The 111,049-nt window shown below is 65.7% G+C and carries 110 protein-coding genes and 1 other RNA gene (1 of these 111 only partly in view); 67 read left to right on the top strand and 44 right to left on the bottom strand.

The features are described 5' to 3' along the window. The 7 genes from pcnB to pgi form a co-directional block, all read left to right on the top strand. A protein-coding gene (gene pcnB, locus H4O10_RS06695; protein WP_049396135.1) for a polynucleotide adenylyltransferase PcnB crosses the window boundary here: on the top strand, positions 1-249 show its final stretch. It extends 1,131 nt beyond the left edge of the window; only the last 249 of its 1,380 coding nucleotides appear in the window; its start codon lies beyond the left edge, outside the window; the stop codon is at positions 247-249. Positions 250-252: 3 nt separating this feature from the next. Next, positions 253-738, top strand: a complete 486-nt coding sequence (gene folK, locus H4O10_RS06690) for a 2-amino-4-hydroxy-6-hydroxymethyldihydropteridine diphosphokinase (protein WP_012479761.1) — start codon at positions 253-255, stop codon at positions 736-738. A 34-nt stretch (positions 739-772) separates the two neighbouring features. Further along, positions 773-1,588 (top strand): 3-methyl-2-oxobutanoate hydroxymethyltransferase, encoded by an 816-nt coding sequence (gene panB / locus H4O10_RS06685; RefSeq protein WP_033833063.1) that lies wholly within the window; start codon positions 773-775, stop codon positions 1,586-1,588. Continuing rightward, entirely contained in the window at positions 1,585-2,424 is an 840-nt protein-coding gene (panC, locus tag H4O10_RS06680) for a pantoate--beta-alanine ligase (protein WP_012479762.1), read from the top strand. The genes panB and panC overlap by 4 nt, the downstream gene beginning before the upstream one ends. Positions 2,425-2,490: 66 nt before the next feature. Continuing rightward, positions 2,491-2,988, top strand: a complete 498-nt coding sequence (locus H4O10_RS06675; RefSeq protein ID WP_049396133.1) for a hypothetical protein — start codon at positions 2,491-2,493, stop codon at positions 2,986-2,988. A gap of 87 nt (positions 2,989-3,075) precedes the next feature. Continuing rightward, a complete protein-coding gene (gene panD, locus H4O10_RS06670; RefSeq protein WP_005409061.1) occupies positions 3,076-3,456 on the top strand; it encodes an aspartate 1-decarboxylase in 381 nt (126 codons plus the stop codon). Continuing rightward, positions 3,453-4,967, top strand: a complete 1,515-nt coding sequence (gene pgi, locus H4O10_RS06665) for a glucose-6-phosphate isomerase (protein ID WP_049396132.1) — start codon at positions 3,453-3,455, stop codon at positions 4,965-4,967. Before panD ends, pgi begins: the two co-directional genes overlap by 4 nt. 138 nt (positions 4,968-5,105) lie before the next feature. Here the strand turns inward: pgi and H4O10_RS06660 are convergent, their stop codons facing one another. Both H4O10_RS06660 and H4O10_RS06655 read right to left on the bottom strand, forming a co-directional pair. Further along, complete coding sequence (locus H4O10_RS06660; RefSeq protein WP_005409063.1) at positions 5,106-5,669, bottom strand: response regulator transcription factor; 564 nt, start codon at positions 5,667-5,669, stop codon at positions 5,106-5,108. After that, entirely contained in the window at positions 5,666-6,892 is a 1,227-nt protein-coding gene (locus tag H4O10_RS06655; RefSeq protein WP_005412965.1) for an ATP-binding protein, read from the bottom strand. Before H4O10_RS06655 ends, H4O10_RS06660 begins: the two co-directional genes overlap by 4 nt. A 114-nt stretch (positions 6,893-7,006) precedes the next feature. Between H4O10_RS06655 and ispG the strand changes: the two genes are divergently transcribed. The 3 genes from ispG to H4O10_RS06640 all read left to right on the top strand — a co-directional run bounded on the left by ispG (position 7,007) and on the right by H4O10_RS06640 (position 9,850). Continuing rightward, positions 7,007-8,272 (top strand): flavodoxin-dependent (E)-4-hydroxy-3-methylbut-2-enyl-diphosphate synthase, encoded by a 1,266-nt coding sequence (gene ispG, locus H4O10_RS06650; RefSeq protein WP_005409065.1) that lies wholly within the window; start codon positions 7,007-7,009, stop codon positions 8,270-8,272. Further along, positions 8,253-9,002 carry a phosphatase PAP2 family protein gene (locus H4O10_RS06645; protein WP_005409066.1) on the top strand — a complete coding sequence of 250 codons (750 nt, stop codon included), beginning with the start codon at positions 8,253-8,255 and terminating at the stop codon, positions 9,000-9,002. Before ispG ends, H4O10_RS06645 begins: the two co-directional genes overlap by 20 nt. A 200-nt stretch (positions 9,003-9,202) precedes the next feature. After that, the gene (locus H4O10_RS06640; protein ID WP_099596224.1) at positions 9,203-9,850 is read left to right on the top strand and encodes a response regulator; all 648 of its coding nucleotides are present in this window, start codon (positions 9,203-9,205) and stop codon (positions 9,848-9,850) included. Positions 9,851-10,181: 331 nt separating this feature from the next. On the opposite strand, the gene eda is transcribed toward H4O10_RS06640, so the two are convergent. The 5 genes from eda to zwf form a co-directional block, all read right to left on the bottom strand. Beyond that, entirely contained in the window at positions 10,182-10,841 is a 660-nt protein-coding gene (gene eda, locus H4O10_RS06635; protein ID WP_005409068.1) for a bifunctional 4-hydroxy-2-oxoglutarate aldolase/2-dehydro-3-deoxy-phosphogluconate aldolase, read from the bottom strand. Positions 10,842-11,047: 206 nt separating this feature from the next. Next, positions 11,048-12,964 (bottom strand): phosphogluconate dehydratase, encoded by a 1,917-nt coding sequence (edd, locus tag H4O10_RS06630; protein WP_012479766.1) that lies wholly within the window; start codon positions 12,962-12,964, stop codon positions 11,048-11,050. A 58-nt stretch (positions 12,965-13,022) separates the two neighbouring features. Then, positions 13,023-13,745: a 6-phosphogluconolactonase gene (pgl, locus tag H4O10_RS06625; protein WP_012479767.1), complete on the bottom strand. Its 723-nt coding sequence runs from the start codon at positions 13,743-13,745 to the stop codon at positions 13,023-13,025. After that, a complete protein-coding gene (gene glk, locus H4O10_RS06620; protein ID WP_005412971.1) occupies positions 13,742-14,749 on the bottom strand; it encodes a glucokinase in 1,008 nt (335 codons plus the stop codon). Before glk ends, pgl begins: the two co-directional genes overlap by 4 nt. After that, positions 14,746-16,182, bottom strand: coding sequence for a glucose-6-phosphate dehydrogenase (gene zwf / locus H4O10_RS06615; protein ID WP_005409072.1), 1,437 nt, complete (start codon positions 16,180-16,182; stop codon positions 14,746-14,748). Before zwf ends, glk begins: the two co-directional genes overlap by 4 nt. Before the next feature lie 352 nt (positions 16,183-16,534). Between zwf and ugpC the strand changes: the two genes are divergently transcribed. Then, the gene (ugpC, locus tag H4O10_RS06610; RefSeq protein WP_012479769.1) at positions 16,535-17,617 is read left to right on the top strand and encodes a sn-glycerol-3-phosphate ABC transporter ATP-binding protein UgpC; all 1,083 of its coding nucleotides are present in this window, start codon (positions 16,535-16,537) and stop codon (positions 17,615-17,617) included. 124 nt (positions 17,618-17,741) lie between these two features. On the opposite strand, the gene H4O10_RS06605 is transcribed toward ugpC, so the two are convergent. Beyond that, positions 17,742-18,617, bottom strand: coding sequence for a folate-binding protein YgfZ (locus H4O10_RS06605; protein WP_005412973.1), 876 nt, complete (start codon positions 18,615-18,617; stop codon positions 17,742-17,744). Between the two features lie 39 nt (positions 18,618-18,656). Here H4O10_RS06605 and H4O10_RS06600 point away from each other — a divergent pair, with 39 nt between their 5' ends. The 10 genes from H4O10_RS06600 to H4O10_RS06555 all read left to right on the top strand — a co-directional run bounded on the left by H4O10_RS06600 (position 18,657) and on the right by H4O10_RS06555 (position 25,730). Continuing rightward, positions 18,657-18,827: a DUF1674 domain-containing protein gene (locus tag H4O10_RS06600; RefSeq protein ID WP_005409075.1), complete on the top strand. Its 171-nt coding sequence runs from the start codon at positions 18,657-18,659 to the stop codon at positions 18,825-18,827. A gap of 56 nt (positions 18,828-18,883) precedes the next feature. Next, entirely contained in the window at positions 18,884-19,276 is a 393-nt protein-coding gene (gene sdhC / locus H4O10_RS06595) for a succinate dehydrogenase, cytochrome b556 subunit (protein WP_005409076.1), read from the top strand. After that, positions 19,273-19,659 (top strand): succinate dehydrogenase, hydrophobic membrane anchor protein, encoded by a 387-nt coding sequence (sdhD, locus tag H4O10_RS06590; RefSeq protein WP_005409077.1) that lies wholly within the window; start codon positions 19,273-19,275, stop codon positions 19,657-19,659. The genes sdhC and sdhD overlap by 4 nt, the downstream gene beginning before the upstream one ends. 31 nt (positions 19,660-19,690) lie before the next feature. Then, the gene (gene sdhA, locus H4O10_RS06585) at positions 19,691-21,481 is read left to right on the top strand and encodes a succinate dehydrogenase flavoprotein subunit (protein ID WP_005409078.1); all 1,791 of its coding nucleotides are present in this window, start codon (positions 19,691-19,693) and stop codon (positions 21,479-21,481) included. Positions 21,482-21,547: 66 nt separating this feature from the next. Then, the gene (locus H4O10_RS06580; protein ID WP_005409079.1) at positions 21,548-22,333 is read left to right on the top strand and encodes a succinate dehydrogenase iron-sulfur subunit; all 786 of its coding nucleotides are present in this window, start codon (positions 21,548-21,550) and stop codon (positions 22,331-22,333) included. A gap of 97 nt (positions 22,334-22,430) precedes the next feature. Further along, entirely contained in the window at positions 22,431-22,679 is a 249-nt protein-coding gene (locus H4O10_RS06575; protein WP_049406791.1) for a succinate dehydrogenase assembly factor 2, read from the top strand. Next, positions 22,630-23,079: a hypothetical protein gene (locus tag H4O10_RS06570; RefSeq protein WP_049395493.1), complete on the top strand. Its 450-nt coding sequence runs from the start codon at positions 22,630-22,632 to the stop codon at positions 23,077-23,079. Before H4O10_RS06575 ends, H4O10_RS06570 begins: the two co-directional genes overlap by 50 nt. Positions 23,080-23,102: 23 nt before the next feature. Continuing rightward, positions 23,103-24,344 (top strand): lipoprotein-releasing ABC transporter permease subunit, encoded by a 1,242-nt coding sequence (locus H4O10_RS06565; RefSeq protein WP_049395491.1) that lies wholly within the window; start codon positions 23,103-23,105, stop codon positions 24,342-24,344. Beyond that, on the top strand, positions 24,337-25,050 hold the full coding sequence (gene lolD / locus H4O10_RS06560; RefSeq protein ID WP_005409083.1) for a lipoprotein-releasing ABC transporter ATP-binding protein LolD: 714 nt from the start codon (positions 24,337-24,339) through the stop codon (positions 25,048-25,050). Before H4O10_RS06565 ends, lolD begins: the two co-directional genes overlap by 8 nt. Before the next feature lie 221 nt (positions 25,051-25,271). Then, on the top strand, positions 25,272-25,730 hold the full coding sequence (locus H4O10_RS06555; protein ID WP_012479772.1) for a DUF6491 family protein: 459 nt from the start codon (positions 25,272-25,274) through the stop codon (positions 25,728-25,730). A 96-nt stretch (positions 25,731-25,826) separates the two neighbouring features. On the opposite strand, the gene H4O10_RS06550 is transcribed toward H4O10_RS06555, so the two are convergent. From H4O10_RS06550 to ftsY, 3 genes are all read right to left on the bottom strand, one after another. Continuing rightward, the gene (locus H4O10_RS06550) at positions 25,827-26,096 is read right to left on the bottom strand and encodes an oxidative damage protection protein (RefSeq protein ID WP_005409085.1); all 270 of its coding nucleotides are present in this window, start codon (positions 26,094-26,096) and stop codon (positions 25,827-25,829) included. A 5-nt stretch (positions 26,097-26,101) separates the two neighbouring features. After that, positions 26,102-27,226, bottom strand: a complete 1,125-nt coding sequence (mutY, locus tag H4O10_RS06545; protein WP_049395489.1) for an A/G-specific adenine glycosylase — start codon at positions 27,224-27,226, stop codon at positions 26,102-26,104. Positions 27,227-27,310: 84 nt separating this feature from the next. Then, positions 27,311-28,627 (bottom strand): signal recognition particle-docking protein FtsY, encoded by a 1,317-nt coding sequence (gene ftsY, locus H4O10_RS06540; RefSeq protein WP_012479774.1) that lies wholly within the window; start codon positions 28,625-28,627, stop codon positions 27,311-27,313. 129 nt (positions 28,628-28,756) lie between these two features. On the opposite strand from ftsY, the gene H4O10_RS06535 reads away from it, so the two are divergent. After that, positions 28,757-29,056 carry a hypothetical protein gene (locus H4O10_RS06535; RefSeq protein WP_012479775.1) on the top strand — a complete coding sequence of 100 codons (300 nt, stop codon included), beginning with the start codon at positions 28,757-28,759 and terminating at the stop codon, positions 29,054-29,056. 139 nt (positions 29,057-29,195) lie between these two features. On the opposite strand, the gene htpG is transcribed toward H4O10_RS06535, so the two are convergent. Continuing rightward, on the bottom strand, positions 29,196-31,088 hold the full coding sequence (htpG, locus tag H4O10_RS06530; protein WP_012479776.1) for a molecular chaperone HtpG: 1,893 nt from the start codon (positions 31,086-31,088) through the stop codon (positions 29,196-29,198). Between the two features lie 634 nt (positions 31,089-31,722). Here htpG and rsmD point away from each other — a divergent pair. The 6 genes from rsmD to H4O10_RS06500 all read left to right on the top strand — a co-directional run bounded on the left by rsmD (position 31,723) and on the right by H4O10_RS06500 (position 36,557). Then, entirely contained in the window at positions 31,723-32,319 is a 597-nt protein-coding gene (gene rsmD, locus H4O10_RS06525) for a 16S rRNA (guanine(966)-N(2))-methyltransferase RsmD (RefSeq protein WP_306766116.1), read from the top strand. Between the two features lie 26 nt (positions 32,320-32,345). Next, entirely contained in the window at positions 32,346-32,855 is a 510-nt protein-coding gene (coaD, locus tag H4O10_RS06520) for a pantetheine-phosphate adenylyltransferase (RefSeq protein WP_005409091.1), read from the top strand. Between the two features lie 60 nt (positions 32,856-32,915). Further along, positions 32,916-33,407: a hypothetical protein gene (locus tag H4O10_RS06515; RefSeq protein ID WP_005409092.1), complete on the top strand. Its 492-nt coding sequence runs from the start codon at positions 32,916-32,918 to the stop codon at positions 33,405-33,407. 132 nt (positions 33,408-33,539) lie between these two features. After that, a complete protein-coding gene (locus tag H4O10_RS06510; protein WP_004153175.1) occupies positions 33,540-33,821 on the top strand; it encodes a YfhL family 4Fe-4S dicluster ferredoxin in 282 nt (93 codons plus the stop codon). Continuing rightward, positions 33,818-35,548 (top strand): gamma-glutamyltransferase, encoded by a 1,731-nt coding sequence (gene ggt, locus H4O10_RS06505; RefSeq protein WP_049395944.1) that lies wholly within the window; start codon positions 33,818-33,820, stop codon positions 35,546-35,548. The genes H4O10_RS06510 and ggt overlap by 4 nt, the downstream gene beginning before the upstream one ends. Positions 35,549-35,669: 121 nt before the next feature. After that, positions 35,670-36,557 (top strand): MBL fold metallo-hydrolase, encoded by an 888-nt coding sequence (locus H4O10_RS06500; protein WP_005412984.1) that lies wholly within the window; start codon positions 35,670-35,672, stop codon positions 36,555-36,557. Between the two features lie 308 nt (positions 36,558-36,865). Here H4O10_RS06500 and H4O10_RS06495 read toward each other — a convergent pair whose 3' ends face one another. Continuing rightward, positions 36,866-37,159, bottom strand: a complete 294-nt coding sequence (locus tag H4O10_RS06495; RefSeq protein WP_005412985.1) for a PsiF family protein — start codon at positions 37,157-37,159, stop codon at positions 36,866-36,868. A 126-nt stretch (positions 37,160-37,285) separates the two neighbouring features. On the opposite strand from H4O10_RS06495, the gene H4O10_RS06490 reads away from it, so the two are divergent. Beyond that, positions 37,286-37,645: a metalloregulator ArsR/SmtB family transcription factor gene (locus tag H4O10_RS06490; protein WP_049407072.1), complete on the top strand. Its 360-nt coding sequence runs from the start codon at positions 37,286-37,288 to the stop codon at positions 37,643-37,645. Then, entirely contained in the window at positions 37,626-38,105 is a 480-nt protein-coding gene (locus tag H4O10_RS06485) for an SRPBCC family protein (protein ID WP_049395946.1), read from the top strand. The genes H4O10_RS06490 and H4O10_RS06485 overlap by 20 nt, the downstream gene beginning before the upstream one ends. Before the next feature lie 63 nt (positions 38,106-38,168). Here H4O10_RS06485 and upp read toward each other — a convergent pair whose 3' ends face one another. After that, positions 38,169-38,801, bottom strand: coding sequence for a uracil phosphoribosyltransferase (upp, locus tag H4O10_RS06480; protein ID WP_005409099.1), 633 nt, complete (start codon positions 38,799-38,801; stop codon positions 38,169-38,171). Between the two features lie 168 nt (positions 38,802-38,969). On the opposite strand from upp, the gene H4O10_RS06475 reads away from it, so the two are divergent. Genes H4O10_RS06475 through H4O10_RS06460 form a run of 4 tightly spaced genes read left to right on the top strand, consistent with a single transcriptional unit; the run spans position 38,970 to position 44,659 of the window. Then, positions 38,970-41,552 carry a TonB-dependent receptor gene (locus H4O10_RS06475; RefSeq protein WP_049395947.1) on the top strand — a complete coding sequence of 861 codons (2,583 nt, stop codon included), beginning with the start codon at positions 38,970-38,972 and terminating at the stop codon, positions 41,550-41,552. Beyond that, positions 41,549-42,667: a phytase gene (locus H4O10_RS06470; protein ID WP_229302633.1), complete on the top strand. Its 1,119-nt coding sequence runs from the start codon at positions 41,549-41,551 to the stop codon at positions 42,665-42,667. Before H4O10_RS06475 ends, H4O10_RS06470 begins: the two co-directional genes overlap by 4 nt. A gap of 14 nt (positions 42,668-42,681) precedes the next feature. After that, positions 42,682-44,031, top strand: coding sequence for an FN3 domain-containing metallophosphoesterase family protein (locus H4O10_RS06465; RefSeq protein ID WP_219633543.1), 1,350 nt, complete (start codon positions 42,682-42,684; stop codon positions 44,029-44,031). A 13-nt stretch (positions 44,032-44,044) separates the two neighbouring features. Continuing rightward, a complete protein-coding gene (locus tag H4O10_RS06460; protein WP_049395949.1) occupies positions 44,045-44,659 on the top strand; it encodes an inorganic diphosphatase in 615 nt (204 codons plus the stop codon). A gap of 19 nt (positions 44,660-44,678) precedes the next feature. Here the strand turns inward: H4O10_RS06460 and H4O10_RS06455 are convergent, their stop codons facing one another. After that, entirely contained in the window at positions 44,679-45,263 is a 585-nt protein-coding gene (locus H4O10_RS06455) for a hypothetical protein (protein ID WP_049395950.1), read from the bottom strand. A 109-nt stretch (positions 45,264-45,372) separates the two neighbouring features. Between H4O10_RS06455 and H4O10_RS06450 the strand changes: the two genes are divergently transcribed. Together H4O10_RS06450 and H4O10_RS06445 are read left to right on the top strand one after the other, a co-directional pair. Beyond that, positions 45,373-46,788: a deoxyribodipyrimidine photo-lyase gene (locus H4O10_RS06450; RefSeq protein WP_044569857.1), complete on the top strand. Its 1,416-nt coding sequence runs from the start codon at positions 45,373-45,375 to the stop codon at positions 46,786-46,788. 139 nt (positions 46,789-46,927) lie between these two features. Beyond that, positions 46,928-47,623 carry an OmpA family lipoprotein gene (locus H4O10_RS06445; protein ID WP_005409106.1) on the top strand — a complete coding sequence of 232 codons (696 nt, stop codon included), beginning with the start codon at positions 46,928-46,930 and terminating at the stop codon, positions 47,621-47,623. 179 nt (positions 47,624-47,802) lie between these two features. On the opposite strand, the gene H4O10_RS06440 is transcribed toward H4O10_RS06445, so the two are convergent. Further along, the gene (locus H4O10_RS06440; protein ID WP_005409107.1) at positions 47,803-48,834 is read right to left on the bottom strand and encodes a LysR family transcriptional regulator; all 1,032 of its coding nucleotides are present in this window, start codon (positions 48,832-48,834) and stop codon (positions 47,803-47,805) included. A 147-nt stretch (positions 48,835-48,981) separates the two neighbouring features. Between H4O10_RS06440 and H4O10_RS06435 the strand changes: the two genes are divergently transcribed. From H4O10_RS06435 to H4O10_RS06410, 6 genes are all read left to right on the top strand, one after another. After that, positions 48,982-49,209: a hypothetical protein gene (locus H4O10_RS06435; protein ID WP_005409108.1), complete on the top strand. Its 228-nt coding sequence runs from the start codon at positions 48,982-48,984 to the stop codon at positions 49,207-49,209. Then, positions 49,206-49,976 (top strand): SDR family NAD(P)-dependent oxidoreductase, encoded by a 771-nt coding sequence (locus H4O10_RS06430; protein WP_005409109.1) that lies wholly within the window; start codon positions 49,206-49,208, stop codon positions 49,974-49,976. Before H4O10_RS06435 ends, H4O10_RS06430 begins: the two co-directional genes overlap by 4 nt. Positions 49,977-50,067: 91 nt before the next feature. Beyond that, a complete protein-coding gene (locus H4O10_RS06425) occupies positions 50,068-51,291 on the top strand; it encodes an efflux RND transporter periplasmic adaptor subunit (protein WP_005409110.1) in 1,224 nt (407 codons plus the stop codon). 112 nt (positions 51,292-51,403) lie between these two features. Then, the gene (locus H4O10_RS06420) at positions 51,404-54,574 is read left to right on the top strand and encodes a multidrug efflux RND transporter permease subunit (protein WP_005409111.1); all 3,171 of its coding nucleotides are present in this window, start codon (positions 51,404-51,406) and stop codon (positions 54,572-54,574) included. A 64-nt stretch (positions 54,575-54,638) separates the two neighbouring features. Continuing rightward, complete coding sequence (locus H4O10_RS06415) at positions 54,639-55,376, top strand: SDR family oxidoreductase (protein ID WP_005409112.1); 738 nt, start codon at positions 54,639-54,641, stop codon at positions 55,374-55,376. After that, positions 55,370-56,791 carry an efflux transporter outer membrane subunit gene (locus tag H4O10_RS06410; protein WP_049395951.1) on the top strand — a complete coding sequence of 474 codons (1,422 nt, stop codon included), beginning with the start codon at positions 55,370-55,372 and terminating at the stop codon, positions 56,789-56,791. The genes H4O10_RS06415 and H4O10_RS06410 overlap by 7 nt, the downstream gene beginning before the upstream one ends. Before the next feature lie 41 nt (positions 56,792-56,832). Here the strand turns inward: H4O10_RS06410 and H4O10_RS06405 are convergent, their stop codons facing one another. After that, positions 56,833-57,210 (bottom strand): VOC family protein, encoded by a 378-nt coding sequence (locus H4O10_RS06405; protein ID WP_005409114.1) that lies wholly within the window; start codon positions 57,208-57,210, stop codon positions 56,833-56,835. Between the two features lie 139 nt (positions 57,211-57,349). Here H4O10_RS06405 and H4O10_RS06400 point away from each other — a divergent pair, with 139 nt between their 5' ends. After that, positions 57,350-57,613 (top strand): hypothetical protein, encoded by a 264-nt coding sequence (locus H4O10_RS06400; RefSeq protein ID WP_049395953.1) that lies wholly within the window; start codon positions 57,350-57,352, stop codon positions 57,611-57,613. A 50-nt stretch (positions 57,614-57,663) separates the two neighbouring features. On the opposite strand, the gene H4O10_RS06395 is transcribed toward H4O10_RS06400, so the two are convergent. From H4O10_RS06395 to H4O10_RS06365, 7 genes are all read right to left on the bottom strand, one after another. After that, complete coding sequence (locus H4O10_RS06395) at positions 57,664-58,620, bottom strand: toll/interleukin-1 receptor domain-containing protein (RefSeq protein ID WP_080334826.1); 957 nt, start codon at positions 58,618-58,620, stop codon at positions 57,664-57,666. 35 nt (positions 58,621-58,655) lie between these two features. Then, positions 58,656-59,507, bottom strand: coding sequence for an endonuclease/exonuclease/phosphatase family protein (locus H4O10_RS06390; RefSeq protein WP_049397842.1), 852 nt, complete (start codon positions 59,505-59,507; stop codon positions 58,656-58,658). A 138-nt stretch (positions 59,508-59,645) separates the two neighbouring features. Beyond that, the gene (locus H4O10_RS06385) at positions 59,646-59,873 is read right to left on the bottom strand and encodes a hypothetical protein (protein ID WP_223846394.1); all 228 of its coding nucleotides are present in this window, start codon (positions 59,871-59,873) and stop codon (positions 59,646-59,648) included. A 59-nt stretch (positions 59,874-59,932) separates the two neighbouring features. Then, positions 59,933-60,169 carry a hypothetical protein gene (locus H4O10_RS06380; protein ID WP_024956430.1) on the bottom strand — a complete coding sequence of 79 codons (237 nt, stop codon included), beginning with the start codon at positions 60,167-60,169 and terminating at the stop codon, positions 59,933-59,935. 87 nt (positions 60,170-60,256) lie between these two features. Beyond that, positions 60,257-60,961, bottom strand: a complete 705-nt coding sequence (locus H4O10_RS06375) for a PA1136 family autoinducer-binding transcriptional regulator (RefSeq protein ID WP_049397841.1) — start codon at positions 60,959-60,961, stop codon at positions 60,257-60,259. 5 nt (positions 60,962-60,966) lie between these two features. Next, positions 60,967-61,839 carry a glyoxalase III HchA gene (hchA, locus tag H4O10_RS06370; protein ID WP_024956432.1) on the bottom strand — a complete coding sequence of 291 codons (873 nt, stop codon included), beginning with the start codon at positions 61,837-61,839 and terminating at the stop codon, positions 60,967-60,969. Between the two features lie 84 nt (positions 61,840-61,923). Next, a complete protein-coding gene (locus H4O10_RS06365) occupies positions 61,924-63,945 on the bottom strand; it encodes an alpha/beta fold hydrolase (protein ID WP_049397840.1) in 2,022 nt (673 codons plus the stop codon). A gap of 153 nt (positions 63,946-64,098) precedes the next feature. On the opposite strand from H4O10_RS06365, the gene H4O10_RS06360 reads away from it, so the two are divergent. Beyond that, positions 64,099-64,560 carry an isoprenylcysteine carboxylmethyltransferase family protein gene (locus H4O10_RS06360; protein ID WP_005409122.1) on the top strand — a complete coding sequence of 154 codons (462 nt, stop codon included), beginning with the start codon at positions 64,099-64,101 and terminating at the stop codon, positions 64,558-64,560. A 13-nt stretch (positions 64,561-64,573) separates the two neighbouring features. Here the strand turns inward: H4O10_RS06360 and H4O10_RS06355 are convergent, their stop codons facing one another. Further along, on the bottom strand, positions 64,574-65,056 hold the full coding sequence (locus H4O10_RS06355) for a hypothetical protein (protein ID WP_044569880.1): 483 nt from the start codon (positions 65,054-65,056) through the stop codon (positions 64,574-64,576). Positions 65,057-65,356: 300 nt separating this feature from the next. Between H4O10_RS06355 and H4O10_RS06350 the strand changes: the two genes are divergently transcribed. Continuing rightward, positions 65,357-65,932, top strand: coding sequence for a hypothetical protein (locus tag H4O10_RS06350; protein WP_099596223.1), 576 nt, complete (start codon positions 65,357-65,359; stop codon positions 65,930-65,932). 198 nt (positions 65,933-66,130) lie between these two features. On the opposite strand, the gene H4O10_RS06345 is transcribed toward H4O10_RS06350, so the two are convergent. Both H4O10_RS06345 and H4O10_RS06340 read right to left on the bottom strand, forming a co-directional pair. Further along, positions 66,131-67,807 (bottom strand): type 4 pilus major pilin, encoded by a 1,677-nt coding sequence (locus H4O10_RS06345; RefSeq protein WP_259394411.1) that lies wholly within the window; start codon positions 67,805-67,807, stop codon positions 66,131-66,133. Positions 67,808-67,911: 104 nt separating this feature from the next. Then, positions 67,912-68,241 carry a conjugal transfer protein TraD gene (locus H4O10_RS06340; RefSeq protein WP_076738497.1) on the bottom strand — a complete coding sequence of 110 codons (330 nt, stop codon included), beginning with the start codon at positions 68,239-68,241 and terminating at the stop codon, positions 67,912-67,914. A gap of 294 nt (positions 68,242-68,535) precedes the next feature. Between H4O10_RS06340 and H4O10_RS06335 the strand changes: the two genes are divergently transcribed. Further along, positions 68,536-70,314, top strand: a complete 1,779-nt coding sequence (locus H4O10_RS06335; RefSeq protein ID WP_258015425.1) for a MobA/MobL family protein — start codon at positions 68,536-68,538, stop codon at positions 70,312-70,314. A gap of 850 nt (positions 70,315-71,164) precedes the next feature. Here the strand turns inward: H4O10_RS06335 and H4O10_RS06330 are convergent. Next, positions 71,165-71,575, bottom strand: coding sequence for a hypothetical protein (locus H4O10_RS06330; protein ID WP_024958273.1), 411 nt, complete (start codon positions 71,573-71,575; stop codon positions 71,165-71,167). Between the two features lie 62 nt (positions 71,576-71,637). Next, positions 71,638-71,976 carry a helix-turn-helix transcriptional regulator gene (locus tag H4O10_RS06325; RefSeq protein WP_049441679.1) on the bottom strand — a complete coding sequence of 113 codons (339 nt, stop codon included), beginning with the start codon at positions 71,974-71,976 and terminating at the stop codon, positions 71,638-71,640. A gap of 101 nt (positions 71,977-72,077) precedes the next feature. On the opposite strand from H4O10_RS06325, the gene H4O10_RS06320 reads away from it, so the two are divergent. The 3 genes from H4O10_RS06320 to H4O10_RS06310 are packed head-to-tail and all read left to right on the top strand — an operon-like array spanning position 72,078 to position 73,439. Further along, the gene (locus H4O10_RS06320; RefSeq protein WP_099595919.1) at positions 72,078-72,557 is read left to right on the top strand and encodes a hypothetical protein; all 480 of its coding nucleotides are present in this window, start codon (positions 72,078-72,080) and stop codon (positions 72,555-72,557) included. Positions 72,558-72,567: 10 nt separating this feature from the next. Continuing rightward, entirely contained in the window at positions 72,568-72,867 is a 300-nt protein-coding gene (locus tag H4O10_RS06315) for a hypothetical protein (RefSeq protein ID WP_024958276.1), read from the top strand. A gap of 35 nt (positions 72,868-72,902) precedes the next feature. Continuing rightward, a complete protein-coding gene (locus H4O10_RS06310; protein WP_004153229.1) occupies positions 72,903-73,439 on the top strand; it encodes a hypothetical protein in 537 nt (178 codons plus the stop codon). A gap of 305 nt (positions 73,440-73,744) precedes the next feature. On the opposite strand, the gene H4O10_RS06305 is transcribed toward H4O10_RS06310, so the two are convergent. The 3 genes from H4O10_RS06305 to ssrA all read right to left on the bottom strand — a co-directional run bounded on the left by H4O10_RS06305 (position 73,745) and on the right by ssrA (position 78,079). Beyond that, positions 73,745-75,541, bottom strand: coding sequence for a DEAD/DEAH box helicase family protein (locus tag H4O10_RS06305; RefSeq protein WP_004153231.1), 1,797 nt, complete (start codon positions 75,539-75,541; stop codon positions 73,745-73,747). A 473-nt stretch (positions 75,542-76,014) separates the two neighbouring features. Further along, positions 76,015-77,421 carry a site-specific integrase gene (locus H4O10_RS06300; RefSeq protein WP_241899049.1) on the bottom strand — a complete coding sequence of 469 codons (1,407 nt, stop codon included), beginning with the start codon at positions 77,419-77,421 and terminating at the stop codon, positions 76,015-76,017. 304 nt (positions 77,422-77,725) lie between these two features. Then, positions 77,726-78,079, bottom strand: a transfer-messenger RNA (tmRNA) gene (gene ssrA, locus H4O10_RS06295). Between the two features lie 219 nt (positions 78,080-78,298). On the opposite strand from ssrA, the gene H4O10_RS06290 reads away from it, so the two are divergent. Next, positions 78,299-78,871: a hypothetical protein gene (locus tag H4O10_RS06290; protein ID WP_005409230.1), complete on the top strand. Its 573-nt coding sequence runs from the start codon at positions 78,299-78,301 to the stop codon at positions 78,869-78,871. Positions 78,872-78,994: 123 nt separating this feature from the next. Here the strand turns inward: H4O10_RS06290 and smpB are convergent, their stop codons facing one another. Continuing rightward, complete coding sequence (smpB, locus tag H4O10_RS06285) at positions 78,995-79,498, bottom strand: SsrA-binding protein SmpB (protein WP_005409231.1); 504 nt, start codon at positions 79,496-79,498, stop codon at positions 78,995-78,997. A gap of 57 nt (positions 79,499-79,555) precedes the next feature. Here smpB and H4O10_RS06280 point away from each other — a divergent pair, with 57 nt between their 5' ends. Next, entirely contained in the window at positions 79,556-79,981 is a 426-nt protein-coding gene (locus tag H4O10_RS06280; RefSeq protein ID WP_005409232.1) for a type II toxin-antitoxin system RatA family toxin, read from the top strand. Positions 79,982-79,984: 3 nt separating this feature from the next. Beyond that, positions 79,985-80,242 (top strand): RnfH family protein, encoded by a 258-nt coding sequence (locus H4O10_RS06275; RefSeq protein WP_005409233.1) that lies wholly within the window; start codon positions 79,985-79,987, stop codon positions 80,240-80,242. 34 nt (positions 80,243-80,276) lie between these two features. Here H4O10_RS06275 and bamE read toward each other — a convergent pair whose 3' ends face one another. Further along, positions 80,277-80,669: an outer membrane protein assembly factor BamE gene (gene bamE / locus H4O10_RS06270; RefSeq protein WP_005409234.1), complete on the bottom strand. Its 393-nt coding sequence runs from the start codon at positions 80,667-80,669 to the stop codon at positions 80,277-80,279. Between the two features lie 103 nt (positions 80,670-80,772). On the opposite strand from bamE, the gene fur reads away from it, so the two are divergent. Then, on the top strand, positions 80,773-81,180 hold the full coding sequence (fur, locus tag H4O10_RS06265; RefSeq protein WP_005409235.1) for a ferric iron uptake transcriptional regulator: 408 nt from the start codon (positions 80,773-80,775) through the stop codon (positions 81,178-81,180). 75 nt (positions 81,181-81,255) lie between these two features. On the opposite strand, the gene H4O10_RS06260 is transcribed toward fur, so the two are convergent. Beyond that, on the bottom strand, positions 81,256-82,521 hold the full coding sequence (locus H4O10_RS06260) for an SGNH/GDSL hydrolase family protein (RefSeq protein ID WP_049397346.1): 1,266 nt from the start codon (positions 82,519-82,521) through the stop codon (positions 81,256-81,258). Positions 82,522-82,618: 97 nt separating this feature from the next. Here H4O10_RS06260 and H4O10_RS06255 point away from each other — a divergent pair, with 97 nt between their 5' ends. Beyond that, entirely contained in the window at positions 82,619-83,536 is a 918-nt protein-coding gene (locus H4O10_RS06255; RefSeq protein ID WP_005409237.1) for a LysR family transcriptional regulator, read from the top strand. 109 nt (positions 83,537-83,645) lie between these two features. Here the strand turns inward: H4O10_RS06255 and recN are convergent, their stop codons facing one another. Then, complete coding sequence (gene recN, locus H4O10_RS06250) at positions 83,646-85,307, bottom strand: DNA repair protein RecN (RefSeq protein WP_049395747.1); 1,662 nt, start codon at positions 85,305-85,307, stop codon at positions 83,646-83,648. Between the two features lie 115 nt (positions 85,308-85,422). Between recN and hrcA the strand changes: the two genes are divergently transcribed. The 4 genes from hrcA (at position 85,423) to dnaJ (ending at position 90,449) form a co-directional block, all read left to right on the top strand. Beyond that, positions 85,423-86,487 (top strand): heat-inducible transcriptional repressor HrcA, encoded by a 1,065-nt coding sequence (hrcA, locus tag H4O10_RS06245; protein ID WP_005409239.1) that lies wholly within the window; start codon positions 85,423-85,425, stop codon positions 86,485-86,487. Positions 86,488-86,550: 63 nt separating this feature from the next. After that, a complete protein-coding gene (gene grpE, locus H4O10_RS06240; RefSeq protein ID WP_005409240.1) occupies positions 86,551-87,066 on the top strand; it encodes a nucleotide exchange factor GrpE in 516 nt (171 codons plus the stop codon). A gap of 181 nt (positions 87,067-87,247) precedes the next feature. After that, positions 87,248-89,170: a molecular chaperone DnaK gene (gene dnaK / locus H4O10_RS06235; protein WP_005409241.1), complete on the top strand. Its 1,923-nt coding sequence runs from the start codon at positions 87,248-87,250 to the stop codon at positions 89,168-89,170. A gap of 154 nt (positions 89,171-89,324) precedes the next feature. Continuing rightward, positions 89,325-90,449, top strand: a complete 1,125-nt coding sequence (gene dnaJ / locus H4O10_RS06230; protein WP_005409242.1) for a molecular chaperone DnaJ — start codon at positions 89,325-89,327, stop codon at positions 90,447-90,449. 59 nt (positions 90,450-90,508) lie between these two features. On the opposite strand, the gene H4O10_RS06225 is transcribed toward dnaJ, so the two are convergent. Continuing rightward, positions 90,509-91,306, bottom strand: coding sequence for a helix-turn-helix transcriptional regulator (locus H4O10_RS06225; protein ID WP_043035461.1), 798 nt, complete (start codon positions 91,304-91,306; stop codon positions 90,509-90,511). A gap of 72 nt (positions 91,307-91,378) precedes the next feature. On the opposite strand from H4O10_RS06225, the gene H4O10_RS06220 reads away from it, so the two are divergent. From H4O10_RS06220 to H4O10_RS06210, 3 genes are all read left to right on the top strand, one after another. Further along, positions 91,379-92,578, top strand: a complete 1,200-nt coding sequence (locus tag H4O10_RS06220; protein WP_049395744.1) for an MFS transporter — start codon at positions 91,379-91,381, stop codon at positions 92,576-92,578. A 568-nt stretch (positions 92,579-93,146) separates the two neighbouring features. Next, complete coding sequence (gene pdxY / locus H4O10_RS06215) at positions 93,147-94,055, top strand: pyridoxal kinase (RefSeq protein WP_049395743.1); 909 nt, start codon at positions 93,147-93,149, stop codon at positions 94,053-94,055. Further along, entirely contained in the window at positions 94,052-95,176 is a 1,125-nt protein-coding gene (locus H4O10_RS06210) for a prephenate dehydrogenase (RefSeq protein ID WP_099595917.1), read from the top strand. Before pdxY ends, H4O10_RS06210 begins: the two co-directional genes overlap by 4 nt. Positions 95,177-95,444: 268 nt before the next feature. Here the strand turns inward: H4O10_RS06210 and H4O10_RS06205 are convergent, their stop codons facing one another. The 5 genes from H4O10_RS06205 to H4O10_RS06185 all read right to left on the bottom strand — a co-directional run bounded on the left by H4O10_RS06205 (position 95,445) and on the right by H4O10_RS06185 (position 99,640). Further along, on the bottom strand, positions 95,445-95,639 hold the full coding sequence (locus H4O10_RS06205) for a hypothetical protein (protein ID WP_005409247.1): 195 nt from the start codon (positions 95,637-95,639) through the stop codon (positions 95,445-95,447). A 70-nt stretch (positions 95,640-95,709) separates the two neighbouring features. Further along, entirely contained in the window at positions 95,710-97,482 is a 1,773-nt protein-coding gene (locus H4O10_RS06200; protein ID WP_012479922.1) for an ABC transporter transmembrane domain-containing protein, read from the bottom strand. Then, the gene (locus H4O10_RS06195; RefSeq protein ID WP_005409249.1) at positions 97,475-98,071 is read right to left on the bottom strand and encodes a YigZ family protein; all 597 of its coding nucleotides are present in this window, start codon (positions 98,069-98,071) and stop codon (positions 97,475-97,477) included. Before H4O10_RS06195 ends, H4O10_RS06200 begins: the two co-directional genes overlap by 8 nt. A 40-nt stretch (positions 98,072-98,111) precedes the next feature. Beyond that, positions 98,112-99,125, bottom strand: a complete 1,014-nt coding sequence (locus H4O10_RS06190; RefSeq protein WP_076739233.1) for a hypothetical protein — start codon at positions 99,123-99,125, stop codon at positions 98,112-98,114. After that, positions 99,122-99,640, bottom strand: coding sequence for an RNA polymerase sigma factor (locus H4O10_RS06185; RefSeq protein WP_229295586.1), 519 nt, complete (start codon positions 99,638-99,640; stop codon positions 99,122-99,124). Before H4O10_RS06185 ends, H4O10_RS06190 begins: the two co-directional genes overlap by 4 nt. A gap of 292 nt (positions 99,641-99,932) precedes the next feature. Here H4O10_RS06185 and H4O10_RS06180 point away from each other — a divergent pair, with 292 nt between their 5' ends. Beyond that, positions 99,933-102,731: an EAL domain-containing protein gene (locus H4O10_RS06180; protein WP_241899050.1), complete on the top strand. Its 2,799-nt coding sequence runs from the start codon at positions 99,933-99,935 to the stop codon at positions 102,729-102,731. Between the two features lie 19 nt (positions 102,732-102,750). Here the strand turns inward: H4O10_RS06180 and H4O10_RS06175 are convergent, their stop codons facing one another. Continuing rightward, positions 102,751-103,344, bottom strand: a complete 594-nt coding sequence (locus tag H4O10_RS06175) for a TIGR00730 family Rossman fold protein (protein WP_005409253.1) — start codon at positions 103,342-103,344, stop codon at positions 102,751-102,753. A 183-nt stretch (positions 103,345-103,527) separates the two neighbouring features. Next, the gene (locus tag H4O10_RS06170; RefSeq protein WP_076739231.1) at positions 103,528-105,024 is read right to left on the bottom strand and encodes an aminotransferase class III-fold pyridoxal phosphate-dependent enzyme; all 1,497 of its coding nucleotides are present in this window, start codon (positions 105,022-105,024) and stop codon (positions 103,528-103,530) included. 211 nt (positions 105,025-105,235) lie between these two features. Between H4O10_RS06170 and queA the strand changes: the two genes are divergently transcribed. The 5 genes from queA to secF all read left to right on the top strand — a co-directional run bounded on the left by queA (position 105,236) and on the right by secF (position 111,004). Further along, a complete protein-coding gene (gene queA / locus H4O10_RS06165; protein WP_182680962.1) occupies positions 105,236-106,303 on the top strand; it encodes a tRNA preQ1(34) S-adenosylmethionine ribosyltransferase-isomerase QueA in 1,068 nt (355 codons plus the stop codon). A gap of 177 nt (positions 106,304-106,480) precedes the next feature. Next, positions 106,481-107,611, top strand: a complete 1,131-nt coding sequence (tgt, locus tag H4O10_RS06160) for a tRNA guanosine(34) transglycosylase Tgt (RefSeq protein ID WP_005409256.1) — start codon at positions 106,481-106,483, stop codon at positions 107,609-107,611. A gap of 133 nt (positions 107,612-107,744) precedes the next feature. Continuing rightward, positions 107,745-108,089: a preprotein translocase subunit YajC gene (gene yajC / locus H4O10_RS06155; protein ID WP_005409257.1), complete on the top strand. Its 345-nt coding sequence runs from the start codon at positions 107,745-107,747 to the stop codon at positions 108,087-108,089. Between the two features lie 61 nt (positions 108,090-108,150). After that, positions 108,151-110,007: a protein translocase subunit SecD gene (secD, locus tag H4O10_RS06150; RefSeq protein WP_043035689.1), complete on the top strand. Its 1,857-nt coding sequence runs from the start codon at positions 108,151-108,153 to the stop codon at positions 110,005-110,007. A gap of 16 nt (positions 110,008-110,023) precedes the next feature. After that, positions 110,024-111,004, top strand: coding sequence for a protein translocase subunit SecF (gene secF / locus H4O10_RS06145; protein WP_012479930.1), 981 nt, complete (start codon positions 110,024-110,026; stop codon positions 111,002-111,004). Positions 111,005-111,049 lie beyond the last annotated feature (45 nt).

Genomic DNA, 111,049 nt, shown 5'->3' with positions numbered 1-111,049 from the left:
TTCCGCACGCTCACCCATGCGCGCTTCCGCGCCGCGTTCGACTTCCTCAGCCTGCGCCAGGTGGCCTCGGCCGAGCACGCTGCCGATGTTGAATTCTGGCGCGACGCACAGGCGCAGTCGGGCCGCGAGCTGGAATCGTCGCTGGACGCGATGCACAGCGAAGAGGGCGATGACGAGAACGGAGCACCGCGCAAGCGTCGCCGTCGTCGCCGCCGCCCGGGGGCCTCGGCCGGTGCAGCTGGCGAATAAGCAATGACGCCAGCGTGGATCGGCCTCGGCGCCAACCTCGGCGATGCGGCCACGACTGTCGGCGCGGCGATCACTGCGCTGGACGGCCTGCCCGGGACCCGCGTGCTGCAGGCCTCGCGCCTGTACGCAACGCCGGCCTGGGGCAATGAAGACCAGCCACCGTTCGTCAACGCGGTGGCCGCGGTCGAAACGTCACTGGCAGCCGATGAACTGCTGCAGGCGATGCTGGCGCTGGAGCAGGGCTTTGGCCGCGTGCGTGATGCGGCGGTGCACTGGGGGCCGCGCGCGCTGGACCTGGACCTGCTGCTGTATGGCGCGCAGGTGCTCGACCAGCCCGGCCTGCAGGTGCCACACCCCTACATGCACGAGCGTGCCTTCGTGCTGGTGCCGCTGGCCGAAATCGCGCCGGATCTGGCCATCCCCGGCCATGGCCGCGTGCGGGATGCAGTGATGCGGGTGGATGCCTGCGGGATCGCGCCGATAGGGTGATAATGCCCGGGTTATCTCCCCCGGTTATCAGCACATGAGCACCCACGCAGACAGCAAGCCCTGGACCGTTCCCGCCCTGGCCGAGGCCAAGCGCAATGGCCAGAAGCTGGTCATGTTGACCGCCTACGACGCTGGCTTTGCCCGCACCTTCGATGCCAATGGTGTCGACCTGATCCTGATCGGCGATTCGCTGGGCATGGTCGTGCAGGGCCATGATTCGACCCTGCCGGTGACCGTGGCCGACATGGTCTACCACACCCGCGCCGTGGCCCGTGTGCTGCAGCGCGCGCTGCTGGTGGCCGACCTGCCGTTCGGTGCCGATGCCACTCCGGAGCGCGCGCTGGATGCTTCGCTGCAGCTGCTGCAGGCCGGTGCCGAGATGGTCAAGATCGAAGGTGCCGGCTTCAAGGTCGACATCATCCGCTACCTGGTTGAGCGTGAGATTCCGGTCTGTGCGCATCTGGGCCTGACCCCACAGTCGGTGCTGCGCCTGGGCGGCTTCAAGATCCAGGGCCGCGGCGATGCCGCGCGCCAGCTGGTGGAAGATGCCAGGGCCGTGGCCGCTGCCGGCGCCAGCATCATGGTGCTTGAGTGCGTGCCGACCCCGGTTGCCGCCGAGGTGACCGCTGCGGTGGAGGTGCCGACCATCGGCATCGGTGCCGGCCCGCAGTGCGACGGCCAGGTGCTGGTGCTGCACGATTTCCTCGGCCTGGACAGTGGCCATCGCCGCCCCAAGTTCGTCAAGGATTTCCTTGCCGAAGGCGGTTCGGTGGCCGGTGCCACCCGCGCCTATGCCGACGCCGTGCGCGACGGCAGCTTCCCCGACGAACAGCACGCTTACGCCCAATGATCCAGACCTTCAACGAGCTCGGCGCACTGCGCGAGCAGATCGCCCAGTGGAAGCGTGAGGGCCTGCGCGTGGCGCTGGTGCCGACCATGGGCAACCTGCACGGTGGCCACCATTCGCTGGTGACCCTGGCCCGCCAGTACGCCGACAAGGTGGTGGCGAGCATCTTCGTCAACCCGACCCAGTTCGGGCCGAACGAGGATTTCAGTCGCTATCCGCGTACGCCCGAGGCCGATGTGGCCGGGCTTGAGCAGGTCGGCTGCGATGCGGTGTGGCTGCCCAGCGTCGAGGCCATGTACCCGCTGGGCGTGGACAAGACCACGCAGATGCACGCGCCCGGCGTGAGCGAGGTGCTGGAAGGTGCCAGCCGCCCGGGCCACTTCGATGGCGTCTGCACGGTGGTGGCGCGCCTGTTCCTGCAGGTGCAGCCGGACGTGGCCGTGTTCGGCCGCAAGGACTACCAGCAGCTGGCGGTGATCCGGCAGATGGTGGCTGAGCTGTCGTTCCCGATCCAGATCGTCGGCGCGGACATCGTGCGCGACGAGGATGGCCTGGCCAAGAGTTCGCGCAACCAGTACCTGAGCGCCGAACAGCGCCCGGTCGCGACCACCATCCACCGCACCCTGCTGGGCATGCGCGAAGGCTACGTGGCCGGGCAGGCGCGTGATCGCATCGAGGCCGACGCCACGGCGGCATTGCAGGCGGCCGGTTTCCAGGTCGACTATGCGGTGCTGCGCACCCCGGAGCTGGCCGAGCCGACGTTCGATGGCGGTGGCCGCGTAGCGCTGATCGCCGCGCGCCTGGGCTCCACCCGCCTGATCGACAACCTGGAGTTCTGAGCCGCATGCGGCCCGGGGGCGCCCACAATGGGCGCCTCGCACCTTCCCATGGACGGGAGAACGGCAATGAAGACGCCCTCCACTGACGCTGGTCGGCTTGCCCGGGCCTCTATCCTGGCCGTGTTGGCGGCAGGCATGCTGCCGGCCCAACTGTTTGGCGGCCTGTTGTTCGCATTTGAATTCAGGCGCACGCCGATGCCCGCGCTCACCGGCGGTGGACTGATGTTCGGGCTGGGCGTCTGCAGCGCCATCGCGGTGTTCCTGCCGATGGCGCTGCTCCCGCGATCTCGGCGGCTCCTGCGCCGGCCCCGCTTCGTGCTTGCAGGGGCTGCTCTGGGCGCGCTGGCCATGGCCAGCCATGAATGGCCGGGCGCGATCCATGGGCCGCTGCTGCAGCGCCTGCGCTATGTCGATACATTCGATGTGATCAGCTATGGGCTGACGGTGTTGGCTGCAGGGGGCCTGGGCCTGGCCTCCGGGCTGGCCTTCCATACGGTGTTCAGGCTGTCACTGCAGGGCGGTGCCGTCCATGCCACGGCGCCGCCGCCGGGCGAGGGCGCCTGAACGGCCTTCAGCGTCCTGCCGCAGGCCCCTGACGACGGCCAAGCGGGTGCTAGAATCCGCTCTTTCCTTTGCCGTTGCAGCGCCCCCATGCACCTGTCCCTGCTCAAGACCAAGATCCACCGCGCCACCGTCACCCATTCCGAGCTGAACTACGAAGGCTCGATCGCCATCGATGACAACCTGCTGGCTGCCACCGGCATCCGCGAGTTCGAGCAGGTGCACATCTGGGACGTGACCAACGGTGCGCGCTTCTCGACCTATGCCATCCGCGCCGAAGCCGGCAGCGGCGTTGTCTCGCTCAACGGTGGCGCCGCGCGCCACGTGCAGGTCGGTGACATCATCATCATTGCCGCGTTCGCCAGCATGACCGAGCAGGAAGCCGACAGCTTCAAGCCGAAGCTGGTGTACGTTGATGGCAAGAACCAGATCACCCACACCAACGACACGATCCCGACCCAGGCCGCATGACAACGAACAACGGATTCGACTCGCTGCATTCCCACGCCCAGCGCCTGAAGGGCGCAAGCATCTCCGGCCTGCTCGCCGCCGAACCCGGCCGCGTGCAGGACCTGGCGCTGCGGGTCGGTCCGTTGTACGTCAGCTTCGCCCGGCAGAAATACGATGCCGCGGCGTTGCAGGCATTGCTGGCGCTGGCTGCCGACCGTGATGTCGGTGGTGCCATCACCCGCCTGTTCCGTGGCGAGCAGGTCAACCTGACCGAAGGTCGCGCCGCGCTGCACACCGCACTGCGCGGCGACGTGGTCGATGCGCCGGTGGCGGCCGAGGCCTATGCCACCGCGCGCGAGATCCGCCAGCGCATGGGCGTGCTGGTGCGCGCGCTGGAAGACAGTGGCGTAACCGATGTAGTCAGTGTCGGCATCGGTGGTTCCGACCTTGGCCCGCGCCTGGTCGCCGACGCGCTGCGTCCGGTCAGCGGTGCGCGCCTGCGCGTGCATTTCGTATCGAACGTGGACGGCGCGGCCATGCAGCGTACGCTGGCCACGCTGGATCCGGCCAAGACCGCCGGCATCCTGATCTCCAAGACCTTCGGCACCCAGGAAACCCTGCTCAACGGCCAGATCCTGCACGACTGGCTGGGTGGCAGCGATCGCCTGTACGCGGTCAGCGCCAATCCGGAACGTGCCGCCAAGGCCTTTGCCATCGCCGCCGATCGTGTGCTGCCGATGTGGGATTGGGTCGGCGGCCGCTATTCGCTGTGGTCTGCGGTCGGTTTCCCGATCGCGCTGGCGATCGGCTTCGAGCGCTTTGAACAGCTGCTGGAAGGTGCTGCGCAGATGGATGCGCATGCGCTGGATGCACCGCTGGAGCGCAACCTGCCGGTGCTGCACGGCCTGACCGACATCTGGAACCGCAACCTGCTGGGCCATGCCACGCATGCGGTGATGACCTACGACCAGCGCCTGGCGCTGTTGCCGGCCTACCTGCAGCAGCTGGTGATGGAAAGCCTGGGCAAGCGTGTGCAGCGTGATGGCCAGCCGGTCACCACCGATACCGTGCCGGTGTGGTGGGGAGGCGCGGGCACCGATGTGCAGCACAGCTTCTTCCAGGCACTGCACCAGGGCACCAGCATCGTTCCGGCCGACTTCATCGGCTGCGTGCACAACGACGATCCCTACACGATCAATCATCAGGCCCTGCTGGCCAATCTGCTGGCGCAGACCGAAGCACTGGCCAATGGCCAGGGCAGCGACGACCCGCACCGTGATTACCCGGGCGGCCGCCCGAGCACGCTGATCCTGCTCGAGGCGCTGACCCCGCAGGCGCTGGGTGCGCTGATCGCCATGTACGAACACGCCGTGTACGTGCAGTCGGTGATCTGGAACATCAACGCCTTCGACCAGTTCGGTGTCGAACTGGGCAAGCAGCTGGCCAGCGGCCTGCTGCCGGCGCTGCAGGGCGAGGATGTGGCCGTTGCCGACCCGATGACCCGCGAGATCCTTGCGCAGCTGAAGCGCTGAGGCTCTGGTGGTGCCGGCCGCTGGCCGGCAACCTCATGAACGATTGAAGCATCACCTGGATGCCGGCCAGCGGCCGGCACTACCGGAGCGGACGGGTTGCCGGCCAGCGGCCGGCACTACCATGAAGGGCGTGGTGCCTCAGCGGCTCGGGTCGCGTTCCGGGCTGGGCCGCTTGGCCAGCTTGCGCTGCAGCGAGCGCCGGTGCATGCCGAGCAGGCGCGCGGCTGCCGACACGTTGCCGCCGGTCTCGTGCATCGCCTGCTGGATGTGTTCCCACTGCAGGCGGCTGATCGGTGTCATCGCGTCGGGCACTTCCATTTCGCCATCGTCGGCCGGGCCGTCATCCTCCTCGCCCAAAGCGCGAAGGATCATCGGTACCGTGGCTGGCTTGGGCAGGTAATCGTCCGCACCGAGCTTGATCGCTTCCACCGCGGTGGCGATGCTGGCGTAGCCGGTCACCAGCAGGATGCGCATGTCCGCGCGCAGCGCACGCAGCGGCTGGATCAGCGCCAGGCCGGAATCGCTGCCCAGCTTCAGGTCGATCAGGGCGAACGCGGGTGGGTGCTGGCGGGCCAGTGCCAGCGCACTGGCGGCATCCTGCGCGGTCTGCGTTTCAAGTCCCTTGCGGGCCAGGCTGCGCTGCAGGGTGCGCAGGTACAGTTCGTCGTCGTCGACCAGCAGGCCGAGGGTTGAGGCGCTCATGGGGTTTCCTCGCGTGGGGCCAGCGGCAGGCGGAAGCCGACGCGGCTGCCGGCCCCCTGGGCCGGGCGCATCCACATCTCGCCGTCGAGGCGTTCGATCGTGGCATGGGACAGGGCCAGGCCGACCCCCATGCCTTCACTCTTGCTGCTGCCGAACAGCTTGCCCGGCAGCACCGCGGCGCGCGCGTTGAAGCCGTGGCCGTAGTCGCGTACTTCGCCGATCAGATCGTCGCCTTCGATGCGCAGGTCCAGGTCCACGCGCGGCCGGCCGGCCTGTTCGCCGGCATCGGCGGCATTGTTGAGCAGGACCATCAGCAGGTGGCCCACGCCCGGGTCGAGCGGCAGCCGCAGCGGCGCATCGTCGTTGCGGTGCAGGTCGATGGTCGGTCGCACCAGGCGCCATTGCTCCAGCACCTGCTGCGCGCTGGAATGGCTGCGTCCGGGCGCATCGGCCGAGGCCGGTGCGGCCAGCGCCAGCACGCGCTCGCGGCACTGCACCAGCAGCTCGCGCAGGGTTTCCATGTCCTCGCGCACTTCCGGCTCTTCACTGCGTTCGGCCACGTCGTCGGCGAGCAGGGTCATGGTTGCCAGCGGCGTGTTCAGTTCATGCGCCACCGAGGCGGCATGGGTGGCCAGGGCGACGATGCCCTCGTTGCGGGCGAAGCGTTCGCGCAGGGCCGAGAGTTCCAGTTCGCGCTGGCGCAGCGCCAGCGCCAGGCGGGTGGAGAAGGCCAGCACGACCGCCGCGGAAATCAGGAAATTGGCGACCACGCCCCAGCGGTTGAGGTCCTGCGCGCGGAAATAGCCGTCCGGCAGGGGCTGGCCGAAGATGCCGCTGGCGGCGTAGCCGAGCAGGCAGGCCAGTGCCACCGCCAGCGCCCAGCGCAGGGGCAGGGCGAACGCGGCCAGTGCGATCAGGATCAGGAACAGCGAGCTGAACGGATTGGCCATGCCACCGCTCCAGCCGACCATCCAGGTCAGGATGATCACGTCCACCAGGATGTGGCCGAATGCAGTCAGCGGTGCGGTGTCGGCCGCTTCCGGGCGCAGCTGGGTATAGATGTTGAACAGGGCCAGCACCGCCACGCCGGCCCACAGCGGCAGCTGCGGCAACGGCAGCCCCAGCACCCAGGTGGCGACCAGGATGGTGGCGGCCTGGCCGCCTACTGCAAGCCAGCGCAGGCTGCACAGGGTTCGGAGAAACGGGGCGTCGGGACCGGTCATTCACGCTCATCGTATGCGTTCGCGCGTGACCGTGCCTGCGACAATCGGCCGCAGCCGTGCCGCCGGCTGAATGCGAGTCACCCCGAATGCAGGGCCGGGCGGTAGAATGCGCCCATGCACGACGCCGTCACCCGCCCGACTCCGCCCTCCGATGCCACTGCCTGGCCGCGCCGCCAGACCCATGCCGTCCAGATCGGCGGAGTCACCGTGGGCGGAGGCAAGCCGGTGGTGGTGCAGTCGATGACCAACACCGACACCTCCGACGTCGCCTCCAGCGTGAAGCAGGTGGCCGAGTTGTGGCGTGCCGGTTCGGAGATGGTGCGGCTGACCGTCAATACCGTGGAAGCCGCTGCGGCGATCCCGCGCATTGTCGACAAGCTGGCGATGATGGGCATCGACGTGCCGCTGATCGGCGATTTCCACTACAACGGCCACCAGCTGCTGACCGCCGAACCGGCATGTGCCGAAGCACTGGCCAAGTACCGCATCAACCCGGGCAACGTCGGCTTCGGCAAGAAGAAGGATCTGCAGTTCGCCCAGCTGATCGAATTCGCCATCCGTTACAACAAGCCGGTGCGCATCGGCGCCAACTGGGGCTCGCTGGACCAGGCCCTGGCGGCGAAGCTGATGGACGAGAACAACCTGCGCGAACAGCCCTGGGACGCCGGCCGCGTGCTGCGCGAGGCGCTGATCCGCTCGGCGCTGGATTCGGCCGAGCAGGCGGTGGAGCTGGGCCTGCCGCGCGATCGCATCGTGCTGTCGGCCAAGGTCAGTGGCGTGCAGGAGCTGATCGCGGTGTACCGCGACCTGGCGCAGCGCTCCGACTTCGCCCTGCACCTGGGCCTGACCGAGGCCGGTATCGGCAGCAAGGGCATCGTGGCATCGTCCGCGGCGCTGGGCGTGCTGCTGCAGGAAGGCATCGGTGACACCATCCGCATCTCGCTGACCCCGGAGCCGGGCCAGTCGCGCACGCAGGAAGTGATCGTCGCCCAGGAACTGCTGCAGACCACCGGCCAGCGTGCCTTCACGCCGCTGGTCACGGCCTGCCCGGGCTGCGGCCGTACCACCTCCGAGTTCTTCCAGGAACTGGCCAAGGTGGTGCAGAACCACGTGCGCGAGAAGATGCCGCTGTGGAAGATCCACCACCCGGGGGCGGAGAACATGACCCTGGCGGTGATGGGCTGCATCGTCAACGGGCCGGGCGAATCGCGTCACGCCAACATCGGCATCTCGCTGCCGGGCACGGGTGAGACGCCTGCGGCGCCGGTGTTCGTCGATGGTGAGAAGAAGGTGACCCTGCGTGGCGACAACATCGCCCAGGAGTTCGTCGCCCTGATCGACGATTACGTCGAACACACGTATGTCCGAAGCGCCGGATAAGCCTGCGATCCTCGCCGCACCGGAGTCCGCCTCCGGCTTCCGCCACTGGATGGCGCGCAACGCCTGGCGCCTGGTCCTGTTGTTCGGTGGCGTGCTGCTGCCGTTGGCAGGCTTTGTTGCCCTGGCGGACGAAGTGCACGAGTTTGAATCGTTCCATTTCGACGCGCCCCTGCTGTGGCAGATGCATGGCCTGCATTCGCCGTGGCTGGACCGCTTCTTCGTGCTCATCTCGAAACTGGGCTACGAGTGGTTCCTGATCCCGGCCGACGTGCTGATCATTGGCGTGCTGCTGGGCTACCGGCGCTGGCGCGAGGCGACCTTCGTCGCGGTCAGCTTCGTAGGGTCGGCGCTGCTGAACATGGGCAGCAAGCAGTTCTTCCAGCGGCAGCGCCCCAGCCTGTGGGAATCGATCGCGCCGGAATCGACGTTCAGCTTCCCCAGCGGGCATGCGATGGGTTCGATGACCCTTGCCGTGACCTTGGTACTGCTCGCCTGGAACACCCGTTGGCGCTGGCCGGTACTGATGCTGGCACCCGCGTTCAGCCTGCTGGTAAGCGTGTCGCGGGTCTATCTGGGGGTGCATTACCCCTCCGACATCCTGGCCGGATGGTGTGCCGCGCTGGTTTGGGTGGTAGGGTGCTATCTGGTCATGTTCAGTCGCCGGCACCCTTGGCGACGTCACGGCCCGCCGCCAGCGAAGGCCAGCGAAGCACCAACACAGGGGGTTTGACGTGGATGGCCCTTGAGGGACGTCTACGTGATAGATCAGTTGTTTCGTTGCAGCAGGTTCTGCAAGACAGGGGGCAAGCACAACGCGCGGTACTGTGATGCGCAAGGCAGATCGCCGATGCCGCATTCCGGACGCGCTTGCAGGGCATCGGCACCCTGCCTAGCTTGACCTGCAATGGCCGCATTCGAAGAGGTACATGAATGACGATTCGAGTCTACCTGGTGGATGACCACGCGCTGGTCCGCACCGGTATGAAGATGATTCTGTCGGGGGAAACCGACATCGAGGTGGTGGGCGAAGCCGAGACCGGCGAAGACGCGCTGCGTGAAGTCCGCCAGCTGCTGCCGGATGTGGTGCTGTGCGACCTGCACCTGCCGGGCGTGAGCGGCATGGAAGTGACCGAGCGCATCGTCCGCAGCCACCGCAATACCCGCGTGGTGATCGTGTCGGTACTGGAAGACGGCCCGCTGCCCAAGCGCCTGCTCGAAGCCGGTGCGGCCGGTTACATCGGCAAGGGCTGCGATGCGCAGGAACTGCTGCGTGCGGTGCGTGATGTGGCGGCCGGTCGTCGCTACCTGGGCACCAGCATCGCGCAGAATCTGGCGCTGTCGACAGTGGAAGGCAATGGTTCGCCGTTCGACAACCTGTCGCCGCGCGAGCTTGAGGTGGCCCTGTTGCTGACCCAGGGCCTGCGCCAGGAAGACATCGCGCGGCGCCTGAGCCTGAGTGCGAAGACGGTGAACACGCACAAGGTGCGGTTGTTCGAGAAGATGGGGATCCACGACAACATCGCGCTGGCGCGGATGGCCAGCCAGTACGGGTTGGTGGATCCGGCACGGCCGCTGTAAGGGGTTCGGCCAACGGCTGAGCCCCTCGCGGTGTGCGGCAGGATTCGTGGGGTTGGCCCTGCGGAGGGATTGCGCAGGGGACGCCGTGAATCCATCCCTGGAGGCTCGGGCGCGCCATCCATGGCGCTTACGCCCCTGCGCAATCCCTCCGCAGGGCCACGGACAGGTTCCGTGCGCGTCCAGCGCGGAATTGAAGAAGGAAGAGCAGGAGCGGGTCGCGTGCTTTGCGCACTCGTCGCCCGGGGTCGGATCCCTTTCCCGGTGGGAAAGGGCTCTGACCCCTGATGATGCCGGAGCCGAGCATGGGCTCGGCTCTGCACCTTTGTCGGGCTCAGTGGCCGCGTACGCGCTGGATGATCTTGGCGGCGTCTGCGGCGCTGGCGCGCACCTTGTCCCATTCGCCGTTGGCGATCCAGTTGCCCGGCACCATCCACGAACCACCGATGCAGACCACGTTCTTCTGCTCGAGGTATTCGGCGGCGGTGTTCTCGGTGATGCCGCCGGTCGGGCACAGCTTCAGGTCCGCCACCGGGCCGGCCAGTCCCTTGATCATTGCCAGGCCACCCACAGCCGTGGCCGGGAACAGCTTGCACACGCGGAAGCCGCGGGCGTAGAGCGACAGCAGCTCGGTCGGGGTGGCCGCACCCGGCACCACCGGCAGCGGTGCGGCGGCCAGTGCATCAGCCAGTGCCGGCGGCGTACCCGGGGTCACCAGGAAGTCCGCACCCGCATCGATCGACTGCTGCATCTGCTCCACGGTCAGCACCGTACCGGCACCCACCACCACGTCCGGCAGCTCGCGCTTGAGCATCGCCAATGCTTCCATCGCCACTGGCGTACGCAGGGTCAGCTCGATCGCCGGCAAGCCACCTTCCAGCAGCGCCGCACTGACCGCCCGCGCCTGGTCCAGCGTATGAATCGTCACCACCGGCAGGATGCCCGCCGCACGCAACAGCTCCGCCGCCTTCACCTGATGTTGTTCGATACCCATGCTTTTGCCCTTGCCTTTTGCTCTTCTTGATTCAGTGGCCGCAGCGCAAATGACGCGCCGGGAATTGTCCAAGGGCAGTAGAGCGCCCTGGCCGGGACCGTGAGCGGCATGGATGCCGCGACCGAGCCCCCATGGATGGGTTTACGGCGTGTCCCGGCCAGGGCGCTCTACTGCCCAGGCCGGGAAGCCTGCCGCGGCTTTTCGCTTCAGGCGTCCTTCGCCTCATGCGGCGCCGCCGCCGCTGCGGCATCGTGCCCCAGCTCATATTCCGCGTCGTACTCCCACGGCCCGCCATCAGCCGCCGCCGGCCCGCACGAAATCGAAATCGCACCCTGATCAGCCGGACCCACCACGCGACGGTTGATCGCGAACAGGTTGCGGCCCAGGTCATGCGCGGCCGGTGCTGTGTTCGGCGCCAGCGGACGTGCCGCCCATTCGGCCGCGTCCACCAGCACTTCCAGCGTGCCAGCCTCGCCATCCAGGCGGATCATGTCGCCCTCGCGGACCTTGGCCAGCGGACCACCGCGTGCCGCTTCCGGCGTCACGTGGATCGCCGCCGGAATCTTGCCCGAGGCACCGGACAGGCGACCGTCGGTGACCAGCGCCACGCGCCGGCCCTGGTTCTGCAGCAGGCCCAGCAGCGGCGCCAGCGAATGCAGTTCGGGCATGCCGTTGGCACGCGGGCCCTGGTAACGCACCACCGCCACGAAGTCCTGCGGCAGCAGGCCACCGGCGTGCAGCTTGTTCAGCACCTGCGGTGCATCGACCACCACGGCCGGCGCTTCGATCGTGCGGTACTGCGGCTTTACCGCCGACAGCTTGATCAGCGACTTGCCGAGGTTGCCGCGCAGCAGGCGCAGGCCGCCCTGGTGCTCGAACGGATTGTCGACGCCACGCACCACCTCATCATCGGCGCTGCGTTCCAGGCCCGGCAGGTAGACCAGCTGGCCATCGCGCAGCTGCGGTTCGCGTGCGTAGTCGGCCATGCCGCCGCGCGCCACGCTGACCAGATCGCCGTGCATCAGGCCGGCCTTGATCAGCTCGCCGAACACGAACGCCGGGCCGCCAGCGGCCGCGAAGCGGTTGACGTCGGCCTCGCCGTTCGGATAGACGCGGGCCAGCAGCGGAATCAGCTGCGACAGTTCGTCGAAATCGTCCCAAGTCAGCACGATACCGGCGGCGCGCGCCACTGCGATCCAGTGGATGGTGTGGTTGGTCGAACCGCCGGTGGCCATCAGCGCGATGACCGCGTTGATGATCGCGCGCTCGTCGATGATCCGGCCCAGCGGACGGAAGTCGTCGCCGAGCGCAGTGATGTCCAGTGCACGTTCGGTCGCTTCGCGGGTCAGCGCATCGCGCAGCGGCGTGCCCGGATTGACGAACGATGCGCCCGGCAGCTGCACGCCCATCGCTTCCAGCAGCACCTGGTTGGAATTGGCGGTGCCGTAGAAGGTGCAGGTGCCGGCGCCGTGGTATGAGGCGGACTCGGCTTCCAGCAGCTCTTCGCGGCTGGCTTCGCCGGCGGCATAGCGCTCGCGCACTTCCGCCTTCTGCTTGTTGGGGATGCCCGGGGTCATCGGGCCGGCCGGCACGAACACCGCCGGCAGGTGGCCGAAGGCCAGCGCACCGATCAGCAGGCCGGGCACGATCTTGTCGCACACGCCGAGGTAGACGGTGCTGTCGAACATATCGTGGCTGAGCCCGATCGCGGTCGCCTGCGCGATCACATCGCGCGAGAACAGCGACAGTTCCATGCCACCGCGGCCCTGGGTGACGCCGTCGCACATCGCCGGCACACCGCCGGCCACCTGTGCCGTAGCACCGAGCTCGCGGGCGATCTCGCGGATCTGCTCGGGATAGGTCTCGAACGGCTGGTGCGCCGAGAGCATGTCGTTGTAGGCGGTGATGATGCCCAGGTTCGGCGTCACGCCGCCGCGCAGGCGGCTCTTGTCGGTGCCGCCACAGGCGGCGAATCCGTGGGCGAGGTTGCCGCAGCTCAGGCGGCTGCGGAACGGGCCTTCGCGCAGGGAGGCGTCGATCGCGGCCAGGTAGGCGGCACGCGAGGCGGCGCTGCGGCGGATGACACGCTCAGTGATGGCTTGCAGTTGCGGATGGAGGCTCATTGGCTACCGGCGTTCAAGGTGGCGAGAGGCAAGCGGCGGCAGGGCGCCGCCGCCGACATCAATCAGCCCAGTGGACGCGCAGGCGCGCGCCTTCCAGGTTGATCGCGTTGAGGATCGGGTACTGCTGGGCGTCGTTGCTGTCCAACGCCTGGCGCAGCACCTGCAGCTTCTGCTTGCCGCGCAGCAGCAGCAGGCGCTGGCGGCACTGGCGCAGCCCATGCGGGGTCAGCGTGATGCGCAGCGGCCACTGGTTCGCTCCCGGGCAGCCGGTGGCATCCAGCGCGGCATAGGGCAGGGTGCTTTCCAGTGCGCGGGCCAGGTCCTTCGAGCCCGGGAACAGCGAGGCGGTGTGGCCGTCGTTGCCCATGCCCAGTGCCACCAGGCTCGGCGGCTGGCTGTGCTGGGCCTGCAGGTTGGCGGTGTAGACGCATTCCGGCAGCGGCTTGCCGATGCGCACCAGCGGATCAAAATGGGCACCCTCGGCACGCTTGAGCAGGTGCTCGCGCACCAGCCATGCGTTGCTGTCGCGATCCTGCGGCGACAGCCAGCGCTCGTCGGCCAGGCTCACTTCAACCCGGTCCCAGTGCACGTCCAGTTCGGCCAGCGCCTGGTAGACCGGTGCCGGCGTGGTGCCGCCGGACAACAGGATGCGGGCGCGGCCCACTTCATTGATGTCGTGGTTGAGGGTCTGCGCCATCTCGGCGGCTACCGCTTCGATCCAGCCGTCGGCATCGCTGTGGTGGATGAACTCGACGCGGTCGTCGTGGAAGGTGGGGCTCATGCGGCAACTCCAGGTGCGTCACGTTCGGCATCGGCGGCATAGGCGGCGGCGCCCAGCAGTCCGGCATGGGGATGCATCACGGCCAGCGACGGCACCCGCGCCATGATCGAAGAGAACCGCCCCTTGTGTTCGAAGCGCTGGCGGAACCCGGAGTGCTGCAGCGAATCGAGCATCTTCGGGGTCAGTCCACCGGTGAGGAACACGCCGTCCCAGGCGCCCTGGGTCAGTACCAGGTCGCCGGCAATGGCGCCGAACACGGCGCAGAACACATCGACGGTGCGCATTGCCTGCGGATCGCCATGCAGGGCGCGGGCGGTCACGTCCACCGGCTGCAGCTGGCCCGGGTCGATACCGGCCATCTCGCACACCGCGCGATGGATGTTGACCAGGCCGGGGCCACAGATCAGGCGCTCATTAGAGACGCGGCCGAACTGCTCGGACAGGATCTCCAGGATGCGGATCTCCTCCGGCGTTCCCGGCGGGAAGCTGACATGGCCGCCTTCGGTTTCCAGCGGGTAGCAGCGGCCGTGGCGCAGGATCAGGCCCCCGACGCCGAGCCCGGTACCGGGCCCGATCACCGCATAGTTGCGTGGCTGGCCCGGCTTGCCCGGGACCCAGGCGGCGCCACCGACCTGGACCACGTCCTCGGGTTGCAGCAGCGAGATCGCCATTGCCTGTGCGGCGAAGTCGTTGATCAGGTGCAGCTCGTCAAAACCAAGCATCGCCGCGGTGCGGCTGCGCGAGATCACCCACGGATGATTGGTGATGCGTGCCTCGTCACCGTCTACGCGGCCGGCCACCGCGAACACGCCGCGGCTGGCGGCAGCGCCGATCTGCTCAAGGTGATGGCGGGCGGCATCGCCAAGCGACGGGAACTCCGCCACTGCGTACTCGCGGATGCTCTCCTTCAGCAATGGCGCGTCCAGCGAGGTGTCCGCCAGGGCGAAGCGGGCGTTGGTGCCACCGATGTCGGCGACCAGCACCGGCTGCGAGTTGGCACTCATGCCGACGCCTCGCTGTCCGGTGCGTCCACGCCCTGCGGCAGGAACTCCGTTGCGTTGCTCGGGCCCCATTGGCCGGCGGGATAGGGTTCCAGCGGCAGCTTGGCCTCCTTCCAGGCGTCGGCCACGCTGTCGATCCACGCCCAGGCGGCGCGCACTTCGTCGTCACGCACGAACAAGGTGTGGTTGCCGTTGAACGCATCCAGGAACAGGCGTTCGTACGCGATGCGGCGATGCAGGCCGGTCGGCACCGACAGTTCCAGTTCCAGCGGATGCAGTTCCAGCGCACCCCATTCCGGGCCGGCCAGACTGCTCATCAGGCCCAGTTCGATGTTCTCCTGCGGCTGCAGCTGGAACACCAGGCGGTTCGGTGCGGCCTGGGCGCGCTGCGGGCGCTCGAACAGCCAGTGGGTGACCGGCTTCAGCGTGACCACCACGCGGGTGGTGCGCTCGGGCAGGCGCTTGCCGGTGACCAGGTGGAACGGCACGCCGCTCCAGCGCCAGTTGTCGATGTGCGCGGTGACGCCGGCGAAGGTTTCCACGTCGCTGCCTTCCGGCGGCTGGTAGGCCTGCGCCGGCTGGCCGTTGATGGTGCCGGCGGTATAGCGGCCGCGGATGCTGTCACGCGCGGCGTGCCTGGCATCGAGCGGACGCAGCGCGCGCAGCACCTTGACCTTCTCGTCGCGGATGCGATCGGCTTCCAGCGAGGCGGGCGGCTCCATCGCCACCATGCACAGCAGCTGCAGGATGTGGCTCTGCACCATGTCGCGCAGCGCGCCGGAGCGGGCGTAGTAGGCGTCGCGGCCATCCACGCCTTCGCTCTCGGCCACCAGGATGTGCACCGATTCGATGTAGTTGCGGTTCCATACCGCTTCCAGCAGCGTATTGCCGAAGCGCAGGGCGATCAGGTTCTGCACCGCCGCCTTGCCCAGGTAGTGGTCGAGACGGAACACACGGTCCTCGTCGATCCACTGGCCGATGGTGCTGATGATTTCCTCGGCGCTCTCGCTGTCGCTGCCGATCGGCTTCTCCAGCATCAGGCGTGCCGGCGCGGCGAGGGCGCCACCCTTGGCCAGGCCTTCGCAGGTGGAGATGTACAGGCCCGGCGGAATGGCCAGGTAGCTGACGCACTTGCGATGCACCAGATCGGAGACGGCGGCGGCGACAGAGTCGACGTCGCGCAGGTCGACCGAACGGTAGTCGATGCGGCGCAGCAGGCCGTTGATGTCGTCCTGCGAGGCCATCGGCATGGCCTGCTGCAGGCGCGGGCGCAGGATGTCATGGAAGGCTTCGGTGTCATGCCCGGACAACGCCAGTGCGCGGATGCGGAAGTCCTCCGGCAGCAGGCCGTCGCCAAGCAGGCGAAGCAGCGAAGGGAACAGGTAGCGCTGGGCCAGATCACCTGTGGCACCGAACAGGAAGAGGGTGTCGTGCATCGCTCGAGTTTCAGATCCGGGTGACATCGTTGTCAATCGCTTCATGGCTGGGTTCGGGGGACATCCGCGCAACTGCCTGTCCGAGGTTCGTTGGGGGCGTTCTCCGGGGCACCGGAAGACCGTTCCATTCGAAACCACTACCCCGGCGGAACCTTCGTTCAACCGCCGACGCAGATCGGTGCGCACCGATCATCGGATAGTGCCACGTGAAAACGTTTACATGGCAGAATGGGCAACTGTATTCGATTGCAGTGCTCGCCGTCATGCGGCAAGCGCGCAATCATCACTGCCATCGGGAGGGCCGAGGCAGTCCCAAAAGACAGCCCGGCTTCGGGCGGACCGGATAGGTGATATGGCAAAAGTGCAGTTGCAGGGTGTGCGCAAGGTCTATGACAACGGCCAGGTCGCGGTGAAGGACGCCAGCTTCGAGGTCGCCGACGGCGAGCTGATGGTGCTGGTCGGTCCCTCCGGCTGTGGCAAGTCGACCCTGCTGCGGATGGTGGCTGGCCTGGAAGAGATCAGCGGCGGCACGCTGACCATCGGTGATCGCGTGGTCAACGATGTGGCGCCGAAGGATCGCGACATCGCGATGGTGTTCCAGAGCTACGCGCTGTACCCGCACATGACGGTGGCCGAGAACCTGGCCTTCGGCCTGAAGCTGCGCGGCCATGACAAGGCCACCATCGACAAGCGCATCGCCGAGGCGGCGCAGACGCTGGGCCTCACCGAGATGATGGACAAGCTGCCCAAGGCGATGTCCGGCGGCCAGCGCCAGCGTGTTGCGCTGGGCCGGGCGCTGGTGCGCGAGCCGGCGGTGTTCCTGCTTGACGAGCCGCTGTCCAATCTGGATGCCAAGCTGCGCCACAGCGTGCGTACCGAAATCGCGCAGCTGCACCGCAAGCTGGGCACCACCATGATCTACGTGACGCACGATCAGGTCGAGGCGATGACCCTGGGCCAGCGCATCGTGGTGCTGAAGGACGGCATCATCCAGCAGATCGATACGCCGATGGCGCTGTACGATCGTCCGGCCAATCTGTTCGTGGCCGGCTTCCTCGGCAGCCCGGCGATGAACGTGCTGCGCGGCACGCTGCAGGGCGATGCCAGCGGCGTGACCGTGGTCGACGGCGACTGGCGTGCACCGCTGGGCCAGGCCACGATCGATCCGGCGTGGCTGCAGAAGCCGATCGCGGTGGGCGTGCGTCCGGAGCACCTGCAGCCGGCCAGCGCCGATGATGCGCATGCGTTCACCGCGCGCATCGAAGGCATCGAGCCGGTCGGCAACGAGATCTTCGTGAATCTGAGCAGTGGCCAGCACGCGCTGACCATGCGCGTGGCGCCGCAGGCGCTGCCGGCGGTGGGCGAGCAGATCCGCGTGGCGATCCACCCGCAGGGCCTGCATTTCTTCAGCGCGGAAACCGGCGAGCGCCTGTAACGGGTAGTGCCGGCCGCTGGTCGGCAGCCTCAACCGTGCTTGGTTGCCGGCCAGCGGCCGGCACTACCATTTCAGGCGTGCGGACCAGCGGTCCGCACCCACCAGATGCGGTTTCCCAACAGATTCAGCGCGCCAACCCATCCAGCAATGGCACGCGCTGCGCGATGGCATCACCCACCTGCAGGTCAGCATCACCGGCCTCCAGCGGCAGCACCGCCAGCGCCAGGTCGCCGGCCACGCTGGCGATCGTGCCCAGCGCCGCGCCATCCTGCTGCACGCCATCGCCGGCCTGTGCCGGTGCTGCGGTATGCAGCAACTGCACCGCGCGCTTGGCCTTGCCGAGGAAGTGGGTGCGGGCGACGATTTCCTGTCCGGGATAGCAGCCCTTCTTCACGCTGTAGCCGTTCAGGCGGTCCAGGCCCAGCTGCTGCGGGGTCCACACCTCGCGCTGGCCTTCTTCCAGCCGCGGCAGCCCGTAGCGCAGGTCGGCCTGGCGCCAGGCCAGGGCGAAAGCGGCCTCATCGGTTTCGCTGCCGGCTGCAAAGGCATCGGCGGCGCCAATGCGCAGGGTGCGCGGCAGGGCATCGCTGCCCAGGTCCAGTTCCCAGCCATCACCTGCGGCCTGCGCAATCGCAGCGCCGCTGGCGGCCTCGGGCGCAGTGAATGCCCCGGCCGCCGCCAGATCATCGCGCACCAGCACCTTCACCTTGCGGCGGAACACGAAGCGCTGCAGTTGCGACGCAATCGCATCGGCATCGCCATCCGCCAGCACCAGCATCAGGTGGTCGTCGGCCAACCGCAGCAGCTGGAACACCGCCAGGGTGCGGCCCTTGGCGCTCAACCAGGCACTCCACTGCCAGTGCAGCAGGGGCAGGGCGGTGACATCGCTGCTGAACTGGGCGTGGGCAAAGACAGCCGCATCCGGGCCCTGCAGGCTCAGCAGCTGGTGGCCGGGCAGGCGCGGATATCCGACGAAAGCAGGGGGCAGGTTGTCAGGCACGTGAACGAGGTCTAAAATTTGTGCGTTGCGAGACCGAACATGATAGGCCAAACAACCCCCACTCCCGACGACGAATCTGAAGCCCCGCTGGTCCCCGCGGCACCCGTGCCCGTGGAACAGGAAAAAGCAGAAGAATTCGGCGGCCGCGGCGGACTTGATCCGGTGCGGTATGGCGATTGGGAGAAAAACGGACGCTGCATCGATTTCTGATCAGCATTGAGCCAACGCGGCCGCGTGCCGCCCAGCCGAGACAACGAGCCCAGCGAATGGCGACCAGACAACGCCCACTTTCCCCGCACCTTCAGGTGTATCGCTGGCAGATTCAGATGGCCACCTCGATCCTGCATCGAGCCACTGGCGTCTTTCTGTCTGTTGGTGCCCTCATCATCGCTGCCGGCCTGCTGGCCCTGATGATGGGGCCCGAGTCCTGGAACTGCTTCACCGGCCATGCCGGGGCCTGGTATGGCCGCGTGTTCCTGTTCGCGTGGACATGGTCGTTCGCCTATCACCTGTGCAATGGCATCCGCCATGTGGTGCAGGACTTCGCCATCGGCTTCAGCATCCCCGCCTTCATCCGCAGCAGCTGGCTGTCGGTCACCGGCAGCCTGGTGATCACCCTGCTGGTGTGGGCCTATGTGATGTTCGGAGGTGCCGCGTGAGCAAGTTCCGTACCCCGTTGAAGAACGTGCGTGGCCTTGGCTCGGCCAAGACCGGCACCGAGCACTTCGTGCATCAGCGCCTGACTGCCGCCGCGCTGGTGGTGCTGGGTATCTGGTTCCTGGTCTTCGTGCTGGGCCTGCTGGGCTCGGACTACGCGACCGCCGCCGCCGCCGTGGCCAAGCCGTGGAACGCAGTGCCGCTGATCGGCCTGCTGATCGCCATGTTCTGGCACGCGCAGCTCGGCATGCAGGTCGTGCTGGAAGACTACATCCACGAATCGCTGCTGGCCCTGGTGCTGCAGACCGCGGTGAAGTTCGTCGCCGTGCTCGGCATGATCGTCAGTGTGTTTGCGGTGGGCCGCATCGCCCTCGGCGTTGCCTGAGCCCAGGCACCAACACAGGAATCCAGATTAGATGTCCGCTTACAAGATCACCGAACACAAGTACGACATGGTCGTGGTCGGCGCCGGCGGCGCCGGCCTGCGCGCCACGTTCGGCCTGGCCGCCAAGGGCCTGCAGACCGTGTGCCTGACCAAGGTCTTCCCGACCCGTTCGCACACCGTTGCCGCCCAGGGCGGTATCTCGGCCGCACTCGCCAACATGGGCGAAGACGACTGGCGCTACCACTTCTTCGACACCATCAAGGGGTCGGACTGGCTGGGCGACCAGGACGCCATCGAGTACATGTGCCGTGAGGCCATCCCGGCCATCATCGAGCTCGAACACTACGGCGTGCCGTTCTCGCGCACCGCCGAAGGCAAGATCTACCAGCGTCCGTTCGGTGGCATGACCACCAAGTACGGCGAAGGCCCGGCGGCGCAGCGTACCTGCGCGGCGGCCGACCGTACCGGCCACGCGATGCTGCACACCCTGTACCAGCAGTCGCTGAAGCACGATGCGCGCTTCATGATCGAGTACTTCGCGCTCGACCTGATCTTCGACGACGAAGGCGCCTGCCGCGGCGTGCTGGCCCTGGACATGTCCGACGGCACCCTGCACCTGTTCCGCGCCCAGGGCGTGGTACTGGCCACCGGCGGCTACGGCCGTGCCTACTTCAGCGCCACCTCGGCGCACACCTGCACCGGCGACGGTGGCGGCCTGGCCATGCGTGCCGGCATTGCCATGCAGGACATGGAGTTCGTGCAGTTCCACCCGACCGGCATCTACGGCGCCGGCTGCCTGATCACCGAGGGTGTCCGCGGTGAAGGTGGCATCCTGCGCAACAGCAGCGGCGAGCGCTTCATGGAGCGCTACGCGCCGCACTACAAGGACCTGGCCTCGCGCGACGTGGTCAGCCGTTCGATGACCATCGAGATCCGCGAAGGCCGCGGCGTCGGCGAGCACAAGGACCACATCCTGCTCGACCTGACCCACCTCGGCCCGGGCGTGATCGACGACAAGCTGCCGGGCATCGCCGAAAGCGCCCGCATCTTCGCTGGCGTCGACGTGCACAAGCAGCCGATCCCGGTCATCCCGACCGTGCACTACAACATGGGCGGCATCCCGACCAACTACCACGGCGAAGTGGTGCAGAAGGTCGGCGACAACGACAATGCCGTGGTGCCGGGCCTGTACGCCATCGGTGAAGCGGCCTGCGTGTCCGTGCACGGCGCCAACCGACTGGGCTCGAACTCGCTGCTGGACCTGGTGGTGTTCGGTCGTGCGGTGGCCAACCGCTGCGCCGAGACCATCAAGCCGGGCGCATCGCACAAGCCGCTGCCGGCCGATGCCTGCGACAAGGCGCTGGGCCTGCTGGACAAACTGCGCCACGCCAACGGCGATACCCCGACCTCGGTCATCCGCGATCGCATGCAGCGCACCATGCAGGCCGACGCGGCCGTCTTCCGCACCAGCCAGACGCTGAAGGAAGGCTGCGAGAAGATGGACAAGATCTTCGACTCGTTCCAGGACGTGAAGGTCTCCGACCGTTCGCTGGTGTGGAACTCGGACCTGATCGAGACCTACGAGCTGAACAACCTGCTGCTCAACGCGGTGGCGACGATCAACTCGGCCGAACAGCGCAAGGAAAGCCGTGGTGCGCATGCGCATGAGGACTATCCGGACCGCGACGACGTCAACTGGCAGAAGCACACCCTGGTCAGCGTCGACGAGAAGGGCAAGTGCAGCTTCGACTACCGTCCGGTGCACATGTACACGTTGACCGACGACGTGTCCGTGGTGCCGCCGAAGCCGCGCGTGTACTGATCCGACCCCGCCTACCATGCAATCCGCGCCCAAGGGCGCGGGCCGCCTGAGCCAACGAGAGCAGCCATGGCCGAGTTTTCACTCCCCAAGAATTCCAAGATCACGAAGGGCAAGCACTTCCCCGTCAAGAACGGCGGGAAGAACGTGCGCACCTTCAAGATCTACCGCTGGAGTCCGGACGACGACAGCAACCCGCGCACCGATACCTATGAAGTTGATCTGGACGCCTGTGGCCCGATGGTCCTGGACGCCCTGATCAAGATCAAGAACGAGATCGACCCGACCCTGACCTTCCGCCGCTCCTGCCGCGAAGGTATCTGTGGTTCGTGCGCGATGAACATCGATGGCACCAACACCCTGGCCTGCACCCGAGCCATCTCGGACTGCGGCAAGAAGGAAGTGCCGATCTACCCGCTGCCGCACATGAACGTGGTCAAGGATCTGGTTCCGGACCTGACCCACTTCTACGCGCAGTACGCCTCGATCAAGCCATGGATCCGCACCCAGACCCCGGCACCGCCGGACCGTGAGCGCCTGCAGTCGCCGGAAGACCGCAAGAAGCTGGACGGCCTGTACGAGTGCATCCTGTGCGCCTGCTGCTCGACCAGCTGCCCGAGCTACTGGTGGAACGGCGAGCGTTACCTGGGCCCGGCGATCCTGCTGCAGGCCTATCGCTGGATCATTGACTCGCGCGATGAGGACACCGGTGCGCGCCTGGACGATCTGGAAGATCCGTTCAAGCTGTACCGCTGCCACACCATCATGAACTGCGCCCGGACGTGCCCGAAGGGCCTGAACCCGGCACTGGCGATCGCCGAGATCAAGAAGCTGATGATGGAACGCCGCGCCTGATACGGTCCGGCTGTACCCGGTAGAGCCACGCCATGCGTGGCTACACCTCCCAGCAGAGCCACGCCATGCGTGGCTTTGCTGCATCTGGAGAAACACGATGGAAGAAGACGTTCTGCTGAAGAAGCTGCGCTGGCGCTGCCGCCGCGGCATGCGCGAGCTGGACCAGCTGTTCGGCCGTTACCTCGACCACGAATGGAGCACTGCGCCGACCGAGGAGCGCGAGGTTTTCCTGTTCCTGCTCGACTGCGAGGACGATAAGTTGTGGCGCTGGTTCATGGGCTACGAGGCCTGCCCGCATGCGCACGCAGTCCCCCTCATGCAGAAGATCCTCGCCCTCAAGCCTTGAGTGGCGGCCCTCACGGCTGCAGGCCGCCGCCCAGCTGGCGGTGCTGCTGGCCGCGCCCTGGCTGCTGCGCGCATCGGATCTACCGCCCCGGCTGCTGACGCCCGCGGTGTTGCTGGCCTGGGGCATCGGGTTGGCCGAACTGGCCTGGCGCCAGCGTAGGCCACGCGTGCAGGTGCTTCTGCCGGTACCGCCCGAGCCGCTGCAGGTGGCCGGGCAGGACGTCGATGCACCACAACTGGTCGTGCGTGGGCCATGGCTGTTGTTGCTCTGGCGTGAGGATCGGCGCCGTCGGCGCCTGCTGTTCTGGCCGGATGTGCTCGATTCCGGGCAGCGACGTGAACTGCGACTGGCCGTCGCCGCACGCGGCGTTTCCCGTCGGCCCCGGTCGATGGCACCATAAGCTGAATTGACCGGCGTGCCTGCATGTTCAAACCCATTCCCGTGGCCATTGGCCTGCGCTACCTGCGCGCCAAGCGCCGCAACGGCTTCATCTCCTTCATCTCGATGGCATCGATCCTGGGCATCGCGCTCGGCGTGACGGTGCTGATCACCACCCTGGCGGTGATGAGCGGTTTCCAGAAGGAAATCCGCAGCCGCCTGCTGCAGATGACCGCGCACACCACCATCAGCCGCGACGGCGAGCCGATGCCGGACTGGATGCGCGTGGTCGACGTGGCCAGCAAGGACCCGCGCGTGGCCGGTGCCGCGCCGTACATCGAGATCCAGTCGATGATCAGCGGCCCGCGCGTGCAGGGCGCAATCATCCAGGGCATCGATCCGGCGCTGGAGCCGAAGGTGTCGGTGATCGACAAGAAGGTCACCAAGGGCAGCTATGACAGCCTCAAGCCGGGCAGCTTCAACGTGCTGCTGGGCAAAGAACTGGCGGTCTGGCTGGGCGTGGACGTTGGCGACCAGGTGCTGGTGACCTTTGCAGAAGTGCAGGGCACGCCTGCTGGCGCAGTGCCGCGGATGAAACGCTTCACCGTCAGCGGCATCTTCGAGGCCGGCTACAACGAGGTCGACCGCGGCGTCGGCTTCGCCAACATGCAGGACCTGGAGCGCGTGCTGCGTTCCGATGGCGCTACCGGCGTGCGGCTGAAACTGCACGACATGGACCGCTCGCTGGAAGTGGGCGTGGACCTGGCGCAGAGCCTCGGCGGCGCGTACCGGGTAAGTGACTGGACCCAGCAGAATGCCAACCTCTACCACTCGCTGCGCATGGAGAAGGTAGTGATGGGCATCCTGCTGTCGCTGATCATCGCCATGGGCGCTTTCAACCTGGTGTCGTCGCAGGTGATGCTGGTCACCGACAAGCAGGCCGACATCGCCATCCTGCGCACCCTTGGCCTGACGCCGGGCGGGGTGATGCAGGTGTTCATGGTGCAGGGTTCGCTGATCGGCATCTTCGGCACGCTGGCCGGCCTGATCGGCGGCATCACCCTGACCCTCAACCTGGAACGCATCCTCGGCGCCATCGAGAGCGTGTTCAACGTCAAGCTGCTGCCGGAGGATGTGTACTACATCACCGGCCTGCCGACCGACATGCAGACCGGCGACGTGGTGGCGATCACCGTGGTCGCGCTGCTGATGAGCTTCCTGGCCACCCTGTATCCCGCCTGGCGGGCAGCACGCACCCAGCCGGCGGAGGCCCTGCGTTATGAATAAGGTCTTCAACCGCGGCGACGAAGTGATCCGCGCCGAAGCACTGGGCAAGACCTACGCCGAAGGGCGCATGCAGACCCCGGTGTTCGATGGCCTGGACCTGACCGTGACCGCCGGCGAGACGGTGGCGATCATCGGTGCCTCCGGCGCCGGCAAGAGCACGCTGCTGCACCTGCTGGGCGGCCTGGACATTCCAACTGCCGGCGAGGTCTACGTGACCGGGCAGCGCATGTCGGCGCTGTCGGATACCGCGCGCGGTCTGCTGCGCAACCAGGCGCTGGGCTTCGTCTACCAGTTCCATCACCTGCTGCCGGAGTTCACCGCGCTGGAAAACGTGATGATGCCGGTACTGCTGGCTGGCACTGCGGTAGCAGAAGCGAGCAGCCGGGCCACCACGCTGCTGGAAGCGGTCGGCCTCGGCCACCGCCTGGATCACAAGCCGGGCGAGCTGTCTGGTGGTGAGCGGCAGCGTGCTGCGGTGGCGCGGGCACTGGTCAATCACCCAGCCTGCGTGCTGGGTGACGAGCCGACCGGCAACCTGGATGACCGCACGGCCGCCACGGTGTTCGAGCTGATGCTGGAACTGAATCGTGCGCGTCACACCAGCCTGGTGCTGGTCACCCACGACCGCAGCCTGGCGCGCCGCCTCGACCGGGTGCTGGAGCTGCGCGAAGGGCGCTTGCACGCACTGGCCCACGCCGATGTCTGAGGCGCCAGGGCCGCTTTGGTGGAAGCCGACCCTGATCGGCTGCTCCTGCAGGGCAGGCGCCAACCAAGGTTGGTGACTACCGGAATCCGGGGCCTTGGGTCTGCTTTGGTAGAGGTCGGCCTTGGTCGACCGCCGACCAGCGCCTGAATGGGGCTGTCGGTCATCGCGCCGGCGTTGCCGGCCCGGGCGCATGATGGCGACAGTTCCCCGAGGAGATCGCCATGAAGACCCCGTTCCTGGTGGCCGGACTCTGCCTGGCGCTGGCCGCGTGTGCGACCACTGGCCGGCTCAGCAGCGCCGATAAGCTTGACCTGTACCGTGCCCATGCCGGTGCGCCGCAGAACGACATGCAGTTCTTTGGCACCCTCAATGGCTGGACCGAGCTGGGTGACAGCGCGCTTGCGGTATGGACGCGTCCCAGCGAGGCCTACCTGCTGGAGTTGAGGGGGCCCTGCCAGGACCTGCCATATGCCACCGCCATCGGCCTGACCAGCCAGATGAATCGTGTTTCGGCGCGTTTCGACAAGGTGCTGGTGCGCGACCCTACCGGCGGCCCGCGCATGCCGTGCTTCATCGACAGCATCCGCAAGCTGGATGTGAAGGCACTACGCGCTTCCGAGCAGGAGCTGCGCCAGGCGCAGGTGCAGGAGCGCGAGGAAAACACCGCGCCGGCGAAATGATCAAAAAAGGGGACGGAGGGGATTAAGTCGTTTGTGGTACAAACGACTTAATCCCCTCCGTCCCCTTTTTTGTTCGCAGCCGGCACTACCTGTGCGTCAGGCTTCCGGAGTGAAGCCGGCCGGCTTTTGCGCGTCCTTCTCGAACAGGAACTTGACCAGTTCGCCTTCAAGGAACGCGCGATGTTCCGGCGTACGCGGCGACAGGCGGTTCTCGTTGATCAGCATGGTCTGGTGCGCCAGCCACGCAGCCCAGGCCTGCTTGCCGATGTTGTTGAAGATGCGCTGGCCCAGCTCGCCGGGGTAGGGCACGAAGTCCAGGCCCTCGGCATCGCGTTGTTCGTACTGGCAGAAGACGGTTCGGGGCATGGCACTCACTCGTGGTTGCGGGGTTTCTTGGAAGTTCGTTTTGGCGTCTTGATCGTCGCGCCGTCGAGCAGTTTGCGGATCGGCGCGGGCAGGCCCAGCGCGCGCAGTTCATCGTAGGCGACCCAGCGCAACGTGGGTTCTTCCACGCGCAGGCCGTTCACCTGGCGCGACAGTACCTGCAGGTGCAGCCTGTAGTGACTGAAGGTGTGCTGCAGCACTGGCAACTCCTCGGCGTCTTCCAGCGAACCTTCAACATGCGCATCGAACCAGTCCTGCAGGTCGCTGCCGGCCTCGGCCTGCGGCAGCGTCCACAGTTGCGCCCAGATGCCGGTGTCCGGCCGCTTCTGCAGCAGCACGCGCTGCTGGGGGTCGCGCAGCAGCAGGGCCACTGCTTCTCGTTCGGGCAGGGTCTTGCTGGGCTTGGGCGTCGGCAGTTCGGCAGTGCGGCCTTCGCGGCGCGCCACGCACGCGTCCTGCAGTGGGCAGATCACGCAGGCGGGTCTGGCGCGGCTGCACACGGTCGCGCCCAGGTCCATCTGCGCCTGGGTGTAATCGGCCATGCGCCCGGTCGGCACCTGCGCCACGTGCGCCTCGGCGATCGCCCACAACTGCTTCTCGATGGCCGGAAGGCCCGGGAAGCCGTCGATGCCGTGGTAGCGGCTGAGCACCCGCTTGACGTTGCCATCGAGGATCGCGAACGGGTCGTTCCAGGCCTGGCTGAGGATCGCACCGGCGGTGCTGCGGCCGATGCCGGGCAGGGCATGCAGCGCGTCGAAGTCACGTGGCAGGTCGCCGTCGTGCAGTTCCACGCAGCGCTTGGCTGCCGCGTGCAGGTTGCGTGCGCGGGCGTAGTAGCCGAGCCCGGCCCACTGCGCCATCACCGCGTCATTGCCGGCGGCGGCGAGGTCGGGCAGGGTCGGGAAGTGCTGCAGGAACCGCTGGAAGTACGGGATGACCGTACTCACCTGGGTCTGCTGCAGCATGATTTCCGACAACCAGACCCGATAGGGGCTGCGCGGATGCTGCCAGGGCAGGTCGTGGCGGCCGTGGTCGTCGAACCAATGCAGCAGGTGGGCGACGAAGTCGTCGGTCTGCGTGGTTCCGGCGCTGGCGTGCGGCTGGCGGGGCATCGGTATTCCGGAGGTGGGCAGCCACCCATGGGGGGGCTCTACCGGGCTGCAGTAGAGCCACGCCATGCGTGGCTGCACGGTCTATCAGGCACCCAGCGCTTCGGGCAGCAGGGCGTCAACGAAGGCTTCCGGATCGAATACGCGCAGGTCTTCCGGGCGCTCGCCGATGCCGGCGAAACGGATCGGAATGCCGAACTCGCGGGCCAGCGCGAACACCACGCCGCCCTTGGCAGTGCCGTCCAGCTTGGTCACCACCAGGCCGGTCACGTTCACCGCGGCATTGAACTGGCGCAGCTGCGACAGCGCGTTCTGGCCGGTGGTGCCGTCGATCACCATCAGTACTTCGTGCGGTGCAGTGGCGTCGATCTTGCCGAGCACGCGGCGGATCTTGCCCAGCTCGTTCATCAGGCCGGACTGGGTGTGCAGGCGGCCGGCGGTATCGGCGATCAACACCGAGGTGCCACGGGCCTTGCCGGCCTGCAGCGCATCGAATGCCACCGAAGCGGCATCGGCGTTCTGCCCTTGGGCGACCACGGCCACGCCGTTGCGCTCGCCCCAGGCCTGCAGCTGTGCGACGGCGGCGGCGCGGAAGGTGTCGCCGGCGGCAAGCATCAGGCTGTGGCCTTCATCCTTGAAACGCTTGGCCAGCTTGCCGATGGTGGTGGTCTTGCCAACGCCGTTGACGCCGACGGTCAGCACCACGAAGGGCTTGGCATTGCGGTCGATCACCAGCGGCTTGGCCACCGGCTGCAGGATCGCGATCAGCTCGGCGCGCAGCGCGGCCAGCAGCGCATTTGCATCTGCGAACTCGCGCGACTTCATGCGCTTGCGCAGGCCCTCGACCAGGTCGGTGGTGGCACCCACGCCGACGTCGGCGGTGATCAGGGCGGTTTCCAGCTCGTCCAGCAGGTCGTCGTCGAGTTTTGGGTTGCGCGAGAACAGGCCACCGAAGCTGCGCGCGATGACGCTGTTGCGCAGGCGTTCGCGCCAGCCGGGCTTGCCGGCAGGAGCCGGAGCAGCGTCGACCGAGGCGGCAGCAGGCAGGTCGTCGGTGACCGGTGCCGGGGTGGGCTCGGGCAGCGGTGCGGGTGCCGGTTCGATGGCCGGGGTCGCGATGGGGGCGACGTCGATCTGCGCCGTCGGCGCAGGAGCTGCCGGAACCGCTGCGGCTGGGGCCGGAATCGCCGGGGTGGGCTCGACAGCGACCGGAACGGCGGTTGCCGGGGGCGGCTCGACCGGTGCAGGCTCGGCCGGTACGGCTACCGGTGCCGGCTCCTTGTCCTCGACCGGCGCGGCCGACGGAAACGCCGCCGCCAGCTCTTCAGCCGAGTAGTGCTGGGTCTTGGGTGCCTCCGTTGCGGGGGCATCCTGGGGCTTCTTGCGGCGGAAAAAACTGAGCATTGGCAAAAGGCGCTGAAATCAGAGGGATATGCTACCACTCAGGCCTGTCGGGCCGATGTGGACTCAAGGTCGCGGCCGGCCGGCCGTTAACCGGTCCGGAGGGCTGCGCAGGGCGGTCCGGAGACCGCCATGAACAACGTGATGGGAATCGCCCTCGGCGGGATGCGTGCGGCCCAGCAGGGCGTGCAGGTGGCCGCGCACAACGTGGCCAACCTGGCGACTCCTGATGCCCAACGCCTGCAGCTGCAACGCAGTACGGTGGAGCAGGGCGGGGTGCAGGCCGCGGTGACCCCTACCGGCGCCGATGTCAGTGCACCACTGGGTGATCTGCTGGCAGCGAAAGCCGAGGTGGTGGCTTTCGCTTCCAACGCCGCGGTGATCCGACGCCAGGACCAGATGCTGGGCTCGCTGCTGGATCGCGAGGCCTGAACCCGCTCGCCAAGTGCCAACCGCCGCCTGTGGTGGGTGCCAACCTTGGTTGGCACGCTCGATCCGCCCTGGCAGGTGCCAACCAAGGTTGGCCTCTACCAGAGCATCGCCGGGCCATGCCCGGCGACCACCTTGTCGATCAGGCCGACAGCTCCAGCAGCAGCTTGTTCAGGCGCGCCACATAGGCGCCCGGATCCTTCAGGCTGTCGCCGGCGGCCAATGCAGCCTGGTCGAACAGCACCCGGCCCAGATCGTCGAAACGCGCGCCATCGGCTTCAGCATCCAGCTTGGCGATCAGCGGATGGCCCGGGTTGATCTCCAGCACCGGCTTGCTGTCCGGCACCTTCTGCCCGCTGGCTTCCAGGATCTGGCGCATCTGCAGGCCCAGGTCCTGTTCGCCGATGGCCAGCACCGCCGGCGAATCGGTCAGGCGGTGCGAGACGCGCACGTCGGCCACGTCATCGCCCAGCACCGTCTTCAGTCGCTCGACCAGGCCCTGCTTGTCCTTGGCCGCTGCTTCCTGTTCCTGCTTGTCCGCTTCGGTTTCCAGCGCGCCCAGGTCGAGGTCGCCGCGGGCGATGTCGACGAAGCCCTTGCCGTCGAAATCGGTCAGGTAGCCCATCAGCCACTCGTCGATGCGGTCGGTCAGCAGCAGCACTTCCACGCCCTTCTTGCGGAACACTTCCAGGTGCGGGCTGTTGCGCACCTGGCTGTAGCTCTCGCCGGTCAGGTAGTAGATCTTGTCCTGGCCTTCGGCCATGCGGCCGAGGTAGTCAGCCAGCGACACGTTCTGCGCATCGCCGTCGCCACGTGTGGAGGCGAAGCGCAGCAGGCCGGCCACCTTCTCGCGGTTGTTGTAGTCCTCGGCCGGGCCTTCCTTCAGCACCTGGCCGAATTCCTTCCAGAACGTGGCGTACTGCTCCGGCTTGTCTGTGGCCAGCTTTTCCAGCATGTCCAGCGAGCGCTTGGTCAGCGCGGCCTTCATCGAATCGATGACCGGGCCGGACTGCAGGATCTCGCGCGAGACGTTCAGCGACAGGTCGTTGGAATCGACCACGCCCTTGATGAAGCGCAGGTACAGCGGCAGGAACTGCTCGGCCTGGTCCATCACGAACACGCGCTGCACGTACAGCTTCAGGCCCTTGGGGGCATCGCGGTGATACAGGTCGAACGGCGCGCGGCCGGGCACGTACAGCAGCGAGGTGTATTCCAGCTTGCCTTCGACCTTGTTGTGGCTCCATGCCAGCGGATCGCTGTGGTCGTGTGCCACGTGCTTGTAGAACTCGGTGTACTCGGCGTCGCTGATCTCGGTGCGCGGGCGGGTCCACAGCGCGCTGGCGCGATTGACGGTTTCCCATTCGACCGCGGCGCCTTCTTCGCCACCTTCCTTCGGCATCTGGATCGGCAGGCCGATATGGTCCGAATACTTCTTGAGGATGCCGCGCAGGCGCCAGCCATCGGCGAAGTCGTGCTCGCCGTCCTTCAGGTGCAGCACGATGCGGGTGCCGCGCTCGGCCTTGTCGATGGTGGCCACTTCGAAATCGCCTTCGCCGCGCGAGGTCCAGCGCACGCCTTCGCCTGCAGCCAGGCCGGCGCGGCGCGAGGTCACTTCCACTTGGTCTGCAACGATGAAGGCACTGTAGAAGCCGACGCCGAACTGGCCGATAAGCTGCGAATCCTTTTTCTGGTCGCCGGACAGCTGGCGCAGGAAATCGCCGGTGCCGGACTTGGCGATCGTGCCGAGGTGGGCAATGGCCTCGGCGCGGCTCATGCCGATGCCGTTGTCTTCGATGGTGATGGTGTGGGCGGCGGAGTCGAAGCTGACGCGCACGCGCAGCTCGCTGTCACCTTCAAGCAGGGCCGGCTGGGTCAGGGCTTCGAAGCGCAGCTTGTCGGCAGCGTCAGCGGCGTTGGAGACCAGCTCGCGCAGGAAGATCTCCTTGTTGGAGTACAGCGAGTGGATCATCAGCTGCAGCAGCTGCTTGACTTCGGTCTGGAAGCCAAGGGTTTCGGTCTGGGTGGTCTCGGTCATCGATAGGGCTCCATGTGCAATGCCGCGCCAGCGCGTGCGGCCTCGCCAAGGGGTATGGCTGATTGTCCCGAAATCAAGGGGTTGGTCGGCAGGGCTTGCAGCCCTGCACCTGCAGAGGCCGAAGCAACAGCAACAGCAACAGCAACAGCGGGCTATCCGTGGGATGGCGGGGCGGTGTGGGTTGGCAGGACACGCCGTAAACCCGTCCCTGGGGGCTCGATGGCGCCATCCATGGCGCCAACGGTCCTGCCAACCCACACCGCCCCGCCTCTGACAGGTTCACGCGGCTGTTGGCAGGTGTCGACCTTGGTCGACACATCTGTCAGATATCGATACATCAAATGGGGTCAGATCCGTTTTCCGCAGGAAAACGGATCTGACCCCAAGAGACCTTCCGGCAGATCGCAGGAAACTGTCGAAGGCGGGGTGGGGCAGGTTGTGGGGGTGTCCGCGGCATGGATGCCGCGGCCAAGCCCCCATGGACGGGTTTACGGCGTCCCCCACAACCTGGCCCACCCCGCCTACCCACAGGGAACCAGCTTTTGCCGTTGCTCTGGCTGTTGCTTCGGTCTCTGCGGGTTCCGGGCGCCGCCCGGACGACTACAATCCCGCTCATGCTGAATTTCTTGAATACATCCCGCCGGGGGCGCCTGTGAGCGGCCGTGGGAGCAATGACGGCCAGGTCCGCATCATCGGCGGTCGCTGGCGCAATACCCGCCTGCCGGTGCCGACCCTGCCGGGGCTGCGGCCCAGCAGTGACCGCGTGCGCGAGACCCTTTTCAACTGGTTGATGCCCAGACTGGGCGGCGCGCGGGTGCTGGACCTGTTCGCCGGCAGTGGCGCGCTGGGCCTGGAGGCGGTCTCGCGTGGTGCCGCCCACGCCACCCTGGTCGAGCGCGACGCGCAGCTGGGACGCAACCTGACCGCGGCCGTGGCCAAGCTGCAGGCCGCCGATCAGATCACCGTGGTGCAGGCCGATGCCCTGCGCTGGCTGCAGGGCGCGCCCGCGCAGCAGGCCGATCTGGTCTTCGTCGACCCGCCGTTCGCCGATGGCCTGTGGCAGGACGTGCTGGCGCAGCTGCCGCGGCACCTGGCCGCCGATGCCTGGCTGTACCTGGAATCGCCGGCCGGCCACGTGCCGGTGCTGCCGCCGGACTGGCTGCTGCACCGCGAGGGCGGTACCCGCGAGGTGCGCTTTGCCCTGTACCGCCGCGCCACTGCTACACTTTGACCTCATCTGAACATCTGCATCCGCCCATGACCGTGGCCAACCGCCGCATTGCCGTCTATCCCGGCACGTTCGACCCGATCACCAACGGTCATATCGACCTGGTCAGCCGGGCCGCGCCGCTGTTTGAAAAGGTCGTGGTGGGCGTGGCGCAGAGCCCGTCCAAGGGCCCGGCGCTACCGCTGGAGCAGCGCGTGCAGCTGGCGCGTGGCGCACTGGGCCACCATGGCAACGTCGAGGTCATCGGCTTCGACACCCTGCTGGCCCATTTCGTCCGTTCGGTCCAGGGTGGGGTGCTGCTGCGCGGCCTGCGCGCGGTGTCCGACTTCGAGTACGAGTTCCAGATGGCCAGCATGAACCGCCACCTGATCCCCGAGGTCGAGACCCTGTTCCTGACCCCGGCCGAGCAGCACAGCTTCATTTCGTCCTCGCTGGTCCGCGAGATCGCGCGCCTGGGCGGCGACGTGTCCGGCTTCGTGCCGGCCGCGGTGCTCGAAGCCCTGCGCAAGGTCCGCGAAGCGAAGGCGGCACAGTCGTAAGCCCCGCTGTACCCGCACCCCATTACGTACAACACCACGCACCATTCCGGGAGGAAACCCATGAACACCACCATGCGCGCGATGCTGATCGCTTCGTTGGCCCTGGCCTTCACCGCCTGCAAGAAGGAAGAGGCCGCTCCGGTCGACGAGGCCAAGCAGGCCCTGGTCGCCCCGGCCAAGGATGATGATGCAGGCTGGAAGAAGTACCTGCAGGAAGTGGCGATCCAGAACATGGGCAACATCACCAACAGCCCGTTCCTGTACTACCTCTCGCCGGAATCGGACCCGGACTTCCAGGCCAAGTACGAGCGCCAGACCGAGAGCGCGACCCAGGCCGTGGCCCGTGGCGTGCAGCCGGGCAACATGCTGGCCTTCGGTTCGTCGGCCTCGGGCAAGATGGCTGACATGATCCAGGCCGTGTTCAAGGACGTGTCGCCGGATTCGATGAAGGGCGTGCGCGTCGTCTTCATCGGCCAGTCGGCCGACAACGCCCGCGTTCAGGCTGCGATCCAGCCGACCGGTGCCGAGTACATTTTCGTCGAAGCCAAGTAAGACCGAGCCATGGCGGCCATGCTCCGGCATGGCCCGGGCGGCGTCCTGCAAGGGCGCCGCTGATGACCTGACCGGCCCGCGCGCCCGCGCTGGCCGGTCCTTTGTCCCAGGGCGCGGGCGAGGAGTATCGCCGTGTCGCTGAAAATCAACGAGCTCTGCGTCAACTGCGACGTATGCGAGCCGGCCTGCCCGAACCAGGCCATTGCGATGGGTGAAACCATCTACGTGATCGACCCTGCGCGCTGCACCGAATGCGTGGGTCATTTCGACGAGCCACAGTGCGTGGTCGTCTGCCCGGTCGAGTGCATCGATCCGGACCCGGAGATCGTGGAAACGGAAGACCAGCTGCTGGCCAAGCTGCGCCAGCTGCAGCACGATCACCCCGAACTCTATGCGGAGCCCCCATCCGAATGAAGACGCTGATCGTCCGCCCCCTGTTGCTGCTCGGCCTGCTGCTGAGCCCGATTGCCTGGGCCGACAGCCCGGCCCGTGCCGAGCGCCCCGACGGCGCGGCCATTGCCAGCGGCCACGCGCTGGCCACCCAGGCCGGCATCGACATCCTGGCGCAGGGCGGCAACGCCTTCGACGCCGCGGTGGCGGTATCGTCCACGCTGGCGGTGGTCGAGCCGATCAGTTCCGGGCTGGGTGGCGGTGGCTTCTTCCTGCTGCACGACGCGGCCACCGGCAAGGACGTGATGCTGGACGCGCGCGAGACCGCGCCGGCCGCGGCAACGCCGCAGGCCTTCCTCGACAAGCAGGGCAACCTCGACCGTGACCGCTCGGTCAACGGTGCGTGGTCGGCCGGTATTCCGGGCCTGCCTGCGGCGCTGGTCGAGCTGTCGGCCAGGCACGGCAAGCTGCCGCTGTCTGCATCGCTGCAGCCGGCGATCCGCATCGCGCGCGAAGGCTTCCCGGTCTACGACCGCATGGCCAAGGGCTATGCCTCTCGCCGTGAGGTGATGGAGCGCTATCCCGGCACCCGTGAGGTCTACCTGCGCAACGGCAAGCCGATCACCAGCGGTGACCTGTTCAAGCAGCCGGAGCTGGCACAGACGCTGGAGCGCTTGGCCGCAGGTGGCTTCGATGGCTTCTACAAGGGCCAGACCGGAAAGCTGTTGCTGGCCGGCGTGAAGCAGGCCGGCGGCCAGTGGACCGCTGAAGAGCTGGCCGGCTATCGCGTGAAGCAGCGCGAACCGATCGTGTTCAACTACAACGGCTGGAAGATCACCACCGCTCCGCCGCCGTCGTCCGGTGGCATCGCGCTGGCCAGCATGCTGCAGATCCTGGAAGGCTGGGACATCAACAAGATGGACCCGGCGCACCGCACCCACCTGGTGGTGGAGTCGATGCGCCGTGCCTACCGCGACCGCACTTTCTTCCTCGGCGATCCGGACTTCGTGCAGATCCCGCAGAAGGTGCTGACCAGCAAGGACTACGCACAGGGCCTGCGGGCGACCATCCATCCGGAGAAGGCCACGCCCAGCGACCTGCTGTCGGGCAACCCGACCCCGCTGGAAGATGACGAGACCACGCACTTCTCGATCATCGACCGTGACGGCAACCGGGTCGGCGCGACCCAGACCGTCAACCTGCTGTACGGCTCGGGGCTGATTCCGAAGGGCACCGGCGTGCTGCTGAACAACGAGATGGACGACTTCGCGCTGAAGCCGGGCACGCCCAACGCGTTCGGCGTGATGGGCTACGAGGCCAATGCGCCGAAGGCGGGCAAGCGCATGCTCAGCTCGATGACCCCGACCTTCATGGAGAACGCCGACAAGGTGGTGGTGCTGGGCACCCCGGGTGGCAGCCGCATCATCACCATGGTGCTGCTGGGCATCCTCGGCTACGACGCCGGCCTGGACGCGCAGCAGGTTGCCGCGCTGCCGCGCTATCACCACCAGTGGCTGCCGGACCTGATCGAAGCCGAGGACGATGCATTCGACGCGGCCACGGTGAAGCAGCTGCAGGCGATGGGTCACAAGATCGACCTGCCGGGCAATGTGGCCGCCGGGGGCCGCGGGTCCAGCCACGTGTGGGGCAACCTGCAGACCGTGGAATGGGACCGGAAGGCCAACAAGCTGTTTGGCGGCAGCGACCCGCGCAACCCGGTGGGCAGCGCCCTGGTCGTGCCGGCACGCTGATCCGGTCGTGCCGGCCGCTGGCCGCCAATCTGGCTGTTTACCGAAAACCCCGCCCTTGACGGCGGGGTTTTCTGTTTCCTTTCTAGCGATTATTTAACGAGCCGGCGCCGATAATCGACACATGAAACTCTGGTCTATTCGTGGAAACTCGCAGCGCCTCGACGGCGGCGCGATGTTCGGCAACGCGCCGCGCGCGTTGTGGGAAAAATGGGCGGCACCGGACGAGCTCAATCGCATCGAGCTGGCCTGCCGTGCGCTGCTTGCCAGCCCGCTGGAAGGCAAGACCGTGCTGTTTGAAACCGGTATCGGGGCGTTCTTCGATCCGCGCATGCGTGAGCGCTATGGCGTGCAGGAAAGCCAGCACGTACTGATCGATTCGTTGCGCGAAGCAGGTTTCGAGCACGAGGACATTGATGTCGTCGTGCTCAGCCACCTGCATTTCGATCATGCCGGTGGCCTGCTGGCGGCATGGAGCGAAGGGCGTGAGCCGGAACTGCTGTTCCCCAATGCGACTTATGTGGTCGGTGCGCAGCATTGGCAGCGCGCCATGCAGCCGCATCCGCGCGACCGTGCCAGCTTCATTCCGGAGCTGCCTGGCCTGCTGCAGGCCAGCGGTCGCCTGGAAGTAGTGGACGGCGAGTATTCGAAGGTTCTGGGTCGCAGCGTTCGCTTCAGCTACAGCGATGGCCACACGCCGGGGTTGATGCTGGCCGAGATCGTCGGCCACGCGCACGCCGGCGAAGATGCGCACGGCGGGGTGGTGTTCTGTGCCGACCTGATCCCGGGGCGCTCATGGGTACACGTGCCGATCACCATGGGCTACGACCGCAATGCCGAGCTCCTGATCGACGAGAAGCGGCAGTTCCTTGAGGACAAGCTGGCGCGCAACGTGCATCTGTTTTTCACCCACGACCCGCAGGTGGCGCTGGCGCAGCTGGGTCGCGATGACAAGGGGCGTTTCGTGACCCTGCACGAGCAGGGTGAATTGAAGGCGCGCGCGCTGGGGTGACGGGTGTTCGGCAGGGCTGTTCCCTGCACCTGCAGAAGCCGAAGCAAGATCAAGAACGGCATTCCGTGGGATGGCGGGGCGGTGTGGATGGTCAGGACACGCCGTAAACCCATCCATGGGGGCTCGATGGCGTCATCCACGGCGCCTGCCCACCCACACCGCCCCCACCTCTGACAGGTGGCCGGTGGCTATTGGTGGGTGCCGACCGTTGGTCGGCACATCTGTCAGATATCGATATTCAAATGGGGTCGAATGCCATTGCTGTGCAACGGGCTCTGCCCCCATTCGATTGAACTGGACGAGCGATGCTACGACGCCTTCAGGCAGCTGCTCATGAAGGTCTTGCGCGCGTCACCGGCCAGCTTCTTGGCACCCGCGTCAGCGTTGCACTTGCGCATGCGTTCCTGTTGCGCGTTGGCCGGCTTGGCTTCGGCAGCGTGGCCACTGAGGCAGGAACTCTGCGCGGTCTTGTAGGCGTCACCCTTCAAGCCCTTGTTCTTGGCCGAGCAGTCGGCCATGCGCTGCTGCTGCGGCGTGGTGGCATTGGCAGCCAGGGGCAGGCCGACCAGCAGGACAGCGGCCAGCAGGAAAGAAGCTTTCATCGAGAGCACTCCAGGCGGTGGCGGGTGCGCGGAGCATTGGCCTGCAGGCAGCAACGCCACGTGAAGAATCGTGCCTCGGCAGCGACCGCTTGCAGGGGCATTCAGATCGGCGTATTAATTAGCCATATGGGTAAGTATGATCCCGCCATTCAAGACGTGTTCCAGGCACTGGCCGACCCCACCCGATGCGCGATCGTGGCGGCGCTGGGGCAGGGGCCGCGCACGGTGTCGACCTTGGCCGAGCCTTTTGAGATGGCCTTGCCCTCGCTGATGAAGCATCTGGCCGTGCTGGAGCGCAGTGGCGTGGTGCGCAGCCGCAAGCAGGGGCGTGTGCGCACCTGCGAACTGGTGCCGGAACGGTTGGGCCAGGCCGAGCAATGGCTGGCCGAACAACGTGCCATATGGGAAACGCGCGCCGACCGCATGGTCGAGTTTGTCGAAACCCTTCACCGACAGGAGCAGGCCCATGGCCGTAGACGCAGGTAACAACCCCGAGACCGATCTGGTCATCAGTCGCGTACTGAACGCACCGCGCGCCGCCCTGTGGCGGGCGTGGACCGACCCGGAGCTGCTGCGCCAGTGGTGGTGCCCGAAGCCGTGGTCCACCGAAGTGCGTGCCTTCGACCTGCGCCCGGGCGGCGCCTTCCACACCTTCATGCAGGGCCCCGACGGCGGCAGCAGTGACAACCCGGGCAGCTTCCTGGAGATCGTGCCGCAGCAGCGTCTGGTGTTCACCTCGATGCTGGGCCCGGGTTGGCGGCCGCAGTCACCGTGGCTGGGCTTCACCGCCATCATCTCGATGGAGGATGACGGCCAGGGCTGTCGTTACACCGCGCAGGTGATGCACCCGGACAAGGCCCTGCGCGACCAGCATGAGCAGATGGGCTTCTTCGACGGCTGGAACACCGTCATCGGCCAGCTGGAAGCGTTCGCGGCCGGCCTGTAGGCCGGCATCCGGGGTGGGGTCAGAGCCCTTTCTGCGAAAGGGATCCGACCCCGGTTCACCGGATCAACCGACGCGGGTACCGAAGATGCGGTCACCGGCATCGCCCAGGCCGGGCAGGATGTAGCCCTTGTCATTGAGCTGGGCATCGATGGCGGCGGTGTAGATTTCCACGTCCGGATGCACGGCCTTGACTGCTTCGATGCCTTCCGGCGCGGCCACCAGGAAGATGCCCTTGATGCGGCGGGCGCCGGCACGCTTGAGCATGTCGATGGTGGCGATCAGGGTGCCGCCGGTGGCCAGCATCGGGTCCAGGATCAGCGCGTCGCGCTCTTCCAGGCGGCCGGTCAGGCGCTCGAAGTAGGGCACCGGCTGCAGCGTTTCCTCATCGCGCTGCAGGCCGACCACGCTGACGCGTGCCGCCGGGATCAGCGACAGCACGCCGCTGAGCATGCCCAGGCCGGCGCGCAGGATCGGCACCACGGTGATCTTGGCACCGGCGATGCGCTGCACGGTGACCGGGCCGGCCCAGCCGGGCAGGGTGTGCGGCTCGGTGTCCAGGTCGGCGGTGGCCTCGTAGGCCAGCAGCGTGCCGAGCTCGTTGGCCAGTTCGCGGAAATCCTTGGTGCTGAGCGCAGCGTTGCGCATCAGGCCGATCTTGTGCTGCACCAGCGGGTGGCGCACTTCGACGATCTTCATGGTCGGGAAGGGGGATAAGGAGAGAGGACGCCATTTTGCCGGATTGGGCGCCCAACCCCAAACCGGGGCCGGAGACGGCCTGCATGAAATGTGCAGATGCATGTCATTGCCATGCAACCTTGCGGACATACCGTGCAGACCCATTCTTAACAGGAATGGGGATTCCCAGTGCATATCAAGACTCCGTTGGCCGTTGCCATCACCCTGACCCTGGCGATGGGGGCTGCTGCACCACTGCAGGCCGCCGGGCAGCAGGCGGTCGCCGCCACCGGTACAGTGGCCGCCGATGCGGTCGACCTGGACCGCATTGAAGTGCGCGCCCAGCTTGAATCGCAGATCCGCGCGGTGGACCTCAAGCGCAGCAGCAACGCCATCGAGGATGCGGTGTCGTCCGACGCGCTGGGCCAGTACCCGGACAAGAACGTGGCCGAGTCGCTGCAACGCCTGCCGGGCATCAGCGTGACGCGCGACCAGGGCGAGGGCCGCTTCGTGGTCGTGCGCGGACTGGATGCCAACCTCAACAGCGTCAGCGTCGACGGCATCGCCATCGGCACACCGGACAACTCCAGCCGCGCCGCACCGATGGACGTGATCCCGTCCGATTCGACCGAGCGCCTGCGCGTGGTCAAATCACCGACCCCGGACATGCCGGGCGACGCCATTGGCGGCGCGATCCTGGTCGAGACCGCCTCGGCGTTCGACCGCGAGGGCCGCAGCCTGCGTGGCAAGATCGAAGGCAGCCACCAGCAGCTTTCGGGCGAGACCAGCCCGAAGGCCGCCTTCAACTACAGTGAAGTGTTCAACGACACCTTCGGCATCGCCGCCGGCGTGAACTACCAGAAGCGGACGTTCGAATCGGACAACAGCGAAGTGGAGTACGGTGATGTCAGCGGGAACAAGGATCCGACCACCACCCGCCCGGGCGAAATCACCGCGCTGAACCTGCAGAACCGCAAGTACGAGATCGAGCGCAAGCGCATCGGCGCCAACCTCAATTTCGACTGGCGCCCGAACGAGGACAGCCGTTACTACCTGCGCACGCTGTACAGCCAGTTCGACGATGCCGAAACCCGCCAGCGCGTGATCTTCAACTTCAACAGCGCCGACATGATCGCCACCGGCACCGACCAGTATCGACTTGCCGGCATGCCGAAGGATTCGATCGACAAGCGCATGCGCTACCGGACCAAGGAAGAGAATACCTTCGCCGCCAGCCTGGGTGGCGAGAACAAGCTGACCGACGCGGTACTGGACTACAAGATCGGCTATACCCGTACCGAAGAACGCGTGGACGACGAGATCGAGTCGCGCTTCAAGCTCAACGGCAAGGCCTTCAATGGCACGTTGGACCAGCGCAGCCGCCTGCCCACCTACACCTTCGACAACGATCAGTGGCTGGACAACGCCAACTACAAATTCGACCGTGTGGTGGCCAAGCCGAAGAAGGTGGACGACGAGGAGCGCAGCGCGCAAGTCAACATCCGCTTCGACGGCGACAACAGCAGCTACAAGTTCGGCCTGCTCGGGCGCTGGCGCGACCGTGACGTGAATGTCGATGAGGCGTCGCTGCGCGTGGGTCCGGCGATCAAGCTCAGTGACTGGACGACCGGCTCGCCGGAACATCGCCACGGCCCGATGGGGCAGGGCATGGACTCGTCGGCGATGCGCAGCTACTGGTCGCAGCACGGTGGCGAATACAGCGCGCGTCCGCAGGATGTCGGTGGCAACGCCGCGACGTCTCTGGAAGGCGACTACACTGCGCGCGAAGACGTGTTCGCCAGCTATGCGATGGGCACCTGGGACATCGGTGCGCTGCGCGTGATCGGCGGCGTGCGTGTGGAGAACACCCGCTTCAGCGCCACCGGCAATCGCGTGGACGTGGCCAAGGACGGGCGCTCCTACACCGCGACCCGGGTTACCGCCAGCAAGAGCTACAACAACGTACTGCCGGGCCTGCACCTGCGTTACGACGCCAGCGACGACTGGGTGTTCCGCTTCGCTGCCAACAAGACGGTGGCGCGCCCGGGCTTCGGCGATGCCTCGCCGCGCATCGGCCTGGCCCGCAACGACAATGAAGTGCGCCTGGGCAACCCGGAGCTGGATCCGTACGAGTCGACCAACATCGACCTGTCGGTGGAGAAGTACATCGGCGACAGCGGCATCCTCTCGCTGGGCGTGTTCCACAAGTCGATCGACGGCTACATCGTGCAGATCCGCCAGGCCGGCGCCGACGGCATCTACGACGGCCTGCCGGTGGTGACCTCGGTCAATGGCGACAAGGCCAAGGTGCGCGGCGCCGAGTTCAACTGGCAGCAGCAGCTGTCGTTCCTCCCGGCTGGCTGGGATGGCCTGCTGGTGGGTGCCAGCGGCACCTGGCTGGACACTGATTTCGACCCGGGCCTGGCCAAGCGCGCGGGTGAGGACTTCACCCTGCCGCGCGCCTCGAAGAACGTGTACAGCGCGCACATCGGTTACGAGAAGTACGGCCTGAGCACCCGCGTGGCAGCCGTGCACCGCAGTGAGTACCTGGATACCCTCGGTGCCGGCCGTGCCTTCGACATCTACGTAGCGCCGAACACCCAGCTCGACTTCTCGCTTGACTACAGGTTCACTCCGCGCGTGAGCATGTATTTCGAGGCACAGAACCTGCTGGACAAGCCGCTGGAGCTGTACCAGGGCACGCGCTCGCGCACCCTGCAGATGGAAGAATATGGCCGCACCTACGCCCTCGGCCTGAAGGTGGCACTGTGAGCGGGCCTCGCATCACCCTGCTGGCCACCATGCTGGCCGTGACGTTGGTGGCCGGCTGCACGCCGGCCAACGGCAATGATCCGGCCGTGGCCAAGCCCGGAGCGAAGGCCACGAACGAGCGTGCGGTGACCACCATCGCCGAGGCATTCCTTTCACCGATGACGCCGGCTGACAACATTGATTCGCCCGCCGCCTGGCGTGCACCTGACGGAAAGCTGTGGCTGATCGCCACTGCCAAGGCCACCGACAAGCTGGTGGTCTACGACGGCAGCAACGGCCAGCACCTGCGCGACGTAGGCAGCAGCGGCACCGCGCCAGGGCAGTTCGATCGCCCAAACGGCATCGCGGTGACCGACGATCTGCTGTGGATCGTGGAGCGCGACAATCACCGCGTGCAGGTACTGAGCCTGCCGGACTTCACTCCACTGGCGACCTTCGCTGCGGACGACCTGCGCAAGCCGTACGGGCTGTGGGTCGACCGCCGTGCCGATGGCTACAGCGTCTACGTGACCGACTCCTGGGACAACGGCGAGGATGCACAGGGCCGTGACATCCTGCCGCCGCTGACCGAGCTGGACAAGCGCGTGCGCCAGTACCAGGTGACCCGCGATGGCGCGAAGGTCGAAGCGAAGCTTGTGGCCAGCATCGGTGATACCACTGAGGCGGGTGCCCTGCGCGTGGTCGAGTCGATCTGGGGCGACCCCGAGAACGATCGCCTGCTGATCGCCGAAGAGGACGAGGGCTACGCCAGCGAGTTCAAGGTCTACACGCTGGCCGGACGCTTCACCGGCACCACCTTCGGCCGCGATGTGTTCAAGGCGCAGGCCGAAGGCGTAACCCTGCGCACCTGCGGCAAGGATGGTTGGTGGATCACCACCGAACAGGGCAAGCAGCGCAGCGTGTTCCACCTGTTCGACCGCCACACCCTGAAGCCGGTCGGCGCGTTCCAGGGCAATACCGTGGCCAACACCGATGGCATCTGGATGATGCAGCAGCCCAGCGCGCGCTTCCCGCACGGCGCGTTGTATGCGGTGCATGACGACCAGGGCGTGGTGGCGTTCGACTGGGAGAGCATCGCCAAGCAGTTGGCATTGCCGCTGGAGTGTGGTTCGTGAGCGGTCGTTGCCTGATGCGTACGTTGGCGCTGGGCCTGCTGCTGGCGGTGCCGTCGTTGTGCTTCGCGGCGGCCGAAGCGAACACCCAGGTGCCGGCGGGCAGCCGCCACTACGCAGCGACGACGGTCCCGGACCGCATTGTCGCTTCGCCGGCAGTCGATCCCGGCCATGGGTTCGCCGTGGCCTGGCGCACCGACGGCAGCGTGCAGGCGCCGCTGCTGGAGATTGCCCTTGCCGGTGATTCACCGGCCATCGAGGGCATCCGCCAGGTGCGTGCCACGACCCGCGCGCTGCAGACCGAGAACGGGCTGTCGCACCACCACCGCGCTGAGGTCAGCGGCCTGCGGCCCGATACCCTGTACGTCTACCGCGTGCAGGGCAACGGCAGCTGGAGCGCCTGGAACCAGCTGCGCACGCTGGCTGCGCCCGACCAGCCGCTGACCCTGCTGTACTTTGGAGATACCCAGAACAAGAACGTGAGCCATGTCAGCCGCGTGGTGCGCGCCGCGCAGAAGGCCGCACCCGAGGCGCGCCTGAGCCTGTTCGCTGGCGATCTGGTCAGTGGGGGCGATGGTGCCGATGACAGCGAGTGGGGCGAATGGTTTGCCGCCACCGGTTGGCTGGCGCAGGAAACACTGGTCGCGCCGGCGATCGGCAACCACGAGTATGTCGAGGAGTTCGAGGACACTCCGCAGGAACGCCGCGTGCTGGGCAGGCACTGGCCGGTGACGTTCGCGCTGCCGGGCAATGGGGCATCCGCCGCACAGCAGACCAGCTACTGGTTCGATGCGCAGGGCGTGCGCGTCGCCGTGGTCGATGGCACGTCGGCACTCGACCTTGGCACGGCCAAGGCGCAGGCGCAGTGGCTGGACAAGGTACTGACCGGCAATCCGCAGCCGTGGACGCTCGTGCTGCTGCACCAGCCGTTCTATTCGCCGCGCGAAGGGCGCGAGAACGCCGCATTGCTTGACGTGCTGCTGCCGGTGGTTCGTCGCCACAACGTCGATCTGGTGCTGCAGGGCCACGATCACACCTATGGCCGCCGTGGTGAAGGACAGGCCGCGACGCCGCAGTATGTGGTGACCGTGGCGGGGCCGAAGCAGTACCGTCTCTCCGACGAGGCACGTAGGACGATGGATCCGGTGGCCGAGGACACCCAGCTGTTCCAGGTGTTGCACATCGATCCGCAGCACCTGCGCTATGAAGCCCGCACGGTGACCGGGCGACTCTACGATGCCTTCGAGCTGCGTCGCGACGCCAAGGGCGGCAAGCAGCGCACGGAGCTGACCGAAGGCCGCATCACGCCGCGTGACTGCCCGCGCGCGCAGACTGCCAAGGGCCGCGCCGATCGCTGCTGGGAATGAGGAGGAGATCCAGATGAAAACCGTACACCGTCTTCTCCCCATGGCTGCCATCGGCGGGGCCCTGCTCCTGCTCGCGACCGCGGTGGCCGCCGCCGATGGCGTGCTGCACCCGTTCCTGGTGGCGCAGCCGAAGCAGGCGCCGCAGGAAGTGAACCTGGCGGTGGAGATTCCGGCCGGCAGCTTCACCAAGTACGAGATCAAGGAGGACGGCCTGGTGCACGTGGATCGCTTCCAGTCGATGCCGGTCGCCTATCCGGCCAACTACGGTTCGATGCCGCGCACGTTGGCTGGCGACAACGATCCGCTGGACGCGCTGGTGCTGACCCGTGAACCCCTGCATCCGGGCGTGATCGTGCGCTTCCGGCCGATCGGCTACCTGAAGATGGTCGACGGCGGCGAGCACGACGAGAAGATCATCGGCGTACCGACCGACAAGGTTGACCCGACCTACGCCAACATCCGCGACCTAGCCGATCTGCCGGAGATCGAACGACAGCGCATCGAAGCGTTCTTCCGGGTCTACAAGGACCTGCCGGCCGGGCGCAACCCGGTGCAGCTCAACGGTTGGGGCAACGCTGCCGAGGCGCGGACGCTGATCAGCGAAGCGATGAAGCGCTTCGAAAAATAGATCCACGCCATGGCTGGATTCAGTCCAGCAACGTCTCGATGAACGACTCGGCCTGCAGGCGGTCGTCCAGTACCCGGGCCACCGCCCGTACGGCTGCCTCCTGGTGTTCAGGACGGATGCCGCCATCGTCATCGTCGTTGTAGAGGTCATCGCCGGCATCGAGGTACACCGTGCCTGCAGCAGCCAGAGCCGCCATCAAGGTCGGCACATCGGCAGTGATCTCGCCGGCATCCAGCAGGCCGGCGCCGTGGTGGCTGAACAGCACACGGCCGTCGTCCAGGTCGAGGATGAACGGATCAGCGCCGCGATCGGCAATCACCAGCCAGTTCGATGGCCAGTCGTTGATCCGTTCGCCGCTGACGCCATGCCATCGATAGCCGGCCTGCTGGCTCCACAGGCGCTGCAGTGGCGGTATCCAGACATCAAGGCCGGGAACGGTGATGCCGGCGCGGCCAACCCTGGCATTGATCTCTTCGCCCAGCGGCCCGACCTGCGCGTAGAACGACGCCAGTGCCGTGGGCAGCGGGAACGGGCCCTGCCAGTCACGCTCGTGCTGCGCATGCAGCGGCCCGAAGCGGGCGAATGAGGCGTGCAGATCATCCATGTCAGAGTCCAACGGGTAGCGGCCGTGCAGCCTAGCAGACGGCGTCTGCGCGCATCCCCTTCACCACCGCTGGCTATCATGTGCGCCTTCCACAACGAAGGCAGTGCCTGTGTCGGTAGCGTTGGTATGGTTCCGCCGTGATCTGCGGCTGCAGGACAATCCGGCCCTGCAGGCCGCGCTGGATGCCGGTCACGACGTGGTGCCGGTCTACATCCATGCGCCGCACGAAGAAGGTGAGTGGGCGCCGGGTGCTGCCTCCGATGCGTGGCGCCACCGTTCACTGGCCGCGCTGGATGCGGACCTGCGCACGCGCGGTTCCTCGCTGGTGCTGCGCAGTGGTGACAGCCTGCCGGCCCTGCAGTTGCTGATCGCGCAGACCGGCGCCGAGGCGGTGTACTGGAACCGCAAGTACGAACCGGCCACCCAGCCACGCGACGCCACCATCAAGCGCATGCTGCGCGAGCAGGGCATCGACGCGCAGAGCTGCAATGGCAGCCTGTTGTTCGAGCCTTGGGACATCGCCACCCAGCAGGGCCAGCCGTACAAGGTATTTACGCCGTACTGGCGCAATGTACTCAGTCATTGGCGCCTGCCGGCACTGCAGGCCGCACCGGAAGCACTGGCGCCGCACGCGGTCGACAGCCTGGCATTGGATGATCTCCAGCTGGCGCCGACGCTGGACTGGGATACCGGCTTCTGGGAGCACTGGCAGCCGGGCGAAGCCGGTGCGCTGGAAGCACTGTCCGTCTTTGAAGACGGTGCCCTGCGCGGGTATCGCGAGCAGCGTGACCTGCCGGACCGTGTCGGGACCTCGCGGCTGTCGCCGCACCTGCATTTCGGCGAAATCGCACCCTGGCGGATTGCCCATGCGCTGGAAGGGCTGCGTAGCGCCGGCACCGACGCCGACATCGACGGCTACCTGCGCCAGCTGGGCTGGCGTGACTTCGCCTACCACCTGCTGCATCACTTCCCGAAGACGCCCACTGACAACCTCAACCCGCGTTTCGATCGCTTCCCATGGGCAACGCCCAGTGAGGCGCAGCTGCACGCCTGGCAGCGCGGCAACACCGGCGTGCCGATCGTCGATGCCGGGCTTCGCGAGCTGTGGCACACCGGCTACATGCACAACCGGGTGCGGATGATCGTGGCCAGTTACCTGTGCAAGCACCTGCGCGCGCACTGGCTGCATGGCGCACGCTGGTTCTGGGACACCCTGGTCGATGCCGACCTGGCCAACAACACCATGGGCTGGCAGTGGGTGGCCGGGACCGGTGCCGATGCGGCACCGTACTTCCGTGTGTTCAACCCCGTGACCCAGGCCGAGAAGTTCGATCCGCAGGCACGGTACATCAGCCGCTGGGTGCCCGAACTGGCCGCGCTGCCGGTGAAGGCCCGGTTTGCGCCCTGGCAGCATCCGCTGCTGCTGGCGACACATGCCCCGGGCTATCCGCCTACGCCGCTGGTGGACCTGGCCGCGGGCCGCGACGCCGCATTGGCGGCTTACCGCCAGTCGGGGGCGGGGTAAAGGGCGACCTGGGCGATCTGGTCAGTTAGCTGAACGCGGCCCTGTCGGTGAGCCCGATCATCATTCCGGCATCGCATCGGGCTGTTTATTCTCTTTGCGCCCGCAGGCCGCCGGCCGACCGGAAACCAAGGAGAACCTCATGATCCGCAACACCACCCGCAACGTCGCACTGGCCCTGATGAGTGCGGCCGTCCTGTCGGCCTGCGCCACCGGCGGCTCCTACGTACAGAGTGACCAGTACGGCAACCCCACCGAGCAGCAGAACCGCACCGGGCGCAACGCCCTGATCGGTACCGCCATTGGCGTGGCAGCCGGCCTGCTGACCGGCGACAGCGCCACCGAGCGCCGCCAGCATGCCCTGATCGGCGCCGGTATCGGTGCGCTCAGCGGCGCCGCCGTCGGCCAGTACCAGGATCGCCAGGAACGCGCACTGCGCGAGCGCACTGCCAACACCGGCATCGATGTGCAGCGCCAGGGCGACAACATCATGCTGAACCTGCCGGACGGCATCACTTTCGACTTCGGCAAGTCGACCCTGAAGCCGCAGTTCTACGGCGCGCTCAATGGCGTGGCAGGCACCCTGCGTGACTACAACCAGACCATGATCGAAGTGGTCGGCCACACCGACAGCATCGGCAGCGATGCGGTCAACAACCGCCTGTCGAAGGAACGTGCCGACTCGGTCGCGCAGTACCTGATCGGCCAGGGCGTGCAGAGCGTGCGCATCGAAACGCTGGGCGCCGGCAAGTCGTACCCGATTGCCGACAACAGCACCGACGCCGGCCGCGCCAAGAACCGCCGCGTCGAGATCCGGGTGATTCCGCTCAAGCAATAACGCGTAGCGTTACTGCTTGAGCCGGTCCGGCCATCGGCCGGAACGAAAATGCCGCCCTTGCAGGCGGCATTTTTGTGGGTGCCGAGCGTTGCTCGGCACGCCGAAAGCGCATCCCTCTGTAAGCCATGCCGACCAAGGTCGGCAATTACCAGGAGATGGGTAGGCGCTCTTGTTGCAGGCTACGCCGCCGAAGCGGCCACCTTCTCCAGGATCCGCTTGCCGCTGCTTTCCAGTGCGGCGTCTTCCTTTTCCTTCTGCTGCTGCGCCAGCTTCGCACCCGGACACTGCGCCAGCATGTAATTGGCGTCGAAGTTGAGCTTTTCGACCAGGAAGTCGACGAACGCACGCACCTTTGGCGAGACCAGGCGGCCGCCGGCGAACACGGCGTTGAAGTCCACTTCCGGGCCGGTCCAGCCGGCCAGCACGCGGCGCACCATGCCCGATTCAACGAACGGCTTGGCCATCACGTCGCCGGTCAGCAGCAGGCCTTCGCCACAGACCAATGCACCATTCAACGCAGACATGTCGTTGGCGGTCATCAGCGGGGTGACCGGGAAGTCACGCAGCTCGCCGCCGTTCTCGCCCAGCTGCCAGGTGAAGCGCGGCGAATTTCCGGTGTGGTACGGCTTGCGCATCGCCAGGATGCGATGGAACTGCAGCTCTTCCGGATGCAGCGGCTCGCCGTAGCGCTCGATGTAGGCCGGGCTGGCGAATACCTGCGTGCGCAGGCTGCCCAGCTTGCGCGCGACCAGGTTCGAATCGGGCAGGGCCCCCACGCGCAGCGCAAGGTCCGCTTCACCTGCAATCAGGTCCAGCTTCTCGTTGCCCATGTGCATGTCCAGGCGGATTTCCGGGTACTGCGCATGGAACTGGCCCAGCAGCGGGGCGATCCAGGTGATGCCGATCGAATAGGGCACGGTGAAGCGCAGCCAGCCGCGCGGGCCGGACTGCAGCTGGCTCACCGCGCTCTCGGCCTCTTCCAGTTCGCGCGCGATGCGCTGGCAATGTTCGTGGTAGATCGAACCGGCTTCGGTCAGGCCGAGGCGGCGCGTGGTCCGGTGCAGCAGGCGCGCGCCCAGGCGCGTTTCCAGCTCCTGCACTTTGCGGCTGACCGTGGTCTTGGGCAGGCCGAGCGATTTGGCAGCGGCAATGAAGCTGCCTTGCTCGACCACTTTGACGAAGATCAGCGTCTCGTTGAGATCGTGGGACATGGTCGGGGATCCTGGACGTCGGGGATGGGACAATCGTGACAGAACGATTGGACCGGGAGCGGGATGATTATTCCCCTTAATCAGGACTAATCAAGTAAAGGTTTGAGGTCTATCGTGGCGCCATTCGTTAATTGGAGCCCGTCCGCCATGAGCCTGCGCAACATTCTTGCCCGACTCCGGAACGCCGGCCAGAACACCCTGGACCTGGCGATGACCGTCGAAGCCCGTCCGAGTTCCTTGGTACACAAGGACTTTCGTGAGTTTACCGCGCCCATGCGTCAGCAGCGTGGCGGTGCCATCCGCCTGGCCCCTCACAAGGGTGACCGCCTGCGCCGAATCGGGACTATCCCGGATTTGGGAGGAAATGTCCCGTGAATGGGATGCTGACGCCTGAAGTCCTGGTCCTGGGCGGCACCGGTGCCGTCGGCCAGGGTGTGGTTGGCGCGCTGCTGGAGGCCGGCAGCCCGGTACTGGTTGTCGGCCGCGATCCGGGCCGGCTGGCGGCGCTGCACGAGCAGTTCGCTGACGAGCCGGGCCTGGAGACGCTGCTGGGGTCGCTCAGCGACGACGGATCGGCGCGCGCGCTGGCCGAACGCATCGCGCAGCGCCCGCGCCCGTTGGCGGCGGTGATCGCCGCAATGGGTGGACCGTACCGCCGCGGTCGCGTGGTCGACCGCAACGGTGACGAACTGATGGGCGCGATGCAGGCCGATCTGATGCCGCACGTGCACGCGGTGCGTCACCTGCTGCCGCTGCTGCAGGACAACGTGCATGCGCGCCGCTACGTGATGATCGGCAGCCCGGCCAACGCCAAACCATGGGCGGGCTACGGCGAGACCTCGATCACCACCGCCGCGCTGCGCATGTACGCGCAGGTCGTGCACCAGGAAGCGCAGGCGCTGGGCGTGCGCGCGCAGATGCTGGAAGTCTGCAGCCCGGTGTGCACCCCGGCCAATGCGGCCAATGCCTGCATCGAGTGGCCCAGCTCGCTGTTGGTGGGTCGTCGCGTTGTGTCGCTGCTGGATGGTTGCCGCGACAACCGTGCCATCGTCCGCTGTGACAGCAGCGATGCCGAACTGCCGCGCGGCCTGCTGCACCTGGAAGTTCCCCCTTTGTGGCGCGATACCGCAGGCGTCGCTTGACCTCGACCATGGTTGAGGTCGCAGGATACGCCGCCGATTTTTGCAACACGTTCTCGTATAGCTGTACCACCCCTCCGTACGGATGCATGCCATGACTTCCCCCAATACCACCCCACATCGTTTCGGCCATCGCATTGCGATGGTCGGCGTGTCGATCCTCGCCGCAGCCGTGCTTGCGGCCTGCAGCGGCGGCCACGCCGAAGAAGCCGGTGCACCGCCGCCGCCGCAGGTCAGCGCCGCGCCGGTACTGGTCAAGCAGGTCAGCCAGTGGGACGAATTCAGCGGCCGCGTCGAAGCGGTGCAGAGCGTTGAACTGCGCCCGCGCGTGTCCGGCTACATCGACAAGGTCAACTACGTCGAAGGCCAGGAAGTGAAGAAGGGCGAAGTGCTCTTCACCATCGACGCGCGCAGCTACCAGGCCGAGTACGATCGAGCGGCTGCCGAGCTGGCCCGCGCCCGCACCCAGGCCACGCTGGCCCGCAGCGAGTCCGAGCGTGCCAAGCGACTGTCCGAGCAGCAGGCGATCTCCACCGAGACCGCCGAACAGCGTCGCGCGGCCGCCGACCAGTCCGGTGCCGCCGTGCAGGCCGCGCAGGCTGCGCTGGACGCGGCCCGGCTCAACCTGGAGTTCACCAAGGTGCGTGCACCGATCGACGGCCGTGCCGGTCGCGCGATGGTCACCGCCGGCAACCTGGTCACCGCCGGCGACAGTGCCAGCGTGCTGACCACGCTGGTCTCGCTGGATACCGTCTTTGTCTACTTCGATGCCGACGAAAGCACCTTCCTGCGCTACGCCCAGATGGCACGCAAGGGCGAGCGCCCGAGCGAGCGTGACAGCGAACTGCCGGTGAAGGTTGGCCTGTCCGGCGAAGAGGGCTACCCGCACTCGGGCAAGGTCGACTTCCTCGACAACCAGGTCGCCCGCAGCACCGGCACCATCCGCGTCCGCGCACTGCTGGACAACGCCGACCGCCAGTTCACGCCGGGCCTGTTCGCCCGCGTGCAGCTGCTCGGCAGCGGCCAGTTCCAGGCGCTGCTGATCGATGACAAGGCCGTGCTGACCGACCAGGACCGCAAGTATGTCTACGTGGTCGACAAGGATGGCAAGGCCCAGCGCCGCGACATCCAGCTTGGTCGCACCGCTGATGGCCTGCGCATTGTCGAACACGGCCTGGCCGCGGGCGACAAGGTGATCATCGACGGCGTGCAGAAGGTCTTCATGCCGGGCATGCCGGTGCAGGCCAAGGCGGTGGCGATGCAGCCACAGCCGGCGCCGGCACCGGGCCGCGATGCCACCGCCGCCCTGAAGCACTGATCCGCGTCCCCGCTTAGCTGCCGGCGCCAGCGGCAGCCTTCCCTGCCTTCGTCATTTCGGCGAGGGGCAGGGTGGCTGTTGCCCGCCGAATGCCTTTCCCAGGAATTCCTCCATGGACTTTTCCCGTTTCTTCATCGACAGGCCGATCTTCGCGGCGGTGCTGTCGATCGTGATCTTTGCCGCAGGCCTGATCACGATTCCAATCCTGCCGATCAGCGAGTACCCGGAAGTGGTGCCGCCGTCGGTGGTCGTGCGCACGGTCTATCCGGGCGCCAACCCCAAGGTCATCGCCGAGACCGTCGCCACGCCGCTTGAAGAAGCCATCAACGGCGTCGAAGGCATGATGTACCTGAAGTCGGTCGCCGGTTCCGACGGCGTGCTGCAGATGACCGTCACCTTCCGCCCGGGCACCGACCCGGACGCAGCGGCGGTGAAGGTGCAGAACCGCGTGGCGCAGGCGCAGGCGCGCCTGCCCGAGGACGTGCGCCGGCAGGGCGTGACCACGCAGAAGCAGTCGCCGACCTTCCTGATGGTGGTGCACCTGACCTCCCCGCAAGGCAAGTACGACACCCTGTACCTGCGCAACTACGCCCGCCTGCACGTCAAGGATGCACTGGCGCGCATTCCGGGCGTCGGTGATGCGCAGATCTTCGGTGGTGGCGACTACGCCATGCGCGCCTGGCTGGATCCGGACAAGGTGGCTTCGCGCGGCCTGACCGCCAGCGACGTGGTGCGCGCCATGCGCGAGCAGAACGTGCAGGTGTCGGCCGGCCAGCTCGGCGCCGAACCGCTGCCGGACAGCAAGTTCCTGACCCTGATCAATGCCCAGGGCCGGCTGAAGACCGAAAAGGAATTCGGCGACATCGTGCTCAAGAGCGGCACCGATGGCGAGATCGTACGCCTGTCCGACGTGGCCCGCCTGGAACTGGGTGCGGGTGACTACACCCTGCGCTCGCAGCTGGACGGCAAGAACGCGGTCGGTATCGGCATCTTCCAGTCGCCGGGTGCGAACGCGCTGGAAATCCGTGACCAGGTCATCTCGACGATGGACGAGATGCAGAAGACCATGCCGGCCGACGTGAAGTACGAAGCGGTGTATGACACCACCATCTTCGTGCGCGACTCGATCAAGGCCGTGGTCTCCACGCTGCTGGAAGCGATCGCGCTGGTGGTGCTGGTGGTGATCCTGTTCCTGCAGACCTGGCGTGCCTCGATCATCCCGTTGATCGCGGTGCCGGTGTCGGTGGTGGGTACCTTCGCCGCGCTGTACCTGCTGGGCTTCTCGATCAATACGCTGAGCCTGTTCGGCCTGGTGCTGGCGATCGGCATCGTGGTCGACGACGCGATTGTGGTGGTGGAGAACGTCGAGCGCAACATCGAGGAAGGCCTGTCGCCCACCGCCGCGGCCCACCAGGCCATGCGCGAAGTGTCCGGCCCGATCGTGGCGATCGCGCTGGTGCTGTGTGCCGTGTTCGTGCCGATGGCGTTCCTGTCCGGTGTCACCGGCCAGTTCTACAAGCAGTTCGCGGTCACCATCGCCATCTCCACGGTGATCTCGGCGATCAACTCGCTGACCCTGTCGCCGGCCCTGGCCGCGCGCCTGCTGAAGGCCCACGGCGCACCGAAGGATGGCCCGAGCCGCCTGATCGACCGCCTGTTCGGCTGGGTGTTCCGCCCGTTCAACCGCTTCTTCAAGTCCAGCTCGGAGAAGTACGAGCGTGGCGTGGCCCGCATCCTCGGCCGACGTGGCGCGGTGTTCGTGGTCTACGCGATCCTGCTGGTCGGTACCGGCGTGATCTTCAAGCTGGTGCCGCCGGGCTTCATCCCGACCCAGGACAAGCTGTACCTGATCGCCGGTGTGAAGCTGCCGGAAGGTTCGTCGATCGCGCGTACCGATGAAATGCTGCGCAAGGTGGCCAAGATCGCCCAGGAAACCGATGGCGTGGCCCACACCATCTCGTTCCCGGGCCTGAACGCGCTGCAGTTCACCAATACGCCCAATACCGGTGTGGCGTTCATTCCGCTCAAGCCCTTCGCCGAGCGTCATGGCCGTACCGCTGCGCAGATCAATGCCGAGATCAACCAGAAGATCGCCGGCCTGCAGGAAGGCTTCGCCTTCGCGATGATGCCGCCGCCGATCCTCGGCCTGGGCAACGGCAACGGCTACCAGATGTTCATCGAGGATCGCGGCAACCTGGGCTACGGCGCGCTGCAGAATGCGGTGCAGGCGATGCAGGGCACCGTGGCGCAGACGCCGGGCATGGCCTTCCCGATTTCCAGCTACCAGGCCAACGTGCCGCAGCTGGATGCCGAGGTCGACCGCGTCAAGGCCAAGGCACAGGGCGTGCAGCTCACCGAACTGTTCGACACCCTGCAGACCTACCTGGGTTCGGCCTACGTCAACGACTTCAACCAGTTCGGCCGTACCTGGCAGGTGATCGCCCAGGCAGACGGTCCGTTCCGCGAGACGGTCGAGGACATCGGCAAGCTGCGTACCCGCAACGACCGCGGCGAGATGGTGCCGATCGGTTCGATGGTCACCATCAAGCAGACCTTCGGCCCGGACCCGGTGCTGCGCTTCAATGGTTACCCGGCAGCGGACCTGGCCGGTGAAGCCGACCCGCGCCTGCTGTCCTCGGCCGAGGCGATGACCAAGCTGACCGAGATCGCCGGCAAGGTGCTGCCGGTGGGCATGACCACCGAATGGACCGACCTGAGCTACCAGCAGGCGACCCAGGGCAAGGCCGCCTTCATCGTGTTCCCGGTGGCGATCATGCTGGCCTTCCTGGTGCTGGCCGCGCTGTACGAGAGCTGGTCGCTGCCGCTGGCGGTGATCCTGATCGTGCCGATGACCCTGCTGTCCGCGCTGTTCGGCGTCTGGCTGACCGGCGGTGACAACAACGTGTTCGTGCAGGTCGGCCTGGTGGTGCTGATGGGCCTGGCGTGCAAGAACGCGATCCTGATCGTCGAGTTCGCCAGAGAACTGGAGATGGGCGGCAAGGGAATCGTTGAAGCTGCGCTGGAAGCCTGCCGCCTGCGCCTGCGCCCGATCGTGATGACCTCTATCGCGTTCATCGCCGGCACCGTGCCGCTGGTGCTGTCGCACGGTGCAGGTGCCGAGGTGCGCTCGGTGACCGGTATCACCGTGTTCGCCGGCATGCTGGGCGTGACCCTGTTCGGCCTGTTCCTCACCCCGGTGTTCTACGTGGCCCTGCGCAAGTTCGTCACCCGCAACGGTGGTGGCCAGCTGGTGCAGCACGGCGAGCCGACCATCCACCACTGACATGGAACCCCGTCGCCGCCGGTCAATGGCCGGCGGCGGCTTCCCCCTCACAAGGCATGCATCCATGAATACCCATCAGAACAAGATCGCGCTGGTCACCGGCGCCACCCGTGGCATCGGCCTGGAAACCGTGCGCCAGCTGGCCCAGGCGGGCGTGCACACGCTGCTGGCCGGTCGCAAGCGTGAGACCGCCGTTGAGCTGGCGCTGAAGCTGCAGGCTGAAGGCCTGCCGGTCGAAGCCCTGCAACTGGACGTGACCGACGCGGCCAGCATCGCCGAAGCGGTCGAGCAGGTACGCCAGCGCCATGGCCGCCTCGACATCCTGGTCAACAATGCCGGCATCATGATCGAGAATCCCGCGCAGGCGCCGTCGGAGCAATCGCTCGAGACCTGGAAGCGCACCTTCGACACCAACGTGTATGCGCTGGTGGCGGTGACCCAGGCATTCCTGCCGCTGGTCAAGCAGGCCAAGTCCGGCCGCATCGTCAATGTGTCCAGCATGCTCGGCTCGCAGACCCTGCACGCGGATCCCTCCTCGGGCATCTATGACTTCAAGATTCCGGCGTACAACGCCTCCAAGGCCGCGGTGAACAGCTGGACCCTGAGCCTGGCCTACGAACTGCGCAACACGCCGATCAAGGTCAATACCGTGCATCCGGGTTACGTGAAGACCGACATGAACGGCGGCAACGGCGAGATCGAAATCAGTGAAGGGGCGCGGTCCAGCGTGGAAATGGCACTCATCGGTGAATCCGGTGCCAGCGGCAGCTTCACCTACCTGGGCGAGGTGCTGCCATGGTGATCCGCACGTTGGCGATGGCCGTCTCCAGCCTGGTGCTGGCGGGCTGTGTCAGCGTCGGCCCGAACTACAAGGCGCCGGTGCAGGACCCGGTGGTGCTGCAGGGGGCGCAGCAGCCGGTGTTCAGCACTACCTCGCCGGTGGCCAGCTGGTGGGCGCAGTTCGATGATCCGGTGCTGGAAGAACTGGTGCACGGTGCACTGTCGGATAACCTGGACCTGCGCGTGGCCGTGGCCCGCGTCAGCCAGGCCCGTGCGGTGTTCGTCGAAAGCCGTTTCGACCAGGCCCCGCACATTACCGCGGGCGGCAGCTACGACCGCCGCAAGCAACCCGATCCGCAGCTGGGTGGGCAGCGGGTGTTCAGTGAAAGCTACCAGCTCGGCTTCGATGCCGGCTGGGAGCTGGATCTGTTCGGCCGCAAGCGCCGTGCAGCAGAAGCCGCGCGCGCCGACCTGGACGCCGAGCAGGCCAACCTGGCCGATGCGCAGGTACTGGTCGCCGCCGAGGTGGCACGCAACTACTTCGAGCTGCGCGGTACGCAGAAGCGCATCGCGGTGGCCCAGCACACCCTGGTCAACCTGCGCGATACGCAGAAGCTGACCGAGGCGCGCTGGGAGCTGGGCGCCGGCAGCGAGCTGGACGTGCAGAGCAGTCGCGCCCGGCTGAAGGCGATCGAGGCCGATATCCCGCTGCTGGAAGTGGCCGAAACGCAGTCGCGCAATCGCCTGGCGGTTCTGCTGGGCCAGCGTCCGGAAACGCTGACCGCCATGCTTGCGCCGCACGACGTGCCGGCATTTGCCAAGGCGCTGCCGCTGGGCGATACCCGCGAGCTGCTGCGCCAACGCGCCGACGTGCGCGTGGCCGAGCGTCGCCTGGCCGCTGCCACCGCGCGGGTGGGCGTGGCCACTGCGGACCTGTTCCCGCGGCTGTCACTGTCCGGTTTCGTCGGCTTCCTCGGCGGCGACGCCAGTGGCCTGGTCAATGGCAACAACAAGGCCTGGTCGCTGACGCCGTCGCTGAGCTGGGCCGCGTTCGACTTCGGCACCGTGCGTGCACGCCTGCGTGCCAGCAAGGCTGAAGCCGAGGGTGTGGCTGCGCAGTATGAGCAGGCCGTGCTGCTGGCGCTGGAAGACACCGAGAACGCGCTGACCCGCTATTCCAAGCAGCAGGCGCGGCTGGCGATCGTGGTCGAGCAGGCGCAGGCGGCACGCCGGGCTGAGTCGCTGGCGCAGATCCGCTACCGCGAGGGCTCGGAAGACTTCCTGACCCTGTTGGATGCGCAGCGCACGCAGCTGGCGGCCGACGATGCGTTGGCGGCGGCTGAGTCCGAGGTCAATGTCAGCGTGGTGGGCGTGTACAAGGCACTGGGTGGCTGGGGGCAATCACCGCAGCCGCCGAGCGTGGTGCAGGTGCAGTAACCGCAGGGGACGGAAGCAGTGGCTTCCGTCCCTTTCTTCTGTCAGGGCCAGTGATTGGCCGGTGTGTCGCGCTCGCGCATGCGCACGATGCAGAAGCGATGGCCGGTGGGTGCTTCCATCACCCACCAGCGTTTGACGAAGCCGATCCGGCGCGCGCCGAGTTTTTCCAGTCGATCTGCCTCGGCATCGATGTCGTCGCTCTCGATGTCCAGGTGCACCCGTGAGGGGTGAGCTACACGTTGCACTTCCACGTTCAGGCCCGCGGGTGCGCCCTGCAGGTCGGCGTACTCGGCGCCATCTTCGCCATACGACGGCTGCGCCTGCAGACCGAGTGCGGCCGCCCAGAAGCGTGCGCCTTCGTCAGCGGGCGTGTCCTGGCAGTCGATGATGAATCCGGCCAGACGGCTCTGGTGCGCCATGACGTCCTCCGCAGATCGGGAATGGAGGGAGGGTAGCGCGTCGCGTGCTGTGGACGTTGTCACAGTCATGACGTTTCTGACTCTGCCAGAACCGGGGCCTGCGGTGTAACTAGTGGGGCAGATTCCGGGAGGGATGGCGATGAGCGACGACAAACGTGATACCCAGCGCATGCTGTTTGGTGATCCGGGACCGCCTGGCGCAGGGCTGTCGGTAGCGGTCGTAGTGCTGATGGTGTTGGCTACCATGGCGGCTGCGATCGGCTTCATGCGCCTGCCGGACCAGATGCTGGGGCTGGGCCTGATCGGCATCTCCGTGTTTCTGGCGGTCGGTGCCCGCATCTGCCAGGCACGCAACCAGCATCAGGCGCTGTACCGGCTGATGTCGCGACAGCCGCGGCATTGAGATTGCACCGCATTGAGATCCTGAACGAAGCAATGGCCACACTTCCAGAATTACACTTGGCCTGCAGGTGGGAATAGACGCGACATCACGCGGTAGCCATCGGAACTATTCAGTAACGTTCTAATGATCTCTTCTCCATCAACATGAAATGATTCATGGGACTTGATGTAGCAGAAAAATTTTTCAGCAAGAACGGAGCCGGCTGAATTGAATGCTCCATGCAGCTCCGGCCTTGAACGGTCAAGGAACAGCACCGAAGCAACAGCAGTTCCCAGGGCCCGCATCGCGAGAGAAGGACCGCTATGGTCCCAGAGCCAGCGACCCTTTGCCGGACAGAAGTCCTCGTTGTCATCGTGAATCATGTAGTTCCAGTCGGGGCTCTCGTACATCCAGTCTGGTGGCGTAAGGAGCCTGCCGTTGTAGAGAACTTCATGGGTTCTCGCTGAGCCGGTAAATCTCACTCCGTGGTGCTGAAGCCAGCAAAGTGCACGTTTGCTCAGTGCGTGATACTCGAGACGCTGCCGTACCCCCTGTGTAATCTGGGCTTGCGTGGATCCATCGGTTGCCGCGAGCAGAAATTCACCCAATGGAATGCTCTCCGAATGCAGTTCGGTGAGATCCAGGTATGCTCGTCCTTGTAGAACAGGAGGGAGTGCTGTGCGGGCTTCAGCATCGAGGATGACTGGGACGATTCGCACGTCGGACTGATCCACGTGCTTCTCCAGCATAGCCAGTTCGCGATTCAATCCTGAGCCGGGTCTCGACATGGCCGAGAGAAAGTCGCTGTCACAAAGGCAGAAAACGATCAGTGGGCGTTCCGCAAACGCGCGTTCAATCAGCTTGTCGATGTTTTGACCAAAACCGACGCTGTCCCTGTCCCAAAAGACTCGATACTTCCAATCCAAGTTGCGGACAATGTCGCTACGGATCCATTCCTTTGCATGAAATTGCCCGCCCCAAGCGTAAGAAATGAAGACAGATGCATCTTCGCGCCAAGGTGTGTCCATTCAGTCAGTATGATTGTTTTGGATTCGACCGGATTCTACTCAGGCCAGTCCAGCTCGACCACCAGCGGGAAATGATCCGAAGGCAGCACGCCGTCGATGCGACGGTCATCGGTCAGGAAGCTGCGTGCATGGAAGCCACGCACCAGCACCCAGTCCAGCTGCACGGTGGCCTTGCCGGTGAAATCGTGGAAGGTCAGGCGTGGCCCCTGCGGAACCTTCACCTGGGTATGGGTGTCCTGCAGCAGGCGGGTGAATGCCTTGTAGGTGTCACCACCGGGCTCGCTGTTGAAGTCACCCGTCAGGACCACCGGCAGATCGGCCGGCAGGGCTTCCACGCGCTTGCCGATCAGCTCGGCACCCTTCACCCGGCGCGGTTCATCCTCGTCGCGGTAGGGCAGGTGGGTATTCATGAAATAGAAACGACGGCCATCGTCCAGGCGGCGGAACAGGGCCCAGGTGACCATGCGCGGGTACAGGTTGCCCCAGGTGATGCTGCCGGGTGCGTCGGGTGTATCGGACAACCAGAAGTTGCCGGACTCCTCGATGGCCAGCACCTTGCTGTCGTAGAACACGCCCATGTGTTCGTCACCGCTGCCACCACGGCGGCCTTCGCCGAACCAGCGGTAGCCGGGCAGGTGTTCGGACAGGTAGTCGGCCTGCTCCTTCACCAGTTCCTGGGTGCCGATCACAGCCGGGTGCGCATCGAGGATGACCTTGACCATGGCATCGCGGCGGTCGGGCCAGCGCTTGCCCGGTTCGGTATCGGCCGGGGTGCGTACGTTGAACGACATTACTTTCAGTGGCGCCGGTGCAGCAGCCCAGGCGACGGCAGGCAGCGCAAGCACCAGCAGCGCACACAGCGCGGGGCGACGGAAACGCGACAACATCGTGGAATCCCTCCATTCCATGAAAACGGTTTCATGAAGCATGCCATGGAAGGCGAGGGCAGCGGTATGCCGGGATGGGCGACTGGGAGATGCCGGACGGGCGCTGGACGCTCCGCCCGGCAGATGCCCCTTGCCCGATCAGGGGTCGTAGATCATCCCGTTCTCGTCGCGGTTGTAGTGGTCGCTGACTACGCGGGTGCCGTCGTCATGGACCACGTACAACGTGCAACGCTGGTGGAACACGTTGCCGCTGATGCGGAAGGGCACGCACTCCTCCTGCAGGCCGACCTCTTCGGCTGCATTCGCCGGCGGCGAGGGCACCAGGGCGGCAAGTGCAACTACTGCAGCGAAAGAAAAAGCGGTCATTCGATTGTGCAGCGTCATTGATCACACTCCTTGGAGTCGTAGTCGGTGTCCGATGCAGATCAGTCTGCCGGGAGGTACCACTGACCGTTCTCGTCTATCCAGTACACCGACGTGAGAACGGTGCCGTCTGCCAGAGTGCGGGTGACGGTGCAGCGCTGATGCACGAGGTTGGGCCCAAGTCTTACGGGCACGCAATCGGTCGTCGATCCGGGGGACCCGGCCGCGTGGCCGGTTGCCGGTACCACACTACCCAATGCCAACATCAATGCAGCCATCGCGGCCAGTTGCAGTTTCATAAGCATCATCCTTGCTTTCTGCAATCGCGCACATGCGCATGGCGTGTGTAACACGCGAGCCAAACCGCCGGAAGTGTCTCGCCGTGATCAGTCTTCGATCTCGCCGCGACGGCTGGCAGCACGCACTGCCTGCGCGGTGGTCGCCACACCCAGCCGTTGCCGCGCGTGGCGCAGGTGGTTCTCCACGGTGCGCGTGGAAAGCCCAAGCGTGGCCGCGATCTCAGCTTGGCGACGGCCAGCGGCGACCCAGCGCAGCACTTCGCGCTCGCGGTTGCTCAGTGCGCTTCCCGAAAGCTCGGCAGGCGATTCGGCCAGATGGCGCGCGGCACGGAATGCTGCAGCTGCAGCAGCTTCCAGCTGCAGTCGCGCGCTGGCCGATGCATCGATCGCTGTCCCGGCAAAACTGATCGCGCCTTCCAGACCGGTGGTGCCGAACACCGGCACCTGCAGACCGTGCAGGCCTTCACCACGTGGCTGCTTCACCACCTGATAGCGTTCGCCGCGAACACCCTGGCGCTTGCTCCAGAAGAACGGCGCGTCACTGTCCAGTACGTGGCGATTGACCGGGCAGGCGTGCAGGTAGCGCGCGAGGTCGGTACTGCTGCCGTCGCCGAACCAGTCGCCCTCGATCCAGTACACGCGCTGTGTACCGCGCTCCAACCCCGTGCCGGTGGCGAACACCAGCACGCGGTCGTAGCCGAGCGGTGCAGAGATGCTGCGTAGTACGGAGCCCACCGCACTCAGTGAGCGGGCGCGTTCCAGTTCCAGCAACGCCTGCACCAGTTCGCTCATCCGGGTCAGCGGCTGGCCAAGGCGTCGAGCAGCGTGCGTGCGGCCAGCTTGCCCAGCGCATTACCGGCCAGCGGGCTGTCGCCGGTCAGCAGCAGGCGATCCTGCAGCACGCTGCCATCGATGCCGTCATTGACGATCTGCACGCCCTGCTGCGCCAGGCGCTCACCGAAGAACCACGGCAGCTGCCCGGGCATGTAGCCGATCTCCGGCGTCTGCCGGTCCATCGCATCGGGGAAGGCACAGATGCGGTAGCCGCGGAACAGCGAACCACCATCGGCCTCGTCCACGCCTGCGGCCAGCAATGCGGCCGGGCCGTGGCAAAGGGTGATGATGTGACGTTGCTCGGCCATCGCCCAGTGCAGGGCTGCCTTTACCGCGCGACTCTGCGGCAGTCCGATAAGGGCGCCATGGCCACCGGGAATGAACACGGCGGCATAATCCGATGCGGCATCGAGGCCTGCCACCACCTCATCCAACGGCAGCGGCTGGCGGAAGCGCGACTCGTAACGTTCGTACAGTCCACCGATCTCCGTGTCCTCACGCGGGAACGCCCACCACTCGAACTTGGCGGCGTTGCCCGACAGCGTGGCCACATCGATGTCGAAGCCGGCCTTGTCCAGGTGGTACATCGGCAGCAGGGTTTCCACCGGATGGTTGCCGGTGGAGAACAGGTGGCCGTTGGCAGTGGGCAGATAGCGTTCGTCCGCAGCGATCATCAGCACCTTCCAGCGGCCATCGCGGCGTGCGTCCGGATAGTCGGCACCGGACAGGTTGCTCTTGGGCGATGTGAACTGCGACAGCGAGTAGGGCGACGGGAAGAAGGCATCGCGCTCGGCCGGGTCGGGGCTGGGCTGGCGGCTGGGCTCTTGCGTGTTCATGCGGACCTCCAGTGGGGTGGTGGAATCCAGCATAGAAGGGCTGATGCGTACAGGCGATGAGGGTTTTCCCTCAGCCGCGCGCAGCTACTTCACCGTGGCCGAATGCTGCTGCATGTCTTCATGCAGGATCCGCCGCAGTTCGACGATGGCCGGCGTGGCTTCCTGCACGCTGTGCCCGGATACGATCACCTTCTCCGAATCCGCGTGCGGCAGGTGCGAGCTCCAGTAGGGCACCAGCCCGTCGTCGGTCTTTTCCAGCGGCCCATCGGCCTTGGCGCGCGCGATGATCGAGTGGTAGTGCACCTTCGGCGACATCGGCAGGTCGGCCACCGCGCGGACGAAAGGATCGTCCTTGTCCAGATTCTGGATGCTGTTCATCTGGTAACCGTGCTTGCCATCATTGCGGTCGATCTGGCCGTCGTTGGCGATGGTGGCGACGTCTTCCAGCACGGTCAGCGGCAACCGCACCAGGCGACCGATCCAGCGGCCCAGGCGGGTGCCCGCCACGTCGGTGCCGCGGTGTGGCGTGGCGATGAATACCACGCGCGATACTTCCGGTTCCGGCAGGAAAGTCAGCACCGGTGCGCCCTTGGTACGCAGCAGTTCACGCTGTGCCGGCGTCATCTGCGCAGTCTCCAGCAGGGTGTCGACCAGATGATCGCCGGAAGAGGAGATCATCAGCCGCGCGATCACGCCACCCATGCTGTGCCCGACCAGCACCATGTCATGCGAAGCCTGCGCCTTGCCGCTGGGGTCGAAATGCTTGAGCACTTCGGACAGCGTATGACGCATCGCATCGTGGCTCATCGCGATGGGCATGTTGGTCGGGTAGTAGAACTGCCAGACTTGGAAGTCCTGGCGGATCTCGTCGTCGCGCATCAGTTCGTTGGCGACGTTCACCCAGGCTTCCGGGCTGCTGGCCAGGCCATGGATCATCAGCAGCACGCGGCGGTTCGGATCGTAGGGCTGCATCATGTACAGGTGCGGCGTGTCGATGCCGCCCTTGCCACCGAACAGCGAGCGCAGCGACTGGTGGCTGAAGTTGGAACGGGCCAGCCACAACGCATAGCCGGCGGTGAAGTTCGCGGCCAGCGGAACCTGTTGGCCATGCAGGGTGACTTCCGTGACCTGGTAGGGATCGTGGATCTCCAGCTCAGGCTCGTCGTCGTGCAGCACTTCCCACAGGTTCTTTCCCGAGAAGCGCAGCAGCACCGTCATTGAAGGGGAGGGCATCTCGCTCCAGCTCTGCGCGGCCGAGGTGCTGGCCTGCGCGGCGGGCGTCGCTGCCGAAGGCGGGGTCGCCGTGCTGCCAGCTGGATCGTTCATCACCGCCACCAGTTCGGCACCGAAGCCATCGCGGCGATGCACGCTGCGCAGCGTGCCAGTGAACGACAGCGAGGCCGCCGGTACCAGTTCGGTAGGGGTACGCGTATCCAGCGGTGATGCTTCGCCTGAAGGGGCCAGCACGAAGGTCCAGCGGCCCAGCTGGAAGTGGCTGGCCTGGCCGTGCACGCGGCCCGTGGCATAGGCGTCGTACAGCTGTACCGAGGCTTCCTGCACGGCCAGGTTGTAGTAGTCGCGCACCTGGGTCTGGCGATCTTCGAAGCCGCGCTGGTTGGCGGTGCGCTCGGTGAAGAAAAGATAGGCATAGGCCTGGCGCGCGACCTGCATCCACGCATCCAGGCGCGGTTGAAAATCGGCATCCAGCTCGGTGATCGCGCTCTTGGCGCGGCCGGATGCCGAGTACTCACGCTTCGGCGCCGGCAGGGTCATCGCATACTGCAGCCACAACTCGGCCAGGCTGGAGCGTTTGTCTTCCTCGCGCACCACGATGCTGCTTTCCATCGCCTCGATGCAGGGCAGGCCCGGTTTGGCGCATACGCCTTCATCGAGGCCGGCCACCCGCAAGGTCTCCGTGGTCGCCGCGCTGAGCTTGCCGGAAGTAAGGATGTCACCGCGCTTGAGCGCGATGTACTGGCCGGGCGTGACCGAGGCCACCTGCACCGACGGCCCGAACTGGCGCAACGTGGCGCAGCCGCCCAGGGTGAGCAGCACAGTGATGATGAGGGTCGTGCGGCCGATGAAGCCCAAGCCCGTGGTTGCCATACGATCCTCCTGCGCGGTGGCGCCACTCTAGCGGTCGGCATGTCAAAGCGGAAGATACCGGGCGGTCGGTTTGGGGCGCTCAGGCGCTGCCATCCAAGCGATTCAGCCGGTTCCGTGTGACACTGGGGTGAATGGGGTTATGCAGGGACTGCGATGACGTGGCTTGAGACCCGGATCCCGCCGCCGCTGGTGATGCTGCTGTGCGCGGGGATCGGCTGGCTTGGGAGCCGACTGTGGCCGGAGGCGGTCTTGCCACTGCCGATGCGGGCCCTGATGTCAGGCGGGGTGATGGGGATCGGTGTGGCGCTGAACCTGCTGCCGAAGCTTGCGTTCCAGCGGGCGCGCACCACGGTCAATCCGCTGCGCCCTTCCGCATCAAGCGCGCTGGTCACGCGCGGCATGTACCGTTACACGCGCAATCCGATGTATCTGGGCCAGGCAACGATCCTCACTGGCGCAATGTTGTACCTGCAGAACACGATCGCGTTGCTGGCTGTGCCGTTGTTCGTGCTCTACATCACCTGGTTGCAGATCATGCCGGAAGAGCGGGCGTTGCTGGCCCGCTTCCCCGACGTGTATCCGATGTTCCGCCAACGTGTGCGGCGTTGGCTGTAGCGGGCTTCACCCGTTATCGAGAAATCTGGCACTTCACGGCAGCGGAATAGCCTTCGTAGTCATCGCCTGCGATCACGTGCAGGGTGTGGCGCTTGTCGATGGTCTTCACGTATGAAGGTTCCTCCGTGTCGGCGTGTTCGTTGACCGTGTTCACTGACCACGCTTTGGCCAGATGCGTGGCGTCAACGCCGTTCAAGTAGACGAAGAGGCTCTTCTCGCCCTCGGCCACGTTCACATCGGCACTGGTGACGGTACCGCCGAGCAGGGCGACCGGCTTGTCCTCCGGCTCGAAGGTGCCACCCGGTTTCCTGGCCAGGCCAGCGGCCTGCAGTGCATCGATGGCGTCGGCCTCGCTGAAGTCCGAGCCGGCCTTGCAGGCCAGCAGGGCTTCCAGCGTGGCGGTGCCGGGGGGCGCGATGGCCGGTGCCGCGGCGTGGGTGGCTGGGGTTGCGGCGAGGGCGGTAAGGAGTACGGAAATCGTGAGAGCAGCTTTCATGGCAGATCCTTCTGGCGGTCGCGGGGTGGGGCTGCAGTGTGGAGGTGTCATCCCGATTATGCGCCACGCGTCCTGCGCGACGTGCAGGCACAAAAAAGCCGGAACTCCATTGACGGGAGATCCGGCTTCTTGCGGCCTCGACAGGCCATACAGATGGTGGAGGTGGGCGGAGCCGTTTACGCCCATTTGCAACCTATTGAAAGCAAACGATATTTAGCTTTCAAAAGGTGCAAATTTTGATGCCTCTGATGATACCCGGCATGGGGCCGAGGTGCAAAGCACAACTGCTTAGGAGCGGTTGTGCGCATTGCATCGATGATGGTGGTGTTGACCATTTGGTTTGGAGCGTGTGGTGAGGTCGTGGCGCAGGCCGGTTCAATTCCGCCAGCCGGAACCAAACAGGGTTGGGAGCGCCAGCATCTGGGCGACCATGTCAGCGAACCCGGCGAGACATTACCGGACTTCCTCCGACGCACCGGGCGAGTGCTTCATGACTACACCCGCCAGAGCGGGAACGAGGCCTGTGGCGCGATTGCCAGCGACGACCAGCGTTTTTCCCTGCGCCTCTACACAGATGGCGTGCCACACGGCTGTGCCATACGGACCAGCGAGGTGATGGAAGGTTCTGCTTTCACCGGCGAAACCATCCACAGCCATCCTTGGCAGAAGGTGCTGACGATGACACCGGCTGCCAGGGCGTGGAGCCATTTCTACAAAGACGGCAATGCCGGGGCCCCGACCCTGCGCAACGACGGAGCAGCAGGGTTCAGCAAGGCCGACCGCGCTAACGGAGACGGTTGGCTGATTGCTGGCGGGCAGCTGCTGCATCTGGTCAACGGAAAGACCGAGCGCCTTGGCCCGGTCTCCACGGAGTGATGCAGGTCCAAGGCTTGACAACGCCTTGAGCTGCCTTAGATTTGGAACGTCGGCAGTTCACTGCCCTCTGGGCAGCTTAGAGAAATTAGAGAAATTGCTTTGCCCGCCGACACCCAAAGCCCTCGCTCGCGCGGGGGCTTTGCTTTTTTGGCTTGGCTTGGCCCGGTCTCCCTCTCCGCGGAGTGAACCAATGGCCGTTTACTGGCATTGGAACTCGAAGGCTGACCAGTCCGATGCGCCCACGGTCTGCCAGTAGAACGCCGAGCCAGCTCCGACCACCTCACAGGCGCACTCTGTCGGCCAACTAACTGGCCCGGTGCTTGGGGAGCCAAATCCAGGCATTGGTGTCAGCTTCTGTTTAAGTGCGGCGACGCAGGTCCGGCGCTCTGGCGTCAATGCCTGTTCTTGAGGCCTCGCGAGGCCACCCGAAAACGTCGCGTCATCGTTGGTATTAACGCTCTGCGTGCAGTGAAATCCGTCAGCGAGGAACTGCGACACCGAGCAGAACACGCCCCAGCCGTAAAGCCCACCGTCGCCCCAGGAAATCCACGATTTCCCGGTGTAGGTCGGATAGGTTCTTGCCGGAGGTGCAGGGGGCGTGCAGGCGTTGGAGGTGGTAACCCAGCCACTGGATGCCGTGTAGGTGCCGCTCCAGCTCTCTGAGGTGCTCGACACCGGGGACCCGGTCGCGGCCGGACAGGACCAAGACGTGGTGCGCGTGCCGTTTTCAACGCGGTTGCGTTGTTGCCAGTGCTGACCCGCCTGCCCAGCCGGGCAACCCACGTTCTGGCTCTCTGCTGGCGCGGCGCGCGTGATTGCAACGCTGGTTGGCGGCGCAGACGTGCATGCGGGAGCACAGATACTCGCTGCTGCCGGTAACCAGGCTGACCATGGTCCCGTCAGCGCGATTGGGCTTGCGAACGGGTCGGGGCATGAATACGTCGTAGTGCGGGTGCGGGTCTGCGGAAAAGAAGTGGCGCCACTGATGGTGAGAGTGCCTGAAGGACAAACGCCCGTTTGCGCCGCGCTTTCGCTCAACGGTAAAGGCGCTGAGCAGACGGGTGTGATGACGGGAGGGACAGTAGGAGGAGTGACGTCGGGTGGCGCCGGTGGTGCGGTTGGAACTGGAGGTTGAGCGGCGATTGGCACGCATAACGCCAGCGGAGACCAGCAAGCAGGAGCAGCTACCGAATTCCAAATAAACGAACACGTTTGACCGATAGGTGTCGTTCCTGTGGCTGGAGCCGTGGGAGCCGCTGCGCAGCCAGGAGATGGAGCAGGTGGAGTAACAGCTACGGGCGGTGGCGCCACCACCGGCGCCGGTGGTGGCGGAGCTGATGTTGCAGGGGGTGGTGGCAGTGCAACGGGTGTGAGAACTTGCGCTGACAGGCCAGTAGCGCCGCCGTAGTATGTGAACGCGAGCCGCGCTGGATTCCTGCATTGTTGAGTCGCGGCTTGGATGTCCAATACAGTCGGACGACCATTGTTGCTTCGATGGAAGACGGATGTATCGCCTATTTCCAGGTCATACATGCCTTCACTTGCTGCAGCAGCTAGCTTTAGGCACGCACGCGTTGGAACCGCGTGGTAAACAATCTTCAACCCTGCGTTGGGGCGACCATCAATGGTGGCAGGCTCAAGAATAACGGGTTGCGCCCATCGGCTCATTAGGCCAACGCCAGAGTTCATTGAAACGGGTGGAACGCGGTCGGCAATAGCCTGAGCGGTTGTCAGTCCAGCATAGGAGCCGAGCGCTCCATGCGTCATGTCTGCATTTCGAGCAATGGTGTGAATATTCGCTTGTTCCGCGCGAACATCTGCGTTGTTTGCCGATGACTGATAGATAGCGAAAGCCGCACCGGAAAGTAGTGTCATAGCGCCTACTGCCAGCATCACCTCGATCAATGAGATGCCACGTTGCCGATGTTGGTGTCTCAGTTCACAGAGAACCGCATGATTTAGTTGTGAAGGCTTCATGGTCAGCGCTTCCTTGCACGGGACGCTTCTCGCTCCGCTAGATAAATGCGCCCGCGTGTGCGCATTCCATCTCTTTGTTGAGCGTTTTCCGGTTTTTCAATGCGATCTCGATACGCAAGTAGTAGGCCAACAAGCTCGGCCTCATCCAATGCATCAGCCCCCGCAGCGATGACCGCGCCGCCCAGGAGAATCTTGCGGTGCGCGTCTGCTTTGCGTTCGCTCGCTCTTGTCTTTGCTTTTGATCTTTGCTCGGCCAGCATCTCCCGTGCTTTCAATTTTGCGAGACGCTCAGTGGCGGCGGTTATTTGTTCTTGTATAGAGCGTGTTGCCATTGTTGAGCTCTCCTGATGTCCTGCACCTCATGCAAACAGAAAATCGGCTATTGGCAAGTCATCGACTTGTCATATTGCAATTACCTGCCATCCTGAAATAGAGGGGCACGGGCGAGCGAGAGCGAGCCAGCCCCAGCGGGAAACGCGAGCGAAGCGAGCCCCGGTCTCTTGCCCGAAGCCGTCACGAATAGTGGCGGCAAGGATCAAAGCAAGAGCGCACTTATGGTTTCCCTGCGGGAAACCGTGCGCCGGGGCTCCGCCCCAGACCCCGGCCCGCTTCGCAGGCCGCCCCCGATGCTAGCCCCCTCGGGGGCGTCGCCAAAAACAAGAATAGGAGCAAGGACAAAAATCGAAATGGCCATTTATCACGCTACCGTCAAATCCTTTTCGCGCGGCAAGGGTCATTCCTCTACTGCCGCTGCGGCGTATCGTGCGGGCATTGTGATTAATGACGAATTGACCGGTATCAAACACGACTACACAAGGCGCAGTGGCGTTTCCTCGGTTGATATGTTGGCCCCGCAAAATGCCCCCGAATGGGCGCGAGATCCGGTCGCCTGTTTCAATCGCTCGGAAATGGCCGAGACCCGGCTAAACGCCAGGACGGCGCGAGAGCTTGAAGTTGCTCTGCCTGCAGAACTGAACGAAGCGCAGCGTCGTGCGCTCGCGTGCGACTTGGGTCAGATGTTGGTTGACCGCTATCAGGTTGCGGTGCTTGTTGCAGTCCATGAGCCCGATAAGAACGGAGATGAGCGCAATCACCATGTGCATCTCCTGATGACACCGCGTCAGATCGGTCCTGATGGGCTGGGTCCACGTGCATGTGCTGAATTTGATGCGCGTGGTGGCGCAGGTCCGGAGGCTATCCGCATTCTTCGTGAAGCGGTTGCTGACCGTATCAATTCGCATCTGGAACGAGCACAGGTCGCTGAACGTGTCGATCATCGCAGTCTGGCTAAGCAAGCGCATGCCGCCGAAGCTGATGGCCATATTGGGTTCGCTGCCGTGCTGGCTCGCGAAGCCACCCAGCACGAGGGTAAGGCAGCAACCGCGATGCGTAGGAGGGGGGAAGATAGCGAGCGGGGGACGATAAACAACCAGATTAAAAATGCCAATCGCATTGAACTGCATGACTACCTGGAACGCTTGGAGCAAGAGGGAAGGGTGATGGCCACGCCACGCTCCCATACGCAAGAAGCAGCTCAACGTGAGCGGCCTGCAGCGGTTGGCAAAGAAGAGCGGCCACACCTCGGGCAGGTCGCGGTGGCGCACCCACGAGCGCGAACAAGGCCAGTATCAGTAGCGCAGCGCACTGGGCGAGTGGGGTCGGGCGCCCAGCGCTTTCCGCCAAGTCTCAAGCCAGCCTTGATGAAGGCGGCTAGCCGCCTTCGTAGCACGATTGCAAACAAGCAAGCAGACGAGGCCATGGCTCGTTACGACGCTGAAATAGAGCAGCTGGAGATGGAAGCTAGGCGGCTGTGGCTGGAGGGTATAGATGCCACCGTTCGGCAAAGTCTTTCGACGGTCGCCAAGCTCTTTGACATGTCGAGCAGGGCGGGCGCCTACCCCCAGAGGGCGTCATATCGAAACGATATGCGCGAGCTTCACAGTTCATTGAAACAGGTGGCTCGTGACACCACTCGATGGGAGCGCAGGCTACAGGCTGAAGTTAAGGCAGACATTTCACTCACGGAAGCCAAAATGAAATTGGAGACATGGGAAAGGAAAAATCCCAAGCCGTCGTTCTGGAGCGGTAGCAGGCGCGATTGGGCGCAGCGGCGTCGGAGTGGTGAAGAGCGCATTGAGCGGCGCAGGACGCGGCGCGATGCTGCGCGTCTAGCTACAGGCCCGGAAGCACAGGTGAAGTATGCGGCGCAGGCAGCTGCGAGTGTCGAAGCTTTGGATAAGCTCGCAGCATCAATGCTGAAGCGCTATCCAATCACTGCCGATACAGCACAGCCGCACAAATCGCAGCGCCCTGGACCGACCTCAACGCGCACGATTACGGAGCAACTGAACGATAGCCAGTTGCAGCAAAGGGGCCAAAGAAGATCTCGCGGGCCTCACGTCTGAAGCTAGAAAGAACAATGCCCCCGAAGAAGATTCGGAGGCATTGACAGAATTGGCGTTGGCCTCATGCTGTTTTTTAGCGGCAGCGCGTTGTTAACAGCAACGGCTGCGAGTAGGTAGAAAGCAGCTCTACACACCCAGGCATCGGCCCCAAGCAACAACATAGCCGACATCGGGAAGAGCGCAACCCCTCGCAACCCAGCTGGAACCAATGGCTATCGCACGGAGGTCCGATTAGTTCGCGCCCGGTGACAATCCGGGGCTATCCATCTCCTACGGATAGCGGCCTTAAACCGTGGAGGAATACGTCCACATCCGGCAGCATGGCTTCTGCGTCGCGGAGGTTCCAAGGCATGGGTTCCCTAGCTGGCCTTGGATTGTGTGCCCCGTCTCGGGTCGGCCGTGTATGCGAAGGGCAAGATTGGAGAGCGTCAGGCGACAGCCTGATCACGGGGCAAAGCCCATGGGAGAGACGCCAGTGAATGCTGGTGGCAGGACCCCAGCCCCGGCGCCATGTCAGGCGTGAACCTGCCGCAGCTGTGTATTGACAGTGATCACAGCGCCGACGATGGTCCTCTGCCTAGGCAAGAGTAGGCCGGCCCGGCAAAGGTCCCCAGGCTCGCTTATTGCGGGTTGGGGGAGACTTTGCCTCGGTCGGTCGGCGGTTAGAAGCAAAGACCGAGGCAAAACAGCGGGCCCATAGTGTCCTGAGTCAGCAGGAAGATGTGTCCTGAATCGGGGGCGGAGGTGGCCTTGTCCGTAAAGGAGCACTTGGAGTTCTACAGCAGAAAAACGGAGCGGACCGAAAATTTCCGGGCGCCGACGAATGTTTTAATGTTCGGTCAAAGGCACATCAGATTTGACCCCAAGGAAGGAAGAAGCGTCGTCCTACCTTTAGGCCGCGAATTCGAGCTTGCCAGTCACTGATCTGTTTTATGAAGCTATCGACGGGATGCGCCGAGTGCTTACATGCTGCTATGGAATTTAGAAGCTCATTGCTAACTTGCATCAAGGAAATTCCGGCGCCCTTGTGCTTGAGAAGGAAGAGCTCGGATGCTATCAGGTGAAGTTCTTCACTCTTATCTGAACTGATGATCTGTGTGTTACTGGCATCGCCCATGTAGTTGATTGATCGAATAGCTCGAAGTGCCTCGTATTTCAGCGCATTGAACTTTGAGAGCTTGGCCATCAGCAAGCCCGAGTAGTATCCAGCGGCCGTGCCGGGAATCAATGCCATCAGGAGGTCGTAGGCGAGGCTTGTCATTAGGGTCTTCCTTGCTGGCACCTAGGCATAGCGTAGGAAGTCGCTAGGCCGTTCGGTGCGCGTCACTTGCTAGCGGGGGCGAGGCTTTTTAGAAGCGCCAGTGCTTCTTTCTGTTTTCGGGCATCAAGCTGTGTCAGCACCAAGATTGCCTCCGCAACCACGTCAGAGGCAGCAAGGAAGTAAGCGGCTGGGAGATCCAGAAGCTCCGCGAGCTTCTCAATGGTCTCCAGATCAGGCTTATGAAGGCCCCTCTCATACCTGCTGATGCGGGGCGCAGTGGTGTTTGGGTCATCCACTCCCATCAATAGTTCCCCTAGCTGGGCCTGAGTCCAGCCCTTGGCTGCGCGTGCGGCGCGGAGGCGTTGGCCAAGAGCAGTGGTTGTTGGTAACGGCGCGGGCATTCGGGGCAGCAAGAAGGGCATTGACTACCCGAAGTGTGCCCGCCTAAGCTTAGCCGGTCATTTGCATTGAACGCAAATATTCGTTGGGCGAGGAGGTGGTTATGGATATGAGGTGCTGGGCATTGGTGGGTCTTCTGGCGTTCACTGCTTCTGCTGACGCTATGCCCAGCCTGTCGTGCCAACTGCAGACTGGCCAGTTCAGGGTGGATGGGGGAGGGCGGCCGAAGGTATCCGCTTTCATTTGGGCCACGGGTCATGGCTCCGCGATCCCCACCGGCCCCATCCGAACCAGCATCGGCCGCATCGACTCCGTCGAAGGCCGGGACTACAAACGCGCTATCAAGCTCGATGGAAAGCCGGTTCTGCTGCCTCCCGAAGCGCATAGCGTCATTGGCTTCGGCAAGGTCTATGACTTCAAGGATGCCGTCGCTCTGGTCTATCTAGGGGAGCGTGAGGAGGACTCCTCTGCGCGGCCTAGTCAGATCGTGATCGTCATCAACAAGGCCGGGTCACTGATTGATAGCGAAGTCCTACCTGGCACTGCAACGAATCCGGGCAATCACTGCCTACTCATCGACTGAAGGAACACACATGAAGAAGCTTTGGACGCTTTCCGCTACTGCGCTGCTGGTTGCTTGCTCGGGTGGTCCTGGGAGCGGCGATGTTGAGAAAGCCTTGGCCGTGTATTTCAAGGAGGCGACGGGAACGACGATGACGTTTGAGCACTTGAAGGTAGGAGAGTGCGTGCGTGGGGACAGCCCCGGCTATGCGTGCAGTGTCACCGGAACTGCGCGGTATCAGCTGGGCACTCGCACTGAGCAACAGCAGCTTGTCGGCACTTTCGTCATCGATAAGGTCGATGGCACTTGGACTGTCGTAGACCGTCGCTGACCCAGGTCCTTCCCAACCATCGCTAGGAAGCTCGTATGTGGACCTTGTTCAAGGTAGTCCGCTGGATCATCACCGGTCTTGCACTTTGGTGGCTGTGCGGTGTGGTGTTCGAAAAGGGCACGACGGCTGAGGGTGCCGTGTTCGGGTTGATGCTGTTCGGGCAGCTGGTCTTCTGGCCCCTTGCGCTGCTGTGGGGCTTGCCGTGGCTGTTCCGTCGCCGCGCGCCCAAACTGAAGAAGCATAGGCCTGAAGAGTTTGAGCCCACTGTTTGCCATGACCATATCGCCTTGGACCTGGGCAGGGACACTATCTGGATCCGGGAGCCCGTGAAGGGCGAGCGCTACCTGCGGCGGGCTGAAGTGCTCGCCATCCGCACTGGGGAATACAGCTACAAAGGAGTCATCACCCATCGTCTGGAAGTCCAGGTGCGGGACGTTGTTCACCCGCTCTGGCTGGTTCCTTTCGTGCGCCACTCCGACCGTTGGCTCAAGAGCACAGCTGTCAATGAGACTGAGAGGGATGAATGGTTCGCTAGGATGAAAGCTTGGCTTACTGAAACGCGCACCATCTAAGCAGCCCCATTCCAGCGAATGCAGCTAGGCAGGAAAGCAGAGTGGCCCATCCTCCATGCGCGGAATGATGGGCCTATGTTGCCTCTTAGTCTTCGCTTTCCTCAGGCTCCAACTTGCTCAGTTCTCCCAGTCGCAATAAACCGCGCTCGATCATGCTCTGCGCACAAGCAACACAGTATCGATCCCAGCCCCGGTCTTTTCGCACCCCTAGTCGAATGTCTCCGCGTTCGATCCTATGTTTACTGTTAGCTTGGCAGTTGTGGGCCTTCTTCGCCCTGTCTACCATTGTCGAGACGATCAAGGACTTAGTCGCCATCGAACAGCTTCCTGCAAACGCTTGCTGTAAGGGCATCGAACTGCCCCCGAATGGTGTCCAGTTCCACCTGTGACATCTCACTTCGTTCCCCTGGCTTCCGGCCGACCAAGGTGTTCGCCGCCTCGTTGAGAGTGGTGACTACCACTACGTAGTTGTCGCGACCAAGCCGTCTGTGATCCAACTCTCGCCCGCCATGCTTAATTCCTCGCTCATTGAGAATTCGTCCTGCGTGGAGTTGAATAAGCTCGTTAAGAGCGTCTCTGGCGGCCTGTCGTTTTGCTGCCTTAGGGACAGCGATGGGCTTGAGGGCTTGGGTAGTAGGGTCAAAGTCTGCAGGGATAATTCCGCTCTGCTTCAACAGGCGAATGGCGTCTTCCTCTTCCTGCTTTAGGAGGTGGATTTCCTGCATTTCCACCTCGGACTGCTCTTTGACCTCGGGCTTCCCATTGGTAGTGTCGCGAGGCGCATACTCACGGAACTCCGTGGGATCTGCTGGATCCAAGCCTTCAAGAGGAAGAAGCTGGTCAAAGAAGGATTGGTCATCTTCGCTGAACTGCTGGAAGTCTCCCCACCTGGCGGCAATGTTGCCGCCCGCATGAAAGATCACACTGCCCTGGTTTACAACGTCCCCCGGCGCATCTTGCTTGATTACGCGCATGATTCGCCCAACGAATTGGACGAATGGAGACAGGTTGGAGAACACGCTAAGGACCGCCGCTACCGACAGGAACGGATGGTCAAAACCTTCGCCAAGTTTTCTCACCTGTACGATCACGTCCAGTTGATGATTCGCCAGCCTTTGCATGACTTGGTCATTCTTTTTACTCTCACGGGAATGCACAAAATCGGCCTTCCTTCCCCGTGCGCGATAAGCCTCCACAATCTGAATGCAATGCTCATAATTCAATGCCGAGGCGATTACCTTTAGGCGTGGCTCCCCTGTCAAGTTACGGAGCCGGTCGAGCTCCCTGAGGGACGCATCAACAATGGTATTCAGTGTTTCTTCGGACGTTACGATGCTTCTGCGGAAATCCGCGTCCTCCTCACCTAGGCGTCGGACCTCATCTAGGGAGACTTCAACCTCCGAATCGCCTGGTCGCCTGACATAGCGTAAGGTCTTCGGATTGAGTTGGATTGCTTTGAGCTGTTTAACATAGCCCGCTCTGATCGCCTTGAAGATTGGGTATGAGTAAACGACGGGACCGCTCATCATCTGGCCATCAGCTCTAAGAGGCGTGGCGCTGAAGTTCACGACCGAGGCTGCAGGGAATTTTGCTTTCAGGGCCTCATAGGTTGCTGCAACGCTATGATGGCCCTCGTCGAAAATGATCAGGTCAAAGAAGTCGGCAGGAAGCGTTCGCAACCACTTGTTGCCATCGCCGGAAATCTGCTGGATGTTTGTAATGGCAACGTGTGCGGCGTCAAGGTCACTTCGATTTGCATCGGTGCCTCTTATTTCCACTGGCTCTGGATAATTGGGGCCGTCCATCACATCGCAGCGTGCATAGAATAGCTTCTCGCTACTAAAGTCGAAATCAGCTGCCAGCTGCGTTGCAATCGCAACGCCGGGAGCGATGATCAATGCTCGTTTCGATTTATACGCAAATGGAGTGAGCGTTATAGTTCCTGACTTTCCGCATCCCACGGGCAGTACTACGCTAACTTCTCTTATGTCCGCACCGTCAGCTACATGCTGTGCTAGCGCCTCATAGGCTCCTTGTTGCGGTTCTCTGACCTTCGGATTTCCAGTAATGCGGGGTGCGACATCTTGGAACGGGCTAGACACGCTTGTTCTCCTGGATACGTATTCTGCTCATGCGAAGTTGGGCGGCGCATTATCTGTGCGCCGTATTGGTCAGCAGCGGCTGACGTGAGATGTTCATTGCTCGCGCGGGCGTAGATGTCGGCATATTTATTGGTCGTTTTCATCCCGTGCCACAATTATCATCCCGACAGATACATCTGCCGGGCTTCTTGACGCCTACTGCGAGCTTTTACTTTCCCCCTGAAATTCCCTGGCTGATGCGCCCTTCAGTCATGAGATCCTGCCTCAGGCAACCCATCTATTCAATAGTTTGATGTCTGTCACATTTTTGGCGGGGCGCCGCGTGCCTTTCGGCAGGGCCAGACTTGGCAAGACGCGCCGGGACGGGTGGCAAAGCAGACAGCGAGGCGATAGCAAGAGTCCAGCCCCGAATCTTGGGCACCTGGAGTGGTTGATGGCGTTGCCTAATCATTGTCGCCGCGATCCCCCGGGCGCTACGACGCCTTCCTCATCCGACTTGCTGGCGTCGTGGAGTGCGCGCTTTTGGCAAGAGCGACCGCTTTTCGTTCACGTGCAGCTGCATTCACCACCCTCCGCTTCGCTCTGAGTTGCGCTTGCTTGAGAGACTGCGCTGCCTCTCCAGGCTGATAGGCCGGCAGACCTTCGGGAACGGGGAGAAGCGCTACCGCGTCTGCGCGCGATTGGAGCGTGGGCACATCTACATAGGTTCCGAGCTCGCCGGGCATATGCGCCTTGTGCCCCGTAATGGCAGCGGCAATAGAGCTAAGCACCCCCGCATAGAGAAGCCGGGTGCTCGCAGTATGTCGGAACGAGTGGAAGCCCATGCCGGGCTGCATCATGCCCAAGCCAACAAGATAGGCGCGGAACTGATCTCCGAGGGCGTCCCCGTAGCCTGCCTTCTTATGCCAAGGCAGGTGGGGAAACAGGCGCTCATGGCCCGACTGCGCTACATCTTCGACGTAAGTTAAGAAGCCCGCCTCCAACAAGCGTGGGTGGAGTGGGATGAAGCGCAAGGAGTTTGCGTTTTTCAGCTTTTGATCCCGCCGCCCCGCACGAATGTGGATTCCCCAAATGCCATTCACCTCGGCCACATCGTCGGCATAGAGTTGCCCAAGCTCGTTGACCCGCGCCCCAGTGCCCGCTGCTAGCAGGACTCCCCAGTATCGATCAGGCCGCTCCTCTGACCAGGGAAGGAACTTCTCCATATCGAAGAGTTGGTTGATTTCCTCAATGCTGAAGGGGCGACGGGGGAGCGTGGCGATTGCGGTGGCCGAGCTCTGGCGCTTGATTCCATCGAGCGGCGAACGTGTGAGCAGCCCACCGGCTACTTGTGCATTGAGGAAGCTGGCCAGTCGGTCACGATGTTTGCCTAGAGTCCGATCAGACAGGCCCGCGATAACGAGCCCTTTGGCGCGTTGTTGCTTGACCTTGGCGATGATTTGCGCGGCGCTCAGTTCTTTGTATTCTGCCTTCTTGCGCGCATTGCTCGGCCAGTCATGAAGCCCATTTAGGAAGGCGCGCACTTGGGTCTCCCCCACTTGCGACATGAGCAGGTCGAGCCCTGCTATTTCGCGGAAGATGGTGAGCGTGTTTTCACTGTCGAGCAGATTGCCTGGCGATGTCTTAGCGTTCCTAAGGTCTTCCAGGTAGAGACCAACACGCTTTGTCAGGGTGTCCCCGGCTCCGGGCAGCGGTGAACTTTGGGCAAAGCCTGAGCTCGCGAGTCCCTTGATGGTGTCCAGCAGAGCTTTGGCGTCCTCGCGTCCATTCACCTGTAGGTCGGTCAATCTCGCGCCGTTAGGCAGCTCAATGTTCCCGGTCCAGCGGTCAATGGTTCCGGCCAACGCTCTCAGCAGGGCGTCCCGATCCTTCTCGGTCATTGGGCTACGTCTGATGCGGTCGAATGCCTGAGAGAGTGCCACAGCGGCGCTTGCCGCTGTAAGCCGCATCAGATCGATTGAAGCAGGGGGCAGGCGTCGCACCAGGTAGCGGGAGCCAATAAGAGGCTGTAGATCCGTAGGCACAAAAAAACGGACGTATAGCCCGCTCGGTCGGCGCAGGAAAAATGGCTTTGGCACGGAGTGATACCTACTTTGATACCTGCAGACAGGCTCAGTTCGTGTATCACTCCGATGCCAAAACCCTTGCAAAATCAGCCACTTAGTGATAGATTTTGCAAGCAGTTGGTGGAGGTGGGCGGAATTGAACCGCCGTCCGAAGGCACTCCATCCCCAGCACTACATGCTTAGCTCACCGTTGGATCTCGTCCCCGAACAGCACGGCGTGCAAAGCGCATCCGGGAACCAGCCTGTTGTGTTCTAGTGCCGGACTGACAGGCAGCCACCCAGCGCGATTCCATGATAGTGACTCTACACCGCGAGCATGGACACAAGCGGTTTCGAGGCTTAGGCCTTAAGCGGCCAGAGCGTAGTTGTCGTCGTTGGCAACTAGAGTTTTGCAGCTGGATTTACGAGGAAAGCTACCCCCTCGGCATGCGCCAGGCGACTTCACAACCCCCGTCGAAACCAATGCACCCCCGGTTTCTACAGTGCTGCAAGGTACAGGGCCGATCCCGCGTTGCCACGGTCAGGGCCTGCCCAACGGTTGCAATGCTACGGCAAAACAGCTGAACAGTCACCTTTGCAATCCACAACACGTTGTAGAGCCGCCGTCATAGCGGATTGGTAACGTCATTGGCACGAATTTGCGACACACTGGCGACGACCATCCGAGCCAGGACAGACACGGAGACTGTGGGTGACCGATGCAAGCCAACAACGCAGCCTGCGACAGCTGATCGGGCCGGTCGGTGCCGACTATCAGCGGCGCGCGTTGCCGCCCGGCTGGGTCTGGGCCGTGCTGGCGGTGCTGCTGGCGGCCACCTGGGTGACGGAGTTGCCGGCCACGGCCGCGGCGGCCCTGGTCGCCAGCGCGGTGGTGGTGCACTGGTCGCAGCGCGGTCGCATCCATTGGCTCGGCTGGCGCCTACCGGGCCTGGCCGTACTGGCGGCCCTGCTGTGGGGGCCGGAAGTGCTGTCGCAGTGGTTCGAGCACGGGCTGGCCGTGGTCCTGATGTCGCTGGCCAGTCTCAGTATTGGCGTGCACGTGTGGCAGTCGCGGCAGTTGGCGCGCCAGCTGCAGGGCGCCGCCGATGCGCTGGATGATGCCCAGTTGCTGTCGTTGCTGCCCGATGATGCCGCGCAGCTGGCCCAGCAGTGGCGGGAAGGCGATGACCGCTACGCGCCGGAACTGGCGGTGGTGATGCACCTGGCGGTGATGCACGCGGCGCTGGCGCCGCGCATGCGCGGGCAGGGCATGCTGGCGGGGTGACCGCCTTTTGTAGCGTCGAGCCATGCTCGACTGCTTTTCTTACCGAAGCCGAGCATGGCTCGGCTCTACAGAAGACCAAGACAGCCGAGCATGGCCCGGCTTTACAGGTGATGCGCTGCGGCCTTACGCGTCGCGGTTGCCGCGACGCATCACGCGCTGCTTCTCGATCGCCCAGTCGCGGTCCTTGGCGGCATCGCGCTTGTCGTGGGTCTGCTTGCCCTTGGCCAGCGCGACTTCGAGCTTGATCTTGTTCTTGCTCCAGTACATCGCGGTGGGCACGATCGTGTAGCCATCGCGCTCGACCTTGCCGACCAGCTTGTCGATCTCGCTCCGGTGCAGCAGCAGCTTGCGCTCGCGCCGGTCGTTGGCCACCACGTGGGTGGAGGCCTGGATCAACGGGGTGATCTGGGCGCCGATCAGGAAGATCTCGCCGTGCTTCACGTAGGCGTAGGCATCGATGATGTTGCCGCGGCCAGCGCGGATCGACTTCACCTCCCAGCCCTGCAGTGCCAGGCCGGCCTCGAAGCGTTCTTCGATGTGGTACTCGTGGCGGGCACGCTTGTTCAACGCGATGGTCTTGTTGGCCGTCGCGCTCTTTGCTTTATCCTTGCCGCTGTTCTTGCTCATTTCCGTATTGTCTCCGATTCGGGCCCGCCCGGTCGATTGCCGAAACGCCCTGTATTCATGCCTACTATCCGCCGCAGCGCCCTGGTCGAACATTCGTCCGCGCGCATGTTCGACCTGGTCAACGATGTCCAGGCCTATCCGCGCCGCTTCCGCTGGTGCTCGGCTGCCCAGATCCTGGAGCAGGGCGAGGACCGGCTGGTGGCGCGCCTGGACCTGGGCCTGGGTTCGTTCAGCACCTGGTTCCAGACCGAAAACACCCTGCAGCGCCCGCACAGCATCGACATGCAGCTGCGCGATGGCCCGTTCAAGCAGTTGCACGGCCGCTGGGAATTCCATGCGCTGGCCGAGGACGCCTGCAAGGTCACCCTGACCCTGGAATTCGAGCCCAGCTCGCGCCTGCTGGGGCCGGCCCTGGCGATCGGCTTCCAGGGTCTGGCCGATCGGATGGTCAATGATTTCGTCCGCGTCGCCGACGAGGCCTGAGCGATGATCGAGGTCGAGGTGGTGCTGGCCTGGCCGCAGCAGGTGCTGTCGCGCCGGCTGCAGCTGGACGAGGGCGCGACCGTGGCCGATGCCATTGCCGCCGCCGCGCTGGAAGGCAGTGACCGATGCCCGGCCGTGGCCGTGCATGGCGTACTGGCGCGCCCGCAGCAGGTGTTGCTGGAGGGTGACCGCATTGAGCTGCTACGCCCGTTGCTGGCCGACCCCAAGGACAACCGCCGGCGACGCGCGCTCGGCGGTTGATGCCCGCAACCCGTCCGTGGGGACGGGCAGGGCCTCAGCGGCCCTTCTTCTTCTTGTCCTTCGGCAGGTTGCGGCCGAACTGGCGCACGGTCTGCTGGGCCAGGGCCTTGTCGTTGCCCGGGAAGTAATCGCCTTCCCAACGGGTCACGGTGTCATTCTCGAAGAACACCACGAAGTTCTTCACTTCAGTACGTCCCAGGCGGTTCACCCGCTGGCTGGAGGTGTAGTCCCAGCGCTGGGCGTGGAACGGATCGGGAATGGACGGGGTGCCCAGCAGCGCGGTGACCTGCTGCTTGCTCTGCCCGACCTGCAGCTTGGCCACGGCATCTTCCCGGATCAGGTTGCCCTGATAGATGGGTTGCTTGTAGATGATGCCGCACCCGGTGGTGGACAGGGCGACGGCGGCGACCAACAGGAGATTGCGCATCGGGACTGGCGGTTGGGGAAATCAAACCGATGATACACTCCCGGCGTGCCACCGCGACCCAATCCGAGGCAGCTGGCGCTAAATCGCCAATGAACGGAGACCTATGGAAACCCACGACCTGCGTAAAGTCGGCCTGAAGGTGACCCATCCGCGGATGCGGATCCTGGCGCTGCTCGAGCAGCGCAATGCCCAGCACCACATGACCGCCGAAGACATCTACCGCCAGCTGCTGGAGCATGGCGACGAGATCGGCCTGGCGACGGTGTACCGGGTGCTGACCCAGTTCGAGGCCGCCGGCCTCGTGCTCAAGCACAATTTCGAGGGCGGCCAGGCGGTCTACGAGCTTGACCGTGGCGGCCACCACGACCACATGGTCGACGTGGACAGCGGCAAGATCATCGAGTTCGAGAGCCATGAGATCGAGGAGCTGCAGCGCAAGATCGCAGCCGACCACGGCTACGAACTGGAAGAGCACTCGCTGGTGCTGTACGTGCGCAAGAAGCGCAAGTAAGCCGATCCGGCCAGCCAGATGCGACGAAACCCCGGGCCTGCCCGGGGTTTTTCGTTGCTGGGTCGCGTGCTGGGGTCAGAGCCCTTTGCTGGAGCAAAGGGATCCGACGCCGGCCGACCCCTGACCTCCAAGCAGCACGTCCAGATCCACCGCCTCGGCCATCGTCCGGTTCCCCGCATCACCCGGATGCAGGTGGTCGCCGGAATCGTAGGCGGCGGCCATCCGTGACGGATCGGCCGCATCGCGCAGGGCCGCGTCCAGGTCGATCACCGCGTCGAACGGCCCGTCGGTGCGCAGCCAGGCATTGAGCTGGCTGCGCAGGGCGTCCTTGTCCGGGTGGTGGTAGTCGTCCAGCGGCGTGCCGGGCAGGGCGCCGGCGAACGGCATCAGGGTGGCGCCGAGGATGCGTAGACCCCGCCGATGGGCCTGTTCGGCCAGGGCGCGGTAGCCCGCCTGCAGCTCGGCAAGCGTGGGCCGCGCCTGCTTGCGCGCGAAGGCGGTGCCGGGCCAGCTGATGTCATTGATGCCAACCAGCACGATCACGCTGGACACGCCAGGCTGATCCAGTGCATCGCGTTGGAAGCGGGCGAGCGCGGATTCCCCCATGCCGTCGTGCAAGAGGCGGCCACCGGAGATGCCGGCATTGACCACGGCGATGCCCCGCGGTGCCAAACGCGCGGCCAGATGGTCGGTCCAGCGCTGGTCCTGGTCGAGGCTGGCGGTGGCGCCGTCGGTGATCGAATCGCCGATCACCACCACGCTGCGTGCGCTGGTCGGCGCCTCGACCTCGATGCCGGCCAGGAACAGGCGGGCCGTGGTGCTGCTGGCCCCGCTCAGTGTCTGGGCCTGGCTCTGGTCGCCAGGCGCAATCCAACTGGTCTGCCTGCCCTCCCAATGGAACGTCTGCACCGGCATCGGCCCCGGCACGAAGACGCTGACCTGCAGCGCCTGCCGGTCAGCCGTGGTCAGTGGCAGCGGATCGCTCAGCCGTTCCTGCCCGGGGCCGATCAGCACCCCGGGCTGGCCTTCGAAACTGAGCGGCTGCGGGGTGTCCCCCGCCCGGGCGGCCACGCTCGCCGCCCCGATCCGCAGTGGTTGAGTGCCGTAGGCATTGCTCAGCCGCACCCGCAGCCGAGACCCGCCCAGGCTGATACGTGCCGTCTGGCGGAAGGTCTGGTCCTGCAGTGCGGCTGGGACCAGGGTCGGAAACAGGAATTCCGGGCCCCAGACCGGTTGCGGGCTGGCCTGCCAGCTGGCGACCCAGTGCGGCGCAGGGGCGGCGCTGGCGGCACTGGACAGGACGATCAATGCGGTTGTGACGAGCTGGCTGAAACGATTCATCGGGCAATCCCGGGTGGAGGGAAGGCCATGGTGATTCCGTACTCATCTGTGAACTAGACTGCGCATGGACAATCATCTGTGAACTGGATTCATTGCCATGGCGCGCTCCGACATCAACCGATCCGGCGAACTGGAAGTGTTCGTGCGGGTGATCGAGACCGGGGGCTTTTCCGCAGCCGCCCGAACATTGGAGATGACCCCGTCGGCGGTCAGCAAGCTGGTGGCGAGGCTGGAACAACGTCTGGGGACGCGCCTGCTGCAGCGTTCCACCCGCCAGCTGCAGCTGACTCCCGAGGGATGCGCGTTCTACGAGCGCGGCCTGCGCGTGCTGGCCGACCTGGACGAGGCCGAGCGCTGCGCCAGTGCTCACGCCGAGCCGCGTGGACGCCTGCGGGTCAATTCCAACGTGCCGTTCGGCCAGCATTTCCTGTTGCCGTTGCTGCCGGCGTTCCTGCAGCGCAATCCGCAGGTAGGCGTGGACCTGACCCTCAACGACGAGGTGATCGACCTGCTGGAGCAGCGCACCGACGTGGCGGTGCGGGCCGGTCCGCTGAAGAGCTCGAGCCTGGTGGCGCGGCGGCTGGGCGCGACGCGGATGATGATCGTGGCTGCACCGGCCTACGCGCAGCGGCACGGGCTGCCACGCACTGCCGAGGAGCTGCAGTCGCACAACCGGCTGGATATCGGCCATGCGCGCGCGATGCAGGGCTGGCCGTTGCTGCAGGACGGGCGCGAACGCATGCTGCTGCCCAGTGGCAACGCCCGCGCCAGCAACGGCGATGCGCTGCGCCAGCTGGTGTTGGGTGGGTTGGGCATGGCGCGGCTGGCAGCATTCCAGGTGCAGCAGGATATTGCCGCCGGGCGCCTGCTGCCGGTGCTGGAAGAGGCCAACCCCGGTGACCTGGAAGAGGTGCACGCGGTGTTCCTGGGGCAGGGCGGCTACCTGCCGCTGCGGGTGCGCGCGTTTCTTGATTTCCTGGTGGAGAACGTCGACCTGACGCAGCCACGGGGGTAGTGCCGGCCGCTGGCCGGCAACCTCACGATCTTCGACCCCTCGCATCGGTTGCCGGCCAGCGGCCGGCACTACCGTGCGGAAGCCGGGCCCACGCACGGTAGTGCCGGCCTCAGGCCTGCAGCAGCTTGCGCGCGGCGGCGCGCGCTTCCTTGCTCACTTCCACGCCGCCGAGCATGCGTGCCAGCTCTTCCTCGCGCGCCTTGCTGTCCAGCTTTTCCACGGCGCTCTGGGTCATGCCTTCCACCGGGCCCTTGCTGACCCGGTAATGGGCATGGCCCTTGGAGGCAACCTGCGGCAGGTGGGTCACGCACAGCACCTGGCGCTTCTCGCCGAGCGCGCGCAGCTTCTGGCCGACGATGTCGGCTACCGCGCCGCCGATGCCGGAGTCGACTTCGTCGAACACCATGGTCGGCACTGCATCCAGGTCCAGCGCGGCCACTTCGATGGCCAGCGAGATGCGTGACAGTTCGCCGCCGGAGGCCACCTTGCGCAGGGCGCGCGGCGGCTGGCCGGCATTGGCTGCGACCAGGAATTCCACGCGCTCGGCACCCTGCGGGTCGGGCTTGCCGGCGTCCTGCGGTTCCAGCTCGATCAGGAACTGGCCGCCGCCCATGCCCAGCTCGGCGATGATGCCAGTGGTGGTGGCCGACAGCTCGGCAGCAGCGCTGCGACGGCTGGCGGTCAGCACTTCGGCCTGTGCGCGCCAGGCGGCGGCGGCCTTGTCGATCTCGCCGGCCAGGCGCTGCAGGCGTTCGTCGGCGCCGCGCAGCTGTTCCACTTCGGCGTGCATGCGCTCGCGCTGCGCACCCAGCTCGTCCATCGGCACGCGGTGCTTGCGGGCCAGGTCGTGCAGACGGCCGAGGCGGCGCTCGTTCTCCTCGAACTGTTCCGGGTCGGCGTCGAGGTCGTCATGCACCCGATCCAGCAGCGACAGGGCTTCGTGCAGCTGGATCGAAGCGTTCTCGATCAGGCCATCCACCTCGCCCAGGCGCGCGTCGTGCTCGATCAGGCGCGACAGCTCGTGGCGCACCTGCTGCAGCAGGTCCAGCGCGGAGCTGCCGTCGTCGCCGTTGAGCTGGTTGCTGGCGGCCTGGCAGGCGCTCAGCAGGGCGCTGGCATGGGCCTGGCGGCGGTGGCTGGCGCCGAGTGCGGCAATCGACTCCGGCTCCAGGTCTTCACGGTCCAGCTCGCGCAGCTGGTGCTCCAGGAAGCCGATCCGGTCACTGACGTCGCCCTGTTGCGACAGCGCCAGCGATTCATCGACCAATGCCTGCCAGGCCGCGGCGGCGCGTCGCACCTGGCGGCGTTCGTTCTCGTTGCGCGCATAGGCGTCGAGCAGGGCCAGCTGCGACGGGCGCGTCAGCAGGGCCTGCTGTTCGTGCTGTCCGTGGATCTCCACCAGCAGCGAGGCCAGGTCGCCCAGTTGCGCCAGGGTCACCGGGCGGCCGTTGATCCAGGCCCGCGAACCGCCATCGGCGCGGATGACCCGGCGCAGCTGGCACTGCTCCTCGTCGTCCAGCTCGTTGTCGGCCAGCCACTGGCGTGCAGCCTGCAGCTGCTCCAGCGCAAACTCGGCCGAAAGCTCGGCGCGCGCGGCGCCGTGGCGGACCACGCCGCTGTCGGCGCGCAGGCCGGACAGGAAGCCCAGCGCGTCGACCATCAGCGACTTGCCGGCGCCGGTCTCGCCTGAAACCACGGTCATGCCTGGCCCGAACTCCAGTTCGGTGGCGCGGACGACGGCGAAATCCTTGATCGAAAGATGTCTGAGCATGGGTAAGGGGGTATCAGCAGCCGCGCAACGCTAGCACGCGGGCGAGGGAGGTCCAATGACTTGCCAAGGTGATGCGCCGCCATTATCTAGTGTCCGTGTCTCACAGGTTGATTCCATGCACGGTTCTCCCGACCAGCTTGCCCCGCGTGCGCGCCATCTGCTGCGCACGCTGATCGCGCGTTACATCCAGGACGGCGAGCCGGTCGGCTCGCAGACGCTGGCGCGCGTGGCCGGGCTGGAGGTCAGTCCGGCCACCATCCGCAACATCCTGGGTGACCTGGAAGACCTGGGGCTGCTGGCCTCGCCGCACACCTCCGCCGGGCGCGTCCCGACCGCACATGGCTACCGGGTCTTCGTCGACAGCCTGCTGCAGATGCAGCCGCCGGGCGAAGGCGAGCTGGCCCGGTTGCGCCAGGAACTGGCTGGCGGCGGCAGCACCCAGGCCCTGCTCGGCAGCGCCTCGGAGCTGTTGTCGGCGATGAGCCACTTCGTCGGCGTGGTCAGCGCGCCGCGACGCGAGCAGTTCGCCTTCCGCCAGATCGACTTCGTGGCGCTGGACGGGCGCCGGGTGCTGGCGATCCTGGTGTTTGCCGACAACGAGGTGCAGAACCGCGTCATCGAGACCCGCCAGGAGTTCGCGCCGGGCCAGCTGGAGCAGGTGGCCAACTATCTCAATGCCCATTTCGCCGGCCTGCCGATGGCCGAGATCCGCACCCGACTGCTGCTGGAACTGCGCGATGCCCGCTCCGAGCTGGAACAGCTGCTGGCGCACAGCATCGAGCTGGCCGAACAGGCCCTGCAGCCGGCTGCCGACGACATGCTGGTGGCGGGCCAGACCCGCCTGATGGGGGTGCAGGACCTGTCCGACCTGGAGCGCCTGCGCGAGCTGTTCGAGCTGTTCTCCAGCAAGCGGGAGATCCTGCAGCTGCTGGAGCGGACCATCCAGGCGCCCGGCGTGCGCATCTTCATCGGCGAGGAGACCGGGATGATGCCGCTGCAGGGCGTCTCGCTGGTCACTGCCCCTTACACGGCCAATGGCCAGGTGCTGGGCGTGCTGGGGGTGATCGGCCCCAAGCGGATGGCCTACGACCGCGTGATCCCGCTGGTCCAGGCTACCGCCGATGTCCTGGGCGCGGCGTTTTCGCCAGCCGGCCGCCCGCCGGGAACATCCGACGCTTGAAACGCAGCATCCCGCCCACACTAGGGTGGGTGGAGGCGGAGATTGACCGCCAGGGACCCAGACATGAACCACGAACAGCCAGATATCGAATCCCAGCAGAGTGCCGCCGATGCGGCCGCCACCGCCGGCGTCAACGACGAAGTCGAGCGCCTGCGCGCCGAAATCGAACAGGTCAAGGCCGATGCCCTGCGTGAGCGCGCCGACCTGGAGAACCAGCGCAAGCGCGTTGCCCGTGACATCGAACAGGCCCGCAAGTTCGCCAACGAGAAGCTGCTGGGCGATCTGCTCCCCGTGTTCGACAGCCTGGATGCCGGCCTGAAGGCCGCCGGCGACGACCCGCACCCGCTGCGCGAAGGCCTGGAGCTGACCTACAAGCAGCTGCTGAAGGTGGCCGCCGACAACGGACTGGTCCTGCTGGACCCGATCGGCCAGCCGTTCAACCCGGAACACCACCAGGCCATCAGCCAGGTGCCGACGCCGGGCGCCGCCCCGGGCAGCGTGGTGACCGTGTTCCAGAAGGGCTACCTGCTCAACGAGCGCCTGCTGCGGCCGGCGCTGGTGGTGGTGGCCGCCGATTGATGGACCAGGCCGGGCTTTGCCCGGTCCCGGTTGTGCCAGGCCATGCCTGGCAAGGTTTTCCAGGCGCTGAACACAGCGTTCGGGAGACGGCTTGAATGTTCCACGAGCCCCCCCACATCGTATTCATCCACCGGCCGAACGGCCGGACTGACACCAACAAGCATCCTCAGGAGTCTCCCCCATGGGCAAGATCATTGGTATCGACCTCGGCACCACCAACTCGTGCGTGGCGATCATGGACGGCGGCAAGGCCCGCGTCATCGAGAATTCGGAAGGCGATCGCACCACCCCGTCGATCGTCGCCTACACCAAGGACGGCGAAGTCCTGGTCGGCGCCTCGGCCAAGCGCCAGGCCGTGACCAACCCGAAGAACACCTTCTACGCGGTGAAGCGCCTGATCGGCCGCAAGTTCACCGACGCCGAAGTGCAGAAGGACATCGCGCACGTCCCGTACAGCATCCTGGCCCATGACAATGGCGACGCCTGGGTGGCCACCAGCGACGGCAAGAAGATGGCTCCGCAGGAAATCTCGGCCAAGGTGCTGGAAAAGATGAAGAAGACCGCCGAGGACTTCCTCGGTGAGAAGGTCACCGAAGCGGTCATCACCGTGCCGGCCTACTTCAACGACAGCCAGCGCCAGGCAACCAAGGACGCCGGCCGCATCGCCGGCCTGGACGTCAAGCGCATCATCAACGAGCCGACCGCGGCCGCGCTGGCCTATGGCCTGGACAAGGGCGACAACAAGGATCGCAAGATCGTGGTGTACGACCTGGGCGGCGGCACCTTCGACGTCTCGGTGATCGAGATCGCCAACGTCGACGGTGAAAAGCAGTTCGAAGTGCTGGCCACCAACGGCGACACGTTCCTGGGTGGCGAAGACTTCGACAACCGCGTCATCGAGTACCTGGTTGAAGAGTTCAACAAGGACCAGGGCATCGACCTGCGCAAGGATCCGCTGGCCCTGCAGCGCCTGAAGGATGCTGCCGAGCGCGCCAAGATCGAGCTGTCCAGCGCCCAGCAGACCGAAGTGAACCTGCCGTACGTCACCGCTGACGCGTCGGGTCCGAAGCACCTGAACATCAAGCTGACCCGCGCCAAGCTGGAAGCCCTGGTGGACGACCTGATCAAGAAGTCGATCGAGCCGTGCCGCGTCGCCCTGAACGATGCCGGCCTGCGTTCGAGCGACATCAGCGAAGTGATCCTGGTCGGCGGCCAGACCCGCATGCCGAAGGTGCAGCAGGCGGTGACCGAGTTCTTCGGCAAGGAACCGCGCAAGGACGTCAACCCGGACGAAGCCGTGGCACTGGGTGCGGCGATCCAGGGCGGCGTGCTCGGCGGCGACGTCAAGGACGTGCTGCTGCTGGACGTGACCCCGCTGTCGCTGGGCATCGAGACCATGGGCGGCGTGTTCACCAAGATCATCGAGAAGAACACCACCATCCCGACCAAGGCCTCGCAGGTGTTCTCCACCGCCGAGGACAACCAGTCGGCCGTGACCGTGCACGTGCTGCAGGGTGAGCGCGAACAGGCCCGCTTCAACAAGTCGCTGGCCAAGTTCGACCTGTCCGGCATCGAGCCGGCCCCGCGTGGCCTGCCGCAGGTGGAAGTGTCCTTCGACATCGACGCCAACGGCATCCTGCACGTGTCGGCCAAGGACAAGAAGACCAACAAGGAACAGAAGGTCGAGATCAAGGCCGGTTCGGGCCTGTCCGAGGAAGAGATCGCGCGCATGGTCGCCGACGCGGAAGCCAACCGCGAAGAAGACAAGAAGTTCCAGGAACTGGTGCAGGCCCGCAACCAGGCCGACGCCCTGATCCACGGTACCCGCAGCGCCATCACCGAGCACGGCAGCAAGGTCGGCGGCGATGTCATCGGCAAGGTCGAGGCGGCCCTGGCCGACCTGGAAACCGCGATGAAGGGTGACGACAAGGCACAGATCGAAGCCAAGTCGAAGGCGCTGGAAGAAGCTGGCCAGTCGCTGTTCGCCGCTGCTTCGGCCGACCAGGGCGGTGCCCCGGGTGCCGACGCCGGCAATGCCGGCAAGGCGCAGGACGACGTGGTCGACGCCGAGTTCACCGAAGTCAAGGACGACAAGAAGTCCTGATCCGGACCGACACGGGACGCTGGCCACCAGCGTCCCGTTGTCGCATCAGGGTCCTGACCGCCCACCGGCGTGTCGGGGCGCCCGACGCAAGAGCGGACCTGGTTCCGCTCTTCCGCTTTGACGAATCCCGACTTTCCGGAACCAGATCCACGACATGAGCAAGCGCGATTATTACGAAGTGCTGGGCGTTGCCCGCACCGCCACCGACGACGAGCTGAAGAAGGCGTACCGTCGCTGCGCGATGAAGTTCCACCCGGACCGCAACCCGGGTGATGCGGCGGCCGAAGCCTCCTTCAAGGAGTGCAAGGAAGCCTACGAAGTGCTGTCCGACGGCAACAAGCGCCGCATGTACGACAGCCATGGCCACGCGGCGTTCGAGCACGGCATGGGCGGCGGCGGGCCGGGCGGCCCGGACATGAACGATATCTTCGGCGATATCTTCGGCAACATCTTTGGCGGCGGTGGCGGTGGTCCGCGCCAGGCGCGTCGCGGCGCCGATATCGGCTACGTGATGGAGCTGGACCTGGAAGAAGCCGTGCGCGGCGTCGAGCGCCGCATCGAGATTCCGACCCTGGCCGAGTGCGGCGACTGCGATGGCAGTGGCTCGGAAGACGGCAAGGTCGAAACCTGCAATGTGTGCCATGGCCGCGGCCAGGTGCGCATCCAGCGCGGCATCTTCGCCATGCAGCAGGCGTGCCACAACTGCGGCGGCCGTGGCCAGATCATCGCCAAGCCCTGCAAGACCTGCCACGGCAACGGCCGTGTCGAGGAAGACAAGGTGCTGTCGGTGAAGGTGCCGGCCGGCGTCGATACCGGCGACCGCATCCGCCTGCAGGGCGAGGGCGAAGCCGGTCCGGCCGGTACGCCACCGGGCGACCTGTACGTGGAAGTGCGCGTGCGCGAGCATGCGATCTTCCAGCGCGATGGCGACGACCTGCACTGCGAAGTGCCGATCCGCATCTCGCAGGCGGCACTGGGTGACACCGTGCGCGTGGCGACCCTCGGCGGCGAAGCGGAGATCCGCATTCCGGCCGAGACCCAGACCGGCAAGCTGTTCCGCCTGCGCGGCAAGGGCGTGCGTTCGGTGCGCAGCCGCAGCGAGGGCGACCTGTACTGCCGCGTGGTGGTGGAGACTCCGGTCAACCTCACCCCTGAGCAGCGCAAGCTGCTGGAACAGTTCGAAGCCACCTTCGTCGGCGAGGAAGCACGCAAGCATTCGCCGAAGTCGGCCACCTTCATGGATGGCGTGAAGGGCTTCTGGGACCGGATGACGTCCTGAGTTTTCAACGCAAGTGTTGAACGGTAGCGCCGGGCCATGCCCGGCGTTTTCGTTTGCGATCAGCGGAAAAACGCCGCCGGCGTCTGCCCCAGCTGGCGCTTGAACATGCTGGTGAACGCGCTGGGGCTGTCGTAGCCCATCGCCAGCGCGACATCGATGACCTTGTCGCCGACCGCCAGCCGCTCCAATGCGGCCAGCAGTCGCGCCTGCTGTCGCCACTGCCCGAAGGTCATGCCCAGCTCGTGGGCGAAGTGGCGCTGGATGGTTTTCACGTCAACTTCCAGCGCCTGTGCCCAGTCCTGCAGCGTGGCGTCGTCGCCGGGGTGCTTCTGGATGTGCTGGCAGATCCGCTGCAGGCGCGGGTCGGTGGGCGAGGGCAGGTGCAGCGGCAGCACGTCCATGCGATGCAGTTCGTCCAGCAGCAGGCGCACCACGCGGCCATCGCGGCTGTCTTCGATGTGCTCGCCCTTGATCAGGGTGGCTGCCTGCAGCAGTTCGCGCAGCAGCGGTGCCACCTGTACCGCGAACGGTTCGGCCGGCAACTGCGGGGCGAACGACGGATCGATGTACAGGCTGCGCATGTGCACGGCGGCAATGCAGTCCACCGCGTGCACCATGCCAGCCGGCATCCAGATCGCACGGGTGGAGGGCACGACCCAGCGACCGACTTCCGAGCGCACCACCATCAGCCCCGAGATGGCATAGACCAGCTGGTGGCGCTGGTGCTTGTGGCCTGCGATATGGGTGCCTGCCGGGTACTGGGTAACCCGGTAGGTGACCGGACGATGCAGTGGCACATCACGCCACGGCGCAGCCGGGTCGACATCGCCGGCAATGTCCTTTTTGCGATAGGCCATGACCCGAACGCGGCAGAAGGGAGGGGAGGGCAACCGTAGCATGCGTGGCTCGCCCCCAACCTGACTGCGTCCATGTCCGCCTTGGCTTCTCCCGCAACGACCTCACGTCCGGTGGCTCCCGGTGTGCTGGCAGCTATTTCCACCTCGCATGTCGTCAACGACATGATGCAGTCGCTGATCCTGGCCATCTATCCAGTGATCAAGGGCGGCTTCAACCTGAGCTTCACCCAGATCGGCCTGATCACGCTGACCTACCAGCTGACCGCTTCGATCTTCCAGCCACTGGTTGGCGCCGCCACCGACCGTCGCCCGGCGCCGTACTCGCTGCCGATCGGCATGGCCTCGACCCTGTGCGGCATGCTGCTGCTCGGCTTCGCGCCGAACTATGCGGTGGTGCTGATGGCTGCGGCGATGGTCGGCATTGGTTCGGCCATTTTCCATCCGGAAGCATCGCGCATTGCGCGGCTGGCCTCGGGTGGCCGCCATGGCTTCGCGCAGTCGGTGTTCCAGGTGGGTGGCAATTTCGGTACCGCGCTCGGTCCACTGATTGCTGCAGCCGTGATCGTGCCGCATGGCCAGCATGCCGCGTCGTGGTTTGCCGGCGCCGCGCTGATCGGCATTGCACTGCTGACCTATGTCGGCCGCTGGTATGCGCTGCACCTGGGCACCCCGCGCCCGGCCAGCACCGCCTCGATGGCGCCGCGCCATCCCTCGCGCACCGTGGCCAAGGTGCTGGCGATCCTGCTGGTGCTGATCTTCAGCAAGTACTTCTACATGGCCAGCATCGGCAGCTACTTCACCTTCTACCTGATCCACCACTTCGGCATTCCGGTGGCGCAGGCGCAGCTGCATCTGTTCGCATTCCTGGTGGCGTCCGCCGCCGGCGGCTTCCTCGGCGGCCCGCTGGGTGACCGCATCGGCCGCAAGCCGATCATCTGGACCTCGATCCTGGGCGTTGCCCCGTTCGCCCTGATGCTGCCGCATGCGGATCTGTTCTGGACCACGGTGCTGGCGGTGCTGATCGGTTTCGTGCTGTCCTCGGCGTTCTCGGCCATCGTGGTCTATGCGCAGGAGATGATGCCGCACCGCATCGGCATGGTGTCCGGCCTGTTCTTCGGCTTCGCCTTCGGCATGGGCGGGCTGGGTGCTGCCGTGCTCGGCCTGCTGGCGGACAAGACCAGCATTGAGTACGTCTACCAGTTGACTGCGTTCCTGCCGCTGCTCGGCATCGTGGCGGCGTGGCTGCCGCCGTCGCGGCCTGCTGTTCACTGAGGGGTTTTGGTTTGCAGGGCTTGCAGCCCTGCACCCGCAGAGGCAACGGCAACAGCCGAAGCGCGCTATCCGTGGATTGGCGGGGTGGGGTCGGTTGAGGGGGACACTGCAAGTACGTCCATGTAGCTCGGTCGCGCCGTTTTCCGCGATCTGTCGGAACAGCGTTCTGCTTTGGTGGGTGCCGACCGTTGGTCGGCACGGGGTCGGATATCGATATTTGACAGACGTGTCGATCAACGGACGACACCTACCAACAGCCGCAGTTGCCAGTAGAGCCACGCCATGCGTGGACGAATCATTCGGTATCCGACAGATGTGCCGACCAACGGTCGGCACCCACCAGCAGCTGTCGGCCAACTGTCGAAGGCGGGGCGGTGTCGGCGTGCGGGGTGTCAGCGGCATGGGTGCCGCTGCCAAGCCTACAAGGACGTACTTGCGGCGTCCCCGCACTCCGACACCGCCCCGCCATCCCACGGATAGCCCGCTCTGGCTTTTGATGTTGACGTTGATTCTGCAGGCGCAGGGCTGCAAGCCCTGCCGAAAACCCCCTTGAGCGTAGAATGCGGCCATGAGCGAATCCCTTGATAACCACCTGGTCCACGGCCGCCGCCAGCGGCCCGACGGCCCGTCGCCGATCGATGTCATCTCGGTCCAGTCGCAACTTGTCTACGGCCACGCCGGCAACAGCGCCGCCGTGCCGCCGATGCGCGCTCTCGGCGTGCGCGTAGCAGAAATTCCGACCGTGTTGCTCAGCAACGCGCCGTTCTACGACACCACGCGCGGTCGCGTGCTGCCCGCCGACTGGTTCGCCGACCTGCTGCTGGGCACCCACGAGCGCGGCCTGCCGCAGCGGGCGAAGATGCTGGTGTCCGGCTACTTCGGCAGCACCGCCAACGGTGCGGCCTTCGCCGACTGGCTGGATGACATCCTGCCGGCCTGCCCGCAGCTGCGTTACTGCCTGGATCCGGTGATTGGTGATACCCACACCGGCCCCTACGTGGAACCGGGCCTGGAAGCGATCTTCGCCGATCGCCTGCTGCCGCATGCCTGGCTGGTGACCCCGAACGCCTTTGAACTCAATCGCCTCACCGGTATGCCGGCGCTCGCCGAGGCCGATGCCATCGCCGCCGCACGCACGCTGCTGGATCGTGGCCCGCACTGGGTGATCGCGCACAGCGTGGGCGGCACCCCGGGTGAACTGGTGACCCTGGCTGTCGGCCGCGAGGAGAGCTGGCGCTGGACCTCGCCCCTGCTGCCGGTGGACGTGGCTGGTACGGGTGATGTGCTGATGTCGCTGGTGGTGTCGTTCCTGCTGCGCGGCGAATCGATGCAGCAGGCGATCTCGCGTGCGATTGCCGGCACCCATGCGGCCCTGGAGGCGACCCTGGACAACGGCTTCGAAGAATTCGACGTGATCGCTGCAGCGCCTGCCGCGTTGGCCGAGGGGACGCGCTTCCGCGCCGAACGCGTGGCATGAGTGGCTTGCTCGAACGCACGCCGCGCACGGTCGGCATCGTCGGAAGTGCAGGCGCCTACGGGCGCTGGCTGACCCGCTTCTTCCAGCAGCACATGCAGTTGCGGGTAATCGGCCATGATCCGGCTGATCCGGGCTCGCATACGCCGGAACAGCTGCTCGCGCAGGCCGATGTGCTGGTGTTCTCGGCGCCGATCCGGCATACGCCCGCGTTGATCGCCGAGTACGTGCGGCAGTCGGCCGGCCGCGAGCAGGACCGGCTGTGGCTGGACGTGACCTCGGTGAAGGAGGCACCGGTGCAGGCGATGCTGGCCTCGCAGGCCGAGGTGGTCGGGCTGCACCCGATGACCGCGCCACCGAAAGCGCCGACACTGAAGGGCCGGGTGATGGTGGTCTGCGAAGCGCGGCTGCGGCACTGGCAGCCATGGGTCGATTCGCTGTGCACGGCGCTGCAGGCTGAGTGCGTGCGGGCCACGCCACAGCATCACGACCAGATGATGGCGCTGGTACAGGCGATGGTGCATGCCACCCACCTGGCCCAGGCCGGCGTGCTGCGCCAGTATCAGCCGCAGCTGGGCGACCTGGCCGCGATGATGCCGTACCGGTCGGCATCGTTCGAACTGGATACGGCGATCATCTCGCGCATCCTGTCGCTGAACCCCGCGATCTACGAGGACATCCAGTTCGGCAACCCGTACGTGGCGCCGATGCTGGAGCGCTTGGTCGGCCAGCTGCAGGCCCTGCAGGCCCAGGTCGGACAGGGCGACGACACTGCACGCAATGCATTCCGTGAGCAGCTGCTGTCGGCCAACCGCAGTGCCTTCGGCGAGCAGGCACTGGCCGAGGGCAACTACACCTTTGAACGCGTGGGCTATCTGCTGGCTGACCTGACCGAGCGCAATGCGTTGTCGGTGCACCTGCCGGAAGACCGGCCGGGCTCACTGCGTGAGCTGCTGAACGTGTTCGAGCAGCACCGCATCAGCCTGGCCTCGATCCATTCCTCGCGCACGCCTGGCGGCGAAGTGCATTTCCGGATCGGGTTCGTGGCCGGCAGCGATCCGGGGGCGATCAGTCGCGCGGCCGCTGAAGTGGACGCCAGCGGCATCGGGCGGGTGCTGGGCTGAGCACATTCATCCACAGGCGGTGTGGATGATTTCTGAGCAAAGGTGTGGATAACCTCGCTCAGCCCTTGGTAGTAAAGGCTGTCAAGATGCTTGGTCAAAAATTGATCACGCTTTTTGTAGGGTCGAGCCATGCTCGACCGCCTTTGGCAAAAAGCGTGTCGACCAAGGTCGACACCTACCAGAGGCAAAAGGCGTGTCGACCAAGGTCGACACCCACCAGAGCGGAGCGGTACGAAATCCGGTGGCGCCGGGCCATGCCCGGCGAACCTCAGATCGTCAGCCTCAGCTCACCGCCACTGGTGGTGAACTCGCGGCCGTCGCGTACCAGCGGCCGTCCATCATCCAGTTCGTAGCGTGGCGTGGCTTCGGAATGGTGCCCGCTGCCATTCGCCTCGGGCTTGAACTCGATGATGATGTGGCTTTCGCCGTTGCTGTCGACGGCGGGGAACTGACGGAACGACATCGTGCACCTCCTTCAGCGGATGCTGCTGTTGCGCGGCCAGCTTGGCCGCGCCGATGTTAGGCGGACGTCATCAATCGATGAACTGCAGGCGTGCAAGTTCAGCGTACAGTCCGCCTTCGGCCAGCAGCTGCGCGTGCGTGCCCTCGGCGACGATGCGGCCCTGGTCCATCACCACGATGCGGTCGGCCTTGAGCACGGTGGCCAGGCGGTGGGCAATGACCAGCGTGGTGCGGCCCGCCATCAGGCGTTCCAGCGCTTGCTGCACGCTGTGCTCGCTCTGCGCGTCCAACGCGCTGGTGGCTTCGTCCAGCAGCAGGATCGGCGCATCCTTCAGCAGTGCGCGGGCAATCGCCACACGCTGCTGCTGGCCACCGGACAGGCGGGCGCCGCGCTCGCCCAGCTCACTGTCATAGCCCTGCGGCAACGCGCGCAGGAATCCGTCCGCCTCGGCGGCGCGTGCGGCATCTTCCACCTCGCTGTCGCTGGCCTGCAGGCGGCCATAGCGGATGTTGTCGCGCGCGCTGGCGGCAAACAGCGTCGGCTGCTGCGGAACCAGCGCCAGCTGTCCGCGCAGTTCGGCCGGGTCGACCTGGCGCACGTCGATGCCATCCACGCAGATGCGGCCACTGGCCGGATCGTGGAAGCGCAGCAGCATCGACAGCACCGTGCTCTTGCCTGCGCCGGACGGGCCAACCAGGGCCACGGTCTCGCCCGGGCGCACGTGCAGGCTGAAATGGTCCAGCGCCGCCTGGTCTGGCCGCTGCGGGTAATGGAACACCACGTCGTCGAACCGGATCTCGCCCCGCAGCGGCTGCGGCAGCACGTGCGGCTGCGCCGGCGCGCGGATCTCGATGTCTTCCTGCAGCAGTTCGCCGATGCGGCCCATGCCGCCGGCCGCGCGCTGCAGTTCGTTCCAGACTTCGGCCAGCGCACCGACCGAGCCACCACCGATCAGCGCGTACAGCACGAACTGGCCAAGGGTGCCTGCGCTGAGGCGGCCGTCGATGACATCGTGCGCGCCCAGCCACAGCACGCCGACGATGGCGCCGAACACCAGCAGGATGGCGCTGGCGGTGACCAGCGACTGCGCACCGATGCGGCGGCGGGCGGCCTTGATGGCATCGCCCAGTGCATGGTCGAAGCGGCCGCGCTCGTAGGGTTCGCGTGCATGCGCCTGCACCGTCCTTACGGCGCCCAGGGTCTCGCTGGCCAGGCTGTTCGCATCGGCGATGCGGTCCTGGCTGCTGCGCGCGACGGTGCGCAGCTTGCGCGCACCGATGATGATCGGCAATACCGCAAGCGGAATACCCAGCAGCGACCACGCCGCCAGCCGCGGGCTGGTGACGAACAGCATCGCCAGGCTGCCGACCACCGTGACGCTGCTGCGCAATGCCACCGACATGGTCGAGCCGACCACGCTGCGCAGCAGCTCACTGTCGGCGGTCAGGCGCGAGACCAGCTCACCGCTGCGGCTGCGGTCATGGAAGCCGGCACCGAGCTGGATGAGGTGTGCGTAGAGGCGGCTGCGCAGGTCAGCCACGACCTTTTCGCCCAGCAGCGACACGAAGTAGAAGCGCGCGGCGGTGGCCAGGGCCAGCACCACGGCCACCAGCATCAGCAGGGCGAAGGCACGGTTGATCTGGCCGCCGCTGCTGAAGCCATGGTCGATCATCTGCTTGACCGCCGGCGGCAGGCTCAGCGTGGCCGCCGAAGACACCGCCAGGGCCATCAGCCAGGCGGTGAACAGGCCACTGTGGCGGCGCACGAACGGCCATAGCGTGCGCAGGCTGCCAAGGCGGCGCAGCGGCGGGGGCGAGGCGGGGGCGCCGTCCTTGTCAGTCATCCTGGTGGTCGTCTTCTATGCGGATACGGTCACGAGTGGCGTCGCGCAGGCGGATTTTCAATGCGTCGACCTGATCGGCCGGCAATTCGACCCGCAGGCACACCCCGTTCGCGTCGAACTGTTCATCGCGCTTCTCCGCGCCGAACCCCGGAAGGGCCGCATGCAGGGTGCCCAGGTCTTCGAAGCCGGCCTGCAGCTGCAGCCGTGCCATGGCGACCAGCGCCAGCCGCGGCGCGGTGCGCAGGCATTCTGCGGCGGCGCCACCGTACGCCCGGACCAGGCCGCCGGCGCCGAGCTTGATGCCACCGAACCAGCGCGTCACCACCACCATCACCCGGTCGAAGCCCTGCCCGTCGATCGCGGCCAGGATCGGCCGCCCGGCGGTGCCTGCCGGCTCGCCATCATCGCTGGAGCGGTAGTCCTGGCCATGCCGGTAGGCCCAGCAGTTGTGCGTGGCGTCGGCCACGGCAACCTGTTGCAGGAACGCCAGCGCTGCGGGGGCGCCGTCGATCGGCGCGGCATGGGCGATGAAACGGCTGTGTTTGACTTCCAGCGTGTGGCTGACGGGCTGGGCGAGGGTATCGAGCATTCCCGCCATTCTACGGTGTTGCCGGGTACCCCCGCCCGTTTCAGTCGTCCAGCAGCGGGCGCAGGTCGCGCGGCAGGCGCGCTTCCGGATATTGCTGGATGTAGCGCTCCAGGCTGGCGCGGGCGAGGTCGCGCTGGTCCTGGTCACGGCGCTCGCGGATTTTCTGCAGCCACTGCCGGCGTGGCAGGCGCGCGTCGGCGTCCACCTCGGCCTGCACGGTATCCGCGCTCAGGCCCGCATCGCTGCCGCGGCGCATGATGCCCGGAGCCGAACGGCTGGGAGCCTCACGCTTCATCGAGGTGATCTCCACCCGATCCAGCGCCTCCGCCCGCTCGACCTCGGCGGCATTGGCTGCCGGTGCAGGTGCCGCGGCCGTGCGTGCTTTCAGTGCCCCGGACGCTGCCGGCGCGAATGCCGGTGCAGGTGCCGGTGCCGAGTAGGCGGCGGATGCCGGTGGCGCAGGCGGCGCTGCGGCCGGTGCTGCCGTCGGCGCTGGCGGGAGGGCCGCAAAGGCGGTATCGGCGGCCGCATCCGCAGCCATCGATCGTGCAGCCTGGGCCGGCGCTTCAGCGGTCTCGGCCGGCGCCGGCTCGGGCGCGCGTGCGATGGCCGGTGCCGGGGCAGCGGCAACAGGGGCGGCCTCGGGTGCTGCGGGCGCAGCGCTTGGTTCGGCGGCCGCCACAGCGCTGTCGGCTGCACTGCGGTCAGCGGCCTGATCGGCAGCCGCAACGTCTTCTGCCGCTGCCGGTGCCGCAGCAACAGCGGCCTCACCGGCCGGAACCGGCGGCGGTTCCGGACGCAGCTGCCAGGCGATGCCGATGGCAAACACCATCGAGGCGGCGATGCCGAACACCGCCGGCCAACGCGGGCGTGTGCGCTGCGTGCGCGGCGCCTCGGGAGAGGCGACCGCATCGGCCGCCGGCGCGTCCACGGCGGCGCGGGCCGCGGCCAGGATGGCAGCGTCCAGTGCGGCGGGCGGAGCCTGCTCGGCGCGACGGCCGAGCAGCCGGGCCAGCTCGCGTTCTTCCGGCGTCAGCGGTTCGTCTCGGTTCATGCGTTCAATCCCGCACGCAGCTTGTCCATCGCATAGCGCAGCCGCGATTTCACGGTTTCCCGGCCTACGCCGGTGATCTGGCCGATCTCCTCCAGGCTCAGTTCCTGATCCAGCCGCAGTTGCAGCACTTCGCGCTGCTCAGGCGGCAGTTGTTCCATCGCCAGCTGGATGCGGCGACGTTGTTCGAATTCGGAAAGCTCGCCTTCCGGGGTCTGCCCATCCTCGATCGCGGCCAGGCGCAGATCGGCATCGGCCGGGGCAGCCGGGCGGTGGCGGGCGGCGCGCCAATGGTCGTTCAGGCGGTTGTGGGCGATGCGGAACAGCCAGGTGCTGAACGCCGCGTCCGGTTGCCACCCGGCACGGGCGCTGATCACCCGCTGCCAGACGTCCTGGAAGATCTCCTCGGCCAGCGCGGTGTCGCGCAGTTGCCGCAGCAGGAAGCCGAACAGGCGCTTGCGGTGGCGCCCATACAGGCTTTCGAACGCGCGCAGGTCGCCACCGGCCCAGGCCAGCATCAAGGCTTCATCGGTTGGCAGTGCGCTGGCTTCCACGGCGTACAGGGTAAGGCCTGCAGGCGGTGGCGCATAGCCGGTGGCAGGGGCGGGCAGGGCGAGGTTCATGGCATGGAAGCAGCTACGGACAGCACGAAAAACGTACGGGCGCACGATTCGGGGTTTACGGGCTTCCATTGCCCCCCGGGTGGCGCGCTATGCTCGGCGGCTCAGGGGAGGCGACGCACAGACGGCGCCAAGAGATTGTCATTTGTCCACGCATGCTGAATCGGCGGAAGAGCCACTACACGAGGCCGTGTTGAGCACGGCGCTGGTGCGCGCGTTGCATGCGCTTTTGCCGGAAACGGCCGTGGTCCGCGTTGGCTGGGACGACCCGCAGCTGGGGAGTGGCCGAGGGGGCTGGCCCTTGCATGCGATTGACAGCGCTGCGTCCGTGGAGCCCGCCACCGGCGATGGCCAGCACGGCTGGGAGTATGACGGTGCGCGGCTGCTGCTGTCGGTTGCGGGCGCGGTGCCTTCACCCGCTTGGTGGGGGCTGGCCCGGCAGGCGATTGAGCTGGCGCTGCAGCGCGGCCGCCAGGCCGGCCAGATCAAGGCACTGGAAGAGGCCGAACGGCTGCAGCAGGCCCTGTTCCAGATTGCAGATCTGGCCGGTGCCGACCTGGAAATGCCCGAGATGCTGCGCCACGTGCATGGTGTGCTGGGCACGCTGATGTATGCCGAGAACTGCTACATCGTGGAATACGACGATGTGCGCGACCAGATACGCTTCCTGTACTTCGCCGATCAGGTCGATGACTTCGTCGCCGATCCCACGCAGAGCCATGACGCCAGCGAGATGCCGCGCAGCCTGACCGTGGCGCTGTTGCGCCATGGCAAGCCGCTCAGTGGTCCCTCGCGCAGACTGCTGGCGCAGGTGATGGAACAGGAGCACGACCCGCAGCGTGGGCCCGAAAGCCTGGACTGGCTGGGCGTGCCGATGCTGCGCGACGGCCGCGTCTGCGGCGCCATCGTGGTTCAGAGCTATGAACAGGCGGCCCGCTATGGCGAGGCCGAGCGCGCATTGCTGGGCTTCGTTGCGCAGCACGTACAGACCGCGATGGACCGGCGCCAGGCGCAGGTGCGGCTGGAGCAGCAGGTGGCGCGGCGCACCCAGGAACTGCAGCGCGCCAACCGCAGCCTGCAGGATGAGGTGGCCGAGCGTCGCCGTGCCGAACAGTTGCAGACCGCGCTGTACAACATCGCCGAGATGGCGATGTCAGCCGACAGCCTGGACCAGTTCTATGGTCAGGTGCATGGGGTGGTCGGGCGCCTGCTCGACGCACGCAATTTCTACATCGCCCTGGTCAACCCGGCCGGCAACGGCCTGGACTTCGTGTATTCGGTGGACGAGCACAATGCCAGCCGCGCGCCACGGCCGTTCAGCCGGGGCCTGACCGAATACGTGGTGCGCAACCGGCGCCCGCTGCTGGCGTCACGCGCGCAGATCGATGCGCTGCTGGCCAGTGGTGAAGTGCGCGAGTCCGGCGCGCGCTCGCATTGCTGGCTGGGCGTGCCGTTGCTGCGCGACGATGAGGTGGTGGGTGCGATCGTGGTGCAGAGCTACAGCGAGAACAGCACGTTCAGCGTGCACGATCAGCGGCTGCTGACCTTCGTTGCGCAGAACATCGGAACCGGGCTTGCGCGCCAGCGCGACCAGCAGCGGCTGCGTTCGGCACATGCCGAGCTGGAAAAGCGCGTTGAGGAACGCACCCGCGAACTGGCCGAGGTCAACGAAAAGCTGCTTGGGCAGATCGGTGAGCGCCTGCGTGCCGAGCAGCGCCTGACCCACCAGGCCATGCACGATGCGCTGACAGGCCTGCCCAACCGCCTGCACCTGCTGGATCGCCTGCAGGATTCACTGGCGCTGGCCAAGCGCGAGGGCGGACCGGTGTTCGCCGTGCTGTTCCTCGATCTGGACCGCTTCAAGCTGGTCAACGACAGCATCGGCCATGCCGCCGGCGACCGCATGCTGGTGGAAGTGGCCAAGCGCATCGTGTCGATGGCAGGTGCCGAAGATGTGGTGGCCCGGCTTGGCGGTGATGAGTTCGCTGTGCTGCTGCAGTGCCCGCAGGGCCTGGCGCAGGCACTGGATTTCGGCCAGCGGCTGCTGCTGGCGTTGCAGGAATCGATGTGGATCGCCGGGCGCGAACTGTTTCCGTCCGGCAGCCTGGGCATTGCCCTGTGGAATCCGCGCTACCGCACCGGAGAAGAGCTGCTGCGCGATGCGGATGCGGCCATGTACCGGGCCAAGGCGCAGGGCCATGACCGCTGTGCGATCTTCGACGAGGACATGCGCGAAGAAGCCATGCGCAGCCTGGACCTGGAAGCCGACCTGCGCCGTGCGATCAACAACCGCGATTTCGTGCCGTTCTATCAGCCGATCGTGCGCTTGTCCGACGGCGAAGTGGTCGGTCACGAGGCGCTGCTGCGCTGGCAGCATGAGCGCCGTGGCCTGCTGCTGCCCGGCGCGTTCCTGGAGCTGGGTGAAGAGAGCGGCCTGATCGAACAGGTGGACTGGCTGATCTACGAGCAGGTCATCGCGGGGCTGGCACGGGGAGGCGAAGGCTACGTCTCGGTGAACGTATCGCCCCGGCATTTCCGCTCGGCAGAGTTCAGTGATCGCCTGTTCGGCCTGCTCGACAGCTGTGGTGCCGATCCGCGCCGGCTGCGCCTGGAAATCACCGAGGTGGCGTTGCTGGACGACGGCCCGCACACGCTGCGTATCCTGCAGGGCCTGCGCGAGCGCGGCATCCAGGTGCAGCTGGACGATTTCGGTACCGGGTTCTCCGCGCTGTCCTACCTCCACCGTTTCCCGATCAGCACGCTGAAGATCGACCAGAGCTTCATCGCCGGCCTGCACGGTCCGGAAGTGCAGAGTACGCGGGCGCTGGTGGAAGGCGTGCTGTCGCTGGCGCGCACGCTGGGCATTGAGACCATTGGCGAAGGCATCGAGACCGACGCGCAGCGGCAGACCCTGCGTGAACTGGGCTGCGACTACGGCCAGGGCTACCTGCTGGGGCGGCCCGCGCCGTGGGCGCACGCGGCGGCCTGAGCCACCGCGTGCAGCTGCATCATCGCAGGGCGGCGCGGCGCTTCTCGTCGATCCACTTCGAGGCCTGGGCCGGCTGGTAGTTCTTCATCCACTCCAGCATCTCTTCGATGTCCGAGCCGTACCACAGGTCCTGGCGCTGGTCCGGATGCAGGAAGCGTTCTTCCACCATGCGATCGATCATGCCGATCAGCGGGGCGTAGAAGCCGTCCACATCGAGGAATGCGCATGGCTTGTTGCCGATGCCCAGCTGGCGCCAGGTCAGCATCTCGAAGATCTCTTCCATGGTGCCGAAGCCGCCGGGCAGGGCGACGAAACCGTCGGCAAGATCGAACATGCGCGACTTGCGCTCATGCATCGAACCGACGATCTCCAGTTCGGTCAGGCCACGGTGCGCCACTTCCCAGTCGGCCAGCTGGCGCGGGATCACGCCGGTCACCTCGCCGCCAGCGGCGAGCACGGCATTGGCCACGGTTCCCATCAGGCCGACGTTGCCGCCGCCATACACCAGGCGCAGGCCGTCGCGGGCGATGCGGTCACCCAGGGCAATGGCGCGTTCGGTGTAGGCCGGCTTGCTGCCAGCGTTGGAACCACAGTACACACAGATCGATTTCATGGATCTTCCTGTCTCTTGGCCGGAAACGAAAACGCCCCGTCGCCAACCGCAGGGCGGTCGGGGACGGGGTGTCCTTGGATTATGAGCCCTTCTGTAGAGCCGAGCCATGCTCGGCTGATCTTCGTTCAGATCGCGGCAAAGGCCGAGTCGAGCACGGCTCGACTCTACAAACGCCAAGCAGGCTTACGCGGCAGCGGCCTGCTCGCGGCGCGGGCCTTCACGCAGGGCGCGGCCGACCATGCCCACCAGCAGGTCCAGCTCCTCGCTGTCCATGCCGAAGTGCGGGGTGAAGCGCAGCGAGTTCTCGCCGCCGTGGATCACGTTGATGCCGTGCTGGCGCAGCCATTCCTCGGTCGAGTTGGCACCGTAGCACTTGAACTGCGGGGCCAGCTCGCAGGAGAACAGCAGACCGGTGCCCTGCACCTTGGTGATCAGCCCGCCCAGCTCGTTCTTCAGCTGTTCCAGCCTGCGCACGGCCTCGGCACCGCGTTCGGCGATGTTGGCGCGCACCTGCGGGGTCAGCTGGGCCAAGGTGGCGCAGGCCACGTCCAGCGCACGCGGGTTGCTGGTCATGGTATTGCCATAGATGCCCTTGCGGTACAGCTGCGCGGCATGCTCGGTCACCGCCAGCACCGACAGCGGGTACTGCGCGGCGTTGAGGGCCTTGGAATAGGTCTCCATGTCCGGCGGGTCGAGGCCTTCGAAGCCCGGGTAATCGACCACCGACAGCACGCCATGCGCGCGCAGGCCGGCCTGGATCGAGTCGAGCAGCAGCAGGCTGCCGTGGGCACGGGTCAGTTCGCGGGCCACGGCATAGAACGACGGCGGCACCGAACGGCCCGGATCGCCTTCGCCCATCACCGGCTCCAGGAACACCGCCTCGATGAACCACTGGTTGCGCGCGGCGTCCTCGAACACCTTGCGCAGGCCGGCTTCGTCGTACGGCGCCACGGTGATCACCGAGTCTTCGCCACGATAGCTGGCCAGGTGCTGCATGTAGCTCTTGCGGCTGGAATCGGAATACAGGGCAGGGCGGTCGGTACGGCCATGGAAGCTGCCCTTGACCACCACGCGCTTGATCGCAGCGCCAGCGTGGCGCGCACCCGGGTCGGTCTGCAGCTTGGCGTTGACATCGGCGATGCGGGCCGCCAGGCCGACCGCTTCGGAACCGGAATTCAGGCACATGAAACGGGTGAACGGGCAGCCGCCACGGCGGTGGCCGATCTCGGCGCGCAGGGCGGTGATGAAGCGCTGCTGCGACAGGCTGGGGGTCATGATGTTGGCCATCACCTGCGGGCGGGCCATCGCCTCCAGCACGGCGTCCGGGGTGTGCCCGAAGCCGAGCATGCCGTAGCCGCCGGCGTCGTACAGCACGGCGCCCTTCAGGGTGACCACCCATGGGCCGCGCGCAGCCAGTGCCACGTACGGGGTCACCGCGTCATCGGCATAGAAATTGACGAAACCGTCCTGCATCGCGTCGATCTGCGCCTGTTCGTCCTGCGCCAGCAGCGGCCCCAGGTCGGCCTGCACGCGCGCGAACTCCTCGGCAGCGGCGTCCACCGCAGCGATCAGCTGCGGGTGGTTGGCGGACAGGGCGGTCAGGGTGGCATCGTCCAGCCCGGTGGTGAGACGGGTGCCGGGCTGGCTGCGCAGGGGGGCGAGGCGTTCGATGAAGCTCATTGCAGATCTCCTGAAACAATGGGTCGCACGGGTCTTCAAAAGCAAAACGCGCGTCATCACGCGCGCTTGGGGGCAGGCTCGTGCAGCGGACTTCCGGCTCGATGCTAGCACTTGTTTTTTTGCGCGATAACCCCGCAGAAACCTGCTGCATAGCAGCATTTTCCGCGACGTTCGCCGCGAAGCACGCCGGCTCGCAGACGCTGGACGTACAATGCGCGCCATTGTCGACCTGTTGCCGCCCACTGCCTTGAAGAAGTCCGATTTCCATTACGACCTGCCGGCTGAACTGATCGCGCAGGCCCCGCTGGCCGAACGTTCCGCAAGCCGCCTGCTGCTGGTACCGCCGGCGCCCGATGCCTTCACCGACCTGCAGGTGCGCGACCTGCCGTCGCTGCTGCAGCCGGGCGACCTGCTGGTGTTCAACGACACCCGGGTGATCCCGGCGCGCCTGTTCGGGCAGAAGGCCAGCGGCGGCCGCGTGGAGATACTGATCGAGCGCCTGCTGGGCGGCCAGCAGGCACGTGCCCAGGTGGGCGCCAGCAAGTCACCGAAGGCCGGCAGCCGCATCGCGCTGGATGCCGGCGGCGAAGCAGAAGTGCTGGGCCGCGATGGCGAGTTCTACGTACTGCAGTTCCATGTGCCGGAATCGCTGGAACAATGGCTGCTGCATGCCGGCCGCCTGCCGCTGCCGCCGTACATCCAGCGCGAGCCGGGCGTGGACGACCGCGAGCGCTATCAGACTGTGTTCGCGCGCGAAGTGGGGGCGGTGGCGGCGCCGACCGCCGGCCTGCATTTCGACGAACCGCTGCTGGCCGCACTGAAGGACAAGGGCGTGGAGTTCGGGCACGTCACCCTGCACGTGGGTGCAGGCACCTTCCAGCCGGTGCGTGCCGATGACCTGAAGGACCACGTGATGCACCGCGAGTGGCTGAACGTGGGTGCCGAGCTGGTGCAGCAGGTGCGGCGCACGCGCGCCGCCGGCGGCCGCGTGATCGGCGTCGGCACCACCGTGGTGCGCGCGCTGGAAAGCGCGATGCGCGACGGCGAGCTGCTGCCGTTTACCGGCGAAACGCAGATCTTCATCACCCCGGGTTACCGCATCCGCAGCGTCGACGCGATGGTGACCAACTTCCACCTGCCGGAAAGCACGCTGCTGATGATGATCTCCGCGTTCGCCGGCAAGGAGCGCGTGTTCGAGGCCTACCGGCACGCGATCGAGCAGCGCTACCGCTTCTTCAGCTACGGCGACGCGATGCTGCTGTTCCCGCAGGCGGGGTAGGGCGCTGACCTCTGCCTGCTTGTGGTGGGTGCGCACCGTTGGTGCGCACTTGCAGGTGCCTGGAGACCAGGAAAGCCACGCATGGCGTGGCTCTACTGCCGTGCCGTTCAGGCCTGAATGGGCGGTCGAGCCGGTTTTGGGAGACAATGAGCAACTATTTGCCCGAATGACCGCTCCATGTCCCGACTGCAGTTCCAGCTCCAGACCCGCGACGGCCGTGCCCGCCGTGGCCGCCTGACCTTCCCGCGTGGCACGGTGGAAACGCCGGCCTTCATGCCGGTGGGGACCTATGGCTCGGTCAAGGGCATCCTGCCGGACCAGGTGCGTGCGCTGGGCGCCGAGATCATCCTCGGCAATACCTTCCACCTGTACCTGCGCCCGGGCCTGGACATCATTGCCGACCACGGCGGCCTGCACGGCTTCTGCCGCTGGGATGGCCCGATCCTGACCGACTCCGGTGGCTTCCAGGTGTTCTCGCTGGCCCACCGCCGCAAGATCACCGAGCAGGGCGTGACCTTTGCCTCGCCCACCGACGGCGCACGTGTGTTCCTGGGCCCGGAAGAGAGCATGAAGATCCAGAAGGTGCTCGATTCGGACGTGGTGATGATCTTCGACGAGTGCACCCCGTACCCGGCCACCGAGGATGTGGCGCGCCGGTCGATGGAGCTGAGCCTGCGCTGGGCCCAGCGCAGCCGCAACGCGCATGACGAGCTGGGCAATGACGCGGCCCTGTTCGGCATCGTCCAGGGCGGCGTGCACACCGACCTGCGCAGCCGCTCGGCCGAGGCCCTGCAGGCGATCGGCTTCGACGGCTATGCCATCGGCGGCCTGGCTGTGGGCGAGCCGGAGCACGAGCGCAACGCCATGCTCGACCACCTGGACCCGGAGCTGCCAAGCGACCGTCCGCGCTACCTGATGGGTGTGGGCCGGCCGGAGGACCTGGTCGAGGGTGTCGCACGTGGCGTGGACATGTTCGACTGCGTGATGCCGACGCGCAACGCCCGTAACGGCCACTATTTCACCTCGTTCGGCACCGTTCGCATCCGAAATTCCCAGTACGCGCGGGACATGGACCCGATCGAGCCGGGCTGCGGCTGCGTGGCCTGCACCGGCGGTTACACGCGTTCCTACCTGCGCCACCTGGACCGCTGCAACGAGATGCTGGCGCCGATGCTCGGTACCCTGCACAACCTGTTCTATTACGAAAAGCTGATGGCCGACATCCGCGCGGCCATCGAGGCGGGAACCTTCCTGGCCTTCCGCGAGTCCTTCTACGCGGCACGCGGGGCGGTGGCCCCGCCCCTGTAACCCGAACGCCCCTGCCAAACGGCCCAAGGACGAACGCCCGGGGCCGTGGCATACTTCAAGGCTGACCCAGATCCGCGGTCGACACCTCGTGCCCGTGAAAGGGCCGAAGCGCCGCCCAACCAAAGGACCAACGATGAACCTGCTTGCTTTCCTGATTCCCGCCGCCCACGCCCAGGCCGCCGGCGGCCAACCGCAGGGCATGGGCCTGACCACGCTGCTGTTCCCGGTCATCCTGATCGCCATCATGTACTTCCTGATGATCCGCCCGCAGATGAAGCGGCAGAAGGAGCACAAGGCCATGCTGGAGAAGATCAAGCGTGGCGATGAAGTGCTGACCAACGGCGGCATCGCCGGCATCGTCACCGACATCGGCGACAACTTCATCACCATTGAAGTGGCTGACAACGTGCGCATCCGCGTGCAGAAGGGCGCTGTCGGCAACGTGCTGCCGGCCGGTACCCTGAAGTCGGCCCAGTAAGCCACTCCCTTTCCGATGCACAACCGCGGCGCCGGGGATGGCGCCGCGCGGGACCCAAGCAATGCTCGAATTTCCACGCTGGAAGTACGTCGTCATCCTGATCGTACTGGCGCTCAGCGCGCTGTACGCGCTGCCCAACATCTACCAGAAGGACCCGGCCCTCCAGATCACCGCCAACCGTGGCGGGCAGATCGACGATGCGCTGCGCGACCGTGTGCTGGCCGACCTGAAGACGGCCGGTGTCACCCCCGTCGGTGTCGAGAAGGAAGGGGAAAGCCTGATTGTCCGCCTGCCGGACCTGAAGGCGCAGTCCGCTGCCAGCGACGCCCTGCGCGACACCGTCGGCGAAAAGTACACCGTGGCCCTGAACCTGGCCTCGACCGTGCCGGACTGGCTGGCCAACCTCGGCGGTCGCCCGATGGTGCTGGGCCTGGACCTGCAGGGTGGTGTGCACTTCGTGCTGCAGGTCGACCAGAAGGCCGCCCTCGACAAGCGCCTGGACGCCTACACCGAAGACGTGCGCAGCACCCTGCGTGACGCGCGCATCGCGTACCAGTCGGTGGAGCGTCGCGCGGACAACAGCATCGTGGCCAACCTGAGCCCGTCCGCCGGTGATGACGCCGCACAGCGTGCCCGTGCGGCGCTGGTGAAGGCGCAGCCGACGCTCGGCTACGACGTCAGCGGCAACCGAATCACGGTGACCGTGCCGGAGACCGAGATCGCGCAGATCGCCAATGGCGCCATCGAGCAGAACATCAACACCCTGCGCAACCGCGTGAACCAGCTCGGCGTCGCCGAGCCGATCATCCAGCGCCAGGGTGCCGACCGCGTGGTCGTGCAGCTGCCCGGCGTGCAGGACACTGCCGAAGCCAAGCGCATGATCGGCGCCACCGCCACCCTGGAATACCGCGCGGTGGTCGAGGGCAATGCCCAGGACGCCATCGACTCCGGCCGCATCCCGCCGGAAGCGAAGGTCTATCAGCGCCGTGACGGCGGCGGTCCGATCCTGCTGAACAAGCGCGTGATCGTCACCGGCGACCAGATGGTCGGCGCGCAGGCGGTGACCGACTCCACCAGCGGTGCCCCGGCGGTCAGCGTGACGCTGAACAACGTCGGCGGCCAGCGCATGTTCGACTTCACCAGCGCCAACGTGAACAAGCCGATGGCGGTGGTGTATACCGAACGCGTGCCGACCGTGACCCTGGTTGACGGCCAGGAAGTGCGTGGCTTCAAGGTCAACGAGGAAGTGATCTCGGTGGCCAACATCAACGGCGTGTTCGGCAAGAACTTCCAGACCACCGGCCTGCAGAAGAAGGAAGCCGACGACCTGGCCAAGCTGCTGAAGTCCGGCTCGCTGGCCGCGCCGATGGACTTCGTCGAAGAGCGTGTGGTCGGCCCGAGCCTCGGCGCCGAGAACGTCAAGAACGGCATGCGCGCAGTGGTGTTCGCGTTCCTGTTCACCCTGGTGTTCTTCAGCGTCTACTACCGCATGTTCGGTGTGATCACCTCGATCGCGATGCTGTTCAACCTGCTGATCGTGGTGGCGGTGATGTCGCTGTTTGGCGCGACCATGACCCTGCCGGGCTTCGCCGGCCTGGCGTTGTCGGTGGGCCTGTCGGTGGACGCCAACGTGCTGATCAACGAGCGTATCCGTGAAGAGCTGCGTGCCGGCGTGCCGGGCAAGACCGCGATCGTGACCGGTTACGAGCGTGCCTCGGGCACCATTCTCGACGCCAACCTGACCGGCCTGATCGTCGGCGTGGCGCTGTTCGCATTCGGTACCGGTCCGCTGAAGGGCTTCGCACTGACCATGATCATCGGTATTTTCGCCTCCATGTTCACCGCGATCACCGTGTCGCGTGCGCTGGCGACGCTGATCTACGGCCGTCGCAAGAAGCTCCAGAACGTGGCCATCTGACGGGACGACACGCACAATGAAACTGTTTCCGCTGCACATCCTCCCGAACGACACCAAGATCGACTTCATGCGCTGGCGCCATGTCGCGATGGTCGTCACGGTCATCGTGTTCCTGGCCTCGGTTGCCATCATCGGCGTCAAGGGGTTCAACTATGCCCTGGACTTCACCGGTGGCACCCTGATCGAAGCCCGCTTCGACAAGCCGGTGGACGTCGAGCAGGTCCGCAACAAGCTCGAGCAGAGTGGCTTCGAAGGCGCCCAGGTCCAGAGCGTCGGTGGCAACACCGACCTGCTGATCCGCCTGGCCCCGCACGGTGAGCATGCGCCGGGTACCGGTGACGCCGCCGCCGAGGACAAGGCCACTGCTGCCGCAGTAGTGAAGGCGCTGTCTTCTGCCGACAACCAGGCCACCGTGCTGCGCAACGAGTTCGTCGGCCCGCAGATCGGCAAGGACCTGGCGATGAATGGCCTGTACGCGACCATCTTCATGCTGGCCGGCTTCCTGATCTACATCGCGGTGCGCTTCGAGTGGAAGTTCGCGGTCACCGCCAGCATCGTGGCGATGTTCGACCTGATCGTGACGGTCGCTTACGTGTCCCTGCTGGGTCGTGAGTTCGACCTGACCGTGCTGGCCGGCCTGCTGTCGGTGATGGGCTTTGCGATCAACGACATCATCGTGGTCTTCGACCGCGTCCGCGAGAACTTCCGCAGCCTGCGCGTGGACTCGATGGAAGTGCTGAACCGTTCGATCAACCAGACGCTGTCGCGTACGGTGATCACCGCGGTGATGTTCTTCCTGTCGGCGCTGGCCCTGTACATGTACGGCGGCAGCTCGATGGAAGGCCTGGCCGAGACGCACATGATCGGTGCGGTGATCGTTGTGCTGTCCTCGATCCTGGTGGCGGTGCCGATGCTGACGATCGGTTTCCTGCGCGTCAGCAAGCAGGACCTGCTGCCGAAGGCGAAGGACGTCGAGGCCCTGGCCCGTCGCCCGTAAGCGTTCGCGCTGCACGCAATGCACAGAGAACCCCGCGCAAGCGGG

Origin of the sequence: Stenotrophomonas sp. I18B00994 (genome assembly GCF_014145825.1) — a bacterium.
Taxonomy (GTDB): domain Bacteria; phylum Pseudomonadota; class Gammaproteobacteria; order Xanthomonadales; family Xanthomonadaceae; genus Stenotrophomonas; species Stenotrophomonas maltophilia.
This window is presented reverse-complemented; position numbering and strand designations above follow the sequence as displayed.

Excerpts from the sequence above, each read along its gene's own strand:
- folK (WP_012479761.1), top strand. The coding sequence starts at position 253 with ATGACGCCAGCGTGGATCGGCCTCGGCGCCAACCTCGGCGATGCGGCC.
- panB (WP_033833063.1), top strand. The coding sequence starts at position 773 with ATGAGCACCCACGCAGACAGCAAGCCCTGGACCGTTCCCGCCCTGGCC.
- panC (WP_012479762.1), top strand. The coding sequence starts at position 1,585 with ATGATCCAGACCTTCAACGAGCTCGGCGCACTGCGCGAGCAGATCGCC.
- H4O10_RS06675 (WP_049396133.1), top strand. The coding sequence starts at position 2,491 with ATGAAGACGCCCTCCACTGACGCTGGTCGGCTTGCCCGGGCCTCTATC.
- panD (WP_005409061.1), top strand. The coding sequence starts at position 3,076 with ATGCACCTGTCCCTGCTCAAGACCAAGATCCACCGCGCCACCGTCACC.
- pgi (WP_049396132.1), top strand. The coding sequence starts at position 3,453 with ATGACAACGAACAACGGATTCGACTCGCTGCATTCCCACGCCCAGCGC.
- H4O10_RS06660 (WP_005409063.1), bottom strand. The coding sequence starts at position 5,669 with ATGAGCGCCTCAACCCTCGGCCTGCTGGTCGACGACGACGAACTGTAC.
- H4O10_RS06655 (WP_005412965.1), bottom strand. The coding sequence starts at position 6,892 with ATGACCGGTCCCGACGCCCCGTTTCTCCGAACCCTGTGCAGCCTGCGC.
- ispG (WP_005409065.1), top strand. The coding sequence starts at position 7,007 with ATGCACGACGCCGTCACCCGCCCGACTCCGCCCTCCGATGCCACTGCC.
- H4O10_RS06645 (WP_005409066.1), top strand. The coding sequence starts at position 8,253 with ATGTCCGAAGCGCCGGATAAGCCTGCGATCCTCGCCGCACCGGAGTCC.
- H4O10_RS06640 (WP_099596224.1), top strand. The coding sequence starts at position 9,203 with ATGACGATTCGAGTCTACCTGGTGGATGACCACGCGCTGGTCCGCACC.
- eda (WP_005409068.1), bottom strand. The coding sequence starts at position 10,841 with ATGGGTATCGAACAACATCAGGTGAAGGCGGCGGAGCTGTTGCGTGCG.
- edd (WP_012479766.1), bottom strand. The coding sequence starts at position 12,964 with ATGAGCCTCCATCCGCAACTGCAAGCCATCACTGAGCGTGTCATCCGC.
- pgl (WP_012479767.1), bottom strand. The coding sequence starts at position 13,745 with ATGAGCCCCACCTTCCACGACGACCGCGTCGAGTTCATCCACCACAGC.
- glk (WP_005412971.1), bottom strand. The coding sequence starts at position 14,749 with ATGAGTGCCAACTCGCAGCCGGTGCTGGTCGCCGACATCGGTGGCACC.
- zwf (WP_005409072.1), bottom strand. The coding sequence starts at position 16,182 with ATGCACGACACCCTCTTCCTGTTCGGTGCCACAGGTGATCTGGCCCAG.
- ugpC (WP_012479769.1), top strand. The coding sequence starts at position 16,535 with ATGGCAAAAGTGCAGTTGCAGGGTGTGCGCAAGGTCTATGACAACGGC.
- H4O10_RS06600 (WP_005409075.1), top strand. The coding sequence starts at position 18,657 with ATGATAGGCCAAACAACCCCCACTCCCGACGACGAATCTGAAGCCCCG.
- sdhC (WP_005409076.1), top strand. The coding sequence starts at position 18,884 with ATGGCGACCAGACAACGCCCACTTTCCCCGCACCTTCAGGTGTATCGC.
- sdhA (WP_005409078.1), top strand. The coding sequence starts at position 19,691 with ATGTCCGCTTACAAGATCACCGAACACAAGTACGACATGGTCGTGGTC.
- H4O10_RS06580 (WP_005409079.1), top strand. The coding sequence starts at position 21,548 with ATGGCCGAGTTTTCACTCCCCAAGAATTCCAAGATCACGAAGGGCAAG.
- H4O10_RS06575 (WP_049406791.1), top strand. The coding sequence starts at position 22,431 with ATGGAAGAAGACGTTCTGCTGAAGAAGCTGCGCTGGCGCTGCCGCCGC.
- H4O10_RS06570 (WP_049395493.1), top strand. The coding sequence starts at position 22,630 with ATGCGCACGCAGTCCCCCTCATGCAGAAGATCCTCGCCCTCAAGCCTT.
- H4O10_RS06565 (WP_049395491.1), top strand. The coding sequence starts at position 23,103 with ATGTTCAAACCCATTCCCGTGGCCATTGGCCTGCGCTACCTGCGCGCC.
- lolD (WP_005409083.1), top strand. The coding sequence starts at position 24,337 with ATGAATAAGGTCTTCAACCGCGGCGACGAAGTGATCCGCGCCGAAGCA.
- H4O10_RS06555 (WP_012479772.1), top strand. The coding sequence starts at position 25,272 with ATGAAGACCCCGTTCCTGGTGGCCGGACTCTGCCTGGCGCTGGCCGCG.
- H4O10_RS06550 (WP_005409085.1), bottom strand. The coding sequence starts at position 26,096 with ATGCCCCGAACCGTCTTCTGCCAGTACGAACAACGCGATGCCGAGGGC.
- mutY (WP_049395489.1), bottom strand. The coding sequence starts at position 27,226 with ATGCCCCGCCAGCCGCACGCCAGCGCCGGAACCACGCAGACCGACGAC.
- ftsY (WP_012479774.1), bottom strand. The coding sequence starts at position 28,627 with ATGCTCAGTTTTTTCCGCCGCAAGAAGCCCCAGGATGCCCCCGCAACG.
- H4O10_RS06535 (WP_012479775.1), top strand. The coding sequence starts at position 28,757 with ATGAACAACGTGATGGGAATCGCCCTCGGCGGGATGCGTGCGGCCCAG.
- htpG (WP_012479776.1), bottom strand. The coding sequence starts at position 31,088 with ATGACCGAGACCACCCAGACCGAAACCCTTGGCTTCCAGACCGAAGTC.
- coaD (WP_005409091.1), top strand. The coding sequence starts at position 32,346 with ATGACCGTGGCCAACCGCCGCATTGCCGTCTATCCCGGCACGTTCGAC.
- H4O10_RS06515 (WP_005409092.1), top strand. The coding sequence starts at position 32,916 with ATGAACACCACCATGCGCGCGATGCTGATCGCTTCGTTGGCCCTGGCC.
- ggt (WP_049395944.1), top strand. The coding sequence starts at position 33,818 with ATGAAGACGCTGATCGTCCGCCCCCTGTTGCTGCTCGGCCTGCTGCTG.
- H4O10_RS06500 (WP_005412984.1), top strand. The coding sequence starts at position 35,670 with ATGAAACTCTGGTCTATTCGTGGAAACTCGCAGCGCCTCGACGGCGGC.
- H4O10_RS06495 (WP_005412985.1), bottom strand. The coding sequence starts at position 37,159 with ATGAAAGCTTCTTTCCTGCTGGCCGCTGTCCTGCTGGTCGGCCTGCCC.
- H4O10_RS06490 (WP_049407072.1), top strand. The coding sequence starts at position 37,286 with ATGGGTAAGTATGATCCCGCCATTCAAGACGTGTTCCAGGCACTGGCC.
- H4O10_RS06485 (WP_049395946.1), top strand. The coding sequence starts at position 37,626 with ATGGCCGTAGACGCAGGTAACAACCCCGAGACCGATCTGGTCATCAGT.
- upp (WP_005409099.1), bottom strand. The coding sequence starts at position 38,801 with ATGAAGATCGTCGAAGTGCGCCACCCGCTGGTGCAGCACAAGATCGGC.
- H4O10_RS06465 (WP_219633543.1), top strand. The coding sequence starts at position 42,682 with ATGCGTACGTTGGCGCTGGGCCTGCTGCTGGCGGTGCCGTCGTTGTGC.
- H4O10_RS06460 (WP_049395949.1), top strand. The coding sequence starts at position 44,045 with ATGAAAACCGTACACCGTCTTCTCCCCATGGCTGCCATCGGCGGGGCC.
- H4O10_RS06455 (WP_049395950.1), bottom strand. The coding sequence starts at position 45,263 with ATGGATGATCTGCACGCCTCATTCGCCCGCTTCGGGCCGCTGCATGCG.
- H4O10_RS06445 (WP_005409106.1), top strand. The coding sequence starts at position 46,928 with ATGATCCGCAACACCACCCGCAACGTCGCACTGGCCCTGATGAGTGCG.
- H4O10_RS06440 (WP_005409107.1), bottom strand. The coding sequence starts at position 48,834 with ATGTCCCACGATCTCAACGAGACGCTGATCTTCGTCAAAGTGGTCGAG.
- H4O10_RS06435 (WP_005409108.1), top strand. The coding sequence starts at position 48,982 with ATGAGCCTGCGCAACATTCTTGCCCGACTCCGGAACGCCGGCCAGAAC.
- H4O10_RS06425 (WP_005409110.1), top strand. The coding sequence starts at position 50,068 with ATGACTTCCCCCAATACCACCCCACATCGTTTCGGCCATCGCATTGCG.
- H4O10_RS06420 (WP_005409111.1), top strand. The coding sequence starts at position 51,404 with ATGGACTTTTCCCGTTTCTTCATCGACAGGCCGATCTTCGCGGCGGTG.
- H4O10_RS06415 (WP_005409112.1), top strand. The coding sequence starts at position 54,639 with ATGAATACCCATCAGAACAAGATCGCGCTGGTCACCGGCGCCACCCGT.
- H4O10_RS06410 (WP_049395951.1), top strand. The coding sequence starts at position 55,370 with ATGGTGATCCGCACGTTGGCGATGGCCGTCTCCAGCCTGGTGCTGGCG.
- H4O10_RS06405 (WP_005409114.1), bottom strand. The coding sequence starts at position 57,210 with ATGGCGCACCAGAGCCGTCTGGCCGGATTCATCATCGACTGCCAGGAC.
- H4O10_RS06400 (WP_049395953.1), top strand. The coding sequence starts at position 57,350 with ATGAGCGACGACAAACGTGATACCCAGCGCATGCTGTTTGGTGATCCG.
- H4O10_RS06395 (WP_080334826.1), bottom strand. The coding sequence starts at position 58,620 with ATGGACACACCTTGGCGCGAAGATGCATCTGTCTTCATTTCTTACGCT.
- H4O10_RS06390 (WP_049397842.1), bottom strand. The coding sequence starts at position 59,507 with ATGTTGTCGCGTTTCCGTCGCCCCGCGCTGTGTGCGCTGCTGGTGCTT.
- H4O10_RS06385 (WP_223846394.1), bottom strand. The coding sequence starts at position 59,873 with ATGACCGCTTTTTCTTTCGCTGCAGTAGTTGCACTTGCCGCCCTGGTG.
- H4O10_RS06380 (WP_024956430.1), bottom strand. The coding sequence starts at position 60,169 with ATGAAACTGCAACTGGCCGCGATGGCTGCATTGATGTTGGCATTGGGT.
- H4O10_RS06375 (WP_049397841.1), bottom strand. The coding sequence starts at position 60,961 with ATGAGCGAACTGGTGCAGGCGTTGCTGGAACTGGAACGCGCCCGCTCA.
- hchA (WP_024956432.1), bottom strand. The coding sequence starts at position 61,839 with ATGAACACGCAAGAGCCCAGCCGCCAGCCCAGCCCCGACCCGGCCGAG.
- H4O10_RS06365 (WP_049397840.1), bottom strand. The coding sequence starts at position 63,945 with ATGGCAACCACGGGCTTGGGCTTCATCGGCCGCACGACCCTCATCATC.
- H4O10_RS06360 (WP_005409122.1), top strand. The coding sequence starts at position 64,099 with ATGACGTGGCTTGAGACCCGGATCCCGCCGCCGCTGGTGATGCTGCTG.
- H4O10_RS06355 (WP_044569880.1), bottom strand. The coding sequence starts at position 65,056 with ATGAAAGCTGCTCTCACGATTTCCGTACTCCTTACCGCCCTCGCCGCA.
- H4O10_RS06345 (WP_259394411.1), bottom strand. The coding sequence starts at position 67,807 with ATGACACTACTTTCCGGTGCGGCTTTCGCTATCTATCAGTCATCGGCA.
- H4O10_RS06340 (WP_076738497.1), bottom strand. The coding sequence starts at position 68,241 with ATGGCAACACGCTCTATACAAGAACAAATAACCGCCGCCACTGAGCGT.
- H4O10_RS06335 (WP_258015425.1), top strand. The coding sequence starts at position 68,536 with ATGCTAGCCCCCTCGGGGGCGTCGCCAAAAACAAGAATAGGAGCAAGG.
- H4O10_RS06330 (WP_024958273.1), bottom strand. The coding sequence starts at position 71,575 with ATGACAAGCCTCGCCTACGACCTCCTGATGGCATTGATTCCCGGCACG.
- H4O10_RS06325 (WP_049441679.1), bottom strand. The coding sequence starts at position 71,976 with ATGCCCGCGCCGTTACCAACAACCACTGCTCTTGGCCAACGCCTCCGC.
- H4O10_RS06320 (WP_099595919.1), top strand. The coding sequence starts at position 72,078 with ATGGATATGAGGTGCTGGGCATTGGTGGGTCTTCTGGCGTTCACTGCT.
- H4O10_RS06315 (WP_024958276.1), top strand. The coding sequence starts at position 72,568 with ATGAAGAAGCTTTGGACGCTTTCCGCTACTGCGCTGCTGGTTGCTTGC.
- H4O10_RS06310 (WP_004153229.1), top strand. The coding sequence starts at position 72,903 with ATGTGGACCTTGTTCAAGGTAGTCCGCTGGATCATCACCGGTCTTGCA.
- H4O10_RS06300 (WP_241899049.1), bottom strand. The coding sequence starts at position 77,421 with ATGACCGAGAAGGATCGGGACGCCCTGCTGAGAGCGTTGGCCGGAACC.
- smpB (WP_005409231.1), bottom strand. The coding sequence starts at position 79,498 with ATGAGCAAGAACAGCGGCAAGGATAAAGCAAAGAGCGCGACGGCCAAC.
- H4O10_RS06280 (WP_005409232.1), top strand. The coding sequence starts at position 79,556 with ATGCCTACTATCCGCCGCAGCGCCCTGGTCGAACATTCGTCCGCGCGC.
- H4O10_RS06275 (WP_005409233.1), top strand. The coding sequence starts at position 79,985 with ATGATCGAGGTCGAGGTGGTGCTGGCCTGGCCGCAGCAGGTGCTGTCG.
- bamE (WP_005409234.1), bottom strand. The coding sequence starts at position 80,669 with ATGCGCAATCTCCTGTTGGTCGCCGCCGTCGCCCTGTCCACCACCGGG.
- fur (WP_005409235.1), top strand. The coding sequence starts at position 80,773 with ATGGAAACCCACGACCTGCGTAAAGTCGGCCTGAAGGTGACCCATCCG.
- H4O10_RS06260 (WP_049397346.1), bottom strand. The coding sequence starts at position 82,521 with ATGAATCGTTTCAGCCAGCTCGTCACAACCGCATTGATCGTCCTGTCC.
- H4O10_RS06255 (WP_005409237.1), top strand. The coding sequence starts at position 82,619 with ATGGCGCGCTCCGACATCAACCGATCCGGCGAACTGGAAGTGTTCGTG.
- recN (WP_049395747.1), bottom strand. The coding sequence starts at position 85,307 with ATGCTCAGACATCTTTCGATCAAGGATTTCGCCGTCGTCCGCGCCACC.
- hrcA (WP_005409239.1), top strand. The coding sequence starts at position 85,423 with ATGCACGGTTCTCCCGACCAGCTTGCCCCGCGTGCGCGCCATCTGCTG.
- grpE (WP_005409240.1), top strand. The coding sequence starts at position 86,551 with ATGAACCACGAACAGCCAGATATCGAATCCCAGCAGAGTGCCGCCGAT.
- dnaK (WP_005409241.1), top strand. The coding sequence starts at position 87,248 with ATGGGCAAGATCATTGGTATCGACCTCGGCACCACCAACTCGTGCGTG.
- dnaJ (WP_005409242.1), top strand. The coding sequence starts at position 89,325 with ATGAGCAAGCGCGATTATTACGAAGTGCTGGGCGTTGCCCGCACCGCC.
- H4O10_RS06225 (WP_043035461.1), bottom strand. The coding sequence starts at position 91,306 with ATGGCCTATCGCAAAAAGGACATTGCCGGCGATGTCGACCCGGCTGCG.
- H4O10_RS06220 (WP_049395744.1), top strand. The coding sequence starts at position 91,379 with ATGTCCGCCTTGGCTTCTCCCGCAACGACCTCACGTCCGGTGGCTCCC.
- pdxY (WP_049395743.1), top strand. The coding sequence starts at position 93,147 with ATGAGCGAATCCCTTGATAACCACCTGGTCCACGGCCGCCGCCAGCGG.
- H4O10_RS06210 (WP_099595917.1), top strand. The coding sequence starts at position 94,052 with ATGAGTGGCTTGCTCGAACGCACGCCGCGCACGGTCGGCATCGTCGGA.
- H4O10_RS06205 (WP_005409247.1), bottom strand. The coding sequence starts at position 95,639 with ATGTCGTTCCGTCAGTTCCCCGCCGTCGACAGCAACGGCGAAAGCCAC.
- H4O10_RS06200 (WP_012479922.1), bottom strand. The coding sequence starts at position 97,482 with ATGACTGACAAGGACGGCGCCCCCGCCTCGCCCCCGCCGCTGCGCCGC.
- H4O10_RS06195 (WP_005409249.1), bottom strand. The coding sequence starts at position 98,071 with ATGCTCGATACCCTCGCCCAGCCCGTCAGCCACACGCTGGAAGTCAAA.
- H4O10_RS06190 (WP_076739233.1), bottom strand. The coding sequence starts at position 99,125 with ATGAACCGAGACGAACCGCTGACGCCGGAAGAACGCGAGCTGGCCCGG.
- H4O10_RS06185 (WP_229295586.1), bottom strand. The coding sequence starts at position 99,640 with ATGCTGGCCTGGGCCGGTGGCGACCTGCGCGCGTTCGAAAGCCTGTAT.
- H4O10_RS06175 (WP_005409253.1), bottom strand. The coding sequence starts at position 103,344 with ATGAAATCGATCTGTGTGTACTGTGGTTCCAACGCTGGCAGCAAGCCG.
- H4O10_RS06170 (WP_076739231.1), bottom strand. The coding sequence starts at position 105,024 with ATGAGCTTCATCGAACGCCTCGCCCCCCTGCGCAGCCAGCCCGGCACC.
- queA (WP_182680962.1), top strand. The coding sequence starts at position 105,236 with ATGCGCGCCATTGTCGACCTGTTGCCGCCCACTGCCTTGAAGAAGTCC.
- tgt (WP_005409256.1), top strand. The coding sequence starts at position 106,481 with ATGTCCCGACTGCAGTTCCAGCTCCAGACCCGCGACGGCCGTGCCCGC.
- yajC (WP_005409257.1), top strand. The coding sequence starts at position 107,745 with ATGAACCTGCTTGCTTTCCTGATTCCCGCCGCCCACGCCCAGGCCGCC.
- secD (WP_043035689.1), top strand. The coding sequence starts at position 108,151 with ATGCTCGAATTTCCACGCTGGAAGTACGTCGTCATCCTGATCGTACTG.
- secF (WP_012479930.1), top strand. The coding sequence starts at position 110,024 with ATGAAACTGTTTCCGCTGCACATCCTCCCGAACGACACCAAGATCGAC.